This is a genomic window from Sulfitobacter sediminilitoris, from assembly GCF_010667575.1.
Lineage (GTDB): Bacteria > Pseudomonadota > Alphaproteobacteria > Rhodobacterales > Rhodobacteraceae > Sulfitobacter > Sulfitobacter sediminilitoris.
The window spans coordinates 228,431-343,773 of record NZ_JAABNT010000002.1; the positions used below are offsets into that span (position 1 = coordinate 228,431).

At 57.7% G+C, this 115,343-nt stretch carries 105 protein-coding genes, 1 tRNA gene and 1 pseudogene (2 of these 107 running past the window's edge); 64 read left to right on the forward strand and 43 right to left on the reverse strand.

Annotated elements, in window-relative coordinates; all coding sequences use genetic code 11:
* Window positions 1-416, forward strand: partial view of a PP2C family protein-serine/threonine phosphatase gene (locus GV827_RS03995; RefSeq protein WP_328823106.1) — the end only. Its footprint begins 922 nt before the window's first position; only the last 416 of its 1,338 coding nucleotides appear in the window; its start codon lies off the left edge, out of view; its stop codon occupies window positions 414-416.
* Here the strand turns inward: GV827_RS03995 and GV827_RS04000 are convergent.
* Window positions 390-827, reverse strand: coding sequence for an NUDIX domain-containing protein (locus tag GV827_RS04000; RefSeq protein WP_164352412.1), 438 nt, complete (start codon window positions 825-827; stop codon window positions 390-392). The two genes, GV827_RS03995 and GV827_RS04000, sit on opposite strands and share 27 nt — an antisense overlap.
* A gap of 78 nt (window positions 828-905) precedes the next feature.
* On the opposite strand from GV827_RS04000, the gene hslO reads away from it, so the two are divergent.
* From hslO to GV827_RS04035, 7 genes are all read left to right on the forward strand, one after another.
* Window positions 906-1,904, forward strand: a complete 999-nt coding sequence (gene hslO, locus GV827_RS04005) for an Hsp33 family molecular chaperone HslO (RefSeq protein WP_164352413.1) — start codon at window positions 906-908, stop codon at window positions 1,902-1,904.
* The gene (locus GV827_RS04010; protein ID WP_164352688.1) at window positions 1,894-2,493 is read left to right on the forward strand and encodes a CoA pyrophosphatase; all 600 of its coding nucleotides are present in this window, start codon (window positions 1,894-1,896) and stop codon (window positions 2,491-2,493) included. Before hslO ends, GV827_RS04010 begins: the two co-directional genes overlap by 11 nt.
* Complete coding sequence (locus GV827_RS04015; RefSeq protein ID WP_164352414.1) at window positions 2,469-3,647, forward strand: CCA tRNA nucleotidyltransferase; 1,179 nt, start codon at window positions 2,469-2,471, stop codon at window positions 3,645-3,647. The genes GV827_RS04010 and GV827_RS04015 overlap by 25 nt, the downstream gene beginning before the upstream one ends.
* 169 nt (window positions 3,648-3,816) lie before the next feature.
* A complete protein-coding gene (locus GV827_RS04020; protein ID WP_164352415.1) occupies window positions 3,817-5,661 on the forward strand; it encodes an ABC transporter ATP-binding protein in 1,845 nt (614 codons plus the stop codon).
* Window positions 5,662-5,735: 74 nt separating this feature from the next.
* On the forward strand, window positions 5,736-7,496 hold the full coding sequence (locus GV827_RS04025) for an ABC transporter ATP-binding protein (protein WP_386333947.1): 1,761 nt from the start codon (window positions 5,736-5,738) through the stop codon (window positions 7,494-7,496).
* Between the two features lie 37 nt (window positions 7,497-7,533).
* Window positions 7,534-8,757, forward strand: a complete 1,224-nt coding sequence (locus GV827_RS04030; RefSeq protein ID WP_164352417.1) for a class I SAM-dependent RNA methyltransferase — start codon at window positions 7,534-7,536, stop codon at window positions 8,755-8,757.
* 95 nt (window positions 8,758-8,852) lie between these two features.
* Window positions 8,853-9,350 (forward strand): L,D-transpeptidase family protein, encoded by a 498-nt coding sequence (locus tag GV827_RS04035; protein ID WP_164352418.1) that lies wholly within the window; start codon window positions 8,853-8,855, stop codon window positions 9,348-9,350.
* A gap of 12 nt (window positions 9,351-9,362) precedes the next feature.
* Here the strand turns inward: GV827_RS04035 and dalA are convergent, their stop codons facing one another.
* The gene (dalA, locus tag GV827_RS04040) at window positions 9,363-9,872 is read right to left on the reverse strand and encodes a divisome-associated lipoprotein DalA (RefSeq protein WP_164352419.1); all 510 of its coding nucleotides are present in this window, start codon (window positions 9,870-9,872) and stop codon (window positions 9,363-9,365) included.
* A gap of 169 nt (window positions 9,873-10,041) precedes the next feature.
* Here dalA and GV827_RS04045 point away from each other — a divergent pair, with 169 nt between their 5' ends.
* The 3 genes from GV827_RS04045 to yghX all read left to right on the forward strand — a co-directional run bounded on the left by GV827_RS04045 (window position 10,042) and on the right by yghX (window position 12,050).
* Entirely contained in the window at window positions 10,042-10,653 is a 612-nt protein-coding gene (locus GV827_RS04045; RefSeq protein WP_164352420.1) for a L,D-transpeptidase family protein, read from the forward strand.
* Window positions 10,654-10,795: 142 nt separating this feature from the next.
* Window positions 10,796-10,978 (forward strand): hypothetical protein, encoded by a 183-nt coding sequence (locus GV827_RS04050; RefSeq protein ID WP_164352421.1) that lies wholly within the window; start codon window positions 10,796-10,798, stop codon window positions 10,976-10,978.
* 184 nt (window positions 10,979-11,162) lie between these two features.
* Complete coding sequence (gene yghX, locus GV827_RS04055; protein ID WP_164352422.1) at window positions 11,163-12,050, forward strand: YghX family hydrolase; 888 nt, start codon at window positions 11,163-11,165, stop codon at window positions 12,048-12,050.
* Window positions 12,051-12,084: 34 nt separating this feature from the next.
* On the opposite strand, the gene hemH is transcribed toward yghX, so the two are convergent.
* Window positions 12,085-13,131, reverse strand: a complete 1,047-nt coding sequence (hemH, locus tag GV827_RS04060; RefSeq protein WP_164352423.1) for a ferrochelatase — start codon at window positions 13,129-13,131, stop codon at window positions 12,085-12,087.
* A 79-nt stretch (window positions 13,132-13,210) separates the two neighbouring features.
* Window positions 13,211-14,029 carry a methyltransferase domain-containing protein gene (locus GV827_RS04065; RefSeq protein WP_164352424.1) on the reverse strand — a complete coding sequence of 273 codons (819 nt, stop codon included), beginning with the start codon at window positions 14,027-14,029 and terminating at the stop codon, window positions 13,211-13,213.
* Between the two features lie 11 nt (window positions 14,030-14,040).
* On the opposite strand from GV827_RS04065, the gene GV827_RS04070 reads away from it, so the two are divergent.
* Genes GV827_RS04070 through GV827_RS04085 form a run of 4 tightly spaced genes read left to right on the forward strand, consistent with a single transcriptional unit; the run spans window position 14,041 to window position 16,357 of the window.
* Entirely contained in the window at window positions 14,041-14,775 is a 735-nt protein-coding gene (locus GV827_RS04070) for a ComF family protein (protein ID WP_164352425.1), read from the forward strand.
* Window positions 14,776-14,811: 36 nt separating this feature from the next.
* A complete protein-coding gene (gene grxC / locus GV827_RS04075; protein WP_164352426.1) occupies window positions 14,812-15,069 on the forward strand; it encodes a glutaredoxin 3 in 258 nt (85 codons plus the stop codon).
* Window positions 15,069-15,899, forward strand: coding sequence for a carbon-nitrogen hydrolase family protein (locus GV827_RS04080; protein ID WP_164352689.1), 831 nt, complete (start codon window positions 15,069-15,071; stop codon window positions 15,897-15,899). Before grxC ends, GV827_RS04080 begins: the two co-directional genes overlap by 1 nt.
* Window positions 15,900-15,922: 23 nt before the next feature.
* Complete coding sequence (locus GV827_RS04085) at window positions 15,923-16,357, forward strand: MarR family winged helix-turn-helix transcriptional regulator (protein ID WP_164352427.1); 435 nt, start codon at window positions 15,923-15,925, stop codon at window positions 16,355-16,357.
* Here GV827_RS04085 and ubiG read toward each other — a convergent pair.
* Entirely contained in the window at window positions 16,354-17,106 is a 753-nt protein-coding gene (ubiG, locus tag GV827_RS04090; protein WP_164352428.1) for a bifunctional 2-polyprenyl-6-hydroxyphenol methylase/3-demethylubiquinol 3-O-methyltransferase UbiG, read from the reverse strand. The genes GV827_RS04085 and ubiG overlap by 4 nt on opposite strands.
* Before the next feature lie 48 nt (window positions 17,107-17,154).
* On the opposite strand from ubiG, the gene pip reads away from it, so the two are divergent.
* From pip to infB, 6 genes are all read left to right on the forward strand, one after another.
* The gene (gene pip / locus GV827_RS04095; RefSeq protein WP_164352429.1) at window positions 17,155-18,129 is read left to right on the forward strand and encodes a prolyl aminopeptidase; all 975 of its coding nucleotides are present in this window, start codon (window positions 17,155-17,157) and stop codon (window positions 18,127-18,129) included.
* Window positions 18,126-18,986 carry an ABC transporter substrate-binding protein gene (locus GV827_RS04100; protein ID WP_164352430.1) on the forward strand — a complete coding sequence of 287 codons (861 nt, stop codon included), beginning with the start codon at window positions 18,126-18,128 and terminating at the stop codon, window positions 18,984-18,986. The genes pip and GV827_RS04100 overlap by 4 nt, the downstream gene beginning before the upstream one ends.
* A 139-nt stretch (window positions 18,987-19,125) precedes the next feature.
* The gene (gene rimP, locus GV827_RS04105) at window positions 19,126-19,704 is read left to right on the forward strand and encodes a ribosome maturation factor RimP (protein ID WP_164352431.1); all 579 of its coding nucleotides are present in this window, start codon (window positions 19,126-19,128) and stop codon (window positions 19,702-19,704) included.
* Window positions 19,704-21,320, forward strand: a complete 1,617-nt coding sequence (gene nusA / locus GV827_RS04110) for a transcription termination factor NusA (protein WP_164352432.1) — start codon at window positions 19,704-19,706, stop codon at window positions 21,318-21,320. The genes rimP and nusA overlap by 1 nt, the downstream gene beginning before the upstream one ends.
* 22 nt (window positions 21,321-21,342) lie before the next feature.
* Entirely contained in the window at window positions 21,343-21,963 is a 621-nt protein-coding gene (locus GV827_RS04115; protein WP_164352433.1) for an RNA-binding protein, read from the forward strand.
* Window positions 21,964-21,972: 9 nt separating this feature from the next.
* Window positions 21,973-24,441 (forward strand): translation initiation factor IF-2, encoded by a 2,469-nt coding sequence (infB, locus tag GV827_RS04120; protein WP_164352434.1) that lies wholly within the window; start codon window positions 21,973-21,975, stop codon window positions 24,439-24,441.
* Between the two features lie 83 nt (window positions 24,442-24,524).
* On the opposite strand, the gene GV827_RS04125 is transcribed toward infB, so the two are convergent.
* From GV827_RS04125 to GV827_RS04140, 5 genes are all read right to left on the reverse strand, one after another.
* Window positions 24,525-25,282 (reverse strand): IS5 family transposase gene (locus tag GV827_RS04125; RefSeq protein WP_164352435.1). Its coding sequence is split into 2 segments (ribosomal slippage): window positions 24,525-24,946 and window positions 24,946-25,282, totalling 759 coding nucleotides; the frame shifts between segments, so codons are not numbered across the junction.
* Between the two features lie 101 nt (window positions 25,283-25,383).
* The gene (locus GV827_RS23840) at window positions 25,384-25,518 is read right to left on the reverse strand and encodes a hypothetical protein (protein WP_268895707.1); all 135 of its coding nucleotides are present in this window, start codon (window positions 25,516-25,518) and stop codon (window positions 25,384-25,386) included.
* A 112-nt stretch (window positions 25,519-25,630) separates the two neighbouring features.
* Window positions 25,631-26,029 carry a (deoxy)nucleoside triphosphate pyrophosphohydrolase gene (locus tag GV827_RS04130; protein ID WP_164352436.1) on the reverse strand — a complete coding sequence of 133 codons (399 nt, stop codon included), beginning with the start codon at window positions 26,027-26,029 and terminating at the stop codon, window positions 25,631-25,633.
* Between the two features lie 22 nt (window positions 26,030-26,051).
* Window positions 26,052-27,278: a bifunctional glutamate N-acetyltransferase/amino-acid acetyltransferase ArgJ gene (argJ, locus tag GV827_RS04135; protein WP_164352437.1), complete on the reverse strand. Its 1,227-nt coding sequence runs from the start codon at window positions 27,276-27,278 to the stop codon at window positions 26,052-26,054.
* A 6-nt stretch (window positions 27,279-27,284) separates the two neighbouring features.
* Window positions 27,285-28,133, reverse strand: a complete 849-nt coding sequence (locus GV827_RS04140; RefSeq protein ID WP_164352438.1) for a peptidylprolyl isomerase — start codon at window positions 28,131-28,133, stop codon at window positions 27,285-27,287.
* Window positions 28,134-28,309: 176 nt separating this feature from the next.
* On the opposite strand from GV827_RS04140, the gene secA reads away from it, so the two are divergent.
* The 3 genes from secA (at window position 28,310) to GV827_RS04155 (ending at window position 33,700) form a co-directional block, all read left to right on the forward strand.
* On the forward strand, window positions 28,310-31,012 hold the full coding sequence (gene secA / locus GV827_RS04145) for a preprotein translocase subunit SecA (protein ID WP_164352439.1): 2,703 nt from the start codon (window positions 28,310-28,312) through the stop codon (window positions 31,010-31,012).
* Window positions 31,013-31,123: 111 nt separating this feature from the next.
* The gene (locus GV827_RS04150) at window positions 31,124-32,122 is read left to right on the forward strand and encodes a hypothetical protein (RefSeq protein WP_164352440.1); all 999 of its coding nucleotides are present in this window, start codon (window positions 31,124-31,126) and stop codon (window positions 32,120-32,122) included.
* An 18-nt stretch (window positions 32,123-32,140) separates the two neighbouring features.
* Window positions 32,141-33,700 (forward strand): substrate-binding domain-containing protein, encoded by a 1,560-nt coding sequence (locus GV827_RS04155; protein WP_164352441.1) that lies wholly within the window; start codon window positions 32,141-32,143, stop codon window positions 33,698-33,700.
* Window positions 33,701-33,708: 8 nt separating this feature from the next.
* On the opposite strand, the gene radC is transcribed toward GV827_RS04155, so the two are convergent.
* The 3 genes from radC to dnaK form a co-directional block, all read right to left on the reverse strand.
* Window positions 33,709-34,458, reverse strand: a complete 750-nt coding sequence (gene radC / locus GV827_RS04160) for a RadC family protein (protein ID WP_164352442.1) — start codon at window positions 34,456-34,458, stop codon at window positions 33,709-33,711.
* Between the two features lie 127 nt (window positions 34,459-34,585).
* Window positions 34,586-35,737, reverse strand: coding sequence for a molecular chaperone DnaJ (gene dnaJ / locus GV827_RS04165; protein WP_164352443.1), 1,152 nt, complete (start codon window positions 35,735-35,737; stop codon window positions 34,586-34,588).
* An 80-nt stretch (window positions 35,738-35,817) separates the two neighbouring features.
* Window positions 35,818-37,737, reverse strand: coding sequence for a molecular chaperone DnaK (gene dnaK / locus GV827_RS04170; protein ID WP_164352444.1), 1,920 nt, complete (start codon window positions 37,735-37,737; stop codon window positions 35,818-35,820).
* A gap of 211 nt (window positions 37,738-37,948) precedes the next feature.
* Here dnaK and GV827_RS04175 point away from each other — a divergent pair, with 211 nt between their 5' ends.
* Window positions 37,949-38,551 (forward strand): alpha-ketoglutarate-dependent dioxygenase AlkB family protein, encoded by a 603-nt coding sequence (locus tag GV827_RS04175; protein ID WP_164352445.1) that lies wholly within the window; start codon window positions 37,949-37,951, stop codon window positions 38,549-38,551.
* A 37-nt stretch (window positions 38,552-38,588) separates the two neighbouring features.
* Here GV827_RS04175 and GV827_RS04180 read toward each other — a convergent pair whose 3' ends face one another.
* Together GV827_RS04180 and GV827_RS04185 are read right to left on the reverse strand one after the other, a co-directional pair.
* Window positions 38,589-39,239: a hypothetical protein gene (locus tag GV827_RS04180; RefSeq protein WP_164352446.1), complete on the reverse strand. Its 651-nt coding sequence runs from the start codon at window positions 39,237-39,239 to the stop codon at window positions 38,589-38,591.
* Window positions 39,240-39,377: 138 nt separating this feature from the next.
* Window positions 39,378-40,202 carry an ABC transporter permease gene (locus GV827_RS04185; RefSeq protein WP_164352447.1) on the reverse strand — a complete coding sequence of 275 codons (825 nt, stop codon included), beginning with the start codon at window positions 40,200-40,202 and terminating at the stop codon, window positions 39,378-39,380.
* A gap of 116 nt (window positions 40,203-40,318) precedes the next feature.
* Between GV827_RS04185 and cysQ the strand changes: the two genes are divergently transcribed.
* From cysQ to GV827_RS04230, 9 genes are all read left to right on the forward strand, one after another.
* The gene (gene cysQ / locus GV827_RS04190; protein ID WP_164352448.1) at window positions 40,319-41,116 is read left to right on the forward strand and encodes a 3'(2'),5'-bisphosphate nucleotidase CysQ; all 798 of its coding nucleotides are present in this window, start codon (window positions 40,319-40,321) and stop codon (window positions 41,114-41,116) included.
* Complete coding sequence (locus GV827_RS04195; protein WP_164352449.1) at window positions 41,116-41,916, forward strand: 3-deoxy-manno-octulosonate cytidylyltransferase; 801 nt, start codon at window positions 41,116-41,118, stop codon at window positions 41,914-41,916. Before cysQ ends, GV827_RS04195 begins: the two co-directional genes overlap by 1 nt.
* Window positions 41,913-43,151, forward strand: a complete 1,239-nt coding sequence (locus tag GV827_RS04200; protein WP_164352450.1) for a glycosyltransferase family 2 protein — start codon at window positions 41,913-41,915, stop codon at window positions 43,149-43,151. Before GV827_RS04195 ends, GV827_RS04200 begins: the two co-directional genes overlap by 4 nt.
* Window positions 43,152-43,232: 81 nt before the next feature.
* Complete coding sequence (gene galU, locus GV827_RS04205) at window positions 43,233-44,117, forward strand: UTP--glucose-1-phosphate uridylyltransferase GalU (protein ID WP_164352451.1); 885 nt, start codon at window positions 43,233-43,235, stop codon at window positions 44,115-44,117.
* Window positions 44,118-44,137: 20 nt separating this feature from the next.
* Window positions 44,138-45,121, forward strand: a complete 984-nt coding sequence (galE, locus tag GV827_RS04210; protein ID WP_164352452.1) for a UDP-glucose 4-epimerase GalE — start codon at window positions 44,138-44,140, stop codon at window positions 45,119-45,121.
* A gap of 25 nt (window positions 45,122-45,146) precedes the next feature.
* Entirely contained in the window at window positions 45,147-46,319 is a 1,173-nt protein-coding gene (locus GV827_RS04215) for a glycosyltransferase (protein WP_204325707.1), read from the forward strand.
* 105 nt (window positions 46,320-46,424) lie between these two features.
* Entirely contained in the window at window positions 46,425-47,375 is a 951-nt protein-coding gene (locus GV827_RS04220; RefSeq protein ID WP_204325708.1) for a glycosyltransferase family 2 protein, read from the forward strand.
* Window positions 47,372-49,069, forward strand: coding sequence for a DUF5927 domain-containing protein (locus GV827_RS04225; protein ID WP_164352455.1), 1,698 nt, complete (start codon window positions 47,372-47,374; stop codon window positions 49,067-49,069). The genes GV827_RS04220 and GV827_RS04225 overlap by 4 nt, the downstream gene beginning before the upstream one ends.
* The gene (locus tag GV827_RS04230) at window positions 49,070-50,500 is read left to right on the forward strand and encodes a sulfotransferase family protein (RefSeq protein ID WP_164352456.1); all 1,431 of its coding nucleotides are present in this window, start codon (window positions 49,070-49,072) and stop codon (window positions 50,498-50,500) included. It abuts the gene before it with no gap.
* Between the two features lie 14 nt (window positions 50,501-50,514).
* On the opposite strand, the gene GV827_RS04235 is transcribed toward GV827_RS04230, so the two are convergent.
* From GV827_RS04235 to GV827_RS04310, 16 genes are all read right to left on the reverse strand, one after another.
* Window positions 50,515-50,979 carry a PTS sugar transporter subunit IIA gene (locus GV827_RS04235; protein WP_164352457.1) on the reverse strand — a complete coding sequence of 155 codons (465 nt, stop codon included), beginning with the start codon at window positions 50,977-50,979 and terminating at the stop codon, window positions 50,515-50,517.
* A gap of 44 nt (window positions 50,980-51,023) precedes the next feature.
* The gene (gene hpf / locus GV827_RS04240; protein WP_164352458.1) at window positions 51,024-51,587 is read right to left on the reverse strand and encodes a ribosome hibernation-promoting factor, HPF/YfiA family; all 564 of its coding nucleotides are present in this window, start codon (window positions 51,585-51,587) and stop codon (window positions 51,024-51,026) included.
* Between the two features lie 250 nt (window positions 51,588-51,837).
* The gene (lptB, locus tag GV827_RS04245) at window positions 51,838-52,596 is read right to left on the reverse strand and encodes an LPS export ABC transporter ATP-binding protein (RefSeq protein WP_164352459.1); all 759 of its coding nucleotides are present in this window, start codon (window positions 52,594-52,596) and stop codon (window positions 51,838-51,840) included.
* Complete coding sequence (gene lptA / locus GV827_RS04250; protein ID WP_164352460.1) at window positions 52,596-53,090, reverse strand: lipopolysaccharide transport periplasmic protein LptA; 495 nt, start codon at window positions 53,088-53,090, stop codon at window positions 52,596-52,598. The genes lptB and lptA overlap by 1 nt, the downstream gene beginning before the upstream one ends.
* A gap of 4 nt (window positions 53,091-53,094) precedes the next feature.
* Window positions 53,095-53,703: an LPS export ABC transporter periplasmic protein LptC gene (gene lptC / locus GV827_RS04255; RefSeq protein ID WP_164352461.1), complete on the reverse strand. Its 609-nt coding sequence runs from the start codon at window positions 53,701-53,703 to the stop codon at window positions 53,095-53,097.
* 5 nt (window positions 53,704-53,708) lie between these two features.
* Window positions 53,709-54,671: a KpsF/GutQ family sugar-phosphate isomerase gene (locus GV827_RS04260; RefSeq protein WP_164352462.1), complete on the reverse strand. Its 963-nt coding sequence runs from the start codon at window positions 54,669-54,671 to the stop codon at window positions 53,709-53,711.
* Window positions 54,668-55,282, reverse strand: coding sequence for a ribonuclease D (locus GV827_RS04265; protein ID WP_164352463.1), 615 nt, complete (start codon window positions 55,280-55,282; stop codon window positions 54,668-54,670). The genes GV827_RS04260 and GV827_RS04265 overlap by 4 nt, the downstream gene beginning before the upstream one ends.
* A gap of 43 nt (window positions 55,283-55,325) precedes the next feature.
* Complete coding sequence (locus tag GV827_RS04270) at window positions 55,326-56,114, reverse strand: PaaX family transcriptional regulator C-terminal domain-containing protein (RefSeq protein ID WP_164352464.1); 789 nt, start codon at window positions 56,112-56,114, stop codon at window positions 55,326-55,328.
* Window positions 56,101-58,128 (reverse strand): phenylacetic acid degradation bifunctional protein PaaZ, encoded by a 2,028-nt coding sequence (paaZ, locus tag GV827_RS04275; protein WP_164352465.1) that lies wholly within the window; start codon window positions 58,126-58,128, stop codon window positions 56,101-56,103. Before paaZ ends, GV827_RS04270 begins: the two co-directional genes overlap by 14 nt.
* A gap of 10 nt (window positions 58,129-58,138) precedes the next feature.
* Entirely contained in the window at window positions 58,139-59,203 is a 1,065-nt protein-coding gene (locus GV827_RS04280) for a 2Fe-2S iron-sulfur cluster-binding protein (protein WP_164352466.1), read from the reverse strand.
* Window positions 59,204-59,212: 9 nt separating this feature from the next.
* The gene (gene paaD / locus GV827_RS04285; RefSeq protein ID WP_164352467.1) at window positions 59,213-59,680 is read right to left on the reverse strand and encodes a 1,2-phenylacetyl-CoA epoxidase subunit PaaD; all 468 of its coding nucleotides are present in this window, start codon (window positions 59,678-59,680) and stop codon (window positions 59,213-59,215) included.
* A complete protein-coding gene (gene paaC, locus GV827_RS04290; RefSeq protein WP_164352691.1) occupies window positions 59,674-60,396 on the reverse strand; it encodes a 1,2-phenylacetyl-CoA epoxidase subunit PaaC in 723 nt (240 codons plus the stop codon). The genes paaD and paaC overlap by 7 nt, the downstream gene beginning before the upstream one ends.
* A 29-nt stretch (window positions 60,397-60,425) precedes the next feature.
* A complete protein-coding gene (gene paaB / locus GV827_RS04295; RefSeq protein WP_164352468.1) occupies window positions 60,426-60,770 on the reverse strand; it encodes a 1,2-phenylacetyl-CoA epoxidase subunit PaaB in 345 nt (114 codons plus the stop codon).
* Window positions 60,771-60,775: 5 nt separating this feature from the next.
* Window positions 60,776-61,768 (reverse strand): 1,2-phenylacetyl-CoA epoxidase subunit PaaA, encoded by a 993-nt coding sequence (gene paaA, locus GV827_RS04300; RefSeq protein WP_164352469.1) that lies wholly within the window; start codon window positions 61,766-61,768, stop codon window positions 60,776-60,778.
* 32 nt (window positions 61,769-61,800) lie between these two features.
* Window positions 61,801-63,003 (reverse strand): 3-oxoadipyl-CoA thiolase, encoded by a 1,203-nt coding sequence (gene pcaF, locus GV827_RS04305; RefSeq protein ID WP_164352470.1) that lies wholly within the window; start codon window positions 63,001-63,003, stop codon window positions 61,801-61,803.
* Window positions 63,004-63,101: 98 nt separating this feature from the next.
* Window positions 63,102-63,830: a PAS domain-containing protein gene (locus GV827_RS04310; protein ID WP_164352471.1), complete on the reverse strand. Its 729-nt coding sequence runs from the start codon at window positions 63,828-63,830 to the stop codon at window positions 63,102-63,104.
* Between the two features lie 131 nt (window positions 63,831-63,961).
* Here GV827_RS04310 and GV827_RS04315 point away from each other — a divergent pair, with 131 nt between their 5' ends.
* From GV827_RS04315 to GV827_RS04335, 5 genes are all read left to right on the forward strand, one after another.
* The gene (locus tag GV827_RS04315; RefSeq protein ID WP_164352472.1) at window positions 63,962-65,002 is read left to right on the forward strand and encodes an aromatic ring-hydroxylating dioxygenase subunit alpha; all 1,041 of its coding nucleotides are present in this window, start codon (window positions 63,962-63,964) and stop codon (window positions 65,000-65,002) included.
* Window positions 65,003-65,051: 49 nt separating this feature from the next.
* Window positions 65,052-65,705, forward strand: coding sequence for a cupin domain-containing protein (locus GV827_RS04320; RefSeq protein ID WP_164352473.1), 654 nt, complete (start codon window positions 65,052-65,054; stop codon window positions 65,703-65,705).
* Window positions 65,705-66,787, forward strand: coding sequence for a flavin monoamine oxidase family protein (locus GV827_RS04325; protein ID WP_164352474.1), 1,083 nt, complete (start codon window positions 65,705-65,707; stop codon window positions 66,785-66,787). Before GV827_RS04320 ends, GV827_RS04325 begins: the two co-directional genes overlap by 1 nt.
* Window positions 66,788-66,892: 105 nt before the next feature.
* Window positions 66,893-68,347, forward strand: coding sequence for an aldehyde dehydrogenase family protein (locus tag GV827_RS04330; protein WP_164352475.1), 1,455 nt, complete (start codon window positions 66,893-66,895; stop codon window positions 68,345-68,347).
* 9 nt (window positions 68,348-68,356) lie between these two features.
* Complete coding sequence (locus GV827_RS04335; protein WP_164352693.1) at window positions 68,357-69,103, forward strand: SDR family oxidoreductase; 747 nt, start codon at window positions 68,357-68,359, stop codon at window positions 69,101-69,103.
* On the opposite strand, the gene GV827_RS04340 is transcribed toward GV827_RS04335, so the two are convergent.
* From GV827_RS04340 to dctP, 3 genes are read right to left on the reverse strand one after another with little or no spacing between them, the layout of a single operon-like run.
* Window positions 69,100-70,416: a TRAP transporter large permease gene (locus tag GV827_RS04340; protein ID WP_164352476.1), complete on the reverse strand. Its 1,317-nt coding sequence runs from the start codon at window positions 70,414-70,416 to the stop codon at window positions 69,100-69,102. The genes GV827_RS04335 and GV827_RS04340 overlap by 4 nt on opposite strands.
* A 4-nt stretch (window positions 70,417-70,420) precedes the next feature.
* Entirely contained in the window at window positions 70,421-70,915 is a 495-nt protein-coding gene (locus tag GV827_RS04345) for a TRAP transporter small permease (RefSeq protein ID WP_164352477.1), read from the reverse strand.
* Between the two features lie 6 nt (window positions 70,916-70,921).
* Window positions 70,922-71,887, reverse strand: a complete 966-nt coding sequence (gene dctP / locus GV827_RS04350) for a TRAP transporter substrate-binding protein DctP (protein ID WP_164352478.1) — start codon at window positions 71,885-71,887, stop codon at window positions 70,922-70,924.
* 297 nt (window positions 71,888-72,184) lie between these two features.
* Between dctP and GV827_RS04355 the strand changes: the two genes are divergently transcribed.
* Entirely contained in the window at window positions 72,185-75,694 is a 3,510-nt protein-coding gene (locus GV827_RS04355) for a Hint domain-containing protein (RefSeq protein WP_164352479.1), read from the forward strand.
* Window positions 75,695-75,854: 160 nt separating this feature from the next.
* Here the strand turns inward: GV827_RS04355 and GV827_RS04360 are convergent, their stop codons facing one another.
* Window positions 75,855-76,793: a hydrogen peroxide-inducible genes activator gene (locus tag GV827_RS04360; RefSeq protein ID WP_164352480.1), complete on the reverse strand. Its 939-nt coding sequence runs from the start codon at window positions 76,791-76,793 to the stop codon at window positions 75,855-75,857.
* Between the two features lie 113 nt (window positions 76,794-76,906).
* Between GV827_RS04360 and katG the strand changes: the two genes are divergently transcribed.
* Window positions 76,907-79,084 (forward strand): catalase/peroxidase HPI, encoded by a 2,178-nt coding sequence (gene katG, locus GV827_RS04365; RefSeq protein ID WP_164352481.1) that lies wholly within the window; start codon window positions 76,907-76,909, stop codon window positions 79,082-79,084.
* Window positions 79,085-79,613: 529 nt separating this feature from the next.
* Here the strand turns inward: katG and GV827_RS04370 are convergent.
* Window positions 79,614-79,690 (reverse strand) — tRNA-Arg (locus tag GV827_RS04370).
* Window positions 79,691-79,812: 122 nt separating this feature from the next.
* Here GV827_RS04370 and GV827_RS04375 point away from each other — a divergent pair.
* Window positions 79,813-80,847, forward strand: coding sequence for a LacI family DNA-binding transcriptional regulator (locus GV827_RS04375; protein WP_164352482.1), 1,035 nt, complete (start codon window positions 79,813-79,815; stop codon window positions 80,845-80,847).
* Window positions 80,847-82,070: a winged helix-turn-helix domain-containing protein gene (locus GV827_RS04380; protein WP_164352483.1), complete on the forward strand. Its 1,224-nt coding sequence runs from the start codon at window positions 80,847-80,849 to the stop codon at window positions 82,068-82,070. Before GV827_RS04375 ends, GV827_RS04380 begins: the two co-directional genes overlap by 1 nt.
* Here the strand turns inward: GV827_RS04380 and GV827_RS04385 are convergent.
* The 4 genes from GV827_RS04385 to GV827_RS04400 all read right to left on the reverse strand — a co-directional run bounded on the left by GV827_RS04385 (window position 82,047) and on the right by GV827_RS04400 (window position 86,293).
* On the reverse strand, window positions 82,047-82,820 hold the full coding sequence (locus GV827_RS04385; protein ID WP_164352484.1) for an IclR family transcriptional regulator: 774 nt from the start codon (window positions 82,818-82,820) through the stop codon (window positions 82,047-82,049). The genes GV827_RS04380 and GV827_RS04385 overlap by 24 nt on opposite strands.
* A 44-nt stretch (window positions 82,821-82,864) precedes the next feature.
* Window positions 82,865-84,256, reverse strand: coding sequence for a TRAP transporter large permease (locus tag GV827_RS04390; protein WP_164352485.1), 1,392 nt, complete (start codon window positions 84,254-84,256; stop codon window positions 82,865-82,867).
* The gene (locus tag GV827_RS04395) at window positions 84,256-84,954 is read right to left on the reverse strand and encodes a TRAP transporter small permease (RefSeq protein WP_164352486.1); all 699 of its coding nucleotides are present in this window, start codon (window positions 84,952-84,954) and stop codon (window positions 84,256-84,258) included. Before GV827_RS04395 ends, GV827_RS04390 begins: the two co-directional genes overlap by 1 nt.
* A 106-nt stretch (window positions 84,955-85,060) precedes the next feature.
* Window positions 85,061-86,293, reverse strand: a complete 1,233-nt coding sequence (locus GV827_RS04400; protein ID WP_164352487.1) for a TRAP transporter substrate-binding protein — start codon at window positions 86,291-86,293, stop codon at window positions 85,061-85,063.
* A gap of 120 nt (window positions 86,294-86,413) precedes the next feature.
* Here GV827_RS04400 and GV827_RS04405 point away from each other — a divergent pair, with 120 nt between their 5' ends.
* On the forward strand, window positions 86,414-88,015 hold the full coding sequence (locus GV827_RS04405; protein ID WP_164352488.1) for a GMC family oxidoreductase: 1,602 nt from the start codon (window positions 86,414-86,416) through the stop codon (window positions 88,013-88,015).
* On the opposite strand, the gene GV827_RS04410 is transcribed toward GV827_RS04405, so the two are convergent.
* A complete protein-coding gene (locus GV827_RS04410; RefSeq protein ID WP_235930232.1) occupies window positions 88,012-88,716 on the reverse strand; it encodes an aspartate/glutamate racemase family protein in 705 nt (234 codons plus the stop codon). The genes GV827_RS04405 and GV827_RS04410 overlap by 4 nt on opposite strands.
* A gap of 135 nt (window positions 88,717-88,851) precedes the next feature.
* Between GV827_RS04410 and GV827_RS04415 the strand changes: the two are divergent.
* The 8 genes and pseudogenes from GV827_RS04415 to GV827_RS04450 form a co-directional block, all read left to right on the forward strand.
* Window positions 88,852-90,108, forward strand: a pseudogene (locus GV827_RS04415) (NAD(P)/FAD-dependent oxidoreductase); the annotation flags it as partial.
* Window positions 90,109-90,142: 34 nt separating this feature from the next.
* On the forward strand, window positions 90,143-91,132 hold the full coding sequence (locus GV827_RS04420) for a TRAP transporter substrate-binding protein (protein ID WP_164352490.1): 990 nt from the start codon (window positions 90,143-90,145) through the stop codon (window positions 91,130-91,132).
* A gap of 54 nt (window positions 91,133-91,186) precedes the next feature.
* Window positions 91,187-91,711, forward strand: a complete 525-nt coding sequence (locus GV827_RS04425; RefSeq protein ID WP_164352491.1) for a TRAP transporter small permease — start codon at window positions 91,187-91,189, stop codon at window positions 91,709-91,711.
* Window positions 91,712-91,715: 4 nt separating this feature from the next.
* Window positions 91,716-93,026 carry a TRAP transporter large permease gene (locus tag GV827_RS04430; protein WP_164352492.1) on the forward strand — a complete coding sequence of 437 codons (1,311 nt, stop codon included), beginning with the start codon at window positions 91,716-91,718 and terminating at the stop codon, window positions 93,024-93,026.
* A gap of 9 nt (window positions 93,027-93,035) precedes the next feature.
* The gene (locus GV827_RS04435) at window positions 93,036-93,974 is read left to right on the forward strand and encodes a hypothetical protein (RefSeq protein WP_164352493.1); all 939 of its coding nucleotides are present in this window, start codon (window positions 93,036-93,038) and stop codon (window positions 93,972-93,974) included.
* Window positions 93,967-94,704 carry a 5-oxoprolinase subunit B family protein gene (locus GV827_RS04440; protein ID WP_164352494.1) on the forward strand — a complete coding sequence of 246 codons (738 nt, stop codon included), beginning with the start codon at window positions 93,967-93,969 and terminating at the stop codon, window positions 94,702-94,704. Before GV827_RS04435 ends, GV827_RS04440 begins: the two co-directional genes overlap by 8 nt.
* Window positions 94,701-95,729, forward strand: coding sequence for a 5-oxoprolinase subunit C family protein (locus GV827_RS04445; protein WP_164352495.1), 1,029 nt, complete (start codon window positions 94,701-94,703; stop codon window positions 95,727-95,729). The genes GV827_RS04440 and GV827_RS04445 overlap by 4 nt, the downstream gene beginning before the upstream one ends.
* 1 nt (window position 95,730) lies before the next feature.
* Complete coding sequence (locus GV827_RS04450; protein WP_164352496.1) at window positions 95,731-96,498, forward strand: LamB/YcsF family protein; 768 nt, start codon at window positions 95,731-95,733, stop codon at window positions 96,496-96,498.
* A 146-nt stretch (window positions 96,499-96,644) separates the two neighbouring features.
* On the opposite strand, the gene GV827_RS04455 is transcribed toward GV827_RS04450, so the two are convergent.
* A complete protein-coding gene (locus tag GV827_RS04455; protein WP_328823107.1) occupies window positions 96,645-99,683 on the reverse strand; it encodes an ABC transporter transmembrane domain-containing protein in 3,039 nt (1,012 codons plus the stop codon).
* Between the two features lie 88 nt (window positions 99,684-99,771).
* Between GV827_RS04455 and GV827_RS04460 the strand changes: the two genes are divergently transcribed.
* Together GV827_RS04460 and GV827_RS04465 are read left to right on the forward strand one after the other, a co-directional pair.
* On the forward strand, window positions 99,772-100,161 hold the full coding sequence (locus tag GV827_RS04460; protein ID WP_164352497.1) for a DUF3307 domain-containing protein: 390 nt from the start codon (window positions 99,772-99,774) through the stop codon (window positions 100,159-100,161).
* A gap of 268 nt (window positions 100,162-100,429) precedes the next feature.
* Window positions 100,430-102,607 carry a DUF4214 domain-containing protein gene (locus GV827_RS04465; RefSeq protein WP_164352498.1) on the forward strand — a complete coding sequence of 726 codons (2,178 nt, stop codon included), beginning with the start codon at window positions 100,430-100,432 and terminating at the stop codon, window positions 102,605-102,607.
* Between the two features lie 89 nt (window positions 102,608-102,696).
* On the opposite strand, the gene GV827_RS04470 is transcribed toward GV827_RS04465, so the two are convergent.
* A complete protein-coding gene (locus tag GV827_RS04470) occupies window positions 102,697-103,731 on the reverse strand; it encodes a LacI family DNA-binding transcriptional regulator (RefSeq protein ID WP_164352499.1) in 1,035 nt (344 codons plus the stop codon).
* A gap of 99 nt (window positions 103,732-103,830) precedes the next feature.
* Here GV827_RS04470 and GV827_RS04475 point away from each other — a divergent pair, with 99 nt between their 5' ends.
* The 10 genes from GV827_RS04475 to urtD all read left to right on the forward strand — a co-directional run.
* Window positions 103,831-105,360, forward strand: coding sequence for a tripartite tricarboxylate transporter permease (locus tag GV827_RS04475; protein WP_164352699.1), 1,530 nt, complete (start codon window positions 103,831-103,833; stop codon window positions 105,358-105,360).
* Complete coding sequence (locus GV827_RS04480; RefSeq protein WP_164352500.1) at window positions 105,357-105,821, forward strand: tripartite tricarboxylate transporter TctB family protein; 465 nt, start codon at window positions 105,357-105,359, stop codon at window positions 105,819-105,821. Before GV827_RS04475 ends, GV827_RS04480 begins: the two co-directional genes overlap by 4 nt.
* Window positions 105,822-105,861: 40 nt before the next feature.
* Window positions 105,862-106,830, forward strand: a complete 969-nt coding sequence (locus GV827_RS04485) for a tripartite tricarboxylate transporter substrate binding protein (RefSeq protein WP_164352501.1) — start codon at window positions 105,862-105,864, stop codon at window positions 106,828-106,830.
* A gap of 56 nt (window positions 106,831-106,886) precedes the next feature.
* On the forward strand, window positions 106,887-108,290 hold the full coding sequence (gene sauS / locus GV827_RS04490) for an acylating sulfoacetaldehyde dehydrogenase (RefSeq protein WP_164352502.1): 1,404 nt from the start codon (window positions 106,887-106,889) through the stop codon (window positions 108,288-108,290).
* Window positions 108,287-109,777 (forward strand): AMP-binding protein, encoded by a 1,491-nt coding sequence (locus tag GV827_RS04495; protein WP_164352503.1) that lies wholly within the window; start codon window positions 108,287-108,289, stop codon window positions 109,775-109,777. Before sauS ends, GV827_RS04495 begins: the two co-directional genes overlap by 4 nt.
* A 155-nt stretch (window positions 109,778-109,932) precedes the next feature.
* Window positions 109,933-110,316, forward strand: a complete 384-nt coding sequence (locus GV827_RS04500) for a hypothetical protein (protein WP_164352504.1) — start codon at window positions 109,933-109,935, stop codon at window positions 110,314-110,316.
* A gap of 308 nt (window positions 110,317-110,624) precedes the next feature.
* On the forward strand, window positions 110,625-111,887 hold the full coding sequence (gene urtA, locus GV827_RS04505) for an urea ABC transporter substrate-binding protein (protein ID WP_164352505.1): 1,263 nt from the start codon (window positions 110,625-110,627) through the stop codon (window positions 111,885-111,887).
* 70 nt (window positions 111,888-111,957) lie between these two features.
* Complete coding sequence (gene urtB / locus GV827_RS04510) at window positions 111,958-113,916, forward strand: urea ABC transporter permease subunit UrtB (RefSeq protein ID WP_164352506.1); 1,959 nt, start codon at window positions 111,958-111,960, stop codon at window positions 113,914-113,916.
* Window position 113,917: 1 nt separating this feature from the next.
* Entirely contained in the window at window positions 113,918-115,174 is a 1,257-nt protein-coding gene (urtC, locus tag GV827_RS04515; protein ID WP_164352507.1) for an urea ABC transporter permease subunit UrtC, read from the forward strand.
* Window positions 115,171-115,343, forward strand: partial view of an urea ABC transporter ATP-binding protein UrtD gene (gene urtD / locus GV827_RS04520; protein WP_164352508.1) — the beginning only. 568 nt of this gene lie beyond the right edge of the window; only the first 173 of its 741 coding nucleotides appear in the window; its start codon is at window positions 115,171-115,173; its stop codon lies off the right edge, out of view. The genes urtC and urtD overlap by 4 nt, the downstream gene beginning before the upstream one ends.

The window sequence follows — 115,343 nt, forward strand, 5'->3', positions numbered from 1 at the left end:
CTTTCGTTGATCTGCCAACCGGTGAGGTTACTTTTTCGCAGGCCGGTCATCCGCATCCTTTGGTGCAGCGCGCTGATGGTCAGATCGAACAATGCGGTGAGGGTGGTTTCCCCGTTGGATTGATGGCTGACGTCAGATTTGATGAATATACGACAACGCTGGCACCCGGTGACGGGCTTATATTGCTGTCAGATGGGGTGACAGAATGCCCTGATGCCAAAGGCGATCTGCTGGGCGAGGACGGTCTGTACAGAATCATGCAGCGGCTTGCTGACGTGCAGGGCACGGCCCTATTAGAGGCGCTTGTCTGGGAGCTGGCGGCATTTGCCGGGACAGAGGAATTTCCGGATGATGTTTCGGGCATCACTTTTGAGTATTCCGGACCTGCCCTAGCCGTTGAAGTGCCGCAGGAATAGACGGTCGCCATCGTTGCCGAGCATTGAAAGAGCGTCATTCCGGTTCAGGACGAGTGTTTCATGATCCGGTTCCACCGGTTCGGCGATCTGACTGACTGGATACGCAGCATAGACATGACACAGCTTTTCGGCCCAAAGCTCATACTCCGGCATGAACACAAAACGCCTGAATGCGCCCAGCCTGCGGGGCCGTGCAATGCGCCAGCCAATCTCCTCCAGAACCTCGCGATGCAAGGCTTGCAAAGGCGATTCGCCCGGATCAATGCCGCCGCCCGGCAGTTGGATATCCAGCTTTGGTGCAAGCTGCGCGGTCAGCAGAAAGCGGTTCTGAAGCGGTAAAATCGCATAGGCACCAGGCCGCAATCGATAAGAGATGTCTTTTCGGGGCGGTACCCCCACACGTCTGATCATCTGCGTTCCCCTTTATCCGTTGCTTGCCCCGCCTATATAGACGCGGTATGCCAACCGGCCTGAGATAAGGAAACCCCAATGACAGCCCAACAACAGCCCGGAAACCAGATTGCCTGGGACGACAGCGTGTTGCCGTTCCAACTGGATAATTGCGACATTCGCGGGCGCGTTGCGCGTCTGGACGGGGTACTGGACGGCATCCTGAGCCAGCACGATTATCCGCCACAGGTTGAAGCGCTGGTTGCTGAAATGGCGCTGTTGACGGCCTTGATCGGCCAAACCATCAAGCTGCGCTGGAAGCTGTCCTTGCAGGTGCAGTCAAAGGGTGCTGTGCGAATGATCGCAACAGACTATTACGGTCCGCAGGAAGATGGCCGTTCGGCTCAGATCAGAGCTTATGCAAGCTATGATGCTGACCGGCTAAGCGATTCTGTACCATTCGATCAGGTGGGCGAAGGATATTTTGCGATCATGATCGATCAGGGCCAAGGAATGACCCCCTATCAGGGCATCACACCATTGGCTGGCGGTTCTCTCGCTGCCTGTGCAGAGGCATATTTTGCGCAGTCCGAACAGTTGCCGACGCGCTTCTCGCTTAGTTTTGGCCGGTCTTCCGGACCCGCTGAGGCCGAGCATTGGCGCGCAGGTGGGTTGATGTTGCAGCATATGCCCAAGGCGTCCCCCTTTGCTGCGAAAGGCGAGGGCACCGGCGATCTTTTGTCTGCGAATGATCTGGTTCACGGTGACGAGGAAGAGAACTGGAACCGCGCCAATATTCTTTTGGACACGGTTGAGGATCTGGAACTGATTGGCCCAAGCGTGCCGCCAACGGACCTTTTGCTGCGCCTGTTTCACGAGGAACAGCCGCGTGTTTTCGATGCGCAGGCGGTACGGTTTGGCTGCACCTGTTCGGAGGATCGCGTGCGACAGAGTCTGTCGATCTATTCGGCCAAGGACATTGAAAAGATGACCACGGATGATGGGCGGGTAACAGCAGACTGTCAGTTCTGTGGTGCGCATTACGATCTTGACCCGGCGACAGTCGGATTTGAAGCTGAAACGACCTCTGGTGATTGAGAGCATTGATCAGATAAGGGCGGCGCTGGGCAGGGAAGGGCGGGAAACGTCTGACTTTGATCTGAACCCGGATGTGCAGTTGCCCGAGGGTCGCAAGTTACGGCCCGCTGGCGTGCTGGCACCGATCGTGGCGCGCGACAGCGGTTTCCATCTTTTGCTGACCAAGCGGTCCTCGGCGCTCAAGCATCATCCGGGACAGATTGCCTTTCCGGGCGGCAAGCAGGATGAAGGCGATGCGGACGTGATTGCTGCTGCGCTGCGTGAGGCGCATGAAGAGATCGGATTGCCCTACGATATCGTCGATGTTTTGGGTACTTTGCCAGCGCATGAGACTGTGACCGGGTTCACCGTTACGCCAGTTTTTGCCTTTGTTAGAGACGGATTTGAAGTAATCCCGGAGCCCGGTGAAGTGGACGAGGTCTTTTCAGTCCCGCTTAGCCATGTGGCTGACCCGGCAAACTATCTGATTGAATCCCGTCGCTGGCGTGGCACACGGCGTCATTATTTTACGGTTCCTTACGGCCCCTATTACATCTGGGGCGCAACCGCGCGTATGCTTCGGGCATGGTCCGATCGAATGACATCGTAATCCCGCCCGATACAAGCTGGCTGAATGACCCCGGCGCGGCCGAGGTCTGTGCAGTGATTGAGCGTGCGGGATTTGACATCTTCTTTGTTGGCGGCTGTGTTCGGAATGCCATTCTGGGTCTTGCCGACAGCGATGTGGACATGTCCACCAACGCGCACCCGGATCAGGTTATGAAGGTTGCAGAGGACGCGGGGTTGAAGGCCGTTCCCACTGGCATTGACCACGGAACGGTGACCGTGGTTGCGCATGGTACACCGTTTGAGATCACGACGTTCCGGCATGACGTGGAAACCGATGGTCGTCGTGCCGTCGTGGCATTCTCTGACAATATGGAGGACGACGCGCGCCGCCGGGATTTCACCATGAACGCGCTCTATGCCACGGTGAAGGGCTGCATCATTGATCCGCTGGGCGGTCTGCCTGATCTGCTTGCACGGCGGATCAGGTTTATTGAGGATCCCGAAGCGAGGATCAGAGAGGACTATCTGCGCATCTTGCGGTTCTTCCGGTTCTCGGCGTGGTATGCTGATCCTGCTGAAGGATTTGACGCAGATGCCTTGGCAGCCATTTCCGCAAATACCGACGGGTTAGAGACGCTTTCCGCGGAGCGTGTGGGGCAAGAGATGGTCAAACTGCTGTCCGCACCCGACCCTTCTCCAGCTGTGGCCGTTATGCGTCAAACCAATGTTTTGCACGCCGTGTTGCCCGGTGCGGATGATCGGTTTTTGCCGGTTCTTGTGCATCTGGAAGGGTGTCTTTCGCTTCAGCCCAACTGGGTCAATCGGCTTGCCATCCTCGGCGGTGAAGATGTCGCCACCCGATTCCGGTTGAGCAGGGCCGACACCCGACGCGTGGGCCATATGCACGATTTTGGCTTTGCCGGTCCATCGTTGGCCGAAATCGCGTACCGCCATGGACAGGAGGCTGCGGAGGGCGCGATGCTTTTGCGCGCCACCTTGGAAGAGAAAGAGCCTGATTTGGCCGTATCAGAGACGATACGAAACGCTAGCTCAGCAGTTTTTCCAGTCAAGGCCAAGGACCTAATCCCCGACTATGAAGGTCCTGCGCTGGGCGCAAAACTGAAAGAGATCGAGCAGAAATGGATCGACTCCGGCTTTGCGCTGAGCCGGGATGCGCTTTTGCGAACGGTGTGAGGGTCGACACAAAGCCTGTTCTTGGGTATCTAAATGACAAGAACATGGAGGGTTGCAAAATGTATCGCGGGATCTGGTTCGGCTAAAGCCGAGATGACCACGTTTCCTGCTGGACTGTGCCAAGGGCGCGTCCGGTCATTTTGCATATACACGTTCAAGGCTCCCGCCCATGTTCCGCTTTTTCGAAAACCTCGTTGATCCCTATACGCCCTACGTCGAAACCGACACGCCACCGCGCAAGCTGTGGCCGTTCATGCGTGCCTATTGCGAACCGTTCAAAGGCATCTTTGTCCTGACGGCCATCATGTCCATCGTCGTGGCTGCGATAGAGGTCGGGTTGATCTACTACATGGGGCGCATCGTCGATCTGCTTGCCACGGATCCCACGCAGCTGTGGGCGAACCATGGAACCGAACTGATGCTGGTTGCCGGATTCGTGCTGATCGTGCGGCCTCTGTTTCAGGGATTTGACGTTGCTTTGATCAACAATGCCATCCTGCCAAATTTTGGCACGTTGATCCGCTGGCGTGCGCATCGGCAGGTGCTGCGACAGTCGGTTGGCTGGTTCGAGAACGACTTTGCCGGGCGCATCGCGAACCGGATCATGCAAACGCCGCCAGCAGCGGGAGAGGTCGTGTTTCAGACCTTTGACGCGATTTCCTATTCGCTGGCCTATATGATCGGCGCCGCAGTCCTCCTTAGCACCTCGGATTGGCGGCTGATGTTGCCCTTGCTGGGGTGGTTTGTTCTGTACGGTGCGCTGGTCAAATGGACGGTGACACGGGTTGGCCCGGCATCACAGGCCGCGTCCGATGCGCGGTCACAGGTTACGGGGCGTGTGGTCGATGCCTACACCAACATTCATTCGGTCAAGATGTTCGCGCACCATGATCTGGAAGTGGATCATGCCAAGGAAGCGATCGAATATGCGCGACAGACGTTCCAGAAGGAAATGCGCATCTTCACGATCATGGATGTCGTTCTGACGGTGCTGAATGGGGTGCTGATCCTTGGGGTTGTCGGTTGGGCGCTGGCGCTGTGGACATGGGGCGAGGCGTCGGTTGGTGTTGTCGCCGCTGCGGCCGCGCTGACCCTGCGTCTGAATGCGATGACCGGTTGGATCATGTGGGCGCTGTCCTCGTTCTTCCGGGAACTGGGCGTGGTGGCCGAAGGGATGGAGACCATTGCGCAGCCGATCGCGCTGGTGGACCGGGCCGATGCCGAACCTCTGCAATTGGGGAGAGGCGAGATAGAAGTGCGTGATCTGACCCATCACTACGGTCGCACCCAAGGCGGATTGCAGAATGTGAATTTAAAGATCGCGCCGGGCGAGAGGATCGGGCTTGTCGGCCGCTCAGGCGCCGGGAAATCGACCCTCGTGAAGCTGCTTTTGCGGTTCTACGACGCGGAATCCGGCGAGGTCTTGATCGATGGTCAGAACATCAATTGCCTGACACAGGACAGTTTACGCCGGCATATCGGCATGGTGCAGCAAGACAGTTCCTTGCTGCACCGGTCAGTGCGCGAAAACATTCTCTATGGTCGGCCTGATGCCACCGAAGAAGAGATGATTGGCGCGGCGAAACAGGCCCAGGCGCATGAGTTCATTCTGGATCTGGCCGATCCCGAAGGGCGCACCGGGTATGACGCGCGGGTAGGTGAACGTGGCGTGAAACTGTCAGGTGGTCAGCGTCAGCGGATTACGTTGGCCCGGGTCATCCTGAAGAACGCGCCGATCCTAGTTCTGGATGAGGCGACCTCGGCGCTCGACAGTGAGGTTGAGGCGGCAATTCAGGAAACGCTTTACGGGATGATGGCGGGCAAGACGGTAATCGCCATCGCGCACCGCCTGTCCACAATCGCCGAAATGGACCGGATCATCGTGCTGGATCAGGGGCAAATTGTCGAAGAAGGCACACATGACGCGCTCTTGGCGCAAGGCGGGCTATATGCAGACTTCTGGAGCCGTCAGTCGGGCGGTTTCCTGAAATTGGACGAAGTGGCCGAGGAATAGTTTTGCGCGTTTCTGATTGGATCAACCCGTTTGCCGCCGCTGACGGTCCGCCACCACAGTCGCTGGGCGCATTCATGCGCTGGTGCCTGTCAGGTGCGTGGCCCGTGTTGTGGCTGGCCGCACTGCTGTCCGCGCTTGCCGGAATATTGGAGGCGGGGACAGCATGGATCTTGGGCAAGGTCATCGATGCCACGTTAAGCGCAGGGCCGGATGCGTTCTTTGACGGTCAGAACCTTGGTCTGATCATCGGGGCGATGGCGTTCTTCCTGATCGCGCGCCCGGTTCTGTTTGGCCTATCGTCTGCGTCGAACGCCATCATGGTTCAGCCCAATGTGAACCCCTTGGTCCTTTCGCGGCTTCATCGCTGGACACTTGGCCAGAATGTCGGGTTCTTTGATGACGATTTCGCCGGTCGCATTGCGCAAAAGCAAATGCAGGCGGCGCGGGCGGTAACCGAAGTTGCGTCCGAGGTCATCAACGTGGTCGCCTTTGCGCTGGCTTCGCTGGTTGGGTCCGTCGCACTTTTGCTGGCCATCGACTGGCGGGTGGCAATTGGGTTCGCGGTCTGGCTGGTTGCCTATCTGGCCTTGATCAACTGGTTTCTGCCACGGGTCCGCGCGCGGTCTGCAGGGCGTGCCGGGGCGCGGGCAATGGTGTCGGGGCAGGTGGTTGATACGATCACCAACATCAAAACGGTCAAACTATTTGCCCACGCGGATCACGAGGATCGCGCGGCGCTGGGCGCGATGCAGACGTTCCGGCAAAGGGCGCTTGAGTTTGGGTACCTTGCTGCCGGGTTCCGACTGGCGCTGATGAGCCTTGCAGGTGTTTTGCCGGTACTGCTTATCGGCGGGACGATACTATTGTGGCAGCGCGGGATCGCGAGCGAAGGCGATATTGTTGCCTCTGGAGCAATCGCCATCCGCATTGCGCAGATGACGGGCTGGGTCAGCTTCACCTTGATGGCGATCTATTCCAATGTGGGCGAAGTAGAAGATGGAATGAAGACGCTGACACCACGGGTCAGGGTCGAAGATGCGCCCGGTGCGACGGACTTGACGGTGACGCGGGGCGAGATTTCTTTTGACGGTCTCGGCTTTGCCTATGGTCGCGAGACCGGCGGGATTGAGGGTATCTCTCTCACCATTCATCCGGGTGAAAAGCTGGGGATCGTGGGGGCATCTGGTGCAGGTAAATCGACGCTGGTTGCACTGCTTCTGCGGCTCTACGAGGCGGAAGAGGGTTCTGTCTCGATCGACGGGATGGACCTGCGGGATATCACACAAGAGAGTTTGCGTCGCAATATCGGGATGGTCACGCAGGAAACAGCGATGTTCAACCGATCTGCGCGGGACAACATTCTGTACGGTCGGCCCGATGCAACGGAGGACGAGGTGATCGCCGCCGCAAAGCGGGCCGAGGCGCATGATTTCATCATGGGTCTGCAGGATCACCGGGGGCGTCGCGGCTATGACGCCCATTTGGGGGAGCGCGGTGTGAAACTATCCGGCGGACAGCGGCAACGGATCGCCCTGACCCGTGCAATTCTGAAGGATGCGCCCATCCTTGTCCTGGATGAAGCGACCTCTGCGCTCGACAGCGAGGTCGAGGCGTCAATACAGGCGGCGCTGACCCGCGTGATGGAGGGCAAGACCGTGTTGGCCATCGCGCACCGGCTGTCGACTCTGACCGAAATGGACCGGATCGTTGTCATGGATGCAGGCCGAATCGTGGAAAGCGGCACCCATGACGTGCTGCTGGCCCAAGACGGGCTCTATGCGCGGTATTGGCAGCGTCAGTCCGGTGGTTTTTTAAACATGAAGGCGGCGGAATAGGCTTGGGTCGCCCCGGTCTGCGCGGTACATCGGGCACATGACTGAATTTACCATACGCCGCCTGGGCCACCACGGGGACGGCATCGCCGATGGCCCGCTCTTTGCTCCTGTCACCCTTCCGGGCGAGGTGGTGACAGGGCGCGTGTCTGGTCAGACGCTGGAAGACATCAGAATTATCACGCCGTCGTCTGAACGGGTCGCACCACCATGCCGTCACTTCAAGGCCTGCGGGGGTTGTGCGCTGCAACATGCCTCAGACGCGTTTGTGGCGGACTGGAAGGTGGACGTGGTGCGCAATGCGTTGGATGCGCATGGATTAGAGACTGAATTTCGACCGATCATCACCTCACCCGCGCAATCCCGCCGCCGTGCGACCTTTGCCGCGCGCCGGACCAAGAAGGGCGCAATGGCAGGTTTTTACGGTCGTGGGTCTGATGTGATCATCGAGATACCCGATTGCCAATTGCTGCACCCCGACCTGATGGCTGGGCTGAACGTGGCCGAGGAATTGGCGATGGCAGGGGCCAGTCGCAAGGCGGCTTTGGCGGTCACGGTCACGTTGTCAGAAAACGGGCTGGACGTTGCGGTGACAGTTGGCAAGCCGCTGGACGGACCCTTGCGGCTGACACTTGGGCAGCTTTGCGAGAAACTGGGACTGGCGCGGATCGCTTGGGAAGACGAGGTTATTGCGATGCGCCTGCCGCCCCTCCAACGATTTGGTCGGGCCGAGGTTTTGCCGCCTCCGGGCGCTTTCATTCAGGCCACTGCGGATGGCGAGGCGGCATTGCTGGCCGCCGTACGCGAAGCTGTGGGCGAAGCATCCCATGTCGCTGACCTGTTCTCTGGGTGCGGCACCTTCGCGTTGCCGTTGGCAGAGACGGCAAGCGTTCATGCCGTGGAGGGTGAGGCAGAGATGCTGACCGCCCTGGACCAGGGATGGCGCAAGGCGGAAGGCCTGAAACCTGTCACAACCGAGGCGCGTGATCTGTTTCGCCGCCCACTCTTGCCGGATGAGATGAAGGGACTGGAAGCCATCGTTCTTGATCCGCCGCGCGCCGGGGCGGAGCGGCAGGTCGTTGAGATATGCAAAGCCGGCGTACCGCGTATTGCGTTTGTTTCATGCAATCCGGTGACCTTTGCACGGGATGCGCAGGCGCTTTGTGATGCGGGGTACACCCTTGATTGGGTTCAGGTCGTTGACCAATTTCGCTGGTCCGCACATGTGGAGCTTGCGGCATCCTTCACACAGATCGCGGGATAGAAGGCATCTCACATCTTTTTGAACGGCATTTTTTTTGATATATGGTAGCGCCATAAGAAACGGGTCGGGAACCGCCGACAAAAGGGGCAGACGCGATGAATCGCAGGAATATGATCCTTGGAGGCACAGCGCTGGTGGCGCTGGGTGCCTGCGCGGACAGCAAATTCAAAAGATATAACGGGCCTGAGGTCACTTACGTGTTGGTCAACAAGGGCGCGCGGAACATGTACCTGCTGCACTATGACAAGGTGCTTCAGGATTACAGAATCCGGCTTGGCTTTGCGCCAATGGGGCATAAGGAAATCGAAGGTGACGGAAGAACGCCCGAAGGGATATACCTGATCGACCGTCGCAATCCGAATTCACGGTTTCACTTGTCGCTTGGTATTTCATATCCGAACGAACGGGATCGGGAACGCGCAAAGGCATTGGGAAAACCGCCCGGCGGCGACATCTTTATCCATGGTCAGAAACATCCGCTGAAAAAGGACAAGGATGACTGGACCTGGGGATGTATCGCGGTCAAGAACAAGGAAATTGAAGATATTTACGCAATGGTCAGAGACGGTACGCCGATTCAGATCAACCCGTAAAAGATGGGCAGCTTAGTCGCCCATCACCAAAGTCCACCAGATCTTGCCACCTCGTTCCTGATGCCATGCAAACCCCATGTTGCGCGCGTCGGGCGACATAATCACGCGGCGCGTATCGGGCTGCTCCATCCAGGCGGCAAGCGTTTCCAGCTCTGACTCGTAGGTTTCCGAGATCGTCTCTCCGACAAGGCGGCCGGTGTATCCCACGCGATTGATCCGGTCGATGGGAGAAGACCCATCAGATCCGAAATGCCAAGGCCGGTTTTGGACGGACATATCCCGGGAATGTGTTGCCGCAGCAGCATTGAGTTGCGAGTTCAGCTGTACCGGTGCCCGACCGCCTGCCTGACGCAGGGCATTGATAGAATCAAGCATACGGAACTGAATCTTGCCAGTATCCCGCGCACTGATCCGATAGGGTTTCGGCAGTGGTTTTCCATCCGTGCCCATTTGCGGTGCGGCAGGCGCACAAGCGGTCAAAGCGATGGCCAAGGCCAGAAAAACGGACAATAGACGGATCATGACGCTGCTCCAAGCGTTGCGGTTCTGGTATGCCTTACATGGACGCACGTTGCAGTTCAAACGCACATCGGCGTTACTGCGCCTTATGACAGTTGTTTGAATTGATACTGCGGCTTTCGGGCAATATATTCACTCGATATCGGGAAACCGAACATGATGGAGACTGAAAATGTCTGACAACAAATCGAAAATCACAAGTCGCCGCAGCTTCTTGGCTGGCAGCGCGGCAATGCTGGCCACGCCGGCACTTGCTCAAAACACTGGTTCTGTGAACTCAGCTGCTACAACTCAGGTGGAACGTGATCTGACGGAAACCGTGCGCCGCAATATCTCAAGCTTCCGGACGCTTGATTGGCAGCCATATTTCGATAACACGCAGAATGGCGCGATTTTGGTCGATATCGACAGCCGCGCGGTGCACTACTGGTCGGAAGACCAGAGCATCTACAAGCTTTATCCATCGAGTGTGCCGCTGACGGATGACCTTACCCGTCGGGGTCGTACACGCGTGATTCTCAAGGATCCGGAACCCTCTTGGAGACCGACGCCGTCGATGTTGCAGCGGAATCCGGAATGGCCGGACTATATCGGACCGGGGCCTGATAACCCCCTTGGTACGCGGTCCCTGCACCTGAGCTGGACGTACTACCGCATTCACGGCACGCACGATACACGCAAGATTGGGCGTAAATCGTCAAACGGCTGTATTGGCCTTTATAATGAGCATATTGAAGAGCTTTACGAGATGGCCAAAGTGGGCACACAAGTGTTGCTTATTTGACGACATTTCGACGGTTCTGCGATGCAGCAGCGAAATCCGGGTTTGCATTCCAACAGTTATGCTGTTTACAAAGTGTTACGAGGTAAGTCTTGGGCGCGTGCGCGCAAATTTGCGTTGCACGCCTATTCTGGAGGTTATTACTATGAAAAAACTCGTTCTCGCCGCTGCTCTGACGGCTGCTGCATCGACCGCATACGCTGGCTCTCTCGCAGACCCAGTCATCGAAGCACCAGTGATCGTTGAAGAAGCAACCGGTTCTTCTTCCGGCATCCTGATCCCGCTGATCCTGTTGGCTGTGGTTGCTGCGGCTGTTGCTTCCGACTAATTCGGAACAACAACTGAAATAAAGAAGGCGGTGCTTTGGCACCGCCTTTTTTCGTTTGGCAGCCTGCCGAGAATGTATTGGCCGCGACTGTCCCATCAGAAAGTGTGTTGTCAAAAGTCCAACGTGTCTTTCCTCATCTGTGCTATCTTCCCAAAGCGAACACTTGCAACAGGGAGGCAGCGTGATGAAACGGCTTACCGCAAAAGATTTCGATCCAAAACTTCTGGAGCTTTATGATTTCTACGCCCATGGCATGATCACGAAACGTCAGTTTCTGGATGGGGCGGCCAAGTTTGCCGTTGCTGGTCTGACCGCAACTGCAATTTTGGGCATGATGTCACCAAATTATGCTCTGGCGGAGCAAGTATCTTTCAACGATCCGGACATCGTACCTGAATACATTTCCTATCCTTCGCCCAACGGTCACGGTGAAGTGCGGGGATATATGGTGCGTCCGGCAAATGCCCAAGGCAAATTGCCCTCCGTTGTCGTGGTGCACGAGAACCGCGGATTGAATCCCTATATCGAAGATGTTGCAAGGCGTCTCGCCAAGGACGGTTTCATGGCGCTGGCGCCTGATGGCCTGACCTCTGTCGGTGGGTATCCAGGCAATGACACCGAAGGTCGTGCGCTGCAAAAGACGGTTGATCCGGAAAAGCTGATGAATGACTTTTTCGCTGCAATCGAGTTTCTGATGACGCACGAGGGATCGACGGGGAACGTGGGTATTACCGGTTTCTGCTATGGCGGGGGCGTGTCGAACGCGGCCGCCGTTGCATATCCTGAGCTAAAGGCGGCTGTCCCCTATTATGGACGACAGGCGGCAGTGGAAGATGTACCAAAAATTCAGGCACCACTGCTTTTGCATTACGGGGAACTTGATGAACGTATCAATGCGGGCTGGCCTGCGTATGAGGCTGCGCTGAAAGAGCATGGGAAGACGTATGAGGCCTACATCTACGAAGGGGCCAACCACGGTTTCCATAACGACAGCACGCCACGCTATGACGAGGACATGGCCAAGTTGTCATGGGATCGGACGATTGCGCATTTTCGCAAGTATCTGACCTGAATAGCGCCTGTTCCAGACGCTTGGGTTGGCTGGTTTAGTCCAGCCAGCCCTTCAGGTTCTCTTCGATCGTGTTGGACAGCGCCTTGATGTGCATATCGTCGTCATTGAGGCATGGGATGTAAGTGAAATGTTCACCGCCCGCCTCTTCAAAGCTTTCCTTGATCTCTTCATTGATCTCTTCAAGCGTTTCGATGCAATCAGCTGAAAACGCGGGTGCGCAAACGGCGATGTTCTTGTTTCCGGCCTCAGCCTGACGCGCGACTTCTTCGACGGTGTAGGGCTGAAGCCATTCTTCGGGTCCGAATTTCGACTGGAAGGTCGTCATGATTTCGGTGTCTTTCCAGCCAAGCCGTTCCTTAAGCAGGCGCGTCGTTTTCTGGCACTGGCAGTGATAGGGGTCACCTTCCATCAGATAGCGGATTGGCACACCGTGATAAGAGCAGATCAGGATATCTGGACGTTTCTCTGCTGCTGCATAGGCGCGTTCGATGGATTGCGCGAGCGCCTCGATATAATCGGGACGGTCAAAGTATGGTGGCACGACACGGGCGATGGGTTGCCACTTTTCCTTACCCAAGGCAGCAAAGAATGCGTCGCAAGCGGTTGCCGAAGTCGCGCCAGCGTAATGCGGATAAAGTGGGAAGAACAGGATCTTTGAACAGCCAGCTTTCGTCATCGCCTCAACCTTGGACTTGGTTGAGGGGTTTCCGTAGCGCATGCAGAAGTCGACCATCACGTCATCGCCGTAACGCTCTTTCATCGCGGTCTTGATCTTGGCTGTTTGTGCCTTGGTGATCGTCATCAGGGGGCTTTCGCCCTGTTCCTCGTTCCAAATGGACTTATACGCCGCACCAGACGTGAAAGGACGCTTTGTCAGAATGATCAATTGCAAGAGTGGCTGCCAGAGCCATGGAGAATAGTCGATGACCCGACGGTCCGACAGGAATTCACCCAGATAACGGCGCATGGACCAATAGTCATAATTATCAGGCGTACCAAGGTTCGCGATCAGCACGCCAACACGTTGTTTTGGAACGACCGGATGGTCCTCGTTTGCGTGTGCAGGGCGCGCGGCTTGCATTTTGTGGTCCTTAGATAAATCCATGCCTTCGGTCCTTAGACAATTACGTCGGCCTCAGATAGGGGGTTTTTGGCGATGGTCAATTGGGCAGTTTTGTCTCAGTTGCCCCAAGGGCATCCGCCAGACGCTGCTGCGCCGATCCGGGGCGCAGGGGTTTGGGCTGGTTTTCATCGGGTGCCCAGCCGGTCAGAAAGATCAGCTCGAAGGTCGCGGTGATGCGCCCTTGAGCGGTTGCAAAGTGGTTCTGGTAGAGGTCAGTGGCGCGTTCGAACACCGCGCGCTTTGATGGTTGGCGCAGGCGCTGGGCCAGCGCGTTTGTTTCCCCCATGGCGCGCAGGTCGTGCATGAGCGCCCAGGCATCCTTGTATTCAACGGTCAGTGGCAAGGCATCGGCGACGGGCAACGCCAGACCTGCGCGTTGCAGCAGGCCGCCCATGTCACGCAGTTCTCCCATCGGGGCAATGCGGGGGGACAGGCCGCCTGTTACCTCGACTTCGGCCTGACCAAGGCAGGCACGCAGCTCGTGGAGGGTTTGCCCGCCAAAGGAAGCCGTCAGCAACAGGCCATCGGGTTTCAGGGCACGGCGGCATTGGATCAATTGGCCAATGGGATCATTGGTCCAGTGCAGGGACATCACATGAAGGACGACATCGTGCTGATTTTGAGCGAGCGTGAGGGTATCGGCGTCTGCGACAATCGTGGCAGCCGGGAACCGCGCGCCCCAGAAATCAGGAAAACCCGTGACAACCGCAGTCGAGGTAAACGACTTGTTAACCATACCCATACGATCTTCAATCTCATCGGCAGCGGCCATGTGCAAAAACAACGCGTCTTCGCGCGCACGGGCGCGGTGCCGGGCAAGGGCCGTGGTGTCAGTCATGGTCGGTTGTTGGGTCATTCGGGTCACATATGGCGTTACTGCATGGACTTCAAACAGGGTTGAACGCGATTTATCCCGCTCGCTGTCTGACCTGTGGGTCGGTAGTGGACGGTGATTTCGGACTTTGCGGGCGTTGTTGGAAGGATACTGCCTTCATTGGCGGTATGGTATGCGATGCATGTGGCACACCGCTGCCCGGTGCGGATGGCGGTGACGCCCCGCATTGCGACGCTTGCCTGCAAATGCCCCGCCCTTGGGACCGAGGCCGGTCAGCGATGCTTTATCGTGATACGGGGCGCAAACTGGTGTTGGCGCTGAAGCACGGCGACCGACAGGAAATTGCGCGGCCTGCCGGGTTGTGGCTGGCCACAGCGGTCAAGGATCTTGTGACGGCAAATACCTTGATTGCGCCGGTACCACTGCATTGGCAAAGGATGATCAAGCGGCGGTACAATCAGTCTGCCCTGCTGGCCAAAGTGTTGGCGGCACGGGTGGACCGGCCCATGTGCCCTGATTTGCTACAGCGGTATAGACGCACGCGGAGCCTGGATGGACTGGGCCGGGAAGACCGTGTGCAAGCAGTGAAAAACGCCATCCGCGTGCACCCGCGACGACGACACCGGCTGATTGGGCGGCCGGTCCTGTTGGTGGATGATGTGATGACATCCGGGGCAACGCTTGCCGCGTGCACGCGCGCCTGCCTTGAGGCCGGGTCAGGGCCGATATGCGTTGTGACACTGGCGCGGGTGGCCAAAGACGCCTAAATGACCTTTCAACCTATTTGTTGAAAGGACCGGGCCATGAAACCTGTCGAAATCTACACATCGCCCCTTTGTGGCTTTTGCCATGCGGCGAAACGCCTGCTGAACAGTAAGGGCGTGGACTTCTCAGAAGTCGATGTCTGGGCAGAGCCAGACCGCAAGGCCGAGATGATTGAGCGCGCGAATGGTGGGCGCACGGTGCCGCAGATCTTTATCGGGGACACCCATGTCGGGGGCTGTGATGAGCTTCACGCGCTGGAGCGTGCAGGCAAGCTCGACGCTTTGCTGGCAGCATGATGCAGGCGGCCATCCTGCAGCTGAATGTGACGGACGATCCGGCAGAGAACCTGCCGGTCACCCTTGGCATGTTCAGGCAAGCGGTTGCAGACGGTGCGCAATTTGTCCTGACGCCGGAAGTGACGAATTGCATTTCCACCAGCCGCACCCATCAGCAGGATGTGCTTCAGTTCGAAGACGATGACATAACGCTTGCCGCCTTGCGTGCCGAAGCGAAGTCGGCGGGTGTATGGTTGTTGATCGGATCGCTTGGGCTGAAAACCAACGATGCGGACGGGCGTTTCGCAAACAGGTCTTTCCTGATTGGCCCGGACGGTAAGATCGCTGCAAAGTACGACAAGATCCACATGTTCGATGTTCAGATCAGCGAGACAGAGACATGGCGCGAATCGGAAGGGTATCGTCCAGGTACACAGGCGGTTCTGGCCAAGGCCGATTTTGCCAAGATCGGTATGACGGTTTGCTATGACTTGCGGTTCTCGCATCTTTTTCGTGCGCTTGCACAGGCAGGCGCGCAGGTATTCACCGTACCGGCGGCGTTTTCGCCGGTGACAGGTGCCGCCCATTGGCATGCGCTGCTGCGTGCAAGGGCCATCGAATCGGGCTGCTTCGTCATTGCACCGGCGCAAACCGGCACGCATGCCAGCAAAACGAACAGAACGCGCGACACATATGGTCATTCCTTGGTCGTCGCGCCCTGGGGTGAGGTGCTTGTTGATGCAGGCACTGAGCCTGGCGTTTACAAGTTTGATCTGGATATGGAAAAAGTGGGTGCAGCGCGCAAACGGGTGCCCAGCCTTGATAACGCGCGCGAATTCTCCGACCCTTAGGAGGGGCATCAGTCAGGCGATGCATGAGTGAAGATCGAAATACACTAGCCATCCTGCTGATCAGCGAAATGCTGGCGGCTGATCATGCAATGCGCGGACGACTAAGCCGGGTTTTGCCCAAAGGCATGGAGATTTCACACTTTTCCGTTCTGAATCATCTTGGCTGGCAGAAGGGCGAAAGCTCTCCTGCGCGGTTGGCCGAAAAATTCGGTGTGACGCGCGGTGCGATGACCAACACGCTCAACAAGCTGGAATGGGCCGGGTACATACACATTCGCCCCGATTGGGATGATGCGCGTCGCAAGATGGTTGCGATCAGTCCTGCAGGGTTGCAGGCACGCGATACCGCGATCGCGGCGATTACGCCCATGATCAATCAAGTTGTCGAGGATTTGGGGGAAGAGCAGGCGCGCGCTGCCCTTCCCATTCTCCGAGAGATCCGGCTGAAGCTTGGTTAAGCTTCTTGAGGTCTGAGGCTGGCGGTCACGTAGTTGACGCTCAAGTCCCGGTCGGACAGTTTCCATGACCATGAAATCGGGTTGAAGACAAAGCCCTTATGGTCCACCGGCTCCAGCCCTGCCTCGCGCATCAGGTCAAACAGCTCATCCGGGGTGATGAATTTCGACCATTCATGCGTGCCCTTTGGCAGCCAGCGCATGATATGTTCAGCGCCCACAATCGCCATGGCGTAAGACTTAGGGTTCCGGTTGATGGTCGAACAGATGTGCAACCCACCGGGCTTCAGCAAATCGTGGCAGGCGCGCAGGTAGTCGATGGGTGAGGCGACATGCTCAACAACCTCCATGTTCAACACGACGTCGAACTTTTCACCCGCTGCGGCCATGTCTTCGGCGGTGGTGTGGCGATAGTCGATCTCAAGCCCGGATTGTTCGGCATGGACCTGGGCGACAGGAATGTTCCCGGCAGCCGCATCGGCGCCAACTACATCTGCGCCCAGCCGGGCCATTGGCTCAGCCAGCAGTCCGCCACCGCAGCCGATGTCGAGAATGCGCAGCCCTTTGAAGGGCATTTCAGATTTCAGATCGCGGTCATACTCTCCGGCGATCTGGCTTGTGATATAATCCAACCGGCAGGGGTTCAGCATATGCAACGGCTTGAACTTGCCGTTCAGATTCCACCATTCCGCCGCCATTGCCTCAAATTTAGCAATTTCGCCCGCGTCGATTGTTGATTGAGCCGTTTGCATGTCGTGCTCCCTATGTTCTTCATGTCTTGAGGCGTATATAGGGCAGTGATGGACAAGTTTCCCGACCAAAAACGTGCTGTTCAGTATCTTTACCCGCCGATTGACCCATTCGATCAGCGGACGCTGGCCGTGGGGCAGGGGCATCAGGTCTACATGGAGCAATGTGGCAACCCGGACGGAATCCCGGTTGTGGTGCTACATGGTGGGCCCGGCGGGGGGTGCAGCCCCTCTATGCGGCGTTATTTCGATCCGTCGAAGTACCGCGTGATCCTGTTTGATCAGCGCGGCTGCGGACGGTCAAAACCGCATGCAAGTGTAACGGATAACACGACGTGGCATTTGGTTGCAGACATTGAAATGATTCGCCGGGAGCTTGGGATCGACACATGGGTGGTCTTTGGTGGCTCGTGGGGCGCGACGCTGTCGCTGATCTATGCGCAGACTCATCCCGACGCGGTGCGCAATCTGGTCCTGCGCGGTGTCTTTCTTGCGACCAAGGCCGAGTTGGACTGGTTTTATGGTGGCGGCGCGGGGAAATTCTGGCCTGAGGTGTGGCAACGGTTTGTGTCGCTGATCCCCGAAGATGAGCGCGATGATCTGATCAAGGCCTATAATCGGCGGCTGTTTTCCGGTGATTTGCAAATGGAACAGCGCTATGGCCGGGCCTGGGCCGCGTGGGAAAACGCGCTGGCGTCAATTCATTCGTCGGGGGGTTCTCACGAGGGACCGGCAGAATATGCGCGGGCGTTTTCGCGGCTTGAGAACCATTATTTCACAAATAGCGCGTTTCTTGAGTTTGACGGTCAGATCCTCGCTCAGATGAAGCGTATCGAACATATTCCCGGCGTGATCGTGCAGGGGCGCTATGACATGATCTGCCCACCTACCAGCGCCTATGCCTTGGCCGAACGCTGGCCCGTGAGCGAACTGAAGATGGTGCGCAACGCAGGCCATGCCCTGTCCGAACCGGGGATTTCCGCCGAGCTGGTGCGTGCGATGGACAAGATCGGAGCGCAGGTATGAGCAAGCGGGCCTCCCTGATGGACAGACGTGCGCTTTTCTCTAGCGCTGCGGCCGCTGCTTTGCTGGCGGCGACGGGTGTGTCCGCTGCAGGCGCACCCAAATCTGGTGGCCGTTTGCGCATCGCGCTTTCCGGCGGCACACGGCAGGATACCTGGGTAAAAGGCGATGGTCTTTTCATGCAGGTTGCGCGGCAGGGGATGGTGTTTGATACGCTGACCGAAGTGGCTGCAGATGGCACTCTGCGACCTGAACTGGCGTCGGGCTGGCAGGTGTCCGAGGACGCGCGGGTCTGGTCTTTTGATCTGCGGCCAGACGTTTCTTTCCATGACGGTATGCCGTTGACCGCGTTGGATGTGGTGATGAGCCTGCAAGGCGCGCTGGAAGGCGAAGTTAGGGCAACGGGCCAGCATCGTGTTCAGATTATGCTGGAGACTGCAAACGCCGGTCTGCCGCTGTTGCTGTCAGATCCTCAGTTTATTATCCGTCCGGCGCATGATCCTGAGGGTGGAATTGGAACCGGGCTTTATCAAGTGACCGGCTTTACGCCGGGCCAGCGGCTTTTGACCGCACGGGTTGCCCAGCACTACAAGGATGGCAGCGCCGGTTGGTTTGACGAAGTTGAACTGACTTCGATTTCCTCTGAACCGGTGCGCGGTCAGGCGCTGGGCGAATATCTGGTGGATGCTGTGGACGTGACCGATGCGCGGAGTGTTGCAGGGCTGACAGAGATCAATGTGATGCCTGATGCACGGCATCCGATGCAGGCTATTTCAACAGACGTTCTTCAACCGGCAAAAGTCAGCCACGTCCGACCCTTAGATAACCTGCGCGCGGCCGAACGGTGGTGGTTCGCCTGAACCCCCTTGCAGATTCGGTCTTCCACACGTATATGGCTTTCAACAGCGGTGCGTTCGGGTCCACACCAAACGCTCCACCGAACTTTGCAACGGGCCGCGCGCCCGTTTTTTTGTGCCTAGTCGTATCCAGTAGGAACCCATGACCAACGACCTGATTGCCAAAGCCGCCATTGACCGCCGCATGGCCGAGATCATCACACCGGTGATCGAGGATATGGGGTTCGAACTGGTGCGCGTGCGTCTGATGTCGGGCAAGCAGTCGACGCTTCAGATCATGGCCGACAGGCCCGAAGGCGGGATCGAGGTTGATGATCTGGCGCAGATCAACCAGGCGCTGGGCGCGGTGCTGGATGTCGAGGATCCGATTCTGGACGAATATACGCTTGAAGTTTCAAGCCCCGGCATTGACCGTCCGCTGACGCGCCTCAAGGATTTCGACATGTTCGAAGGCTATGAAGCGAAGATTGAGACCGAAGAACTTGTCGGCGGCCGCCGCCGGTTTAAAGGTGAACTGGCCGGTGTCGAAGGTGATGAAGTGCTCATCAATGTCGAAGAAGGCACGATCGGTTTGAAATTCGATTGGTTGTCGGACGCCAAGCTGGTGCTGACCGATGAGCTGATCAAGGAAATGCTGCGCCAACGCAAAGCGTCGGGCGCGATTGACGAAACCCAGTTTGATGAGATTGAGACCGAAGGGTCCGCTGAGGGAGAAAACTAATGGCCATTACATCTGCCAACCAGCTTGAGCTGCTGCAAACAGCCGAGGCTGTTGCCCGTGAAAAGATGATCGACCCCGGTCTGGTGGTCGAAGCGATGGAAGAATCGCTCGCCCGTGCGGCAAAGTCTCGCTATGGCGCGGAAATGGACATTCGTGTGTCGATCGACCGCAAGACCGGTAAGGCGACATTCACCCGCGTGCGCACCGTGGTCGAGGATGAAGAGCTTGAGAACTACCAGGCGGAAATGACCGTTGAGCAGGCCAAGCAGTATCTGGATGACCCCAAGGTCGGCGATACATTGGTTGAGGAAGTACCACCCGTTGAGATGGGCCGCATAGCTGCGCAGTCCGCCAAGCAGGTGATTCTGCAAAAGGTCCGCGAAGCAGAGCGTGATCGCCAGTACGAGGAATTCAAGGACCGCGCAGGCACGATCATCAACGGTCTGGTCAAGCGCGAGGAGTACGGCAACGTTATCGTCGACGTGGGCGCCGGTGAGGCGATCCTGCGCCGGAACGAGAAGATCGGTCGCGAAAGCTATCGTCCGAATGACCGTATTCGCGTCTACATCAAGGACGTGCGCCGCGAGCAGCGCGGGCCGCAGATCTTCCTGAGCCGCACAGCGCCCGAGTTCATGGCCGAGCTCTTCAAGATGGAAGTGCCCGAAATTTACGATGGTATCATCGAGATCAAGGCTGTGGCCCGTGACCCTGGTTCGCGCGCCAAGATTGCCGTGATTTCCTATGACAACTCAATCGATCCTGTCGGTGCCTGTGTGGGTATGCGCGGTTCTCGTGTGCAAGCGGTTGTGAACGAGCTTCAGGGCGAAAAGATCGACATCATCCCGTGGAACGAAGATCAGCCGACCTTCCTTGTGAACGCATTGCAACCCGCTGAGGTCAGCAAGGTTGTTCTGGACGAGGAAGCGGGCAAGATCGAAGTGGTTGTTCCTGAAGAGCAGCTTTCACTTGCTATTGGTCGTCGTGGCCAGAACGTGCGTCTGGCCTCCCAGCTGACCGGTCTTGATATCGACATCATGACCGAAGAGCAGGAAAGCGCCCGCCGTCAGGCAGAGTTCGAGCAGCGCACCAAGCTGTTCATGGATACGCTGGATCTGGATGAATTCTTTGCGCAACTTCTGGTCGCCGAAGGATTTACCAATCTCGAAGAAGTCGCTTACGTCGAAGTTGACGAACTGCTGGTGATCGACGGCGTCGATGAGGACACCGCGAACGAACTTCAGGCGCGGGCGCGTGACGTGCTGGAAGCGCAGAACAAAGCGGCGCTTGATAACGCCCGTGCTTTGGGTGTCGAGGACAGCCTTATTGAATTCGAGGGTCTGACACCCCAAATGATTGAAGCGCTGGCAAAGGACGACGTGAAAACGCTCGAAGATTTTGCAACCTGTGCGGACTGGGAACTGGCCGGTGGCTGGACGACGGTCGACGGGGAACGCGTGAAGGACGATGGTGCGCTTGAGCCATTCGGGATCAGCCTTGAGGAAGCACAGGACATGATCATGACAGCCCGCGTCATGCTGGGTTGGGTCGATCCTGCCGATCTTGAGGCGGAAGAAGCCGAAGAAGACGAGACAGAAGAACAGGAGGTCGAGGCCTGATCTCAGGCCTCGGGGTCTCCTGATGGGTCGCGGTGGCGTCTCGAAAGACCGGAGTGACGGTCCTGAACGCAAGTGCATTGCCACGGGTGAGGTGCAACCTAAGTATGGGTTGATCCGTTTCGTGGTGGGCCCCGACGGGCAGGTCGTCCCGGATATCCTTGGCAAACTGCCGGGCCGTGGCATGTATGTGGCAGCTGATCGTGATGCGGTTGAACTGGCGGTGAAAAAGAAACTTTTCAGCCGCGCCGCCAAGACCCAAGTCACCGTGCGGGAGGGGCTGGTTGACGAGGTGGAAAAACAACTGGCGCGGCGGGTCGTTGACCTGATCTCGCTCCAGCGCAAGGGCGGCAAGGCCGTCGCCGGCTATGAGAAAGTCAAAAGCTGGCTGCAATCGGAAGAAGCCGAGGTTCTGATACAGGCCAGCGATGGCTCGGGACGCGGGAAATCGAAACTGAGCACGCCGCATTACGGCCGCTACATCGGGTGGCTGACGGCGGATGAATTGGGTTTGGCATTCGGACGCCAAACTGTGATACATGGGGCGCTCGCCTCTGGTGGACTCACTCTGCGTGTTGTAGAGGAAGCCCAACGACTTAAAGGCGTGCGCAAAAACGAGGGCGGCAACGGCCGTTCGAAAGGATAGACGAGCTTCATGAGCGATAGTGACGGCAAAAAAACATTGGGTCTGCGTGGCTCGCGGCCAAGCAACGTAAAGCAAAGCTTTAGCCACGGGCGGACCAAGAATGTCGTGGTTGAAACCAAGCGCAAGCGCGTTGTGGTTCCCAAGGCGGGTGCGGCCAAGCCTGCGGCACCGGGATCAAAGCCTGTTGGCGATCCGTCCAAGCGTCCTGCCGGCATCTCTGATGCTGAGATGGAGCGCCGCCTGAAGGCGGTTCAGGCCGCCAAGGCCCGTGAAACCGAAGAAGCTGCGGCCCGCCAGGCAGAAGAGAAAGCACGCGCCGAAGATCGCGAGCGTCGCCGTGCGGAACAAGAAGAGAAAGAGCGTGCCGACCGCGAGCGTGAAGAAAGCCTCAAGGCGAAGGCCGAGGAAGAAGAGCGCGCCAAGCGGGAAGCCGAAGCGGCAGCGCAAGCTGCGGCTGCTCCTGTTGAACCAGCTGTCGCGCGACCCACTGCAAGCAAGGCGGCCCCGGTCGCAGCCCCACGCAAGACAGAGCGGGACCGCGAAGAGACCAACAAAAAGAACCGTGGCACCGACAGCCGTCGCTCCGGTAAGCTGACCGTCAACCAGGCGCTATCCGGTGGCGAGGGCGGGCGTCACCGCTCAATGGCCGCGATGAAGCGCAAGCAAGAGCGTGCGCGTCAGAAAGCGATGGGCGGTGCTGTAGAACGCGAAAAGGTCATTCGCGAAGTGCAACTGCCGCCAGCGATCGTTGTATCGGAATTGGCGAACCGTATGGCAGAGCGCGTTGGCGAAGTCGTCAAAGCGTTGATGACAAACGGGATGATGGTGACGCAGAACGAAACGATCGATGCGGATACCGCTGAGCTGATCATCGAAGAGTTTGGTCACAAGGTTGTGCGCGTTTCTGACGCGGACGTTGAGGATGTGATTAAAGAGGTCGAAGACAAACCCGAAGAGCTTCAGTCGCGTCCACCAGTCATCACCATCATGGGTCACGTTGACCACGGTAAGACGTCGCTGCTGGATGCGATCCGAAACGCCAAGGTTGTTGCGGGTGAGGCCGGTGGCATCACCCAGCACATTGGTGCGTATCAGGTAAAGACTGACACTGGTGCCGTTCTGACGTTCCTTGATACACCGGGCCACGCAGCGTTTACCTCGATGCGGTCACGCGGCGCGCAGGTCACGGATATCGTGGTGCTGGTGGTCGCGGCGGATGACGCCGTGATGCCCCAGACGATTGAGGCGATTAACCACGCCAAGGCGGCCAAGGTGCCGATGATCGTTGCAATCAACAAGGTCGACAAGCCTGCCGCCAACCCCGACAAGGTGCGGACAGACCTGCTTCAGCACGAAGTGGTTGTTGAGAAGATGTCTGGCGATGTGCAGGACGTCGAGGTTTCGGCCATCACCGGTCAGGGTCTGGATGAACTGCTGGAGGCCATCGCGCTTCAGGCCGAGATCCTTGAGCTTAAGGCGAATCCTGATCGCGCCGCTGTCGGTGCGGTTATCGAAGCGCAACTTGATGTGGGCCGCGGCCCTGTTGCAACTGTTCTGGTACAGAACGGCACGCTGCATCAGGGCGATATTTTTGTCGTGGGTGAACAGTACGGTAAGGTCCGTGCGCTGATCGACGATCAGGGTAATCGGGTCAAAGAGGCCGGGCCATCCGTGCCGGTTGAGGTTCTGGGTCTGAACGGTACACCCGAAGCGGGCGACGTGCTGAACGTGACCGATACAGAGGCGCAGGCGCGCGAGATCGCAGATTACCGGGCAAATGCCGCCAAGGACAAGCGCGCGGCTGCCGGTGCAGCAACGACCCTTGAACAGCTGATGGCGAATGCCAAGGCGGATGAGGACGTGTCAGAGCTGCCAATTCTGGTCAAAGCCGATGTGCAGGGTTCTGCCGAAGCCATCGTTCAGGCGATGGAAAAGATCGGCAACGACGAGGTGCGCGTGCGTGTCCTTCACTCGGGTGTAGGTGCGATCACTGAAACGGACGTGGGTCTGGCCGAAGCGTCTGGTGCGCCAATCATGGGCTTTAACGTCCGTGCCAACGCATCCGCGCGGAACACGGCGAACCAGAAGGGTGTGGAGATCCGGTACTATTCGGTGATCTACGATCTGGTCGACGATGTGAAAGCTGCGGCCTCTGGTCTGCTGAGCGCTGAGATCAAAGAAACCTTTATCGGGTACGCAACGATCAAAGAGGTCTTCAAGGTCACAGGCGTCGGCAAGGTTGCCGGGTGTCTGGTCACCGAAGGTGTTGCCCGTCGTTCCGCCGGTGTGCGCCTGCTGCGTGACAACGTGGTGATCCACGAAGGCACGCTTAAGACACTGAAGCGCTTCAAAGATGAAGTGGCCGAGGTTCAGTCTGGTCAGGAATGCGGCATGGCGTTCGAGAATTATGACGATATTCGTCCTGATGACGTGATCGAAATCTTTGAGCGGGAAGAGGTCGAGCGTACGCTGACCTGATCCTTTGGATAAAGAAACAAGAAAAAGGGGCTGCATATCATGCAGCCCCTTTTTTCGTATCGTCCCTTAGGGCCTGTGGACAATCATCTTGATGCGACGAGGGTCGCTGCCAAGTTCCAGGAAGCGGTGTAGCTACAGTCCGTTTTGTCGTATCTTGTGGCTATCCCTCTGAACTCTTTGATCTTTGCGAAGTAGTTCTCCACCAGATGTCGCCACTTGTAGACCTCAGTGTCATAATCGCGCTGGATTTTGCGGTTGGCTTTGGGCGGGATAACGGCGGTTGCGCCGCGCTCGTCGAGGTTTTGTAATAACCAGTCCGCATCAAACGCCTTGTCCGCGAGCAGCGCATCAAAAGAAACACCCCTGATCAACGGCGCGACACCTTTCATATCATGCGCTTGTCCCGGCAGCAGCAGAAAGCGCACCAGATTACCGAGCGCATCCACCAATGCAACGATCTTGGTCGTTAGCCCGCCACGCGAGCGCCCAATGGCCTGAGCCTGAGTCCCCCTTTTGCGCCGGTTGCCTTCTGATGGACCTGAACGATGGTCCCGTCAATGAGCGCATATTCGAGGTCGGGATCACTGCTCATAGCATTGAAAAGACTCTCGAATACGCCGGACTTGGCCCACCGACGAAACCGCCGGAACTGGCTGTTCCAATTGCCCAAGGTGGGCAGCAGGTCGCGCCACGGCGACCCGGTGCGCACCCGCGAAAAGACCGCTTCCAGAAACAGGCGATTGTCCTTCGCCGAGGCTCCGGCATCGCTTACCTTTCCCGGAAGATGCGGTTCAAGCCGTTGCCACAATACGTCCGACACCACAAACCGCTGATCGTTCATACAAACCTCCATTTTGGAAGTTTGAATCAAAAATCAGGCCAAATGGGAATCCTGAATGTCCACAGGCCCTAGTTTGCTAAGGTCGTTGACCGAATGCGGTCTTAGTTCTTCCGGCTAACTGGTATCCCGGCATAGATCGTCTCGTCCACCTTTACGGCAATACGACCGTCTGACAGGTCTTTGACGAAAATACCCTGAACCGACACACAAGAGCCAAGCGTAATTGTACGTAGCATGTTCTCTCTCCCCCAAGACAGCACGAGTAACATAATAAACAATTGATTAATCTTCCAGCGTATTGTTTCCCGATAAGCGAGAACCCACCCAAAATTTATGCGGAATGAGAATTTAGAGCCAATCGCGCAGAATCGGGATGAGCGGAATATCGGCTGCAGGCATGGGATAGTCGCGTAATTCACGAGCGCGGACCCATTTCAACGCCTGATTCTCTCGGCTCATCGGGGTCCCTTCCCACTTGCGACAGGCGAAAAGTGGCATCAGCAGATGAAAATCATCGTAGGGATGGCTCGCGAATGTCAGCGGGGCCAGGCATGACGCCCAGGTATTGATACCAAGCTCTTCTTCAAGTTCCCGGATCAGCGCAGCTTCTGGCGTTTCGCCCTTTTCGACTTTGCCCCCCGGGAATTCCCAGAGTCCTGCCATCGACTTGCCTTCAGGGCGTTGGGCCAACAGGACGCGCCCATCCACGTCGATGAGGGCGACAGCGGAAACAAGAACAGTTTTCATGCGCAAAGCCCGATCAAACGTGTCATGACCGGTAGTCTGCATTAATCTCGATGTATCCGTGGGTCAGATCGCAGGTCCAAACTGTTGCATGACCCTCTCCAAGACCCAGATCGACACCGATTTTAATATTCTCGCCCTTCATGTGAGCGGCGGCAGACTCTTCGGAATAGCCCGGATCACGCCATCCATCCTTGGCAACCTGGATGTCGCCAAAACGAATCGACAGGCGGTCGCGGTCGGCCGCCGCACCGGATTTTCCGATGGCCATGACCACACGGCCCCAATTCGGATCTTCGCCTGCAATGGCGGTCTTGATCAGTGGTGAATTGGCGATTGCCATTGCGTGTATCTTGGCGTCTGCGTCTGTCGCCGCACCTGTTACATCGATTTCTACGAACTTTGTGGCACCTTCGCCGTCGCGGACAACCTGATGGGCAAGGTCCAGCATGACGCCTTGTAATGCATCGCTGAACGATTTGCTTTCGGTCGCATCGATGCCAGATGCGCCCGTTGCCGCAAGGATCAGGCTGTCAGATGTCGAAGTATCGCTGTCCACAGTAATACAGTTGAAAGTCTTATCCGTATGATCCGAGACCATTGCCTGAAGCGCGGTCTGCTCCACTTTGGCATCAGTGAAAATATAGACCAGCATCGTCGCCATATCGGGCGCGATCATGCCCGATCCCTTGGCGATCCCGGCAATCGACACTGTCTTGCCGTCGATCTCTACCTTTGCCGAAGCGCCCTTGGGGAAGGTATCGGTCGTCATGATGGCCTTGGCTGCTGCTGCTATGCCATTCGGGTTCAATTTGGATTTCAGATCACCTATCGCGGCAGTCACCCGATCATGGGGGAGCGGTTCACCAATCACCCCGGTTGATGACGTGAAGACGCGTGATTGAGGAACACCACAGGTCTGCGCAACGGCGCTTGTAATCGCCTCGACCGCCTCGACCCCGTTGCGGCCGGTGAAGGCATTGGCATTGCCGGAGTTGACCAGAATAGCGGCACCGGCGTTAGACGCACCGCCGATCTTTGACTGACAATCCAGAACAGGCGCCGCACGCGTTTTTGAGCGGGTGAAAACCCCGGCGATTGTGGTGCCAGGCGCCAGTTCGGCCAGCATAACGTCAGTGCGACCCTGATACTTTACGCCCGCGGCAGCCGTTGCAAAAGCCACGCCGTCGATTACGGGAAGATCTGGAAAGGATAGAGGTGCAAGTGGCGAAACCTTTGTAATTTTGCCCAACGGTTCTTACTCCAGCCACTCAAGATTTTTCAAAACCGAGGGATCAAGCCCTTCGGATGCGCTGCGGTCCACGTCCGCCGCTTCGGTCACGGTTTCGATGTGTTCCTGCACACGGGTCTGGCGCACCTGAAGCTCAAGCTCTTCACGTACCGATTCAAGCGAGGGTGCCTCGGACTTTCGTGTCTCGTTCAGCTTGATCACATGCCAGCCGAACTGTGTCTGCACTGGGTCGGACACGGCACCTGCTTCCATCTCAACCACTGCGGCCTCGAACGTCGGAACCATCATGCCTTTGCCGAACCATCCCAGCGAACCGCCGCTGGGACCGGAGGGACCGGTCGATTTTTCACGCGCCATCTCGGCAAAGTCAGCGCCGTTATCCAGCTCTTCCTTGATGGCCAACGCTTCTTCCTCGGTCTCTACCAAGATGTGTGAGGCGTTATACTCATCACCCTGTTCCTGAGACGCATACTGTTCTTCGTAGGCGGCTTTGACGGCATCCTCGTCCAAGGGGTTGGACATCACCCCTTCGATGACCTCAGCCGCGGTAAGGGAGCGCGTCTCGTTCTCAAGCGACAGGGTTACGCGGGGTGGCAGATCACCGTCAAGGGTCGCCGCAAGTGCTGTCTGTTGTACCAGCTGGTCCAAGATCCCCTTGAACAAAATCTCGTCTGGCAGCTGCTGATACTGCTCAGGCAAGCTGGCGCGTGCGACAATCATGTGGCCCAACGTAATGTCGGTGCCATTGACCGTTGCGACAACAGTTTCAAGGCCGGGTTCGTCCTGTGCAGCGACAGGCAGGGCCAATGTCAGGCTCAATGCCGCGCTGGCAAGGAATGTGAGGGGTTTTTGCATGGAATGTCCTACCTGTTGGCCCGTCTTGGGGCTGCTACATTGACAGCGTTTGGTGCGGCCCTTACATCGCCCTAAAGGGCGCACGCAAAGGCCATGTTCACCCATCTATCTATGGGCTGAACCCGCGCTGGGCAAGCAGATGAGCGCACACAATCACAACGTCGGCTGGAGAACGCATGCTGGGTATCGGAACAATCGCCAAAAAGGTCTTTGGCACGCCAAACGATCGCAAGATCAAGGCTGTGCGGCCGCTGGTTGAGCAGATCAATGCGCTTGAGCCTGAGTTTGAAAAACTGAGCGACGACGGCCTGAAGGACAAGACAGAGGAATTGGCCAAGCGTGCCATGTCTGGCGAGAGCCTTGATGATCTGTTGCCCGAGGCCTTTGCCAACTGCCGCGAGGCGGCACGCCGGACACTGGGGCTGCGGGCATTTGATACGCAGCTTATGGCGGCGGTTTTCCTGCATCAGGGTAATATCTCGGAACAAAAAACAGGCGAGGGCAAGACCCTGACGGCTGCGCTAGCGGCCTACCTGAATGCGTTGACCGGCAAGAGTGTGCACGTGGTCACCGTCAACGAATATCTGGTGCGGCGTGACGCCGACTGGATGGGCAAGGTGTTTTCCGCGCTTGGGTTGACCACGGGTGCCGCGATTTCCGGGCAAAGCACCGAGGAAAAGCGCGCGGCCTATGATTGTGACATCACCTACGCCACGAACAACGAGCTGGGCTTTGACTATCTGCGCGACAACATGAAGTCGAACCTGGATGAGATTCTGCAGAAACATCACAACTACGCCATCGTGGACGAGGTCGACAGCATCCTGATCGACGAGGCGCGCACGCCGCTCATTATCTCCGGCCCCGCGCAGGACCGCTCCGAGATGTATGTCACCATCGACAAGCTGATACCCGAACTGCGTGAGGAGCATTACGAGCTGGACGAAAAATCACGCAATGTGACCTTTACCGATGAAGGCAACGAGTTCCTTGAAGAACTGCTGCATCAGCATGGCCTGATGGAAGAGGGGCAGTCGCTCTATGATCCGGAAAGCACGACCATCGTGCACCACGTCAATCAGGGTCTGCGTGCGCACAAGCTGTTCATGAAGGATAAGGATTACATCGTTCGCGACGGTGAGATCATGCTGATCGACGAATTCACGGGGCGCATGATGCAGGGTCGCCGTTTGTCCGACGGTCTGCACCAGGCAATCGAGGCCAAGGAAGGGCTGTCGATCATGCCTGAGAATGTGACATTGGCCTCCGTCACCTTCCAGAACTACTTCCGCCTTTATGACAAGCTGGCCGGCATGACCGGTACCGCGCTGACCGAGGCTGAGGAATTTGGCGAGATTTACGGCCTTGGCGTGGTGGAAATCCCCACCAACCTGCCCATCGCCCGTGTTGATGAGGACGACGCCGTCTATCGTTCTGTCGGCGAAAAATATAAGGCGATGATCGAAAAGGCGAAAGAGGCCCACGCCAAGGGCCAGCCCTGCCTGATTGGTACGACATCGATTGAAAAATCCGAATTACTGAGCCAGATGCTCAAGGCTGAGGGGATCGAACACAACGTCCTGAATGCCCGCCATCACGAACAGGAAGCGCAGATCATCGCCGATGCTGGCAAACTGGGCGCGGTGACCATCGCCACCAACATGGCCGGGCGCGGCACCGACATTCAGCTGGGCGGCAACGTTGAGATGAAGGTGCTGGAAGCCATCACTGCCGATCCCGACGCGGATCCCAACGAGGTCCGTGCGCGGATCGAGGCGGAGCATGCGGATGAAAAGCGGAAGGTGATTGAGGCGGGCGGCCTGTACGTCCTTGCCTCTGAGCGCCATGAAAGCCGCCGTATCGACAACCAGTTGCGCGGCCGTTCGGGCCGTCAGGGTGACCCGGGGCGCACATCTTTCTTCCTGTCTTTGGAAGACGACCTGATGCGCATCTTCGGTTCTGAGCGGCTGGAGAAGGTGCTGACGACGCTTGGCCTTAAGGAAGGCGAGGCGATTGTACACCCTTGGGTCAACAAATCGCTGGAGCGCGCGCAGGCGAAGGTCGAAGGGCGCAACTTTGACATTCGTAAGCAGCTGCTGAAGTTCGACGACGTGATGAATGAACAGCGCAAGGTCATCTTTGGCCAGCGCCGTGACATCATGGAAGCGGACGATCTGAACGAAATCACCACCGATATGCGCCATCAGGTGATTGATGATCTGATCGATACCTACATGCCACCAAAGACTTATGCCGACCAGTGGGATGTAAAGGGTTTTCATGACGCGGTGATTGAGCATCTGAACATGAACTTGCCCATTGTTGAGTGGTGCGAGGAAGAAGGCGTGGATGACGAGGTCATCCGCGAACGTCTGATCGAGGCGACTGACAAGATGATGGCCGACAAGGCCGAAATCTTTGGCGACGAAAACATGCGCAACATAGAAAAGCAGATGTTGCTGCAGGCTATTGATACCAAGTGGCGCGATCACCTGATGACGCTAGAGCATCTGCGGTCTGTTGTCGGGTTCCGCGGGTATGCCCAGCGTGACCCGTTGAATGAGTACAAGAACGAATCCTTCCAGCTCTTTGAAAGCATGTTGGACAGTCTGCGTCAGGAAGTGACCCAGAAGCTGGCCCAGATCCAGCCGATGACCGAAGAAGAGCGTGCCGCGATGATCGAAGAACTGCGGGCGCAACAGGCGGCCATGGCGGCGGCTGCCTCGCAGAGTGAACAGATTGCCGGCGGCCCGACTGAAGAAGCCGCAGAAGGCTTTGTCGAGGATGATCCAAGCACTTGGGGCAATCCCGGACGCAATGAGATGTGTCCATGCGGGTCAGGCAAGAAGTTCAAGCACTGCCACGGGCGATTGGCCTAACTTTAGCCGCCTGCCCCCTTTTTGACAAAATATACTCAAATCAGGGTCATACCCCGGCCCTGATTTTGCGCGAGATCTTGCCCGAACGATTCCGTTTGAAGGGACAGAGACATGTTGCGCTCTAAAGAGATTATTACGGCTGCTGGTGCATTGGTCTGCGCAGTTGGCATCGGTTTTGTGATGCAGAAATCTGAAACAGCTCAGATGCATTACGGCAAGAATATCGATGAGATCCCCGCCTCGGAGATGCCTGTCCTTGAAGGTGCGGGCGCTAAGAACGCCTTGCTTGACGTGCAAGAGATCACGTTGACCTCTGCGGAATTCGATAACGGCATTGCCCTGCCGGATACTGATGCGGAAATCATGACGGTTGCTGCCCCCGCAAGCGTTCTGGCGGAACCCGAAATGCCCAGTGCCGGGCCGAACCCGGCCTGCGAGATCACTGCCAGCGCCCGCCCGGTTGCCGCAGCGATGGTTGAACTTTCAATGGATGCCGCCTGTATGCCGAATGAGCGGATCACAATTCATCATAACGGCATGATCTTCACTGAGACCACCTCGGCCTCGGGTACGATCAACCTCAAGATCCCGGCACTGGCAGAGGAATCGGTTTTCATTATCGCTTTCCCGAATGGTGATGGCGCGGTGGTCCAGACCACGGTTGAAGAACTGGAAGACTATGATCGCGCTGTCTTGCAGTGGAAAGGGAACACCGGTTTCCAGATCCATGCGCGGGAATTCGGGGCTGAGTATGGCTCTGAGGGGCACATCTGGGAAGAAAAACCTGGCGATATCGCGGCAGCTGTGTCCGGCGAACAAGGTGTCCTGACGCGCCATGGTGACACCCGCGCGCCCGAACCCCTGCTAGCAGAGGTCTACAGCTTTCCAAAGGCGACGAACGGTCGGGGCGGGAACATCGCGCTGTCAGTCGAGACGGAAGTGACTGAAGCCAATTGTGGTCTGGAGATTGAAGCGCAATCGCTGGAAATGCAGCCCGATGGCAAGATCAAGACGCAGAATCTGACCCTCGCTGTGCCTGATTGTGATGCCAAGGGCAGCTTTCTGGTGTTGAATAATCTGCTGCAAGACCTGAAAGTCGCGGGTAAGTAACCCAAGCGTCGAGGTCACATGATCAGCTTGAAACGTGCGGCGGTTCTCGCCGCACTTTTTCTGTTTTCTGCCGTTTGTGCCATTGCACAGGACGTCACGCTGTCCTCGCGCGATGGCAAGGTTGAGCTGAGCGGCACGCTGCTGGGCTTTAACGGCGAATTCTACCGTGTTCAGACTGATTTTGGCGAACTGACTGTCGATGGGTCTGGTGTATCCTGTGTCGGCCCCGGATGTCCCAACCTGCAGGATTTCGTCGCCGAAGTTGAGATGTCTGGTTCGGCCACGATGGGGGCCGTGCTGATGCCGGCGCTGGTCAACGCGTATGCGCAGCGCAATGGATACAGCGTGGTGCGGCAAGACGTTGATCCGACCCGGTTTGTGCTTTTGTTGACCCGCAACGACACAGGCAAGTTGGCCGCACGTTTCGGGTTCCGTGCCAGCAATACGGATGAAGGCTTTGCCGATCTTCTGGCGGATGAGGCAGATATCGTGATGGCCTTGCGCGAAATTCGCCCGCAAGAGCGCATCAATGCCCGCGATGCAGGCATCGGTGATTTGACGGGACCCAACCGCAGCCGCGTTCTGGCACTGGATGCTGTGGTCCCTGTTGTCGCGGCGGGGAACCCGGTCAAGAGCATCTCTCCGCTGAAACTGGCCGAGGTCTTTGCAGGGCGGATCAAAAACTGGAAAGACCTTGGTGGCCCTGATGCGCCGATTGAGCTGCATTTGCCTGTCGCGTCAAGCGGTCTGGTGCAGGCGATCGAAGATCAGGTGATGACCCCGGCCAAGATGTCATTGGTTCAGGATGCGGTCCGCCATGCCGTGCCAGAAGATATCGCGGATGCGGTCGCCAAGGACACGCTTGCGTTGGGCATCACCAGTTTTGCAGAGCGGCGGAATACAAAGGTTCTTACCCTTGGCGGCACCTGCGGTTTCTCTTTGGATGCCGCGCGGCGCACAATCAAAACTGAGGACTATCCGCTGACCGCCCCGATGTTCCTTTACTTTCCAGCGCGGCGCTTGCCCCGTGTTGCGCGGGAATTTCTGGCGTTTACGCGAGGCCCGGGCGCACAGAACGTGATCCGGCGGGCGGGTTTCGTGGATCAGGCCCCCGAAGAAATCCCGATTGAACAGCAGGGCAATCGATTTGCGAACGCCATCACCGTGGCAGGGCCCGAGATATCGCTGGAAGAGTTGCAGCGTATGAACGCCACACTTTCTCCAATGGCCCGTCTGACTACGTCGTTCCGGTTCGAGGCCGGGTCAATTCGACTGGATGCGCAGTCCCGCTCCAACGTTCAGCAACTGGCCCGGTCGCTGGAGCAAGGGCAATACGATGCCCGGCAGTTGCTGTTCGTCGGCTTCAGCGACGGGCAAGGGGCGGCCAAGCCGAACCGGGATATTGCGTTGCGGCGGGCAGAGGCAGTGCAGCGCGCGGTTGAGGCGGCAGCCGTTACAGCAAATCTTGAGCGTGTTGATCTGGGCGTCGATGCCTTTGGAGAAGCGATGCCAATGGCATGCGACGATACCAGTTGGGGACGGCAGGCCAATCGACGGGTTGAGGTCTGGGTCCGATAATACACCTCTCACAGATAGCCTTCTGAGCGAAAGCTCAGTTCTGCCGATTTACCGATGATCAGGTGGTCATGCAGCGTCAGACCCAGCGCATCGCAGGCTTTGGCGATCTGCTCCGTCATCTCGATATCGGAGGTGGAAGGGGTTGGGTCACCAGACGGATGATTATGAACAAGGATAAGCGCCGAAGCGTTCAGTTCCAGCGCGCGTTTGGCGACCTCGCGCGGATACACCGGGACATGATCAACCGTTCCCTTGCCCTGTTCCTCGTCCGCGATCAGGACATTCTTGCGGTCCAGATAAAGAACGCGAAACTGTTCAGTCTCGCGATGTGCCATGGCCGTGTGACAATAGTCGATCAGTGCGTCCCAGCTTGAAACGATATGGCGTTGCAGGACTTTGGCGCGGGCAAGGCGTTGGGCTGCGGCCTCAATAACTTTGAGCTCGACCACCACGGCATCGCCGACACCGCTGATGTCGCGCAGACGTGCTTCGGGGGCAGAGATGACGCGATTGAAATCACCAAAACGGTCCATCAGATCCCGTGCCAGGGGTTTCACGTCCCGGCGTGGAATGGCACGGAAAAGGACCAGTTCAAGGAGTTCATAGTCTGGCATGGCGTCAGCCCCGCCCGCCATGAAACGGGCCCGCAGGCGTTGCCGGTGATCCTTGATATACGAAGGCTGCTTTCCCGTGGCTGTTTCAGCGACGGTGGCCTCGTCCAGCAGAAAGGGAAGGATTTGTTCTTTGAAGGCAGTCATGCAGCCAAGCTGACCGCGTTATGGTTAGAAATTCGTTAATTTGGAACGGCAGTTTTGACAGTACGCCCATTGGTGCTGTCACCAGTCCTGCAAAAAGCGTCAGGTGGGCGTATTGCCCACCCTTGCCTTAGCTCTTCATCGAGTCCCAAAAGGACTTGACGCTGGAAAAGAAATTCTTGCTTTCAGGGTTGTTCTCGGACGACAGATCCTCGAATTCCTTCAGCAATTCTTTTTGCCGTGATGTCAGATTCACGGGCGTTTCAACCGCCAGCTCAATGATCATGTCGCCCACGCCACCACCGCGCAGCGGGGGCATGCCCTTGCCGCGCAGACGCATTTGACGGCCCGATTGGCTGCCTGCGGGAATCTGCACGCGTCCGCGTCCGCCGTCTATTGTCGGCACTTCGATATTACCGCCTAGCGCGGCCGTGCTCATCGATACGGGCACACGGCAGAACAGGTTCGGCCCGTCACGATCAAAGAGCTCGTGTTCGGCCACGTCGATGAAGATATAAAGATCGCCGGACGGCCCGCCGCGCATGCCCGCCTCGCCTTCACCTGCAAGTCGGATACGCGTGCCGGTCTCTACCCCTGCAGGGATATTGACGCTCAGGCTGCGCTCTTTCTCGGTCCGGCCAGCACCGCGGCAGGTTTTGCAGGGGTTCTTGACGATCTGACCCATGCCCGAACAGGTCGGGCAGGTGCGTTCGACGGTAAAGAAGCCCTGTTGCGCGCGTACTTTGCCCATACCGGAACATGTCGGGCAGGTGGTGGGTTCGGCACCGCCTTCCGCGCCAGAGCCTGAACAACTTTCGCACTGGACAGAGGTTGGCACGTTGATGGATTTCTGAAGACCTGAGAACGCGTCTTCCAGTGTCACACGCAGGTTATACCGCAGGTCGGCCCCGCGTGCGGCACGGCGCCCGCCGCCACCCCCGCGCTGGCCCATGAAATCACCAAAGAGGTCGTCAAAGACGTCCGAAAATGCCGAGCCAAAGTCGCCCTGACCGCCGCCAAAGCCACCACCGGGACGACCACCGCCACCCATGCCGCCTTCGAATGCAGCGTGGCCATATCGGTCATAAGCTGCTTTCTTGTCCGCGTCTTTCAGAACTTCGTAGGCTTCGTTGGCTTCCTTGAACTGCGCTTCGGCGTTTGGATTGTCCTTGTTGCGGTCGGGATGCAGCTCTTTCGCCTTTGTACGAAAGCCTTTCTTGATCTCATCCGCGGACGCTCCTTTGGCGACGCCAAGCACCTCGTAATAATCACGTTTTGCCATGGAATATATCCTTTTGCTGGAACGTGAAGGGCCGGCCCGTCAGTTCGGACCGGCCCACTCAGTGGTTCAGCTAGCGCAACTTATGACGCGCGCTTGTCGTCGTCGAGGTCTTCGAACTCGGCATCGACGATGTCATCATCCGCAGGTCCGCCCGCTTCGTCCGCCGCTGCGGCAACGTCGTCGTCGCTTTCTTCCTGCGCGGACTTGTAGATCGCTTCGCCCAGCTTCATGGCCGCCTCAGTGACGTTCTGGATACCCGCTTTGATCTTGCCAGCTTCCTCGGTCTCAAGCTCATCCTTGAGCGCGGCAATCGCCAGCTCGATGGCTTCGACGGTGGTTGGGTCGACCTTGTCGGAATGCTCTTCCAGCGACTTTTCGGTCGAGTGGATGAGGCTTTCCGCCTGGTTCTTGGCATCGACCAGCTCGCGGCGTTCCTTGTCGGCTTCCGCGTTCTCTTCGGCGTCCTTGACCATCTTTTCGATGTCCTCGTCGGACAGACCGCCAGAAGCCTGGATCGTGATCTTCTGTTCTTTGCCGGTGCCCTTGTCCAAGGCCCCCACCGACACGATGCCGTTGGCGTCGATGTCGAAGGTCACTTCGATCTGTGGCATGCCGCGTGGCGCAGGCGGGATGTTCTCGAGGTTGAAAGCACCGAGGATCTTGTTGTCGGCTGCCATCTCACGCTCACCCTGGAAAACCCGGATCGTCACGGCGTTCTGGTTATCCTCGGCGGTCGAGAAGACCTGAGATTTCTTCGTCGGGATCGTGGTGTTGCGGTCGATCAGACGGGTGAACACACCACCCAGCGTTTCGATACCCAGTGACAGTGGGGTCACGTCCAGCAGAACCACGTCTTTGACGTCACCCTGCAGAACACCGGCCTGAATGGCGGCACCAAGGGCCACAACCTCGTCAGGATTCACACCCTTGTGGGGTTCTTTGCCGAAGAACTTTGTCACCTCTTCGATGACCTTTGGCATGCGGGTCATACCACCGACCAGAACGACTTCGTCGATGTCGGATGCGGACAGACCCGCGTCTTTCAGCGCGTCCTTGCAAGGCTTCATGGACGCTTTGATCAGATCACCCACAAGGCTTTCCAGCTTGGCGCGGGTCAGCTTCATGACCATGTGCAGCGGCGAGCCGTCTTTGCCCATCGAGATGAACGGCTGGTTGATCTCGGTCTGGCTGGAAGAGCTGAGTTCGATCTTGGCTTTTTCGGCCGCTTCTTTCAGACGCTGCAGCGCCATCTTGTCCTTTGTCAGATCGACGCCGTGCTCTTTCTTGAACTCATCCGCGAGGTAGTTGACGATGCGCATGTCAAAGTCTTCACCACCTAGGAATGTGTCACCGTTGGTGGATTTCACCTCAAACAGGCCATCGTCGATCTCAAGGATGGTCACGTCGAATGTGCCACCGCCAAGGTCATAGACCGCGATGGTTTGCGTGTTCTCTTTGTCGAGACCATAGGCAAGTGCAGCGGCGGTTGGTTCGTTGATGATGCGAAGCACCTCAAGACCGGCAATCTTGCCTGCGTCTTTGGTCGCCTGACGCTGCGCGTCGTTGAAATAGGCAGGAACGGTGATGACCGCTTGTGTGACTTCTTCGCCGAGGTAGGATTCAGCGGTTTCTTTCATCTTGCCGAGGATGAAAGCGGAAATCTGGGATGGGGAGTATTTTTCGCCCTTTGCCTCGACCCATGCATCGCCGTTGCCGCCGTCGATGACGGAAAAGGGAAGGTTCTTTTTGTCTTTCGCAAGATCCGCGTCGTCATTACGACGACCGATCAGGCGCTTGACGCCAAAGATTGTGTTGTCCGGGTTTGTAACTGCCTGACGCTTTGCAGGCTGACCCACCAGACGCTCGTCGTCCGTAAAGGCGACGATGGATGGGGTTGTGCGCGCGCCCTCTGCGTTCTCAATGACGCGGGGCTGGCTGCCGTCCATGATGGCGACGCAGCTGTTTGTAGTACCAAGGTCAATACCGATGACTTTTGACATGTTTTTGATCCCTCATGTTACTCAAGGCGATGACACGAGGCGCAGGCCCGTTACGGCACCCTTGCCCCGATCTGTGGACGCTGAAAGCGGGATGCTTCCAGCAGTTCGGAGGGTATATAAGGAGCAGGGTTGAAGCCCGCAACCACCGCTGCGGGGTTGAATCAGGGAATCTGCATGGATTTTTTCCTAATCGCGGCGAAACGGGGGAAATATGACGCTACTGAACGTGCGCGGCTTTGAAATTCACAAGGGATTTCTGTCGTCCGAGGCTCAGGACGAACTGGTGGCGGTGGTGCGCGACGTGGTTCTGGTAGCCCCTCTTTTTCAGCCAGACACGCCTTACGGCAAACCGATGTCCGTGCGGATGACAGCCGCCGGAAGCTATGGCTGGTTTTCTGACAAATCTGGCTACCGCTATATACCTGCACATCCCAGCGGGCATCCGTGGCCGGACATCCCTGCCAAAGTGTTGGCAATCTGGGAGAGCGTGACCAGCCTGTCGCGCCAGCCTGAATGCTGTCTTATCAACTATTATGCTCCGGACGCAAAAATGGGGATGCATCAAGACAAGGACGAAGCAGATTTTAAATGTCCGGTGGTCTCGATCTCTTTGGGTGACGATGCGCTTTTCCGGATCGGGAACAGAACCCGCGGAGGCAAGACGGAATCGATTTGGCTGCAATCCGGGGATGTGGTGGTGATGGGTGGTGACGCACGTCTGACGTACCACGGTGTTGACCGGATCAGGGGAGGGTCATCATCTTTGTTGCCGAAGGGCGGACGGATTAATCTGACGCTTCGGGTGGTGGACTAGAACCTTGAACCTTGTTTCGATCCCAGGGTCACTGTGTTCAATCCAGCTTAATGCCAGTATTCTTCGAAGCTTTCTTGAGCAGCTTCTGGTGTCTGGGCTTTTTCTCGAAATCGACGTTTTTCTTTTTGCCCTTTTTCCGCGTCAAACGCAGGTATTCCTCTACGCAGGCTAACTCTCGCTTCTTGGCGATCGCTGTTCTCTTGTAAGCACCTTCCAGTTGAAGGTGAAACTCGTCTCCTTCACCCCAAGCTGGTTTATCCAGCCAATTCACCAAGCCGGCATCTTTCATGGCCATAACAAAAACGCCTTTGAAGAGTTCCTTATGCCATTTGTCTGCGGTAAAACCCGACAGCCCGGCCTGCCATCCTTTCACATCATCGGATTTTATGTTGATGTGGCGCGCTTTGTCCGACATGTGCGCGCTCCAACAGGTTTTTGATCTTTTGGTCAGGCTATCGGCTTGCTGCTTGGGGGTGCGAAAGTTGGCCTTCTGATTGGGGGAAATCCTGACCTTCAAACCTGACGGAAACGCATTTGCCTTGGCCCGCAGTCCACCGCTTGCCTGTTGCTTCTCGATAAGTTGCTTGGTTTCAACATGAAGCTTTGCGCACCGGCGTTCGAGGCCGCTGATGAATTTCTTGCAACGTGCATCAATGTCCGTTGAAACGTCATTCAGAACGTCGACCATTGGTAACAACCCAATCGAACGATGTTAAAACGCTAGCCTAAAGGCCAGAACTGCTTGAAAGCAAGGAAAACAGACACTGGTGTTGCGGACACGGCAGACGTTACCGCCAAGCGGTCGTCCCCAAAATCAGCGATGTAATCACCGACGCGCCTCCCAGCTGAGCGATGCATGTTTGCGGGTATAGAATTCACCCATCAGGCCAATCATGATGCACACGACAGAGACCCAGAATGCATATTCCCAGTTTGAATAGCGCGGATTGTAGTTGATGAAGGCAAATCCGCGCGCCTGATCAATGATGTGAAACAAGGGGTTCCAGTCAAACATGGCAAGCATGTAGCTGGGCAGGGTGTTGGCCACGAACATCTTGCCAGAGGCCAGCATGTTAGCCCGCTGATACACCATCGCGATCAGCGCCACGATAGAGGGAAACCAAGGCTTCATCGCCAGCATAACAAGGCCAAGTGCGCAGCCTGTGAACCACGACAGAACCAACATGCCAAAAGCTTCGACAGGCTGTTCGATCTCAATCGGCGTCCAAGCAACGTGATAGGCAAACAGAACGATGACCAGCGAAAGTACCTGAATATAAAGCGCCCCTACAGCCGAGGACAGAATGGCAATGATCGTATTCATCGGCGCGTGCTGCATCATCGGGCTGGCAGGCCCTTCGGATCCCATCACGGCGCCCATCGCCTTGATGTGGGTGAGGTACAGGAAAATCCCGGTCATGAGATAGATCAGGAAATCACCCCGAACGGCCGCGCCCCGCATCCCCAGAATGGAAAACATCAAATAGAATGCAGCAAGAAACAGCACTGTTTGCATGATGTTCATGGCAATTGCGACAAAGGCGTTGTTGTGCTGCTTGCGCACGCTGCGCACGACTGAATGATACACTAATTCAGCGATAGAAAACGCCGATGACAGGCCGCCTTTTGGTTTTCTTGAGGATTGAAACATTGACTGCTGACCTTGAATGAACCTGACCGTTGCACGGAATTCTTGCTGTTCCGTTATCTGGGCAGCATAAGGAGGCTGAACCGCTTGATCAAATGAAAGCCAAAGGAAGTTGCCGCGTGGATTATGAAAAACTGGTGAGTGTGATGCGCAGGCTATCATTGGAAGCGGGCGACAAGATCATGGAGATCTACGGTCAGGACGATTTCGATGTGAAAACAAAGTCGGATGACAGCCCCGTGACCGCAGCGGATGAAGCGGCTGATGCGATCATTTCATCCGGTTTGCGCGCGGCATTTCCCGACGTGATGCTGGTCACTGAAGAGCAATCCGCAACACATGATGCCAGTGGCGATACGTTTCTTATTGTTGATCCGTTGGACGGGACCAAGGAATTCATTCACCGCCGGGGTGACTTTACGGTGAACATCGCGCTGGTCGAAGGCGGTGTTCCGACACGTGGCGTGGTCTATGCACCTGCGAAATCGCGGATGTTCTTCACTCAGGCTGATGGTCAGTCTGTCGAAGAAACAGGTGACCTGACCAAAGACGCGGTTGGCACAGTTCGACCCATATCAGTCTCTAAAGCCGACAATTCGGGTCTTATGGTCGTCGCGTCAAAGTCGCATCGGGATCAGGCGACGGATGACTACATCGCGCAATATGCTGTTCGGGACATGACCAGCGCGGGATCATCGCTCAAGTTTTGTCTGGTGGCGACCGGTGAGGCGGATATCTATCCCCGATTGGGCCGCACCATGGAGTGGGACACAGCAGCGGGTCACGCTGTTCTGCGTGGTGCAGGCGGCGATGTGGTGCGCTTTGATGATCACACGCCGCTGGCATACGGAAAGCCAGATTTTGCCAACCCGTTCTTCATCGCCTTTGCGCCCAGTGTTGAGTTGAAGCCTGCCTGATGTCTGTCCTGATTGTCATTCCCGCCCGCTATGCTTCGACCCGGTATCCAGGCAAGCCATTGGCCGAACTGAAGGGCGCAAGCGGTGTCTCCCGTAGCTTGATTGAGCGGTCGTGGATGGCCGCTTGTGAAGTGAACGGTGTGGACCGTGTGGTTGTCGCGACAGACGATGACCGGATCAGGCAGGCGGCAGAAGGGTTCGGCGCCGAGGTTGTGATGACCTCGGCCAGCTGCGCCAACGGCACCGAGCGCTGTGCCGAGGCACATGAGGCGCTGGGCGGCGGTTTTGATGTTGTGGTGAATCTGCAAGGTGACGCGCCCCTGACCCCTCATTGGTTTGTCGAAAGCCTTGTACAGGGTCTGATATCGGCGCCCGAAGCTCAGATCGCAACGCCTGTCCTGCGTTGCGACGGGGCTGCGCTGAACAGCCTGCTGGCGGACCGGAAAGCGGACAGAGTGGGTGGTACGACAGCCGTGTTTGCCGCAGATCACACAGCGCTGTATTTCTCCAAGGAGGTGATCCCGTTTACCTCAAAGCCCTATTCAGAGACTGATATGACACCGGTTTTCCACCATGTCGGGGTCTACGCCTATCGCCCTGAGGCCTTGGCGGCCTACCCGTCTTGGCCGACCGGCCCCCTTGAGACGCTTGAGGGGTTAGAGCAGCTTCGCTTCATGGAAAACGGCCGTTCTGTTCTTTGCGTCGAAGTTGAGGCCAAGGGCCGCGAATTCTGGGAGTTGAACAATCCAGAAGATGTGCCGAAAATAGAGTCTATGATGGCCAAAATGGGCGTTGAATGACTGAAATGCCCGTCAGCATCGTCGTGGTCAGCCGGGATCGCCCTGGCGCACTCCGGCGCTGTCTGATAGGATTGTCACAGGTTCAGTACAGCCCTTTCGAGGTGATCGTTGTTGCTGATCCGGGGGGTCTGCAATCGGCGAGCGACCTTGCCTTTGCGGATGATCTGAAATTAGTTCCATTTGACAAAGCGAACATCTCTGCCGCGCGCAATCTGGGGATCACCCATGCTGCCGGTGAAATCGTGGCGTTTATCGACGACGATGCGGTGCCAGAACCGCAATGGCTGCGATACCTGATAGCGCCCGCAGCACAAGGCGATGTCGCCGCCATGGGTGGTTTCGTGCGCGGTCGAAACGGTATTTCGTTCCAATGGAAGGCACGAAGTCTGGATCGCTTTGGCGCCTCCCATCCGCTTGAGGTTCATGCAAGTCAGGCCACCGTTTTGCATCCACCCAAGGGCCGCGCGGTCAAGACGGAAGGCACTAATATGGCCTTTCGTCGCAACGTCCTGATCCAGCTTGGCGGGTTTGATCCGGCGTATCATTATTATCTGGACGAAACCGACCTGAACATGCGCTTGGCGCAGGCTGGTCACGCCACCGCGTTGGTTCCCTTGGCCGAAGTGCATCATGGCTTTGCTGCGAATGCCTTGCGCAACAAGAACCGGGTGCCTCGGGATCTTTTCGACATCGGTGCCAGCTGGGCCGTCTTTCAGCGCAAACATATTGTCGATACGGAGCGGCCCTTGCATTGGCGAAAGGTGCGGACCGAAGAACGCCAGCGGCTTTTGCGCCATATGGTGTCAGGCGGGCTGGAACCAGGGGATGTCAGACGCCTGATGAAAAGACTGGATTTAGGCTATGTGGAGGGAGGTAAACGGCCCATTGCCCCTGTGAAATTCGCCAGCCATCCTTCTGAGCCTTTCAAGCCCTTTCCTGCTCTGTCACGGTCTTCTGTTGTAGTGAAATCGCGGCCGGCGCGGAATGCGAGAAATATGGCTGCGGCCAGGGAGCGGGTGAAAAACGGTGAGATTGTCACCGTGATTTCCCTGTCGCCCAATGCATTGTATCACAAAGTGATGTTTCACGAAGATGGATTTTGGATGCAGTATGGCGGGCTTTTTGGCAAATCGGACCGAAATCAGCCGCTTTTTCGTATGACAACAAGGTCACGACGGATTGAAAAGGAAATCAGGCGCGTTGCCAGACAACGTGGTTTACGCGAAGACTTGTAGAATTGCCGTCGTAGACCCCGGCAAATGCCCCCGCAGGCAACAACAAGATGGCGCAAGCTACTGGAAATATTGAGGACGACTATGCGTAAGAAGGTAACAAAGGCGATTTTCCCGGTTGCTGGGATGGGGACACGGTTTTTGCCGGCAACCAAATCGGTGCCCAAGGAAATCATGACCCTCGTGGACCGTCCGCTGATCCAATACGCAATTGATGAGGCGCGGGCCGCTGGCATTAAGGAATTCATTTTTGTCACCTCGCGGGGCAAAGGTGCGCTTGAGGATTACTTTGATCTTGCGCCCCAACTTGAGCAGGAGTTGCGCAAGAAGGGTAAGACAGAGCTGTTGGATATCCTCAAGAGTACCAACATGGACAGCGGTGCAATCGCCTATACCCGTCAGCACAAGGCGTTGGGCCTTGGGCACGCCGTTTGGTGCGCGCGGCGACTGATCGGCAATGAGCCGTTTGCCGTGATCTTGCCCGATGACGTGATTGCTGCTGAAAAACCATGCCTCCAACAGATGGTCGAAGCTTATGCTGAAACCGGTGGCAACATGGTTGCCGCGATGGAAGTAGACCCGGAGCGTGCGTCGTCCTACGGTATGCTGGATATCTCGGAAGAGGACGGGCAGCTGGTCAAGATCAAAGGCATGGTCGAAAAACCAGAGCCCGGAGACGCGCCTTCCAATCTTGCTGTGATCGGGCGCTACATCCTTTCGCCCAGTGTTCTGAAGAACCTCAACCAGATGAGATCCGGGAGCGGGGGAGAGATCCAGCTGACTGATGCCATCGCTCAGGACATTGAGCGGAGCGATAACGTCTATGGGTTCCGGTTCCGAGGTCAGCGCTTTGATTGCGGCTCTAAATCAGGCTTTCTACAGGCAACGGTGTCCTTTGGTCTGGCCCGGGCAGAACTCAGGGATGACCTGCTCGCCTATCTGCGCAGCATCGTCCTGGAAGACGCCTGAAGACGCCTTCGGGAGGCAGCATGAGAAACGTATTGGTAACGGGTGGTGCCGGTTATATCGGGTCGCACGCCTGTAAGGCGCTGAAAGCAGCCGGGTTTACGCCTGTCACATTGGACAGTCTGGTGACAGGCTGGCAGGACGCGGTAAAATTTGGTCCTTTTGAGCAGGGCGATCTGCTTGATCGGGCCCTATTAGACACTGTTTTTGAAAAATACGAACCGGTTGCAGTGATGCATTTTGCAGCCCTGAGCCTTGTGGGTGAATGCATGCGGGATCCGGGCCTTTACTGGCGTAACAATGTTGCGGGATCGCTTAACCTGATCGAGGCTGCTGTGGCGGCGGGTTGCCTGGATTTCGTATTCTCCTCGACCTGCGCGACCTATGGCGATCAGGACAATGTGGTGCTGGATGAGAACACTGCCCAACATCCGATCAATGCCTACGGTGCATCAAAGCGCGCGATTGAGGACATGTTGCGCGATTTCGAGGCAGCGCATGGTCTGCGGCACGTGATTTTTCGGTACTTCAATGTCGCTGGCGCCGATCCCGATGGAGAGGTGGGCGAATTCCACCAACCTGAAACACATCTGGTGCCCCTTATGCTGGATGCGATCGACGGCAAGCGCGATGCGCTAACGATCTTTGGGACGGATTACGACACGCCTGATGGGACCTGTATCAGAGACTATGTGCATGTTTGTGATCTGGTAGATGCGCATATTCTGGGCCTGAAGTGGCTGCAGGACAACAAGGGGAGCCGCGTTTTCAACCTTGGCACAGGGGCCGGATTTTCTGTACGCGAAGTGTTGGATCAAAGTCATGCGGTGACAAATCGAAGCGTGCCATACATCGAGGGCCCACGCCGCGCCGGAGACTGTACCAAGCTTGTCTCTGGTTCCCAGCGGGCGATGGATGAACTGGGATGGAACCCCCACAGATCCACCATGAAGCAGATGATCACAGACGCGTGGAGATGGCATCAGACTGGCCATTACGAGCGCTGAGATGGGACAGGCGCGGCTCTTGGATTTGACGAGAAGACTGCGCCGGGCGGGCCGTGTCCCCACGGGCGTTGATCGGGTCGAGCAGGCCTATCTGAATAGGTTTATCGAGGATGATGTACCGGCCTACGCGCTGATGCGGACGGCGTTCGGTTACGTTATGTTGGACGTCGGCGGCATGCGCGCATTCCATGACAGGGTTGTGGGCGCAAAAAACTGGGGGCACCCAGACCTGCTGTCACGGCTCCCAAGGGGCCGAGATCAGGCTCTAATGCAGGCAGAAACCGATGTAAGGCGCCTTGCGGTTGGCCGCTGTGTGCCTGCGCGATTGCGGCAGATGTTGACCAGACTTTTGTCTGACGGATTTGACTATTTCAATGTCGGCCATAGCAATCTGACTGAGCGGGTCTTGAGAAGCGTTTCATATGCGCAGGGGCGGACGCATGTTCTGATCCATGATGTCATCCCGCTTGAGCACCCGAATTTCCAAAGATCCGGGACCGTCCGTCCGTTTCGTGAAAAGCTGCAGCGGGTTGCGCGGCTGGCCGACAGCGTGATTTACAATTCTGACGATACAAGACGCCGGGCTGAGGCTCAGATGCGGTCTTGGGGGCGGGTGCCACCTTCGATTGTTGCGCATTTGGGAACAATGATGCCCACACCTGATCCAAGCGGCTTGCCACAAGGACTGCCGCCGGCGCAGCCTTATTTCGTCACTGTCGGCACGATTGAGCCGCGTAAGAACCACGCATTTCTGCTGGATCTGTGGGAGCAAATGGGATCAGATGCGCCGCCGTTGCTGATATGTGGCAGCCGCGGTTGGAATAATGATGCGGTTTTTGCCCGGCTTGACGCCTTGCCACCTGATAGTCCCGTCACAGAGCTACCAGGACTGTCTGACGCTGCATTGGCTGCGCTCATTCAGCAGAGTGCCGGGATGCTTTTTCCCAGCTTTGCAGAGGGTTACGGCCTGCCACCGACTGAGGCGCTGATGCTTGGATCGCGTGTTTTATGCAACGATCTGGCCGTCTTGCATGAGGTTCTGGATACCTACGCCACATTTGCCCCTGTTTCTGATACAGAAAACTGGCTAAAAACAATGAATAGTTGGAAAAATAGCCCGTCAGAAGCGGTCTCAGGTGCTGGTTTCGAGGGTCCGGAATGGTCGGATCATTTCAAGACTGTGTTAAGGTTAACTTGATATTGCGAACAAGAGCGGCGTTTTTCTGAGTTTAGAAGGTGGTGTTTGGGCATAATTCAGTCATACGGGCTGAGGCTTCAACGTAAGCGTTGGCGCATCCGTGCAATGCGGAAGCGTCGGGAACTCAAGCGTGTTGTAAACCGGACGGATCAGATCCGCGCCGATGATCTTTTGCTGTTCTGTACCCAGCGGAACGAGCGGATCAGGCTGCCCTATTTCCTTGATTATTACCGCAAGATGGGCATCGGACACTTTTTTTTCGTGGACAACGACAGCGACGATGGGTCGTTGGCCTATCTCGCGGATCAGCCTGACGTATCCCTGTGGCACACGACAGCAAGTTACAAACGTTCGCGTTTCGGGGTCGACTGGTTGAACTGGTTGCAGATCAAATATGCGCATGGCCATTGGGCGCTGACCGTCGATCCGGATGAATTTCTGGTCTACCCGTTTTGCGATACGCGTCCTCTGCGTGCACTGACCGACTGGCTTGATGCGTCGTCGATCAAGTCGTTCTCGGCTATGATCCTAGACATGTACCCGAAGGGACGTCTGGACGAGCAACCTTATCAAGCGGGTCAGGACCCTATGGATATTGCCTGCTGGTTTGACAGCGGCAATTACACGATCTCGCGCAATCACCGTTTTACGAACCTGTGGATTCAAGGGGGTCCCCGTGCGCGGGTCTTCTTTGCAGATGAACCAGAGAAGGCACCAGCGCTGAACAAGGTGCCGTTGGTCAAGTGGGACAAGCGCTATGCTTATGTCAGTTCAACGCACATGCTTTTGCCGCGCGGTCTTAATCAGGTCTACGACGAATGGGGCGGTGAAAAAGCGTCAGGTGTGCTGCTGCATGCAAAGTTCCTGGATACCTTTGGCGCGAAGGCAAAAGAGGAACTTGAACGTGGGCAACACTATGCCGGATCGGTTGAATACAAGGCTTATGCCGAACGGTTGAAAGACGATCCTCAGCTTTGGTGCAAGTGGTCGGAACGGTACATCAACTGGCGACAGCTTGAGATTCTCGGCCTGATGTCCAAAGGAAACTGGGCGTGACCGTCGGGATTGTCATGCTGGTGCATACGGCGCTTGGCCGTGCCGAACAGGTGGCACGGCATTGGTCGGCAGCCGGCTGTCCTGTCGTGATCCACGTGGACAAGGTTGTTCCCCGCAAAACCTATGACGCATTTGTTGCCGCACTTTCCGATCTTTCGGAGGTGCGCTTCTGCGGCCGGTACCGGTGTGAATGGGGTACTTGGGGGATCGTTGAGGCGACGCAGTCGGCTTCGGAAATGATGATGGCGCATTATCCAAGCGTGCGGCATGTGTACCTTGCCTCTGGTTCCTGTCTGCCATTGCGACCTGTGCAGGAACTGATCGACTATCTCGACGAACGGCCCAATACTGATTTCATAGAAAGCGCGACCACTTCCGAGGTGCCCTGGACCGTCGGTGGCCTGGATGAGGAACGCTTTACCCTGCGGTTCCCGGTGTCTTGGAAACGACACCGCCATCTTTTCGATTTCTTCGTCAACATCCAGCGCAAGTTGGGAATGAGCCGTAAGATGCCAAACGGCATCCTTCCGCACATGGGATCGCAGTGGTGGTGCCTGTCGCGCCGCACCTTGTCGGCCATTCTGCAAGACCCAGAGCGGCCGACTTATGACCGGTTCTTCTCTCAGGTCTGGATCCCTGACGAAAGCTATTTTCAGACACTGACGCGACAGTACTCGGAAAACATCGAAAGCCGGTCTTTGACCCTGTCCAAGTTCGATTTCCAAGGTAAGCCTCATATTTTTTACGACGACCATCTACAGCTTTTGCGCCGTTCGGATTGTTTCGTGGCGCGGAAGATCTGGCCCTATGCTGATCGTCTGTATGAGGCGTTTCTGACCGATGCCGCTGGCGCGATGAAACGAACAGAGCCGAACCCGGGCAAGATCGACCGTATCTTTTCCAAGGCGGTTGAACGGCGTACGCGTGGCCGTTCGGGGCTTTATATGCAAAGCCGTTTTCCCAATGAGGATTGGGAGAATGGTGTTACCGCAGCACCCTATTCCGTGTTCCAGGGGTTTTCGGAGCTGTTTGAGAATTTCGAACCCTGGTTGGCTGCCGCGACAGGTGCGCGTGTGCATGGCCACATCTTTGCGAAAGACCGTGTGCACTACGCTGATGGTCAAACTGCGATCAACGGCGCCCTTTCCGACAGCCCAGTTTTGCGGGACTATAATGCAAAGGCCTTTCTGACGAACCTGATCTGGAACACCCGCGGGGAACGCCAGTGTTTCCAGTTTGGTCCGGATGACAATCAGGAAATCAACTGGCGCATCGCGAAAGACCCCAATGCACAGGTATCGGTCATCACCGGTGCATGGGCCGTGCCGTTATTCCGGTCGAACCTTGATTTTGCTGCGATCCGCGCGATTGCTGCGAGGCTGCAAAAGATAGAAAGTGAACATATGGACGTCCTGCGTTCGCCTTACACCAAGGCACGGGTGCGGATCTGGACGATGGCAGAGTTCATCGAGGCCCCGATGGAGCCGCTGCAGGGTATCTTGGATGAGATCGGGCGCACCAAGTTGCGCCGTTTGTCAGAGGCGCCCAAGATGGTCGATTTGTCGGGCTTTGGGCAGTTCCTTCAGAACCTCAAGAACCAAGGTATGCACCCCTATTTGATGGGCGATTTCCCGGTTGAGAGAGGCGTTGAAAACATGCCCAAGACACAGCGCAAACCCTATCTGGTACAATAAATGAAAAGCACGAAGTTTCAGAGTTTCGTTGTCTTTGCAGAGATGCGGACGGGGTCAAATTTTCTTGAGGCGAACCTGAATGCGTTTGAGGGCATCAACTGTCATGGTGAGGCGTTTAACCCGCACTTTATGGGCTATCCAAACAGCGACCCGATCCTTGGTGTTGATCTAAAGACACGCGATGCGGATCCAAAAGTGCTGTTGGCGGCGATCAGGAACAATACAGCACGGTTAAGCGGTTTTCGATATTTCCATGACCACGATCCACGGGTTTTTGATGCGATCGTAGACGATCCGACTTGTGCCAAAGTCGTTTTGACGCGCAACCCGGTTGAAAGCTATGTGAGCTGGAAAATTGCGCAGGAAACGGGGCAGTGGAAGCTGACGGACGTCAAAGCGCACAAGGTTGCGCAGGTAATGTTTGACCCAAAAGAATTTGCAAACCATCTGGAGGCGCTGCAAGCGTTTCAGGTCACATTGCAGAACAGGCTGCAAACCAGCGGTCAGGCGGCATTTTACGTGGCCTACGAAGACCTGCAGAGCGTTGAGGTGATGAATGGGCTGGCGAAATATCTTGGTGTGGATGAACAGCTTGAGGCGCTCGACAAGAGCCTGAAAAAGCAAAACCCCAGTCCGATATCGGCAAAGGTGCGCAATTACGACGATATGCTCAAGGCGCTTTCGCAGTTGGATCGGTTCGATCTGTCCCGCACGCCAAATTTCGAACCGCGCCGGGGTCCGAATGTGCCGTCCTATGTGGCAGCAGCGGAAAGCGCGCTTTTGTACATGCCCTTGCGCAGTGGGCCGCAAGCCCAGGTGGTGCGCTGGCTGGCGGCGCTGGATGGGGTTGAGCGGCCCGATCTGCATATGAAGATGACCCAGAAAGACCTGCGCCAGTGGAAACGCAAACATCTCGGGCACCGCAGCTTTACCGTGCTGCGCCACCCGGTGCAGCGGGCGCATGATGCGTTCTGTCGACATATCCTGCCTGTGGGCAAGGGAAGTTATGTCCAGTTGCGTAAGACGATGATGCGGCGCTACAAGTTGCCTCTGCCTGAGAACGGGCCGGACGCAAACTATGATCTGGGCGCCCATCGCGCTGCCTTTGCGGCATTTCTGGTGTTTCTGAAGGGTAATCTATCGGGCCAGACCGCTATCCGTGTGGATCCCGCGTGGTGTACCCAGACGCAAGCGATCATGGGCTTTGGCGACCTGTGCTTGCCCGACAGGATCATTCGTGAAGAAGATCTGGCGCATGAATTGTCTGATTTGGCGCGTGCCGTGGGAAAGTCAGATGTGCCTGAGGTTCCCGATGCCCCAGAGGATCAGCCATTTGCACTTCAACAGATTTATGACGATGAGATCGAGAAGCTGACCGAAGACGCCTATCAGCGCGACTATATGATGTTTGGGTTTTCGCGCTGGAAATAAGACGCAGAGCGGTCTCAGGCCGCTTGCACCGAATTCTCTTCTGTCAGGATTGTGAACAGGGTCGATGCATCGGGATTGGCGCGCAACTTGTTGCAGATGCTGGTGTCACGCAGCGTCCTGGAGACAAGCGCCAAAGCCTTGAGATGCTCAACGCCAGCGTCTTCGGGTGCAAAAAGCGCAAAGGCCACGTCGACGGGCTGACGATCCACCGAGGAAAAATCAATCGGTTTGTCCAGCAGTACAAAAGCACCGACAACCTCGTCCAGACCTTCAAGCCGGGCGTGGGGCAGGGCAACACCATGCCCAACCCCTGTCGGGCCAAGGGATTCGCGCGTCATCAGCGCCTCGACGACCTTGTCGGCGTCCAACCCATAGGCAGTCTGTACCAGATCGCTGATATCCTGCATCAGTCGCTTTTTGCTGGAGGCCGACGTCAATACCTTGACGGCCTCCGGCTTGAGGAGTTTTGCAAATTCCATACAGCTCGCTCTGTTTTAAGGCGGGCATTGCCCGCCACTTGTCCCTATGGGTCAATCCAGCCGATGTTGCCATCTTCGCGGCGGTACACGACGTTCAACCCGTCTTTGCTCTCGTTCCGAAACACCAGCACCGGATCACCTGACAATTCCATTTGCATGACCGCTTCGCCGACAGACAAGGTGGCAATCTTTGTCTGCATCTCAGCAATGATCATAGGCTGGAGTGTTTCAGGTTCCTGTGCGTCTGAATCGCTTTCTGAGGCGAGGATATAAGAGGAAGCGCCGAATAATTCAACCGGTTCTACGCGGTCCTTGTGATGATCTTTCAACCGCCGCTTGTAGCGCCGCAATTGCTTTTCCATCTTCTCGTTGCAGGCATCGAAGGCACCGTAAATGTCGTTATTATGTGCCTTGGCCGATGCGGTCAGTCCGGTAGAAAGATGTACGGTCGCCTCGCAGACAAACTCGTGCCCCGACTTTGAAAATATCACCTGGGCATCAGTAGGACGCTCGGCGTACTTTTTGACAGATCCGCCCAATTCTTCTTTCACGTGGGTCTGAAGTGCATCGCCAATGTCGATTTGTTTGCCGCTGATTTGGTACCGCATAGGTTCTCCTTATTCTTGTCATCAACATGACGGCAGAGGCACCACGATTGTGGTGATACTGGTCATGCTAAATGCGGATAAATGGCTTTCCGTCCGGATTATGCCGGTCCATGCCTTGGCGATAAGGCCGGTGCAGGATCAAGCAGGAACGCAGTGTTGCCATACGTCCATCAGGCGCGGAATCGGGTTCAAAGTCAATGGTTAGCACTTTACGCTACAGCAAATTTTTCGATTAAATCTTTGTGATTTATTAAGAAATACGAAAATTATCACCAAGATAGACGCGGCGGACATTTTCGTTCTGAACAACCTCGTCCGGTGTGCCCGACATCAGCACCTTTCCTTCGTGCAGGATATAGGCACGGTCCACAATTTCGAGCGTTTCACGCACGTTATGGTCTGTGATCAGCACACCGATGCCCCGGTTCTTGAGGTCCGCGACCAATGCGCGGATATCGCCCACTGAAATCGGGTCAACGCCTGCAAAGGGTTCGTCCAGCAGCAGGTATTTCGGGTCAGCGGCAAGGCAGCGCGCAATTTCAACCCGTCTTCTTTCCCCGCCAGACAGGGCAAGTGCGGGCGCACGGCGGAGATGTTCGATGGAAAATTCCGACAGCAGTTCCTCAAGCCGTTCGCGGCGCCGGTGGCGGTGCGGCGTTGAGATGTCGAGGATCGCGCTGATGTTGTCCTGAACACTTAATCCGCGAAAAATGCTCATTTCCTGAGGCAGATAGCCGATGCCAAGCTGCGCGCGCCTGTACATGGGCAGCATGGTGACATCCTTGCCGTCCACGGTTACGGTGCCGCCTTCGGGCGTGACCAGTCCGGCAATGGCATAAAACGTTGTTGTCTTGCCTGACCCGTTTGGTCCCAGCAGCGCGACAACTTCGCCGCGGTTCAAATACATCGAAAAATCGCGGATCACGACTTTCTTGCGGTAGGATTTCCGCAGGTGTTCAACACGAAGGCCGGCAGAGCCTTCCGCGACCTTCAGGTCAGGCGCGGACATCAGTTGTCGCCACCCGTTTGAATGATCGTTTTCACACGCCCCGACATCTGCGCGGTTCCATCAGAAAGTTGCACGGTCATGCGGTCCGCACTCAGTGCATTTGGACCTTGGTCAAGCAAGACATTGCCGGTCATCACGATCACACCGTCAGTGATCGAATAATCCGCGCGATCTGATTCGGCGGCATCGGAGCCGGACACCAGCGTCACGCCACCTGTCGCTTCCATCCGTTCGATCCCCTTCTGCTGTTCCTGGTAGACAACCAGCACGCGCGGGGCAGACAGGCGCATCTCTCCCTGACCAATCAGCACATTTCCTGTGAAAATTGCGATCCCGGTTTCCTGATCTACCGACAGATTGTCTGCGGTCACCTCAACCGGGAGGTTGGTGTCTTGTTTGAATGCGCCGAAAGCGACGTTCGTCCCTTGCGCAAATACGGGTGCTGCGGCGGTCGCCAAGAAAAGGGGCAGCAGCAAATTTCGCAGTTTTTTCACGGGGTCACTCTTCGTCGGGTTTGGGCACATATATCAGCTTCACCCCGTTTGTGAAAACCAATTGAGCGGCGTCCCCCGCCTTGCCCGCATTCAGTTGCATTGCCCCCGCATCGAGGGTGCCTAGTGGGCCATCGGCATGAACCGGACCGGGAGAGTGGACGTCGAGAGTTGACAGCCGTGTCACCAGCTTATCGCTTTTGATCTGGTAGCCTGTCGAGGTGGTGATAACCACGTCACCATCCAGATCAGCGCGGTTTGCGGCCATGTCGAACCGGCCGTGATCTGACGTCAGAGTCACACGAGAGCCTGACGCCAGTTTCATGGTGACTTCTACCTGTTCGGCGTCATTGGCGCCGGTCTGTTCTTTTGGTGTCGTCAGCTTTTCAGCGGCAAAAGACAATTCATCGCCTTCTGGGGTCACCCCATAATAGACCGGGCCGGTGACTTGCTGATCGCGCAGGCGGTCCTGAATCTCTTTGTCGGCAAAAGGAATGACTGATTCCGGATCCACCACGCGGGACAGCAGGAACAGCGTGGATAGTAATCCAAGTGCCATTAACGGCAAAAGCACCTTGAGCCAGCCAACCATTCGGGAATAGCGGTCCAGCTGCATGAAGGCTATCCCAGTCCGACGCGCAAACAGTCGTGGATATGCAAAAGGCCCGCCGGCTTTTCAGCGACATCGGGGTCAACCACCAACAGGCAGGTGATCTTGCGCGTATTCATCACGCCCACGGCTTTTTCAGCCAAGGCGTTCGGATCAATCGTCACCGGATTGCGTGTCATCACATCGCGTGCTTTCAATGACAGCAGTCCGTCCATGTGACGGCTAAGGTCACCATTCGTGATAATGCCGATCAGGCGGCCATCCGCATCGATCACACCGGTCACGCCAAACCCCTTGCCGCTGATTTCGATCAGGGCTGCTGACATATCGGCATCCTCAGTCACCAATGGCATCGCATCGCCTGTGTGCATCAGGTCGCCAACCAAGCTGAGTTGCGCGCCCAACTTGCCGCCGGGATGGAAGTTGCGAAAATTCTCGGCGGTGAAATCGCGATGTTCCATCAGCGCCACGGCAAGCGCATCGCCCATGGCAAGTGTCATCGTGGTCGAGGTTGTGGGCACAACCCCGGTACCGCATGCTTCTTCCACGCGGGGGAGCAGCAAAACCACATCGGATTGTCGCGCCAATGTGCTGTCTTCGCGGCTTGTCAGTCCGATCAGGGGGATCTCGTAACGGCGTGAATAGGCGATGAGGTTGCCGAGTTCCGGAGCTTCACCTGAGTTCGAGATCGCCAGCACAACATCATCTCGTGTGATCATACCCAGATCACCGTGGCTTGCTTCGGCCGGGTGGACGAATTGTGCGGGCGTACCAGTACTGGCCAGTGTCGCGGCGATCTTGTTCGCGATATGGCCGGATTTACCGATCCCTGTGACGATCACGCGACCCCTGGTTTCGCGCAGCATGTCGATGGCGCGGCGAAAGCGGTCATCCAAAGCCTCTGCCAGCGTGTTCAGCGCCGTGGCCTCGGCCCGGATCACGCGGGCGGCGGTGTCGATGAACGGGGTTTTCATGAATGCGCAAAGATATCCGTGTCGGGCCAGCCTTCCAGGTCAAGCCGTGCCCGCATCGGAAGAAAGTCGAAACAGGCCTGTGCGATCTCCATCCGGCCTTCGCGTTCCAGCATTTCGTTCAGTTTGTCGCGGAGCCGGTGAAGATATAGGACATCTGACGCAGCGTATTCAAGCTGGGCCTCGGTCAGCTCTGCAGCGCCCCAGTCGGATGATTGCTGCTGCTTTGATATGTCGATGCTCAGCAATTCCTGCAGCAGTTTCGCCAGACCGTGCCGGTCGGTATAGGTGCGGATCAGGCGACTGGCGATCTTGGTGCAATAGACCGGTGCAGTCACCGCACCGAAGGCATTAAGCAACGCGGCGATATCGAACCGCCCAAAATGAAACAGCTTCAGCACATTCGGATTTTCAAGCAGACGGCACAGGTTTGGCGCTTCTGTTTGACCCTTGGCGACTTGCACCAGATGGGCGTTGCCGTCCCCACCGGACAATTGCACGACGCACAGCCGGTCGCGGTGCGGGTGCAGCCCCATGGTTTCGCAGTCAATGGCAACCATCGGCCCCAGGTCGAGGTCATCGGGCAAGTCATTTTGATAGAGAAAATTTGTCATGGCACTCGCTATAGCCTGCAACGCGGGCGTGGGAAAGCGTGGTTCACGCCGCGGCGCGGTACTGCTCAATTTCCTTGAGCTTGGGACGGGGGAAGCGGGTCAGCAAATCACAGACCGCAAGATGGCACAGGTGACCGGGCCAATCGGGGCTGACCAGTGGCGCAGGAAGCGTCGGATGCTTCAGCACCAGCCGCCGCCAGTTGTGGACGATAAGGCAGCGCAACACAGCAACCTCAACCGGTGACAGGTCATCCGCCTCCGGCAAACTATCCTGCAAGGCCGCAAGCGTTTGCAGCAGTTCAGTGTACCCTTGCCGCAGGGCATGTGGCTCTGCCTCTTTGCGCAGCCAAACAGGTACATCATTGCCAGAAAAGGCCAGGGCATCGTCGGGTGGCGTGGCTGTGGCCGGTCCCACATAAACGCGCGGCTGGATTGCAGAGAATCCCAAGGCCGCCATGTCATCGACTTGCGGACCCTTGTCACTGGTGAAGATCAGCTGCCATTCCTGAACCATTTCCGAAGGATCTGCGTAGATGCGCGGGCTGGCGGCGGCACTTTCCGCGCGACCCTTTGCGCTTAAGCTGTGCTGGCTGATCCGCCCCGATTTCTCTGAAACGATCCAGCCGTCATTCCGCAGGCGGTGAAGGGCAACGCGAGCCGCCTCTGGCTTGACCTTGAGACCTTTCATAATCGCCGACAGCACAGGTCCGTCAATGGATTGCCCGCGGTCCTGCGCCAGATCGCCGAAAAGGCTGATCATCAGCGACCACACCCGCCGCCCACCCAGCGCGCGCAAGGCTGTAGTTTGTGATATGAAGTTATCCGTAGGCATTCATCGTCAGCAGTTCATACTCGGCCGCTACATCATCGTTCTGGTTATATAGCGTTACGTGCCAGCGTACTTCACCATATTCTTCATTGCGAGGCGTCTTGTGCTTTACGGTTAAGCGAACACGAATGCTGTCTCCGGCTGCAACCGGCGCCATGAAGCGCAGATTGTCCAGGCCAGTGTTGGCAAGCACCGGACCGGGATCAGGCTGAACAAACAGGCCTGCTGCAAAGCTAAGCAACAGATAGCCATGGGCGACGCGGCCCGGAAAGAACGGGTTCGCCTTGGCGGCCTCCTCGTCCATGTGGGCATAGAAGGTGTCGCCGGTGAAATGGGCAAAGGTTTCGATGTCCTCCAGCGTGACTTCGCGAGAGGGAGAATTGAAGGTTTCGCCCAGTTCGATCTGATTGAAGCTCCGGGTAAAAGGATGCGCCTGATCGCTGATTTCTTTTGCTCCCGGTACCCATTGCTGGCCGATCGCCGTCAGAATATCGGGGCTGCCCTGAATCGCTGTGCGCTGCATGTAATGCATGACGCCACGGATGCCGCCCAGCTCTTCGCCGCCGCCCGCGCGGCCCGGACCACCATGCACCATGTGAGGTAAAGGAGAGCCGTGCCCGGTGGCTTCGCCCATTGAGGCGCGATTGTTGAAGTACAGCCGCCCGTGAAAGGCAGCGGAGCCCAAGGTGATTTCCCGCGCTACATCGCCGTCGTTGGTAATGACGGAGGCGACCAGAGATCCCTTGCCCTTGTTCAACAGGCTGACCGCGTGGTTCAGATCGCGATAAGGCATCACAGTTGAGACGGGGCCGAAAGCCTCGGTATCGTGCACTCTTTCTGCCGCGTCGGGATCAGCGCAGTGGAACAGCATCGGAGGCACAAACGCGCCGGCGTCCTTGTCGGCCCCTTCGATTTGCACTGTGTCCGGGTCGCCGTATACGCGCTCGGCCTCGGCACCGATCAGCGCTGCTTTTTCCAGTACGTCATGTTTCTGGCTGTTGGATACCAGCGCGCCCATGCGCGTCCCTTCCAGCCGGGGATCGCCAATGATCGTTTTGCCCAAACGCGCGCTGATTGCGTCGATAACCGCATCGACCTGCGCTTGCGGGACCATGATGCGGCGAATGGCGGTGCATTTCTGACCCGCTTTCGCCGTCATCTCCCGGTGCACTTCCTTGACGAAAAGATCGAACTCAGGCGTGCCGGGTGTGGCGTCGGGGCCGAGAACGGAGGCATTCAGGCTGTCCTGCTCGGACGCGAAGCGGACAGAATGTTCCATCAGCTTGGGGTTGCCCCGCAGCTTGAGCGCGGTATCGGCTGAGCCGGTGAATGCCACCGCGTCCTGACAGCCCAGATGATCCAGCATGTCGCCCAGACCGCCCGAGACAAGCTGCACCGATCCCGCAGGCAACAGGCCACTGTCCAGCATCATGCGCACGCAGGCTTCGGTGACGTAACAGGTTGCCGTTGCCGGTTTCACGATGGCAGGCACCCCGGCCAGCAGGGTCGGGGCGAGCTTTTCCAGCATGCCCCAGACGGGGAAGTTGAACGCGTTGATATGTACCGCGACGCCCTGCAGCGGTGTGCAGATATGGCGCCCCATAAAGGCACCGGTCTTGCCCAGTTGCTCTGGTCCGCCGTCAAGATAGACATGCCCATCCGGCATCTCGCGCCGGCCCTTGGAGGCAAAGACCAGCATCGTGCCGATGCCGCCGTCCACGTCAATTTTGTGATCGGACAGCGTTGCGCCTGTGTCATAGCTCAGATCATAAAGCGCCTGCTTGCGCTCCATCAGGTAAAGCGCGACGGCCTTGAGCATCCGCGCACGATCATGGAACGTCATCTTGCGCAGCGCAGGCCCGCCGACATCCCGCGCATAGCCCAGCATCGCCTGCCCATCGAGCGCATCATTGCCCGCCTGAGCGATCACCTCTCCGGTAATGGCGCTGGCGATGCTGCGCGCACCTGCGCCCGGCGCGATCCATTGCCCGGCAGCGAAACTCTGGACGTCCAGCATGCAATGCTCCTTAATGTGTGTCGTAGTCGATAACGAGTTTGTCCGTCAGCGGATAGGACTGGCAGGACAGCACGTAGCCGTTCTCGACCTCGTAATCCTCAAGCGCGTGGTTTGACAGCATCTCGACCTCGCCCTCAAGCACCTTGCACATGCAGGTGGAGCAGACCCCCGCCTTGCAGGCAAAGGGCGCGTCCTGACCGTTTTCCAGCGCGGCATCCAGCACCGACTGACTTTTCGACATTTCAAAGGTGCGCTGGGCACCGTCGATGATTACAGTGACTTCGGTCCCTTTTTGACCTGCACTGCGCTTGGCGATTTCCTGTTTGGCGAGTTGACCTTGCTGGCTCTCTGAAAACAGCTCGAACTTGATTTGATCCTTTTTCAAGCCGTGCTTTTCGAGGCTTTCAGCAATGGCCAGCATCATCGGCTCTGGCCCGCAGATGAACGCGGTATCGGTGCTGCTGACGTCAATCCAGCGTTTGAACAGCTCATCGCATTTCGATTGATCCACACGACCGGTAAAAAGATCGATGTCCTGACCGCTTTCCAGAATGTGAATAATCGTCAGCCTGCCCATGTAGCGATTCTTGAGATCTTCGAGCTCCTCGCGGAACATGATCGTGTTCACGGCGCGGTTGGCATAGACCAGCGTAAAGGTTGATTTCGGCTCGCGCTTCAGCACGGTTTTCAGGATCGACAACACAGGCGTGATCCCGGAACCCCCGGCAAATCCAAGGTAGTTCTTTGCCTTATCAGGCTCTATTTCGGTGAAAAACTTGCCCTGAGGCGGCATCGCATGCAGCGTATCGCCAACCTTTAGCTGCGTGTTGGCGAAGGTTGAAAAGGCACCGCCATCAACCTTTTTGATCCCAACCTGCAACTTGCCATCGTCGAGCCCCGCGCAGATCGAATAGTTGCGGCGCAGTTCTGTTCCTTCGAAGTCCTGTTTGAAGGTCAGATACTGGCCCTGTTTGAAATCGAACGCTTCGGGGTTTTCCGGCTCCAGCGTCAGCACAACCGCGTCGCGGATCGTGTGGTGGATATCTGTCACTTTGACGGGAAGAAACTGGGTCATTTCACGGCCTCAGATACATTTGAAATAGTCGAAAGGTTCCAGGCAGTCGGTGCAACGCCACTGCGCCTTGCAGGGGGTTGATCCGAACTGGCTGATCCGCTCTACATTCTCGGACTTGCAGAGCGGGCAATGCTTGGGCCCTCCTGCGGGCTGTGGCGGTGCGATGCCGTATTCTTCCAGCTTCGCCTTGCCTTCCTCGGTCAGCCAATCGGTCGTCCACGCAGGCGACAACTGCCTTTTTAGAGACAGGTTTTCGATGCCATGTCCCCGCAGCGCCGTCTCGATATCCAGATTGATGATCGTCGTAGCGGGGCAGCCGGAATAGGTCGGTGTGACGGTGACTTCCAAGGTATCGCCCTGCCATGCGACGTCCCGGATGATCCCCAGATCAGTCAAAGAGATGACGGGGATTTCCGGGTCAGGCACCGCGGAAAGCCATTCCCAAACAGTCTCTATGCTGGGTCTTTCGCCTACCATGTCGCGTCCGGGTAGGCGCGTTGCAGCCACTGCATCTGAGTAAGCATATGGCCCAGATGCTCCGTATGCCGTACTCCTGTTTTTCCGCCCTTGTGGGCGAAATCGTCTTCGGGTTTTGTCAGTGTCGCCTCTGCCAGCACGGTATCAAGGTGGGCGTCGTACTCCGCACGCAAAGAGGACGGATCGGGCGCGATGCCCGCCTCAACCATTGCAGCGTCAACTTCATCATCGATGAACATCTCACCCACAAACGGATAGAGCCTATCAAGGGCTTTTTGCATCCGCTCGTGGCTTTCCGTAGTCCCATCCCCAAGGCCGATGACCGTGTCGGTAGAGCGTTCCAGATGATAGGTCACTTCCTTGACGGATTTCTCCGCAATCGCGGCGACTTGTTCATGGGAGGACGACATCAGCGCCTTGAGATACATCAGGTGCCAACTGTCGAAGAGGAACTGGCGCATCATTGTCTGGCCGAAATCACCATTCGGCTGTTCGGCCAAAAGCACGTTGCGGAAATCCCAGACGTCGCGGTGAAAGGCGAGCTTGTCTGCATCCCGTCCTTTGCCTTCGACCTCACCGGCCAGTCCCAGCCAAAGCTGCGTCTGACCGATCAGGTCCAGCGCTGTATTGGCCAGCGCGATGTCTTCCTCGAGTACCGGGGCCACGCCGCACCATTCCGACACACGATGTCCCAGCACCAGCGTGTTGTCGCCCATGCGGCAGCAAAATTCGAACAATGGATCGCTCACATCGCCCCCACTTCGTCAGGGATGTCAAAGAAGGTCGGGTGACGATAGACCTTGTCGTTGGACGGCTCATAAAGAGAGCCTTTTTCCTCTGGCGAGGATGCAGCGATGTGAACCGCCTCGACCACCCAGATGCTGACGCCTTCGTTGCGGCGGGTATAGACGTCGCGCGCGTTCTTGATCGCCATTTCGGCGTCTGGCGCGTGAAGCGAACCGACGTGACGGTGGCTGAGGCCGTGCTGGCCACGGATAAATACTTCCCACAGCGGCCATTCGGTCTTGCGGGTCTCCTCGTGGGGGCTTGCTTCTGAGTCTTTGTAGGGACTGGATTCAGGGCTGCTCATATCGCTTACTCCGCTGCCATTTTTGCTGCACGTTTCTTGGCGGCATGCGCCAAAAGCCCTTCGCGGACCCAGCGGCCCTCGTCCCACGCCTTGTTGCGCGCTTCGAGACGTTCGGTGTTGCAAGGGCCGTTGCCTTTCAGCACGTCAAAAAACTCGGTCCAGTCTGGTTCGGAAAAATCGTAGTGACCGGTTTCCTCGTTCCATTTGAGATGTTCATCCGGCACGGTCAAACCAAGGTATTCCGCCTGCGGCACGGTCTGGTCGACGAACTTCTGGCGCAGCTCGTCATTGGTGTTCATCTTGATCTTCCAGGCCATCGACTGCGCGGAATGCACGCTGTCCTTGTCCGAGGGTCCGAACATCATCAGTGACGGATACCAGAAGCGATTGAGTGCATCCTGCGCCATCCTGCGCTGGGCCTCGGTGCCGTTGGCCATCTTCATCATGATGTCGTAGCCCTGACGCTGGTGGAACGATTCTTCCTTGCAGATACGGACCATCGCGCGGGCATAGGGGCCGTAAGAGGTGCGCTGCAGCGGCACCTGATTCATGATCGCCGCGCCATCAACCAACCAGCCCACGGCGCCCATGTCGGCCCATGTCAGGGTCGGATAGTTAAAGATCGAGCTGTATTTCATTTTGCCCGACAGCAGGTCGCGCGTCAGGTCATCACGGGTGACACCCAGCGTTTCGGCCGCACAGTAGAGGTAGAGTCCATGCCCCGCCTCGTCCTGGACCTTGGCCAGCAGGATCGCCTTGCGCTCAAGCGTTGGGGCGCGGGTGATCCAGTTGCCTTCGGGCAGTTGTCCCACGATCTCGGAATGGGCGTGCTGGCCGATCTGGCGAATGAGGTTCTTGCGATACCCGTCTGGCATCCAGTCCTTTGGCTCAATCTTGCCACCCGCGTTGATGCGCTCCTGAAAGGCGCGCTCTTCGGGTTCCATTTCGTCCAAGGATTTGACGCCTTGGCCTGTAGACTTGATCATCTGTGCATACATCGTTCAGGTCCTTTCAAGAACAATCAGGCAGTTCACGCGCGCTCAAGAATAAGCGCGACGCCCTGACCCACGCCCACACACATTGTGCAAAGCGCATAGCGGCCACCGGTTCGTTTCAGTTGCAATGCGGCGGTCATCACCAGACGCGCGCCGGACATGCCCAGCGGGTGACCGATGGCAATAGCGCCACCGTTCGCGTTCACATGCGGCGCGTCTTCGGAAATTCCGAGGGCGCGCAGCGTGGCGATACCTTGGGACGCGAAAGCCTCGTTCAGTTCTATCACGTCCATCTGGCCTGCCGTCAGGCCTGCGCGGTCCAGCACCTTCTGGCAAGCGGGGATCGGCCCGATGCCCATCACGCGCGGCTCAACCCCTGCCGCGTTCATCGCGACAACGCGGGCGATTGGCGTCAGGCTGTGATCTTTGATCGCCTGCTCGGACGCGACCAGCATCGCTGCTGCGCCATCGTTCACGCCTGAGGCATTGCCAGCGGTCACGGTCAGATCCGGGCCGTTGATGCCCCGCAGCTTGCCCAGCTTTTCCAGCGTGGTATCGGGGCGCGGATGTTCGTCACGATCCACCACAATGGGGTCGCCTTTGCGCTGGGGAATCGTGACTGGCGTGATTTCCTCGGCAAAGATGCCAGCCTTGTCGGCTGCGGCCCAACGTTCCTGACTGCGCTGCGCAAAAGCGTCCTGATCGGCACGGCTGACGTCGTAATCCTCGGCCACGTTGTCAGCGGTCTGCGGCATGGAATCGATGCCATATTGCGCCTTCATCTTGGGGTTCACGAAACGCCAGCCAATGGTGGTGTCATAAACCGCGTTGCCGCGTGAAAAGGCAGTTTCTGCCTTTGGCATGACAAAGGGTGCGCGCGTCATGCTTTCCACACCACCTGCGATGGCCAGATCAATATCGCCAGCGCGGATCGCGCGCGCGGCAGCACCTACTGCATCCATGCCAGAGGCACAAAGCCTGTTGATGGTGGCACCGGGCACATCGACCGGCAGCCCGGCCAGCAACGCAGCCATACGCGCAACGTTGCGGTTGTCTTCACCTGCCTGATTGGCGCAGCCGAACACCACGTCATCGACGCGCGACCAATCCACGTCTGGATTGCGGGCCATCAGCGCTGCGATGGGTACTGCTGCCAGATCGTCAGCCCGAACAGAGGCTAACGCCCCGCCAAATCGCCCAATAGGTGTCCTCTGCGCATCGCAGATAAATGCTGTCATGAATCGCTCCCTTGTTGCGGTTGTTTTTAAGGGATCGACTGATGTGAAACAAGGGAAATGTTACGATTATTCCATCTGTTTGAAATATCCGTAACGCTTTATTGTTCGAGATGGTTGCGTTCGGCTGAACACGCATCGACAAGTGCGCGCACAGTGTCCATGCCTTGACCGCTTTCATAAGAAGCGATTGCGTCATTCGCGGCAGAAGCGGCTTTGCGGCTTGATTTTTTGTGTCTTGCCTGGGCGGTACGCACGACGTCTTTTATATCGCCTACGGTGCTTTGGATCGTGCGACAGACCGCGTGCAGGCGCATGATCCGTTCTTCGTCAATTGGGGTCACCCGCGCCTGTTCGGTGGCTGACTTGAACGCGCTGCTGAGGTTTTCCAGCTGCAGGTCCGCGATTGACGAATAATATCGAACGTCTTCGAATGCCAGCCTGTCCTGCAACAACGGCGCTTGTTCGGAAATCTTGATCGCGGTTGCGATCACGCGGTCATGTCCTTCGGGGCTGCGAGCGTACTGCAGGGTTTTGTCCCAGCGAATCTCGCGCTGTTCCTTGGTAAAAAGAAAGGCAAACCTGATGGTTTGCCTTGTCGTCACGCAACGCTGATAGAACTCAAGCATTTCTTCGGCTGCTGCGGCCATTTCAAGAACGGATCGCCCCAACAAATCCTGTCGTGGCTGACCGGCAAGTTCTTCCAAAGCGCTGTTCATGCAGGTGATACGAAAGTCGTGAATCGGCCCCTTGCGTTCAATCACAAACATCGGGACAGAGAATTGATCCAGCAACTCATCGAGCTGTGCAATGGACAACGTGTTCAACATGGCGTTTCCTTTTTCGATACGGGAAACTTAGGAACCAATGGTAAACAAAGTTTTTCCACAGAAGATAAAATTGGGTTTTGTCATGTCATCTGCCGTTAATGGGTTTCGGGCAGCATCGGGGGATTAACGGAATGTTTCTTAAGAATGCGTGGTACGTCGCCGCGTGGGATCATGAGGTCACTCGCGACCTGCAACAGGTGATTGTGCTGGGGGAAAAGATTTGTCTGTTCCGTGCGCAAGACGGCGAAGTGATCGCGCTTGAAGACGCCTGCCCGCACCGCAAGCTGCCTTTGTCCAAGGGCCGGATCAAAGGAGATACTGTTGAATGTGGCTATCACGGACTGACATTTGATTGCGCTGGGCAATGTGTTTGGGCGCCCGGTGGCGGCCGTATTCCTTCAGCGGCGCGGGTGCGGCCTTACCCGGTGCACGAAAAGTACGGGCTGATCTGGATCTGGATGGGCAATGCAGCCATCGCTGATTCCGATGACGTCATTGATATTCCGAACTTTGGTGATCCGGAATGGGGGCTGAACACCGGCGCCGCGATGGACCTTAACTGCAATTATCTGCTGATGTGCGACAACCTGCTGGACCCCACGCATGTCGCATGGGTTCATCAAAGCTCCTTTGCCACGTCAGCGACCAAGGACACGCCGCTGCGCGTGACCAAAACTGACAGCGGGGTGATTGTGCATCGCTGGATGATGGATCATGAACCGGCACCTTTTTATAAGAAAATCGTTGAATTCGAGGGGAATTGCGACCGGTTGCAGCATTATGAGGTCCGCTATCCCGGTCACGCCCTGATCCGTGCGATCTTTACGCCTGCAGGCACCGGTGGGCCGGATGGCCCGTTGCACGATCAGACGTTCATCATGGACAGCTATAACTTCATGACACCGGTCACCGAGAGTGAGACGCGGTATTATTGGTTTCAATTGCGCAATCTTCGCCCCGACGATGCCGAACTGTCCCAGATGATGTCCGAAGACGTCCGTGCCGCCTTCGAAGAAGATCGCGCGGTGTTGGATCAGGTGCAGATCGGCATGACACAAAAAACATCGCCACATATCGACTTGAGCATTGACGCGGGCCCCCTACGTTTCCGCAGGCAGCTTGAGGCGATGATCGCGGAAGAAGCGATGGTGTATGCCAAGATGAGCCAGTAATCAGGCTGATCCACGCGGCTTTGTGCCAAGACCGGAAAGGATACGAGACATGGAACTGAATGCGGATTTTTCCAAGCGGGTCGTCGTGCACTCGGACCAGATTGACTGGCAGGCATCCCCGATGCCCGGCGTTGACCGACGTATGCTGGACAGGATCGGCGATGAGGTCGCGCGGGCCACCAGCATCGTGCGCTATGCGCCCGGTTCCAAATTCTCGGCCCATACTCATTCCGGCGGTGAAGAGTTCATCGTGCTGGAAGGGGTCTTTCAGGACGAACATGGCGATTACCCGGCAGGCACCTACGTACGCAATCCGCCCACCACCTCGCATACGCCGGGATCGGACGAGGGGTGTACGATCTTTGTGAAGCTGTGGCAGTTCGATCTGGATGATCGGACACAGTTCAGCCGTCACATGGCGTCCGAGGCAAAAGATGGCCATGCCATCCTGCATCGTGACGATCGGGAAACGGTCAGCTATCATCAGCTTGGCGCAGGCGAAGCGCTTGCGCAGGATTTGCCGGGCGGTGGTGAGGTTCTTGTGTTGTCGGGCAGCCTGACCGAGGGCGGTGAGACTCTTGTCAAAGGCAGCTGGCTGCGTCTGCCCGAAGGCGTTGCGCTGGATGCCGTCGCAGGACCAGATGGCGCAACGCTTTGGATGAAAACAGGGCATCTGCCTTTCGCCCGCCCGCCTGCCGTCTGATGGACACAGACATTCTGATTATCGGTGGGGGGCTGTCCGGTCTCGCGCTGGCCGAGGCGCTTGTCACACAGGGTCAATCGCCGCTGCTGGTTGAGGGGCGCGGGCGGCTTGGCGGGCGCATCAAGACAGCTGAGGTTGGCGGCGGATATTATGATCTGGGTCCGTCGTGGTTCTGGCCCGGGCAGCCGCGCATTGCGGCACTTGTGGAACGCTTCGGTCTGACGAAGTTTGACCAATTCGCGCAAGGCATTCTGAGTTTCGAAGACGAACGGGGGCAGGTTCAGCGTGGCCGCGGCTTTGCCTCGATGGAGGGGTCATGGCGTCTGCAAGGCGGGTTGGGCGCATTGGTTATGGCGTTGGAGTCCTGTCTGCCCGACGAATGGGTCAGGCTAGACAGCCCGGTAGTCAAGGTGATGTGCAGGGGGGATGCAATCATTGCAGTCCTCTCGGACGGAGAAACGATTGCGTCGCGCCGTGCCGTCCTTGCGTTGCCACCGCGTATTGGTGCGCAGTTGATATTTGAGCCAGCTTTGCCAGACGCTACCGTCCGGGCCATGCAGGCCGTCCAGACCTGGATGGCGGGTCAAGCCAAGGCAGTCGCGATCTATGACCGTCCGTTCTGGCGGGACGCCGGGCTCTCCGGTGATGCCATGAGCCGACACGGACCCTTGGTCGAAGTCCACGATGCGTCGCCTGATGCCGGAGGACCTTATGCGCTTTTTGGGTTTGTCGGCGTTCCGCCCGCGCATCGTCAGGATAAGGAGGCGTTGCAAGACGCCGTCATCGCACAATTGACCCGGCTGTTTGGGCCGGATGCTGCTGCCCCACGGCAATTGATCGTAAAGGACTGGGCGCACGATCCCTACACTGCGACAGAACTGGACCAGACATCACTTGCCGCGCATCCGGACTATGGCTTGCCAGTGGCGATGCAGGGTCTTTGGGACGATCGGTTGCTGTTTGCCGGAACAGAGGTCGCTGCCCAGTTTGGCGGCTACATCGAAGGGGCGTTGGAGGCGGCAGAGCGGGCGTTGAATGCGCTGATATCTGATCGCTCAGGTGCGCAAGGGCACGTGTCGTAGCGAAAAACCTTCGCATTGCCGCTGCTTTTGTGTCTGTCTATTCTCTCTCAGATACCGCAACCTGACGCGTGATATTCTCAGGGCGAACCGGGACAGGACTTTGTTATGACCATTACACCGCTGGGCGTTGACCCAAGCCTGTGCTTCATCAACGGCGTTTGGGTGCCACCGGAAGACACTGGCGGGATTGCCCTGCGCAATCCGTCGGACGGGAGCACGCTGTGCGAGATCGCCAATGGCGGTGCGGCGGACATCGACCGGGCCGTTCAGGCAGCGCAGGCGGCGCTTGACGGTCCGTGGGGCAAGCTCGCGAATTTCGAACGCGGGCGTATCCTGCAACGGATTGGTACGCTGGTGCTGGAAAACATCGAAGAACTGGCGCAGCTCGAGGCGATGGACGTAGGCAAGCCGCTGAAACAGGCGCGGGCAGATGTGGTGGCCTTGGCCCGCTACATGGAGTTCTACGCCGGAGCAGCGGACAAGATCCACGGCACGACGATTCCCTATCTGGATGGCTATACCGTTTATACCCTGCGGGAACCCCATGGCGTGACCGGCCACATCATCCCGTGGAATTACCCGATGCAGATCATTGGCCGATCTGTTGGCGCGGCGCTGGCGATGGGCAATGCGGCTGTTTTGAAGCCTGCCGAAGAAGCCTGCCTGACGGCGCTGGCCTTTGTCGAACTGGCGCACCGGGCGGGCCTGCCCGCTGGGGCATTGAACGTTGTGCCGGGGCTGGGCGCGCAAGCGGGTGCAGCGCTCACAGCGCATCCGGGCGTGCATCATATTTCGTTTACCGGGTCCGTTGGTGTCGGCAAGCTGATCCAAAGTGCGGCAGCGGCCAATGTGGTGCCGGTGACACTGGAACTCGGCGGCAAATCCCCGCAACTGGTGTTTGAGGACGCAGATGTGGACGCGGCACTTCCGTTCCTGACCAATGCAGGCATTCAGAATGCGGGTCAGACATGTTCGGCGTCGTCGCGTATCCTTGTGCATCGCTCGCGTTACGATGAAGTGTTGGCAGGGATGGCCTCGCGCTATGCAACGCTACGCGCTGGGCCTGCCTTGGATGATCTGGATGTCGGTCCGCTCGTTTCGGCCCGTCAGCGCGAAATCGTAGAGGGGTTTATCGCCAAGGGGTCCGATCTGGAAATCGCGGCACAGGGGGAAATCATCGCCGATGCGCCCAAGGGCGGTGCTTATGTCGCTCCCACTCTTTTTACCGATGTGGCCCCGGATCACACGCTGGCGCAGGACGAAATTTTCGGCCCTGTTCAGGTGGTCATCTCCTTCGATGACGAGGAGGAGGCGGTCGCCATCGCCAATGGCACGCACTATGGCCTTGTGGCCTCTGTCTGGTCCTCTGACGGGGCCCGGCAGATGCGGCTGGCCAAGCGGCTGCGCGCGGGGCAGGTGTTCCTCAACAACTACGGCGCGGGCGGGGGGGTGGAACTGCCTTTCGGCGGTACAGGTCTTTCGGGTCATGGCCGCGAAAAAGGGTTCGAAGCACTTTATGGATTCTCGACGCTCAAGACCGTCGCAGCGCTTCATGGATAGGAAAGAATGATGAGACTAGAAGGCAAAACAGCAATCGTCACCGGTGGCGCGTCGGGTTTTGGCGCGGGCATCACGCGCAAATTCGTGGCCGAAGGTGCACGCGTTCTAATCGCGGACTTGAACCTAGATCTGGCCAATGAGGTGGCGGCGGAACTGGGTGACGCGGTTGAAACGATCCAAACAAACGTCGCCCTTGGTGCAGAGGTCAAGGAGATGACCGAACGGGCAATTTCGAGCTTTGGACAGATTGATATTCTGGTCAATAACGCAGGAACAACCCATTGGCCTGCTGCAATGGAAGACGTGTCAGAAGAGGATTTCGACAAGGTCCTCGCCGTGAACGCGAAGTCCGTCTACCTCACTGCACGCGAAATCGTGCCATTGATGAAGGCACAAAAGTCTGGCGCCATTCTGAACATCTCTTCAACAGCCGCAATCAGCCCACGCCCACGGCTGAGCTGGTACAACGCATCCAAGGGATGGTTGAATACGGCGACCAAGGGGATGGCGGTGGAATTGGCCCCACTGGGTGTGCGGGTGAATGCGCTGAACCCCGTGGCGGGTGATACGCCGCTGCTCAAGATGTTCATGGGCGAAGACACGCCTGAGGTGCGGGCCAAGTTCCTGTCGACCATCCCGCTTGGCCGTTTTTCCACACCAGAGGACATGGGCAACGCCGCTTGCTACCTATGCTCGGACGAGGCGAGCATGATCACCGGCGTGTGCATGGAAGTGGACGGCGGGCGCTGTATCTAGCGCCCCATCAGGCCCGGCAGCCATGTTCCCAGTTCGGGCACCCAGACGATCAGGCCAAGAACGAAAAGCTTGATCAACAGAAAGGGCGTCACGGCAGCATAGATCTGCCGCATCCGGATTTCGGGTGGGGCGACGCCGCGCATCACAAAAAGCAGCAGCCCGAAGGGTGGGGTCAGCAGGCCGATCTCCATTGTCAGCAGGTAGACCACGCCAAGGACCAGTTCATTGATCCCCATCGCCTGCGCGAGCGGCACAAAAATGGGAACTGTCACCATCAGCATCGACACCTGGTCGATAAAACAGCCCAGAAACAGCAGTATCGCGATCATGCCCAGCAGGACCATCAGCGGCGTTGGATCAAAGCTGTTGATCGTGCGAATGAGCCCGCTGGTGGCCCCTGAGAACGATAGAACCTGCGCAAAGGTCTGGCTGGCCGCGATGATGAAAAGGATCATCACCGACAGTTTCAGCGTCTCCATGAGCGCACGGCCCAGTTTGTCCCAGCTGAGCGAGCGGTACGCCGCACCGATCAGCACGGCAGTCAGACTGCCGAGGGCTGCGCTCTCTGTCGGCGTTGCGATGCCCATCAGGAGAGACCCGATGACGACAAGAAAAAGGACCGAGAGCGGCAGGACGTAAAGGACAAACGGCGTCCAGCGTTCCTTGAGGGTCATTTGTTCAAGTGTGTCGGGCGGCGCGACGGTGGGATCAATGATGCTGCGCCCGACCACGTAGGCGACGAATAGTCCTGCCAAAAGCAACGCGGGGATCACACCGGCAATCAGCAGACCCGCGATGGAAATGCCCGCGAGCGAACCCACGAGAACGGCCAGGGCAGACGGCGGGATCAGCATTGCGATGGCACCCGAGGCCATGATTGGCCCCATTGCCATGGACGGATGATAGCCGCGCTTTAACATTCCGGGCAGCAGCGTACTGCCCAGCATCGCCGTGTTCGCGATGGTAGAACCGGACAGAGCCGCAAAAATGGTGCCGCCAAAGATGGTCACGACGGACATCCGTCCGGGGATGCGGGTCACAACGCGTTCGATCGCGTCAATGGCCCTGTGGGCAACACCGGTCTGGAACAGGATTTCGCCCATCAGGATAAACAAGGGTATCGGTGCAAGTTGGAAGTTTGCCACCGATTGCGCGGAATTGCGGGCCAATTGCAAAATGCCGCGTTCGCCGCCCAGCACGTGATAGGCACCCACGGTCGTGACGGCGATAAAGGCAAAGGCCACCGGCATGCCCATCAACAAGAGAACAGCCAGACCACCCAGCATCAATGTCAGAACAAGTACCCAATCCATGCCGCTAAAGCCCGCTTAGCGCGCGGTCTGGGTCATCCGGGCGCACCAGCTTGCGCGCGAAAACAATCACGCAAAGCGTCAGTGACACGGGGACAAAAGCCAACATCCACCATTCGGGGATCACAAAAGAAGTGCGGATCATGGATCCACGTGCAGCCGACGCAACTGCGGCCTGAAAACCGTACCAGCCCAGAACCGCCGCCGTGAGCGCCCCGATCAGTGCCGTCACGCGGGCAAGCATGGTCTGGGTGTGCGGAGCAAGCGATGCGGTCAGCAGGTCCACTTTGACGTGCCCATCCCGTGCCAGAACCCACGGCGCGCCCATGAATGTTGCGATCATCAGCGCGTACTGGATGCCATCAAGAGCACCATAAATTACCGGCAGACCAAGGTTCCGCAGCGCTACGTTGATGCTGATGACGATGGCAATTGCACCGAAAATGCCCGCCGACAGTGCGGCGAGCAGCCAGAGCAACCGGTCAAAAAGCTGTCCGAGCATCTGCGGTTATTTGGTCAGGCAGGCCTGAAGCTCTTTTGAAAGCGCGGCGTCCACCGCATCGACTGCGGCCCAACCTTCGGTTTGTGCCGTCTCAAGCCATTTATCTGCATCTGCATCATTCAGGGTAATCGTTTCGATGCCAGCTTCCGCCTGCTTGGCGTATTCGGCGGCGTTGATCTCGGCGTTCTTGGCGTTCAGTTCCTCCATCCAGGCCGCGCCCTCTTCGAGCTTGGCACGCTGTTCATCGGTCAGCCCGTTCCAGACATCGAGGTTCACCAGCAGGTTTACGTCGACATTATAAAAGCTTGGATCAACGCGGTACTTGGTCTGCTCGTCCCAGCCCAGATCCAGCACGCCCTGCGCAGGCCAACCGTAGCCGTCAATCGCGCCGCGCTCCAGGGCGCTGTAAACCTCACCGGGTGCGGTGCGCACCAGATTGGCCCCAAGCGCAGAGAACATTGCTTGGTAGACCGGCGTTGTACGGATTGTCAGACCAGACAGGTCCGGCCCGTCGATAGGCTTGGTCAGATAAAGGTGAAAACCCATCCCGTCGCCTGCGCGCGCCAGAAATTTCACGTTCATCTGTTCCTGATGGATGCGGTCGATCAGGTCATAGCAGCCGTTCGCGCGCTGTTCCTGAACAGTGTTTTCTGCCAGATGGATCGCATCGCCGGTGGGCACAAGGTTGGGATAGAACGCGGTTGTATTGTTGGCGATGTCGACGACGCCTGACTGAACAGCATTGCCCAGCTCAAACGGTGGTACGGCCTCGGGTCCGCCAACAAGCTGGATTTGCACGACCCCTTTACCGTTTTCGTTAATCCAATCGACAAAGGCTTCAAATTCGCGGCTGAACGTGGTGCCGAGGTTAAAGGCGGATACGCCACGCAAGGTCACCTCATCGGCAAAAGCAGCGGTGCTAAAGGAACTTGCCGCAAGAATGGCAGCCGAAAGCAGGGTCTTGATCTTCATGGTAACTCTCCCAGTGTTATCGCGGCCCGGCATCTTGCGCCCCGGTGCCACATTATATGTATCTGCATGTAAATCGTAGCGACACCCTGTCGCATAGTCAATTTTTATGGATTCCCCGGAGCGATTCCCGAGCGATTGTTGAAAGATCGTTTTTTGGGAACGGACACGCTTGCCGTTTTTCACCTTGTCGGGACTGCGAGTCGCAACGTGAGTACTGCACAATACTGTAAAATAATAACCCTACTGTTGCCCCAATTTTCGACCATACGCTCAGGATGAGAGTCCTAGGACAGTAACATGGCCGTAAGTACCATCGAAGCATTCTATCTGGGGACCTTTTCGGATCTCGATCCGAACGAGGGCAACTGGCAATCCGAGAATTCAGGCTCTCTGATCGGCCAGACCTTTGGTGATGTCTACGCGCCGCTCTATGACAGCATCGACAGTTTGGGGCTGGACGACGCGAACAATAACGGAGGGGTCAGCGAAAACGACAATGGGCAGGTCGGCGAGAATCTGATCTACAACGGGATCAGTGCGACCCTCGACAGCGTTATCGACTTTACTGTGACCGTCACATACTCGGACGGGACGACGGCATCGACGCAGATGGAAATCCTGCAAGACGTGTCTGGACGGTTGTTTCTGCTGCCTTACATAACCGGAAGTGGATTCAACGCCGTCCTGGACGACAAGCCGATCCAATCCATCACCCTCAATTCCATTGTCGGCGACAATTTCTCGAGTACGGTCGCAAATTCCGAACAGGACGCCTTTATTGACGGCACTGTGGACGGCACTGGCGGCGCGGACAACATCGGTACCAGCTATACAGACGCCGACGGCACCCAGATGAACGCCTATGGCGGCGATGACACCGTCGATGCCGGGGCCGGGAACGATTCAATTTTCTCGGGCGCTGGCGACGATCTGGTTTATGGCGGTGATGGCAACGATTACATCGAATACGGGGCCGGACAGGATACCGTCTTTGGTGGTGCAGGCGACGATATCATTGACGATGTCAGCGGCTTTTCCGAGATCGGTAACGACTTCATCGATGCGGGGTCCGGAAACGATACCGTTTGGACAGGTTTCGGGAGCGACACTGTTTTCGGTGGCGATGGAGCCGATATTGTTTTTGGTGAGGGCGACAACGACCTTATCTATGGCGGCACCGGGTCCGACAGTCTCTATGGCGAAGACGGTAATGACACGATTTACGGCGGCGAGGATCCGGCGACATCGGTCAATGGCAGCAACACGGTCACTTCGACTTATAATGTCATCCACCTGGGTTCCGGGGCCGAAGTGGACGACAATGAAAGCAATTTCGCAAATGAATATGCCAGTGCGCTACTGGGGTCATATGGCGGTGCGGGCAACGAGCTTTATAACGCCTTCCAACAGGCGAGTGTCACGGACAGCAATGCCAACACCTCCATTGACATGGATCATACTGGCACTCCGGAAATCATCACCATCGGCGGTGTCGCCAAGATGGTCGACACGGGCATCGTCTACAATGCGACGGTAACCTTCACCGACGCCACCACAGGGACTTTTACGGCGGTTGTGATCCAAACCACCGACGGCGAAGTCTACATGATGCCGGAGATGTCGAACAACGCTGACAATGCCCTGCTGACCAGCAAACCCATCCAAAGCATCTCTCTGGATTCAGTTAACGTCGGCTACACCAACATCACCTCAAGCCGGCTGGATGCGGATTACGCCCTTCCGGGCGACAGCGATACATTCGGTGACTTGATCGATGGCGGCGCGGGCAATGATGTTATCTTTGGGGGACTCGGAAACGACACCATCGCGGGCGGCGACGGGGACGATACCATCCTATACGGAGCAGGTGCCGATACCGTAGTGGGTGGAGATGGAAATGATTTCATAGACGATACGGCTGCGATTGAGGAAACAGGCGACAACTCCCTGTCTGGAGGGGCGGGCGACGACACCATTTTTGCGGGTGCGGGCTCAGACACCCTGTCGGGCGGTTCCGGAAATGACGCACTCTACGGTGAAAACGACGCGGACACCTTTCAGATCGAGGACGGCTTTGGGTCCGATGCCATTTTTGGCGGAGAGGGTGGTATAGACGATGATGCCATCGACCTTGCGACCCTCACTGGCGCGGTTACCGTCAGTTATTCCGGCAACGAGGCCGGCACCATCACCAATGGCATCGACACCCTTGCCTTTACAGAGATCGAGCGCCTGATCCTCACCGGTGGAGCGGACTCCGTCAATGCTGGTGCCGACACCGTCGGGATCAACGTCATCGCCGGGGCTGGCGACGATACGATCCGGGGCGGATCCGGCGCCGATACGATTCAGGGCGAAGAGGGCAACGACGCTCTTTATGGTCAAAATGGGGATGACAGCCTTATCGGAGGGGCGGGCGACGACTATTTCGATGGGGGCATCGGGAACAACACGCTAAGCGGTGGCGACGGCTCTGATTTCTTCGACATCGGGACTGGCAACGACACTATCATCGGCGGTGAGGGCGGCACCGATCGAGACGTCGTCTCTATTGCAAGGCTCAACGACGCGATCACGGTCACCTATTCCGGCGATGGTCAGGGCACCTATTTCGACGACGATGGCGATAGCGGGCAATTCTCGGAGATTGAAGCTTGGGAGCTGAGCTCCGGAGCGGACAACTTTGACGCTTCGGCCGATTCTGCTGGTGTTGAGGTCGACGCTGGCGCAGGCAACGACAGCGTCGTGGGCGGCAGCGGCAACGATACGATTGTCGGCGGCGCGGGCAATGACACCCTGACCGGTGGCGCGGGCAATGAAATATTCAGCTATGCTGCGGGTGATGGTGCAGACACAATCACTGATTTCAACTTTGGTAATACCGGCACGCTGGATGATGCCGACACCACCAACAACGACTTCATTGATCTTTCCGCATTCTATGACAACATCTGGGAACTGCATGCTGACCAGGCCGACGATGGCATCCTGAACCAGTCAAACGATGGTGTGGGGGGCGTAGACTATTCGGACAATGACAGTTTCGGCACCGGCAGCCTGACCTTCAGCGGTGCCAGTGCCAACAACAGCTCGTTCACATCCGAAAATACCGGTGTCGTGTGTTTCGCGGAAGGAACGGCGATCCGAACACCCATGGGCGACGTCGCGGTCGAGGATCTGCAACCGGGCGATCTGATCAGCACCCTTGATGCCGGGCCGCAGCCACTGGTCTGGGTAGGATGCACCGACCTGACCTTGCGCGCCGGGACAATCGATCCGTGCGCGACCCCGGTGCGGATCAAACCGTCACGCCCCGGCATCAATCGCGCGCTTCTGGTGTCACCCCAGCATTGCCTTTTGATGGACTTGCCCGACGGATCGACTGTGTTCTGCCGTGCCCGCCATCTGGCCGAGGAAACGCGGCTGGCATCTTTTGCGAAGGGCCGTGAGACAATCCGTTACTACCACCTCCTGCTTCCAGAGCACCATGTATTGATCTCAGAAGGATGGTGCAGCGAAAGTTTCTATCCTGGCTCGCAGGCGATGGCTCTGATGAATCCGGTCGAACGTGCCCGTCTGGTCGCTGCGGTCCCGCACCTGCAAGACAAAAAGCCTTCGGCTGCGTATGGCCCCCGTGCGAGACGTGTTCTGGCACGCAAAGACGTCCAAGGAAGATTCTCTAACGGAGCCCTGGCGTTGAGCAATGCGGATCAGTCCCGAAGAATTCCGCCTTACAAAATCACTAGCATGGCATCAGTGGTGTCAAATCAGAGGTTGGCTGAAGCCAGTGGACCCATCTGTCCCTAACGGCACATCGAAGACCTAGCCAAGCGATACCACGATTTAGCCGTTAATCAGAACACTGCCGCAGAGTTGCTGCATCTGCTTTAGCCAGTAAAGCGCTCTGAACGCCGTGAGATGCAAAAACTCCGTACAACCACCTCAGCCAGTTTCCGCCTCGCCATGGCTAACCCTGAGCAAGAGGCGATGACGATGCGTGCCGCGCCTTGTCATGCATGTCCATGCCGACCTGCCGGACAATCGCCGCGACCTCCATCAGCTTTTCGGCCAGCGGGTTCGTCTTGCGCCAGACCATCCCAATGCGTCGGGCCGGACCGGGCGGCGGGAACCGTGCGACAGATACCTGAGCCACCCGGGTCTCGAGCGGCAGCGCCATCTCGGGGATCAATGTCAGACCCATGCCTGCGCCTACCATCTGGACCAGCGTCGAAAGCGAGCTTCCCTCCATCAGGTAGCGCGGCCTCGCTGTCGAAACTTCGCAAAAGCTGAGGGCCTGATCACGAAAGCAATGCCCTTCTTCCAAGAGCAGCAGCCGCATTTCCTGCAGCTTTTCCGGGCTTGGTACCGGCTTGTCAGCCTCGGTTTTTGGGCGAACCAGCAGAAAGTCCTCGTCAAAAAGAGCGAACTCCTGAAGCGCAGGTTCCGATATCGGAAGAGCCACGATCGCCGCATCCAGTTGTGAATCGAGCAAATCAGCAATCAGCGATTTTGTGACAGTTTCCCGTGGGTAAAGATCAAGTCCGGGCATCCGTGCCGCAAGCGCAGTCATCACCTGAGGGAGCAGGTAGGGCGCCACCGTCGGTATGATCCCAAGACGCAGTTGCCCGGCCAATGGCCCCGTTGCTGACCGGACGAGGTCATTCAGTTCACCGACCTGTACAAGGATCTGGCGCGCCCTTTCCAAAAAGGCCTCACCCAGGCTTGTCAGACGGATATGTCGCGCACTTCGCTCGACCAGAGGCGAGCCCAGCATGCCCTCCAACTCCTTGATCTGGACCGAGAGCGCGGGCTGCGAAATACCGCATGATTCAGCGGCGCGACCAAAGTGAGTGTGGCGGGCAAGGGCATCAAAGTATCTGAGGTGTTTAAGCGTAAGGCTTAGCATAAGCGCAAGTTATCGCTTCAGTTAGAAAAATCAATTGGGATTTATGGAAGCCAGTCGTTAGAATTGTTCTAAGCTGTAGATTCGATACAGCACCAATAAACACGGAGCGGATCATGGACGGAAACAATGTGATGAAGGGCGGTTGCCCCGTCATGCACGGCGGCAACACCGGAATCGACAACCACCCATTGAAGTGGTGGCCAAAGACACTCAACATCGACATCCTGCATCAGCACGATGCGCGTTCAAACCCGATGGACCCTGACTACGATCATCGCGAGGCCGTGAAGGCACTTGATTTCAAGGGCGTCTGGGATGACGTCGACAAGCTTTTGACCGACAGTCAGGTCTGGTGGCCGGCGGACTGGGGCCATTACGGTGGCCTGTTTATTCGTCTGTCGTGGCATGCGGCAGGCTCCTACCGCCTGGGTGACGGACGTGGCGGCGCAGGCACCGGCAACATCCGGTTTGAGCCACTGAACTCTTGGCCCGACAATGCCAGCCTCGACAAGGCGCGGCGCATTCTGTGGCCCGTAAAAAAGAAATACGGCAATGCCCTGTCCTGGGCCGATCTGCTGGTTCTCGCGGGCACCGTGGCCTATTCCAACATGGGATTAAAAGTTTATGGCTTTGCCTTCGGTCGTGAAGATATCTGGGGCCCGGAAATCGACATCAACTGGGGCAGTGACAGCGAAATCCTCGCACCTACCGAAGAACGTGTGACCGATGTCAAAGATGCGACTTCGATGTACAACCCGTTGGCTGCGTCTCACATGGGCCTGATTTATGTGAACCCGGAGGGTGTGAACGGTAATCCCGACCCGGCGGAGACCGCCAAATATGTCCGCATGACTTTTGGGCGGATGGCGATGGACGACGTAGAAACCGCGGCCCTCACCGTCGGCGGCCACACCGTGGGCAAATGTCACGGCGGTCTGGCGGCAGACGCCGTTGGTCCAGCGCCTGCTGGCTCCGATGTGGTGAACGCCGGTTTCGGCTGGAGCGATCCAGGCAATGACGGCAACGCAAATACTGCGCATACGTCAGGTCTTGAAGGGGCATGGACATCCAACCCGACCAAGTGGGACAATGGCTATCTCGAACTGCTGTTCAAATATGAATGGCAGCCGGTCAAATCCCGCGCGGGTGCATGGCAGTGGGAGCCGATCGACATCGCTGAAGAGGACAAAGTCCCCGACGCGACCGATCCGTCCATCAAGCATAACCCGATCATGACCGATGCCGATATGGCAATGAAGGTCGATCCCGTGTACCGTGAGATCTGCGAGAAATTCCATGCCGATCCGGACTACTTGTCCGAAACTTTCGCAAAGGCGTGGTTCAAGCTGACCCACCGCGACATGGGGCCAAAGGCTAACTACTATGGTCCGTTCGTCCCACAGGAAGATCTGATCTGGCAGGATCCGGTTCCTGCAGGTTCGACCGACTACTACGTTGAGGCGGTGAAGGCGAAAATCGCCGACAGCGGCCTGACCGGGGCCGAGATGATTGCGACCGCGTGGGACAGTGCCCGCACCTATCGTGGCTCTGATATGCGGGGCGGCGCCAACGGTGCCCGTATCCGTCTTGCGCCACAAAAGGACTGGGCCGGCAACGAGCCTGCGCGTCTGGCCAAGGTGCTTGGCATTCTTGAGCCAATCGCCGCCGAAACAGGCGCGTCCATCGCCGATGTGATCGTGCTGGCGGGCAATGTTGGTCTGGAACAGTCGATCAAGGCCGCTGGTCATGATGTGGCCGTGCCTTTCGCCGCTGGGCGTGGCGATGCAACCGACGAGATGACGGACGCTGACAGCTTCTCTGTTCTGGAACCGCTCGCTGACGGATTCCGCAACTGGGAGAAAGAAGCCTACGACACCCCGGCAGAAGAGCTGTTGCTCGACCGGGCGCAGCTTCTGGGTCTGACCGGCGCAGAGATGACAGTTCTGGTGGGCGGCCTTCGGATGCTTGGCGTCAACTATGGCGGGTCCAAGCACGGTGTCTTCACCCACCGCGAAGGCCAACTGACCACCGACTTCTTCCAGACAATCACTGACATGGACTACAAGTGGGTCCCGATCGAGGAAGACGGCTCTTATGAGTTGCAGGACCGTGCAACAGGTGAGGCCAAGTACACGGCCACACGTGCTGACCTTGTCTTTGGGTCGAACTCTATCCTGCGTGCCTTCTCCGAAGTTTACGCACAGGACGGCAACGAGGCGAAGTTCGTACGCGATTTTGTCGCTGCATGGACGAAAGTCATGAATGCCGGCCGGTTCGATCTGGTAGCATAATCTAAACATGGTTCGGGCAGGCCGTTGCTTGCCCGAACCGCGCCTGCCTTCGATAACGAGGTCAATCAAAGAACGATTGCGCAAGAGAATTCTGCCGCGCCGGGACCGCAATAATCATTTCCCCCAAACCAAAGTCTCCGGAACGCTGTGCCGTGGCTCACCCAAACGGTCATCGCTATGAGGTCGTACTGCGGATTGAAACCCAGAATTGGCTGACTTGCGGTTATTCGACCTCTTGGTATCCTGCGCCGTAGATACAACACTGATCGCTGTGTCCCTGTCCGGGACATTCCGCGTCAAGGCCACTCAGTATCGGGCTGGAAAAGACCGGTCGCCTTCGAACACTAAGTGGCCTGAACGACCACTTGGTCCGATAGAACATCGCTACAGTTCCAACGAGGTGCGCATTTTCTACAGTTTTTGTCTGGGATTTTGGCCGTTTCGTGAGAATTCGGCCCGAAAGCTCACGGGAGTTTCTACAAGCTCCTGCACAAAGCCCTGTAAATAAGCCGTATTTCTCAGGCAGTTTTGGTGACCCCGGCAGGATTCGAACCTGCAACCTGCCCCTTAGGAGGGGGCTGCTCTATCCAGTTGAGCCACGGGGCCACAGGAAAACCGTTTACCCAAGACCGCAACGCTTGTCATCGCCCTATTGCCTTTTTGCACGGCGCTTGATCGCGGTGTCCTGTTCGCGCTAACTGGTTATAGAACATAAAAGGTGCCTCGCTTTGAATACTGCTGCCAAACGCCCGCTGACGCTGCGTGATGTCTCTGACGCCTGTGGCGTATCCGAAATGACGGTCAGCAGGGTGCTCAGGAACCGCGGCGATGTGTCGGAGGCGACACGCAGCAAGGTGTTGGCGGCGGCGAAAGAACTTGGCTACGTGCCCAACCAGATTGCCGGGTCGCTTGCCTCGCAACGGGTCAATCTGGTGGCGGTGATTATCCCGTCTCTCAGCAACATGGTCTTTCCCGAGGTGCTGAACGGCATCAATCAGGTGTTGGAAGACACGCCCTTGCAACCAGTTGTGGGTGTAACCGACTATTTGCCAGAAAAGGAAGAACGGGTTCTCTATGAGATGCTGTCATGGCGTCCCTCCGGTGTGATCATCGCGGGGCTTGAGCATTCCGATGCCACGCGCGCGATGCTCAGCAACGCGGGCATTCCCGTGGTCGAGATCATGGACACAGACGGCAAGCCGGTCGATGCTATGGTCGGCATCTCTCATCGTCGCGCGGGGCGGGAAATGGCCGCGGCGATCCTGAAAGAAGGCTATGAACACATCGGGTTCATGGGTACCAAGATGCCGCTTGATCACCGCGCACGCAAACGGTTTGAAGGGTTCACCGAAGGCCTCGCGAAGGCTGGAATCGAGATCGAGGACCGCGCGTTCTATTCCGGTGGCTCAGCACTGGCCAAGGGGCGTGAGATGACGCAGGAGATGCTTGAACGCTCCCCTGATCTGGATTTCCTGTATTACTCAAATGACATGATTGGGGCCGGTGGTTTGCTCTACCTGCTGGATCAGGGCGTGGATATTCCCGGCCAAATCGGGCTTGCCGGCTTTAACGGCGTCGAATTGCTGCAAGGGTTGCCCCGCCAGCTTGCCACCATGGATGCCTGCCGCATCGAGATTGGTCAGGCAGCAGCAAAGATCATTCTGAACCAGACGATGGACACGCCCGACCCGGACTTGCCAAATCAGGTTACGCTGACCCCGACACTTTCCTTTGGGGATACCTTGCGCCGCCGCCGTCGGTAATGCTGGACCTCAGCAACTCCCAAGCGCGCCGCATCTTTCTGGACCGACACCGGCTGTCCGAGGCACCGCAGGGGCCCGCATCTGGCGGCGACCTTCTGGAGATGATTGAAAGCCTTGGCTTTGTTCAACTCGACAGCATCAACACCGTCGCGCGCGCCCATGACCTGATCCTTTTTTCCAGGCGCCCCCGCTACCGTCCGCAGGCGCTCAAGAACCTATACGAACAGGATCGCGCCTTGTTTGAACATTGGACACATGACGCGGCGGTCATTCCGATGCGGTTCTATCCGCAATGGCACCTGCGCCGCCAGCGGGACGCGAAACGCCTGCGCCAACGTTGGAGCAAGGACCGGCGCGAAGGGTTCGAAAAGCAGTTTCAAATTGTGCTGGACCAGATCCGGGAAAGCGGCCCGGTCTGTTCCTCTGACGTGGGCAAGGACGAAAAGCGTGGCTCCGGCGGCTGGTGGGACTGGCATCCGTCCAAGACCGCACTGGAATATCTCTGGCGCAGCGGGGCGCTGTGCGTCGTGGGGCGGGACGGTTTTCAGAAACGCTATGACCTGACAGAACGGGTGTTGGACCAACATCTGCATGATCCCGAAAATGCTCCGCATACCGAAGAGGTCATAAACTGGTGCTGCGATCAGGCGCTGGTGCGGTTGGGGTTTGCAACCCACGGGGAACTCGCCGCTTTTTGGGATCATATCACCCCGGCGGAAGCGAAACACTGGTGTCTGGCAGAACAATCCGCCGGACGGTTGGAACAGGTGCAGATCACCAGCGCGGACGGTAGTCAAAGATTGGCCTTCGCGCGGCCCGGTCTGGATGAGGATCCAGCGCTTCAGAATGCCCCGACCAACCGATTGCGCATTCTCAGCCCTTTCGACCCGGCACTGCGGGACCGCAAACGCGCAGAGCGGCTGTTCGGGTTCACCTACCGGATCGAGGTTTTCGTGCCGGAACCGCAGCGCACTTTTGGTTACTACGTGTTTCCCATTCTGCAGGGCGACCGGCTGGTGGGCCGCGTCGATATGAAAGCTTTCCGCGACGAAGACGTGCTGCGCGTCCGCGCGCTTTGGTCTGAGGGTAATATCCGCTGGGGCAAGGCACGGCAGACGGCGTTCGAGGGCGAATTGGATCGCGTGAAACGTCTTGCCGGGGTTGATCGTGTCGAATTTGAGGACGGCTGGTTGCGCGGCTCAGCGCAGCAACATCTCGGCTAGATCGTTGGCTGCCGCACGCAGGCGGTCCAGATGGCCTTTCAGTTCCTCAAGACTGATCCGCTGGATCGGGGCGTGCACCGACAAGGTCGACATCAGCCGGCCCAGATCATCGCGGATTGGCACGGCAATGGCGACCATGCCTTCCATGAATTCCTGATTGTCCGTGGAAAAATCGTTCTGACGCACCTTGTCAATCTCCTGCACGATGGCTTCTGGATCGGTCAGAGTATCGGGCGTATGCGGTTCAAGTACCGCGTTGGACAGGTATTTGGACAGGTTGCGCGGCGGCAGGGATGACAGGTACATCTTGCCGCTGGCTGTGCAATGGAACGGCACCGTGGTCCCAACGGGCAACTGAATACGCAACGGCCACTTGGTATCGACCCGGTCGATGTAGATCATCCCGTCACGCTCCGGCGTGGCAAGGTTGCAGGTCTCGCCCACGTCTTCGGTCAGCGCGTTCAGCACCGCCAGCCGAACGGTTCGCAGGCGGGTGGACGACAAAACGTTCCCTGCCAGCTTGCGCAACCGCTGTCCCGGCGAATAGGACCGCCCGTCGACGTCACGTTGCAGGAACCCTTCTTCTTCCAGCCGGTGAAACAGGCGGTGCACCGTGGGCTTTGGCAGGCCCAGCACCTCGATTGCGGCCGTTGGCGTCAAAGGCACCCCGACGCGGGCAATCTCCTCGAGCAGAAGAAGCAACCTCAAATTGGTTGGAATTGCCTTTTCTGAACTGCTCGTGTCGGGCATTTGCGACTTTCTGTCTCTCAGATCACCATCTCAGTGTCATACGGTTATCCCCCCAACCCTGACAAGAGTTCAAACAGGTAGCCTCCGGGCAGGAGCGTGTTTGAAAGCGAGGGGAAGATCGCCACACAGAACCAGACGATGACCAGCGACACAAGGTACATCGTCGCGTACCGAAGCAGGCGGAAGTAGGGCACGCCTGTCACGCCGGAGGCCACGTAGAGGTTCAGACCGTAAGGCGGTGTGATAAACCCGATGGATGCCCCCACAAGGAAGATCACCGCGAACTGGATTGGATCGACACCAACAGACGCTGCAATCGGGGCAAGAATGGGGGCCAGAATGATTGTCACTGGTAAGGATTCAAGGATCATTCCTGCGACAAAGACAATTGCCATCGCGGTAAAGAGAACGGGATAGTATCCGCCCATACCCGTGACGAAACCGCCGATGACCTGCTGCGCACCCAAAAGCGACAGGATCTGTTGCATCACCACAGAGACAGCGATCAGCGGGGCAAGGATGCCGGTGATCTGCGCCGAGCGGACAACGATGGAAGGGATCTCGATCGGCGTGAACCCTTCGACCACAACCATCGACGCAAGTGACCGCTCTTCCACCGGCGCATCCGGCTTATTCTTCATCAGCTTGTTCAGCGGATAGGAAATGACGCCAACGATGATACAGAAACCCACCGTCACACCCGCCGCTTCTGTCGGAGAGAACTTGCCGGTGTAGATGCCCCAAAGCACCAGACCGATGGCAAAGAAGCCCAGCCAAGCGCCCACGGCGGTCTTGAAGACCCGCCATGGCGACAGGGTGATCAAAAAGCCCCACTTGTTAATGTAACAGATGACGAAACAGGCGATCATCATCGCCAGCACCATCAGCGATCCGGGCACGATGCCCGCAATGAACAGGTCCGAGATCGGCAGGTTCATCAAAAAGCCGTAGACGATGAAGATGATCGAAGGTGGAATGATGATCCCCACCGTTCCGCCCGCCGCCGCCGTGGCGGCAGAGAACCGTTCGTCATAGCCCCCCTTGACCATCTCGGGATGCAGCATCGAGCCAATGGTGGCCGTGGTGGCAGAGTTCGAGCCGGAGATGGCCGCGAACAACCCGCATGCGCCGATGGAAGCCATGGCAAGCCCGCCGCGCAGCCACCCCAGACAGGCATAGGCAAAGTTTGAAAGCCGCCGCGCAATACCTGACTTGTTGATCAAGTCCCCGGTCAGGATGAAAAGCGGCATCGCCAAGAGCGCAAAGCCCTTGTTAAAGACGTTCATCAGCTCCGCACCGGTGTTGTCGAGCGTGAGGCCCATCACAAAGGAACATCCCACCACCCAGTAGAAAATCACCAGCAGCACGGGCACGCCCATCATGAACAGGAACGTCACGCCAAGAGAAATCAGTGTAATCCAGCTTCCATCGGTCATCACACATCCCCCCCGATTACGGCTTGCTCTATCAGCGGCTCGCCTGCCCGGTATCTTTTCAGGTCTTCAAAGAGATTCTCCCAGACACGCCCTGCCATCAGCAAAAAGGCGATGGGCACGGTAATCAGGAATTTCCACTGCATCAGGTTGTCGGTGCCCAGAACGATCTGGAAGTTGTCGTAGGAGTTCACTGTCACCCGCGCCGTTGTCGTAACCACGATGATGCAGAACCCCATCCACAGCACGGCGTCCATCATCAGCACGATGATCTGGCCCCTCGGCGGCATCTTGGATCGGAATTCGTTAAAGCTTAGATGCGTCCGCAGCCGCACATTAAAGGCACATCCGTACCAGGCCATCACCATGAAAAGCAGTGGCGGGATGGTTGTGGACCACGCCGGTTGCCCCGCCCAGGCTTCGGGAAACCACCAAAGGTTCGGGCCAAAACGCTGCAACACACCAACAAAGATGATCATTGCGATCACGATATACGTCCAGACGACGATCGTGCGTTCCAGATGACGGTCCAGAAAGGGGACGCGTTGATAAATCCAGTACACCAGCAAACCACCCAACAACGTGAGCGGCCCGAACACGAACCATGCCGCCGGTGAGCGGTACGCCTGAACTGTAGAAAATGTGATGTCACCACTCAGCGTTGCGCCGATGATGGTGCCGACGTCAGCCATGACAGACATGACGGTCCCCTCCCAAAGACATGATAGGGCATTCTCCAACGCCCCGATATGCTAAGGTCGGCCCACAAGAAGGGCCGACCTTCTTCTTAATCTAACCCGTTTTGGATCAAGCTTTCCACCAGCGCCGCGGCTCGACATTCTCGGCCAGCGTGTCTGCGGGGATTTCGCGCGCGATGTTGTAGATCTCCTGATAGGTATCCAGACCGCCGGACCAGCCGTTCAGACGCTCACGCCACTCTTCCCAAAGCTGGGGCTGGAACTCGGGCGAGCACATTTCCTCGGCCATCTTGATCTGCGCGGCGTCCAGTTCGGCAACGCGGACGTTGTTCTGGGCAAAGATCGTGTTCGGACCCTGTGGGTTCGAAGCACCGACTGTGTTGACCAGCGCCGCCTCGTTCGCCGCCTGCACGTGAACCTGCGCAAGGTAGGCCGACTCCATTACCGCATCCTGCAGTTCGCCACCAAGGCTGTCGAAGGCAGACGCCGACATCGCCGTATGCTCGGTCCCGCAGAAGAACCGCAGGTCCACGGACTGGGACACAACCGGCGACATGTTCGCATAGGCCACGGCGGAGGCCCATGTCTCGGCACCGTCGATCAGACCCTGCTTGAGACCATCAAGCGTTTCTTCCCATGCCACAGGCACCGGGTTCAGGTTCAGCGCCTGCATCGCGATCCGACCCAACTGGGTGCCGGTGACGCGGTTCTTTGTGCCGAAAAGCTGCTCGATGCTGGTCACCGTGGGCTTGTCTTCCCATGACAGACCCAACTGGATGCCGCGCAGTTCGGCGTGGCTGAACAGGAACTTCAGGCCGTGACGCTTTTCATAAGGCTCACGCAGCAGCTTTTGCGAATCGGGGTGGTACATGAAGTAGTACTGCGCCGCGCGGGACGGGAACATGTAAGCATAGTCCAGCACGTTCAGGTAAGGCGCACCACCGGCAGAGTTCTGGGTAGAGGCCGCATAGATCTCGACGATGCCCTGCTGGGTCTTTTCCACGCAGGATGTCTGGCCGCAGATCTGGTTGTCGCCGATGAACTCGACCCGGATTTCACCGTCGGTCCGGCTTTCCAGATCGCGCGCGAACTCAAGGCAACCTGCGCGTTCAATCAACAGGTTACGCTGGTTAAAGCCCGCGGCACCAAACTTGAAAGTGAATTTCGGCTCTTTTGAAAAGCGTTTTTCATATGTGGATTCTGCCGCTGTCGCCAGATTGGCAAGGCTCATCGCGCCACCAAAGCTGCCTGCCGCCAGCAGCGTCGAAGACAGGCCATACTGGCCTGCTACACGAAACAGATCGCGGCGCGAAATGCCCTTGAGTTTGTCTTGTACCTTCATGTTGGTTCCTCCCGTTCGAAGCACAATCGTCAATTAATGAGACTTATGGTTTCAAAAAAGACTAGCTTGAATCGAGGCATCTGTATAGAATTTTCTTCAACGGGTTGGAGGAATCGTCAGATGAACGCGGATTACATCGTGGTGGGGGCAGGTTCGGCTGGCTGTGTTTTGGCCAACCGGCTCAGCGCCGATCCGAAAAACAAGGTCATCCTGCTTGAAGCCGGGGGGCGCGACATCAATCCCTGGATTCACATTCCCGTCGGCTACTTCAAAACCATCCATAATCCGTCGGTCGACTGGTGTTACAAGACGGAGCCCGACCCAGGATTGAATGGCCGTTCTATAGAATGGCCCCGTGGCAAGGTGCTGGGCGGCTCCTCCTCTCTCAACGGTTTGCTCTACGTACGCGGCCAGCCGCAGGATTATGACCGCTGGCGGCAGATGGGGAATACAGGCTGGGGTTGGGACGACGTGCTGCCATTGTTCAAACGTGCGGAACGTAACGAACGCGGCGCAGATGAGTTTCACGGCGATCAGGGGCCGCTGTCGGTTTCAAACATGCGCATCCAGCGTCCGATCACCGATGCCTGGGTCGCTGCCGCACAGGCCGCAGGCTATCCCTTCAACCCCGATTATAACGGGGCTGAACAGGAAGGCGTTGGTTTCTTCCAGCTGACGTCAAGAAACGGGCGGCGGTGCTCTGCCGCTGTGGCCTATCTCAACCCGGTCAAGAAACGCCCGAACCTGCAGATCATCACCCACGCGCAGGTCGACAAGGTCATCATTGCAGACAACCGCGCCACCGGCGTGACCTATACTGACCGCAGCGGGCAAGAGCAGACCATCACCGCCAATCGCGAGATTGTTCTATCGGGCGGTGCGATTAATTCGCCCCAACTGCTGATGCTGTCGGGTATTGGTGAGGCCGACCAACTGGCCGAACACGGGATCACGGTTACACGGGATCTGCCCGGCGTCGGCAAGAACATGCAAGACCATCTGCAGGCGCGACTGGTCTACAAATGCAACGAGCCCACCCTGAACGATGAGGTATCGACCCTGATGGGGCAGGCGCGCATTGGCCTGAAATACCTGATGTTCCGCGCTGGGCCGATGACCATGGCGGCAAGTCTGGCAACCGGCTTCATGAGAACGCGGGATGATCTGGAAACACCGGATATCCAGTTCCACGTGCAGCCGCTCTCGGCGGAAAATCCCGGCAAGGGCGCTGACAAGTTCTCGGCCTTTACCATGTCGGTCTGTCAGCTGCGCCCAGAAAGCCGGGGAGAGATCAGGTTGAGCAGCGCCAAGCCCCGCGACTATCCAAAGATCATCCCGAACTACCTGTCGACCAAGACCGACTGCGATACGATTGTCGAAGGGGTAAACATTGCCCGCCGCATCGCACGCCATGCGCCTTTGAGCTCAAAGATATCAGAGGAATTTCGCCCTCATGCGGACCTCGACATCAATGATTACGACGCCACACTGGACTGGGCGCGTAACAATACCGCGTCAATCTATCATCCGACGGGCACCTGCAAGATGGGCAATGGCAAAGACGCAGTCGTGGACGCACGTCTGCGGGTTCACGGCGTCGCCGGGCTGCGTGTCGCCGATTGCTCAATTATGCCAGAGATTGTATCGGGCAATACCAATGCGCCTGCGATCATGATCGGGGAAAAGGCAAGCGATCTGATATTGGAAGACGCACGCGCCTAAAATCTGCGCGGCGCAAGTCCCGCATGAAACCACCGCAGATAGGTGTATATCGAATAGACGGGCCGCCCGGTCGCAAGCGCGATATCTGGCGCATAAGGCACCATGTTTGTGCATTCTAGAATGATTGGGCCAACCTGAGGACTTTCCGCAACCAAGGCTTCTGCCTTTGCAACCATTTCGGCCCGTGCGGCTCTGACATCGAGTGTCGTCCGGTTCTCAAGGATCGACGTGGCAAAGCTGCTGCCTTCCATGCCCTTGATCGGCGTCTCCTCCGGAACCCCGGCCATTCTCAAATGCTGCGGCGACAGGCTTGTCGCGGAAATGGTCAGAATTCCCAGCGTCCGGTCAGGTGCCAGCATCGGCAGGATTTGGCCCGCCTGCTCAAGCGCGGAGGCCGCGACCGGCACGCCCAGCGCCTCAGCCAGCCGGGGTCGGATCAGCGCAAGAAACCCACAGGTCGTGGCGATGCCGGTGCAACCTTCGCCAATCAAATTTCGACCCATCTCAATAAAGGCCTGCACGAAGGGCTCCATATCCTCGCATACAATGGCTTGCGGCGTCGCACCATCGACCACGCCATACCGCACAGGGAATGGCCATGTGTCGGGATTACCGACATCACCCGGAATACGAGGGAATTGCGTATCAAGCATCAGAATGCCCAACCGCGCGCCTGACCTGTTTTGCAGCATGTCACCCATGCAAGATCAATGCGGTGCGACAAGGCAGCTGACAAGGTCGAATTCCAACGATGACAATTTGTAAACATTTTGTTGATGTTTTCGTTTTTCGTGCAATGATGCTTTTGGGGAGAATCGTTACGTGACGTCAAACAGCTTACAAGGGGCTCTGACATGACCCGGCACGTCGTTGTTATCGGTGCGGGAATCGTTGGCATTTCAACGGCCATCTGGCTGCGGCGCGCGGGCGTCGAGGTCACCGTGGTCGACCGTGGCGCGCCCGGAACAGGCACGTCCCACGGCAACGCCGGTGTGTTGGCTGCCTGCGCCATGGTGCCAGTTACAGGCCCCGGATTGATGAAAAAGGCGCCCGGCATGTTGCTCGACAGTGACTTCCCACTGTTCATGCGCTGGACGTATCTGCCCAAGCTGCTGCCATGGCTGCGCAGATATATGTCGCACGCCAATGATGCCGACACCAAGCGGATTGCACAGGGTTTGATCCCGATTGTCGCCGACACAGTTGAACAACACAAAAGCCTTTGTAACGGTCTGGGCTTGGGATCGTGGGTGAACGACAGCGACTATTGCTTTGCCTACACTGACCGCAGTGTGTTCGAGGGCGAGGCCTATACATGGGCCATCCGCCGCGATGCTGGCTTTGTGCCAGAGATCATCGAAGGGCAGGATGTTCGCGATTATGAGCCATCTTTGGGCGATGACATCACCTGCATGGCGATCCTCAAGAACCACGGCTTCATCCGCAGCCCGGGTGGGTACGTTCAGGCGCTGGCGCGCGCTTTCGAGGACATGGGCGGCACCCTGCGCGAAGCCGAGGTCAAGGACTTTGATCTGACGGGCGGCACGGTCACGGCAGTGCAGACCACTCAAGGGACCATCCCTTGCGATGACGTGGTTCTTGCCACCGGCGTCTGGTCCAAGCCGATGATGCAGAAGCTGGGCCTCAATATCCCGCTTGAGACAGAGCGTGGCTATCATATCGTGTTCGAGAACGCGACCGGCGGCCCGGCGCGGCCGATCATGCTGGCATCCGGCAAATTTGTCGCCACGCCGATGGATCAGGGCGTCCGCTGTGCCGGGATTGTCGAATTTGGCGGGCTGGACGCCGGTCCTTCCAAGGCACCGCTGGCGTTGCTCCGCAGACAGGCGGCCAAGGCGTTTCCAAACATGAAGGCCACCAATGAAATTGAATGGCTGGGGCACAGGCCCGCCCCCAGCGACAGCCTGCCCCTGATCGGACAGGTTGGGCAAAGCCGGGTCTTTACCGCCTTCGGGCATCATCACATCGGGTTAACAGGCGGGCCAAAAACCGGCCGCCTTGTGGCCGGGTTGATCACCGGGGAGCAGGTCAATACAGACCTCGCCCCCTACCACCCGCAGCGCTTTTCCTGAGGCCTGCGATAATAAAGAAACTGGGAGAATACGTATGAAGATGACAAGCAAACTGATGGCTGGCGCCGCGACACTGGCGATTGCCGTGACCGGCGCTCTACCTGCAATGGCAGCGGAAAAGTGGGACATGCCGATGGCCTATTCCGCGTCGAATTTCCACTCTGAGAACGGCGTGGCCTTTGCCGACTGCGTGCGCGACGCGACGGGCGGCGAGATCGACATCACCGTGCATCCGGGCGGCTCGCTCTTTGCCGGTGCCGATATCAAGCGCGCGATCCAGACCGGCCAGGTTCAGATCGGTGAGCGTCTTTTGTCAGGTCACCAGAACGAAAACGCAGTGTTCGGATTTGACTCCGTTCCATTCCTTGCGCCCTCGTTCGATGATAGCGCCAAGCTGTTTGAAGCTGCCAAGCCCAAGCTTGAAGAAGTCCTGGCAGAGCAGAACCTGACCATGCTCTATGCCGTGCCATGGCCGCCGCAGGGTCTTTACTTCAATAAGGAAGTGAACAGCATCGATGACATGAAGGGCATCAAGTTCCGTTCCTACAGCAACGCCACCTCGCGTCTGGCAGAGCTGACCGGCATGCTTCCGGTAACCATCGAAGCCGCTGAAATTTCCCAAGCCTTTGCAACAGGTGTTGCGGAATCGATGATTTCCTCCGGGGCCACCGGTTATGACCGCAAGGTATGGGAAAGCCTGTCGCACTTCTACGAAGTGGATGCATGGCTCCCCTACAACTACGTCATGGTAAACAATGATGTCTGGTCAGGTGTCTCGGACGCCAACAAGGCAGCGATCACCGGCTGCGCCGAAGAAGCCGCTTCGCGTGGTCTGCAGGCTTCCAAGGAATACACCCAGTTCACCATGGACGGTCTGGCCGCAGGTGGCATGACCGTTCAACCCGCCGGTGACGAACTGATGTCCGGTCTGCGCGACGTTGGCGCGACCATGACCGCAGAATGGCTGGAAGCCGCAGGCGAAGATGGCAAAGCCATCGTCGATGGCTTCAAGGCGATGCAATAAACCATTTGGCGGCCCCATCGTTCGGGGCCGCCATTTGCATTTCAAGGGGGCGACATGGCTGCCATTCGCAAGTTTCTGGATTTTCTTTACATGCTGGCTGGCGTGCTGGCTGCGCTCTGCCTGATCTCGATCCTGCTGCTGATCGTCGTGCAGATGATTGCCCGCTGGACAGGCGAAGTCTTTCCCGGCGCGCCAAACTACGCGGGTTACGCCATGGCCGCCGCCAGCTTTCTGGCCTTTGCTAACGCGCTGAACCGTGGCGCACATATTCGGGTATCAATCCTGCTCAATGCGGTCACGGCTGGACCGAAACGATTGCTTGAAATCTGGTGTTTTGGATTGGCCGCAGCGATTGCCTGGTATTTTACCTACTACGCCTACTGGTTCGTCTACTGGTCTTGGAAGTTCAAGGAAGTCAGTCAGGGGCAGGACGCAATACACCTCTGGATACCACAATCCGTTATGGTCCTTGGCGGCGGTCTGCTGGCGCTCGCCCTGACCGACAACTTCATTCAAGTGCTGATCAAAGGCGAACACCGCATCGTCCGCGATTCCATTGATCAGTCGCACGGGGAATAGTGACATGACCGAACTTTACGCCATCTCTCTGTTCCTGTTTGTGCTGTTCTTCCTGCTTGGCACCGGCGTCTGGGTGGGCCTCGCCCTGATGGGCGTCGCCTGGGTCGGAATGGAGCTTTTCACCACGCGGCCCGTGGGCGACACCATGGTCACCACGATCTGGGCCTCGTCCTCAAGCTGGACGCTGACCGCCCTGCCGCTGTTCATCTGGATGGGCGAAATTCTGTATCGGACCCGATTATCGGAGGATATGTTCAAGGGCCTTTCGCCTTGGCTCGCCCGCCTTCCCGGCGGTCTGGTGCATACCAATATCGTCTCCTGCACGGTCTTTGCCGCCGTCTCCGGCTCTTCCGCCGCGACGCTCACGACGGTAGGCAAAATGTCGATCCCTGAACTGCGTGCGCGGAACTATCCTGAGAAAATGGTGATCGGCACACTCGCCGGGGCCGCGACACTTGGCCTGATGATCCCGCCCTCTCTGGCACTCATCGTCTACGGGGTCACAGTGAACGAAAGCATCACCAAGTTGTTCTTTGCCGGCGTCTTTCCCGGTCTGGTCCTTGCAGGGATGTTCATGGCCTACGTCGCCGTGGTCAGCTTCACCTCCAAGGACTGGAATCCGACCGTTGAGCGCGGGATGAGCTTTTCCGCTAAACTCGCGAACTCCCGCTTCCTGATCCCCGTCTTCGGGCTGATCACTGTTGTTATCGGGTCCATGTACACCGGCCTTGCCACCGCGACCGAGGCCGCCGCGATTGGCGTGATCGGTGCCTTGGTGCTGGCGCTGCTGCAAGGTTCACTTACCCTGCAAAGCTTTCGCGAAAGCCTGATGGGAGCAACCCGAACATCTGCAATGATCGCACTGATCCTTGCCGGGGCCGCGTTTCTAAAGCTGTCCATGGGGTTTACGGGGCTTCCCCGATCATTGGCCGATGGCATTGCCGCAATGGAACTCAGCCGCTTTCAACTGCTTATGGCCCTCTTGGTCTTCTATATCATCCTCGGCATGTTCCTTGATGGGATCTCGGCCATTGTGCTGACCATGGCCGTTGTGGAACCGATGGTGCGCGACGCCGGGATCGACCTGATCTGGTTCGGTATCTTCGTTGTCGTGGTGATCGAGATGGCGCAGATCACGCCGCCTATTGGCTTCAACCTCTTTGTACTGCAGGGCATGACAGATCACGAAATGGGATACATTACCAAGGCCGCGCTGCCGATGTTCGGCATCATGGTCCTGATGGTCTTTGTTCTGATCTGGTTCCCTGAGATCGCCACATGGCTGCCAGATAACCTGCGCAGTGGGCCGGGTTAAGGCACATGTATGATCACACGCATCTTCTGGCTGGCCTCGACCCACGCACGTCTTTGCCTGATACTCGGGCTGGCTGCCGGACTTCTGCTGCCCGGCTTTGCCGCGACCCTCGTTACGTGGTTGCCGCATATGGTCGCCGCCCTGCTGACCACCACGGCCCTGCGCATCGGGCACCAGGCGGCGATGGGGGCCATGCGCGATCTGCGCTGGGGTCTGGGATCGGTCGCTGTCCTGCAAATGATTGTCCCGCTGTTCTTGCTGGGTGTGCTGACGCTGGCTGGCCTGCAAGACACGCCTGCCGCGCTTGTGATCGTCCTGACGTCTGCCGCCCCGGCGATTACCGGCAGTGTGAATCTGGCGCTGATGATGCGGCTGGATGGGGGGCGGATGATGCAAATCCTTGTGCTCGGCACGGCTGCCTTTCCGCTGACCGTTCTGCCGGTGCTGATGCTGATGCCGCAACTAGGACCGGCCGATCAGGTGGTCTTGGCCGCGCTCAAGCTGTTGGGTGTGATCATTCTTGCAGCGGGCGCAGGGTTCACCCTACGCGCATGGCTGTTCCCACAGCCGACAGACGGTCAGATCAAGGCGCTGGACGGGCTGTCCGTGCTGGCGTTCTCGTTCATCGTTGTGGGGCTCATGGCAGCCCTGAACCCCGCCCTGCGCAGCGATCCCTTGACCGTGGCGCTCTGGGCGCTTCTTGCCTTCGCGATCAGCTATCTGTTGCAGCTCTTCACGCTGCTCACCCTGCGTCGTACGCTCCTGCGTCCTGTTGCAGGGCCGCTGGCCATTGGCGCGGGCAACCGCAACATCGCGATCTTTCTTGTGGCGCTGCCCCCCGACATACTGACGCCGCTGATGATATTTATCGGCTGCTGGCAGCTGCCGATGTATCTCACGCCGATGCTCCTGCCTCGGCTCTACCAATGGGCATTATCGAATGAGTGACTGGCCACGCATACAGACAGTCGGGTTGTCCGGCCTGTTGATTACCTTCGCCGCCGCGATGTCCGAGCCAGCCAACCGCGCCGCTCTGTCATTTCGCGCCGCCGTTGACGCGCAGGACTGGCCGGAGGTCAAGGAAACCAGCACCTCGCTTGTCTCGACCTTTCTTGAGGTCGATCTGGCGACAACACCGGCGGAAAGCATGGAAGAACGCCTGCGCGACCTGCTCCAAAGCAAGGACTGGTTTTCCGCGCCGCTTCCTGCTGGCCGCACGCTTTGGCATGTGCCCACGGTTTACGGCACCGACCTTGCCCCACAGCTGGAGGAGGCCGCGCAGGTGGCAGGCGTCGATCCCGATGCGGCGATCAAGGAAATCTCGACGTCCCGCGTGCGCGTGCTGACCATCGGTTTCGCCCCCGGCCAGCCCTACACCGGAGAGCTGAGCGAGACATGGAACATCCCACGTCAACAGGGACTGACCAAATCCGTGCCCGCCTGCGCACTTGTTGTCGCCATCCGGCAGTTGATCGTTTTTACAAATGACACGCCGACAGGCTGGCGCCATATCGGACAGACCCTGTTCAAGACCTTTCGCCCCGACAACCCCAAGCCCTTCACCCTCGCCCCCGGGGATGAGCTTTTGTTCCCGGCAATCAGTCGTGCCGAATACGATGAGATCAAGACCAAGGACACCTCCGGTCTTGGCGGCGCCACCCACGAGGCCCTGACATGAGCGCGCATCTGACGATCCAGCAGGCTGGCCCGGCCATGACGCTGCAAGACATGGGACGCCCCGGTTACCGGGCCGAGGGGTTGACCGGCGGCGGCGCGGCGGACCGGCTGGCGCTTTATGAAGGCGCTGCGCTGCTGGGACAGAAACCTGACCTCGCGGCCATTGAAATGGCGGGCAGCGGCGGCACCTTTGTCGCGGACGCGGACATCCGCATTGCCCTGACCGGGGCCGAGATGGCGGCGAACATCGACGGCGAAGCGGTGGTGTGGAACGCCAGCCATCTGCTGCCTGCAGGCGCCAAGCTGACCATCGGGGGTGCACGCAACGGCAGCTACGGCTATCTGCACGTCGGCGGTGGCTTTGACACGCCGCTGGTCATGGGTGCGCGCAGTGCACACCTGGCCTGCGGGATCGGGGGCTTGCTGCAGAGTGGTGAAAGCTTACCCGTAGGCGCTGACAAGGGCCGAGACGTAGCGATGACCTTGCCCAAGCCGGACCGTTTCGGCGGCGGCAGGATCAGGGTCGTTGCCTCGATGCAGACCACTGCCTTCACGCCAGAGACCATCGAACGTTTTGTGACGACAACCTTCCGCCGCGATGCCCGCGCCAACCGCATGGGCGTGCGTATGGATTTCGACGGTGACGGCTTTGCCACCGAGGAACAGCTCAGCATCGTCTCCGAGGTCGTGGTGCCCGGCGATATTCAGGTTTCGGGCGACGGTGCCCCCTATGTCCTGATGTACGAATGCCAGACCACCGGGGGCTATCCCCGCATCGCCGCCGTTCTGCCCTGCGACCTGCCGCGCGTCGCACAGGCCCAGACCGGGGCCGAGATCACCTTTGAATTTGTCGAGATGGCCGAGGCCGTCGCCCTGCAGGCGCGCTTTGAAGCCGAATTGAAATCCCTGCCTTCGCGGGTCACACCGCTGGTGCGCGACCCCGCCGACATCCGTGACCTGCTCAGCTATCAGCTGGTCAGCGGCGCCGTCTCGGCCACAGCCAACCCCTTTGATGAGGAGACCTGATATGCCAACTGTCGATCTGAACGCCGATATGGGCGAAAGCTTTGGCCCGTGGAAAATGGGCGACGATGCTTCGCTGCTCAAAATCATCACCTCGGCCAATATCGCCTGTGGCGGTCACGCCGGAGATGCCGACGTGATGGCCGACACCATGCGCATGGCGCAGGAAAACGGCGTGGGCATCGGCGCGCATCCGGGGTTCATGGACCTTGCCGGCTTTGGTCGCAACCGCATCCAGATGCCACGCGGCACACTGCAAAACCAGATCCGGTATCAGGTCGCTGCTTCCGTTGGTATGGCCCGCAGCATGGGGGTCAAGGTACGGCACCTCAAGCTGCACGGCGCCATCGGCAACATGACCTCGGAAGACGCGCAGATGGCCGAGGATCTTTATGACGCCGCGCTGAGCGTGGACCCGGACCTGATCGTCATGGTGCTGGCCGCGACAGCGCAGCAGGAGGCGGTTGAGAAGCTGGGCTGCAAATGGGCAGGAGAAATCTTTGCCGACCGCGCCTATAACGACGACGCGACGCTGGTGGACCGACGCCAACCCGGCGCGGTGATCCACGACGCGGAGCGCGCGGGCAGCCGTATGGTCGAAATGGTCAAGGCGGGCGCGATCATCACCGAAAGCGGCAAGCAGATCGAGACCCGGATCGACACGATCTGCCTGCACGGCGACACGCCTGAAGCCGTGCAGATTGCCGGGTCAGTCTGCAAGCAACTTGAGGCGGCCGGGATCACACTGGAGCAGTTTGAAGGCCATAAGTAGGACGCGCTGCGGGCATGACGCACTCAGCATAAACTCTTGATTAGCTTATATTAATCAAGAGTTTATCACAGCGATACCCCTATGTTTCAATTGAAGATTCCGCTTACGTCCCCGCGGGGGCGACAGGCACCAGACGCCGCAGCACGTCAGTTTGACACGTATCCGGCGACCACCTGCAAGAGTTTGTAGGCTGTACGTGCGTCGCTGCCCACCACGTCAAGGAACTCTTCCGCGCCGATACGCAGGCAGGTCAGATCGGTCTTGGCGCGCATATCCAGCGCGCGCGGCACATTGCGGATCACCCCCAGTTCACCAACCAGCTTGCCGGGGCCCGATGTGACAATCAGCTTATCCTCTCCATCCTCGACAGGCAGGAGCAAATCCGCCTCACCCTCGACCACCAGAAAGGCGCCGCTGGTCGGATCATCGTCCTTGTGAAAGACGTATTCGCCCGCACTGGCAGAATACCACCGCGCCCCGAAGGCCAGCAAACGAAGCTGTTTGCGAGCAAGCCCTGAGAACAGGTCCGTCTGTTCCAGAGCCCGCAGTTTGCGCGCCAAATCGGCGCTGACGGTGCTGTCCTCTTCTGTCGGCAAGTCTCCTCCCACGCTCGACATCCTTCCTTGCTGAAGCACGAACTGCGCATCGAAATCCGCAACATCCGCGAAACTCGGTTCCAGACAAATGATCGTTGAGTGCGGCAGCAACGTACGCAGTTTCATGTGCAGCGTGCTTCGGGTCTCTGCATCATAGCTCGACAATACGTTGTCGAGGATCAGCACCTGCGGCCGTTTGATGGTGGCCCGGCTGATGGCCAGCGTTTCGGTCAGCAGAGTTGGCAGATTGCCCCCACCCAACGTCAGCGGCATATCGAATATCAGGTCAAGCACCAGGCCATCCAGATCAGCATCATAAAGCGCACCAACAACGATTTGCCGCAGGTCATCGCCCTTTGCCCCCGCACTGTCAGCGATCTTGCCGAAAAGGGCATTCTCCAACACCGTCAAACCGGCGACAGGTGCATCTTGCGAGATTGGTGTGAACACATCCCTGAGGCTCTTTTGCAATGCGGTCCCGTGTCTTTGACGGATCTCAAGAACTCTTTCGGTGATGTCTTGCGGAAAGGCTGACCCCAGCTTTTCGGCAGACATGGCAAAGGTGACGGCTAGCATGATAGCCTTGTCCGTCGTGCTGAGTTCTTTGCCATCGCGGGTTTTTTCGCGCAGTTTTACGGCGGCTTCGAAGGTATCCGGATCGACGCCCAGCTTGCGGAACAGCGGGTGATCGGTGCCATCGACACCAAAGATCTGGCGCAGCAGATCAACCATATCGACCGCCAGTTGCAGCAGGTCAGCCTCAAGCCCCAGCTTGGACAACAGGTCAATGAAATCTGTCTGACCTTCCAGAAGTGTTGCTGTCACTTTCTCGTTTGGGGTGGCGAAAATCAGATTCTCGGCAACGGGCAGTGCCGGGTTATAGACTTCTTTATCGAAAAAATGCACCTGCGCATCCAGATCCGCGGCACGGACACGATCGGCGATATCGGTGCGCAGCGATACAAGTGCGGCGGCCAGCGCATCATGTTCTTCTGGATCAAACCTTTGGTCGATGCCGCGTGCGAAGAGCGCCTGATCAATTTCCATGCCTTTAATCAGCTGTAGCCACCAGGCCCGCAATCCGGCATCACTGCTGGCTTCTTCGGCTTCGGGGTCGATCCACCGGGCATTGGGCAGATCAGTGCTGTTGCCCGCGCGTGCGCTTTCTTGCACGTCATCGGAAGGATCGCCGTCCTCCACCGGTTTCAGCTTGAGCGGCAAAGCGATGTTGTCGCCAAAGCTGCCGACGAACATCACGGGCCGGGACGTGGCATAACCAATGCGCTTGGCAATTGCCGCCTGATGCAATCCTGCCAAAGCATGCCCGGCGATGGAAACGCCCCCGGACGCCGGGACAAGTTCGCGCAACAGCACCTCGGAAAGGGCCCGTCGATCCTCATCACTTGGCGCGGTGATCGCAACTGTGCTGGCCGCGGCGAAGGTGACGTTGATATCTTCCAACACCATGTTCCCATCCGCGTCCTGAACGCTGATGCTATCCAGAACCACGTCACCATCCAGCGCGGGTATCTCACCCGGATCAGTTTCAAACAGATCACGGTCAATCATGCCATGGGGCGCGAAACGCTCGGTGATCGTCTCCCAGCGCAGCGCCATATCCTGACTTTGGTTATAGTAGGCCAACAGCTCTTTCCACGGGCTGGACAGATCCTTGTAGGCAGCAAGGGCGGCGACCAGAGCACCCACCGTCACTTCACCCGTGATCGTCAGATAGCCGCCGATAGAATAGAAGAAAAACGGCGTGAGCTGACCAATGAAGTTGTTGATGAACTTCATGAAGAATTTCTTCTGGAAGATCTCGAACCGGATCGTGAACAAACGGCCAAGCCGGTCTGACACCAAGGCCATGCGGTAACGCCATCCTCCGTTTGTGCGCAGGGTGCTGGCACCAACGGCTTTTTCCCCAATCTCGGCCGCAAGGGCGCGGATCTGGATCACACGTTTCTTGTTCAGCTGGTTGATCTGCTTTTGCAGTTTCGGGATCAGCCATGCCTGCAACGGGATCAGCGCACAGGCGGCCAGACCGAAGGCCACGCTTTGCAGGAACAGAAAGCCGAGGATCGTCAGCATCTGGCCTGCCTGCAACACGGGCTGCGCCACGGCATCGCCCATCAAACCGCCCATCGGTTCGGATTCGGAGGTCACCATCGACACAAGCTCGCCCTGGCTTGTCCGCTCAAAATAGGGGGCCGGGAACCTGAGAATGCGCGCAATCAGCGTATAGCGCAGACGCCTCAACAGACGCTCGGCCAACACACCTTTCATGGTGTTGATCCGCATTTTCATGATGCCGTGTCCCAGCACCGAAATCAGGAAAAGCCCGCACAGCAGCATCAGAAAGCCGATCTGGCTCAGCTCGTAGCCGAAGACCGGCACCGTGTCCGAGCTGGCTCCGATAGCATCGTTGATGATCCGTTTGGGCAATTCCAGCGTGAGATACAGCAGCGGGAACAGCGTGAGCGTCACAGCCAGGAGGATCAGCTGATCGCGCTTGGAGTACTTCCAGATGAATGAGAAAAGACTGCGTTCTATGGGAAAGGTCCAATGTGTAATATGGCAACGTCGCACTACACGCTTAGCAACTGCGTGCCTTGCAAATCAAATGATTTGCTCAAATAAGTTGATGGTCTAGGCTGCCTGAAAAGGAGGCAATGCAGTGACGGCAGTTCTACAGACAGCTTTGATCCTGCTTGTCCTGTTGCAAGTAAAGCATCTCTTTGCCGATTACTTTCTTCAAAGCAAGCGCATGTTGGCGGGGCGGGGAGAGTATCTGCATCTGGGACGCGCGCAGCACGCGGGCCTTCATGCGGTCCTGTCTGTCGTTGCGCTTTTGCTGGTCGGTGCGCCGTTACCGTTCACTCTTGTCCTCTGCGCTGCAGAGGGGATTCTGCATTACCATATCGACTGGGCCAAGGGCCGCCATGCTGACAAAACCAATCATGGACCTGCCGACGCCACCTATTGGCGCGCCTTTGGTGTGGACCAATTGCTGCATCAGCTGACCTATGTCGGAATGATCTGGGCCTGGGCAATCTACGCGGTCTGACGCCCCCGTTTCAGCGACTGTTTCAGCGCTGATCATTGGCACTGCACATCTTGCCGCAAACAATTGTTGCCCATTCCAAAACAAACCATCGTTCTATTCTTGATTGTTAGGCAGAAATGTGGCGAATTCTGTTCAAATCGCCAAAATTCACTCAATTTCAAGGATTTTCTTGATATCTCAGGATTGAATAGGGCAACATTAAGGCGGTGGGTGCCGCATTTGAGTCCAAATGTCGGAGCTAGTGGTCGTGAATTGAGGTAGTCCATCAATGTCAGTGATGACGCTTTCAGGTCTTCAAAAGACCGGTCTTTTCGTCTCTCAGGATATGTTCGGTGCGAACGCAGTGTTCAGCCTCACTGATGATGGTGTTCCAACCGCCGAATATGAAGCTGCGGCAGATGCCCTTGGTGTTCAGAACATTCGGTTCGGCGGCGGTCAGGCTGACCTTGATCCTGACAAGCCAAACGATGCCGGTGATCTGCCGATCGATGGGGTCAGTTCAATCAATATCGTTGAGATGGACGGCGGCGCATTGCGTCCGGAACTGGTCAATTTCCTTGAGTGGTGCGCGGCAACGGAGGGTACGAACCAACCGGTCAAAACCACACTGATCATCCCCACGAAACACCTGACCTCAGAGGAATATGTCGCCTTTGCCGATGAGATTGAGGTTTTCGTCACCAAGGTGATGGCAGAATACGGGGACGTGATTGCCGCCTTCCAGATTGGCAATGAACATTGGGAAATGGGCGAAACAGCTTACGGCATCAAGGCATCCATTGGCGCCGAAGCGATTGAGAAAGGCATGCTTGCCGCCGGGGTCAGCATTGACAACCAGCCCGATATCCTTGTCCAGATGGCGACGGCGGGAAACGAAGGGTCAGAATTTCCAGCCGTCTCAGGCGTCTCTGACTTTGTTGCCCGCAACAAGGCAGCGAACGAACAGGTGATTGCGCAGCTGAGCAACGCGGCCAGAGAGGCCATCGACGGCGTGACCGAGCATTATTACTATAACAAGACAGATTTCGCTTTCCCGGACACAGATGCTGCCGTCAAGAACATCGACAAGGACTTTCGGGTCTGGTCAGACGCTTTCGACAAGGACCTTGATCTGCACATCACCGAATGGAATGTGAAAACATCTGCCACCACGCAGCAGGGCATGGTGGCCGCATCCAGCCTGATCAAACAGTTCGAGAATATGATCGAAATCGGGGCCGATGGCGCGCACATCTGGGCGATCGATTATCATTCGCGCACCGCACTGACCCTAGATACGGATAATGGTGCGCGCTTGGATGATCAGGGGCGGCTGACAAATTCTGTCCAAGGTGCTGCGTTTGATCTCATGGCAGATGCCCTTGCCGGCAAAGAACTGATCTCGACTTCTTTTGCAAACGGCATACCAGAGATTGAGGTTTCCGCCTATGCATCGGCAGAGGAGGTTGTGTTCTACATCTCTTCCCGCACTTTGGATCAGACCAGATTTACGCTTGATCTGGCCCGTAAACTGCCAGCAGTTGGGCCAGTTCAGGCCGTCCAAATGGCGATGGACCCGGCCTCATCAAACGGCAAGCAATGGGAACAGGGTGTGGATGCCGATAGTGTGCTGATCGAGGGCCAGCCTTATTTCTACAACGAACATGATATTGATGTGATCCTGACCGATCTTGTGTTCGAGGATGCCAGTCAAATCGAACTGACGCTGAACCCGTTTGAAGTGGTCGAACTGACCGTCGATCTGAAACCAAAAGATGTCCAAGAAAATCTCAAAGAGATCGACGAGCCGAAGCCGGCGGAGTCACCGAAGGAAGAAATGACTGTCGAGAACCAATACGTTCTTGGGACAGACGAAGACGATTTGATCGATCTGATGCCGAACCTGGTCTACATCGACAGTGGTGCTGGTCTGGATACGGTCTTCGTCGATGCCCTCAGCACAGAGGCAACCGTCAAAGTGGACGGTTACGGCAAACCTGTGATGATCACCGAAGGTTTGCCCAATGAGGTTACCCTTGCCAATGTGGAACGGGTCGAATTCCTTGATGGTACGCTTGCGTTCGACACGGAGGGCAACAGCGGTCAGGCCTACCGGCTGTATCAGGCCAGTTTTGACCGCACCCCTGACGCCGCAGGTCTGGAGTTTTGGGTCAAGCAGCTGGACTGCGGTGCATTTTCACTCAAAGAAGTCGCGTCACATTTCCTGAAATCGGCCGAGTTTGAGAGCGCTTACGGAAAGAACGAAAAACTGTCGGATACGCAATTTGTTGATCTGCTTTATCAAAATGTGCTGGATCGGCAGCCAGATCCAGAAGGCTACGCCTTCTGGTGCGAGCAGCAGGAAAACAACCTCTCGCGCGAGCAAATGCTGGTTTCGTTTTCCGAGAGTGTTGAGAATAAGTCCAATGTTTCATCAGCCATCGACGATGGGATTTGGTACACCTGATCTGAAGCAGGTTGTTTAATCAGTCTCTTCGCCCGCCTGATCACATGTACCCATCGCATGCTTGTCAGATGGTCATGACCATCAGCCCGTCAAGCGCCTGAGCTTGGCGGGCCGCTGGTGTTTCTCACCATCAGATCGGGTACAACCAACTGTCCTTCGATGCTGTCATCCGGTGTAATGATCTTGTGCGCGATCACATCAGCGGCCTTTGCGCCGATCTGGCGCGCCGGGATCCGCACCGTGGTCAGCGCGGGTTCGAACTCACGTGACCCTTTGAAATCCCCGATCCCCGTGACCGTGATGTCGTCCGGCACGCGAAGCCCATGCCGGGATATTGCGTGCAGCGCCCCCCAGGCAAGGACATCATTTCCGCAGATCAGCGCCGTTGGCAGATCGGCCTGTGACAGCAGTCCCACAAGTGCCTCTTTCGCCGCCCCGACGCTGTAGGGTGTCTCAAGCGACCAGCCGTCGGGTATCGCAATATCAAACTCTGAAAGCGCCTGACTGACCCCTTCAAACCGATGCGCCGCCCGGTCATTCCCCGCAAGCGGCGGGAACAGGGCTGCCACCTTCTTGTGCCTCAGTTGTCCGACATGTTGCCCTACCAGCCACCCCGCCTGAAAGTTATCCGATCCAACGCAGGGGAATGGCGCGGTCTGGGAAAAGTTCCACAGCTGGATGGTCGGGACACCCTGACTTTGCAGCAGTGACAGGGTTTCCTCGCTGTGTTCGATCCCGATCAGCGCCATGCCATCCACGCGGTGCTCCAGCATTTTGCGGGTCAGCGCATATTCCCTTTCAAGGTCATAGCCGTGCGAGGCCAGAAGGATCGTGAAACCCAGATCCTCGATGGATTCCGAAAAGCTCTGGATCAATTCAGCAAAGATCGCGTGATCCACGGTCGGCACGATCAACCCGACCGTGCCGCTGCGGATGCCGTGGATCGTTTGTGCCGCGCGGTTGCGGATATAGCCCAAGCGCCGAACGGCTGCGTCGATCTTTTTGCGCGTCGTCGCCTTGACCAGTTCGGGATGGTTAAAGCTGCGCGACACGGTCGAGGGAGATACACGTGCGGCTTTGGCGACAGCTATAATATCCGATTTTTTCTTATTTTTATCAGTCACCTGAGTGCCAATTCCAGTCGAAAAATGAAAACATTTGCAAAACTATTTTCATTACTTACGGTTACCGGTCAAGACATTCGCACGACGGGAGACGCTGCGTTGGAGTTTCTGGCCTATTTCGGTGACGTGTTCACGCCGATCAATTTCGGACTGCTGCTGATCGGTACGATCGGCGGGCTGATCCTTGGGGCGACACCGGGGTTGTCCCCGACGATGGCTGTTGCCCTGCTGATCCCTTTCACTTTTCGGCTGGAGCCTGCGCAGGGGCTGATCCTGCTGGGGGCCGCCTATACCTCGACCGTGGCAGGCGGGGCGGTCAGCGCGATCTTGCTGAAGATTCCGGGTGCCCCTGCAAACATCGCCACCACCCTTGATGGGCATACGATGGCGCAAAAGGGTCAAGGCGCGCGGGCGCTGCAGTTGTCATTCATCGCCTCGGCAGTCGGCGGCGTGTTCGGTGTTCTGCTGTTGATCTTTCTGACGCCGATGCTGGCGCAATGGGCGCTGGCCTTTGGGCCGTCGCACCTGTTCTGGCTCGCCATCCTTGGAGTGACCGTCATTGGGTCGCTGGATTCCAGTTCGGTAGTCAAAGGGCTTTTGTCGGGCTGTATCGGTCTGTGGCTGGCAACCATCGGATTTGACGACATCATGGGTGCGCAGCGGTTCATTTTTCATTCCAGCGTTTCAGGCGGGATTAATGTCATTCCCGCCCTTATCGGATTGTTTGCGATCCCGCAGGTCATCACGATGTTTGCCAAAGATCGCAGAAAGCTGGATGCCGAGGTTCTTACTGTTGAACACCACCCAATTGGTGGCGCAATTCGTGAAGTGTTCAAGCGTAAGCGCGCGTTGGGCATCGGAACGATTACGGGGTCGATTATTGGACTGATCCCCGGCGTGGGCGGGCAGATTGCGGGCCTTGTAGCGTACGACCAGACCAAGAAAATGAGCCCGGAGCGGGACAAGTTTGGCACAGGCCATAGCGAAGGTGTGATTGCAGCCGAAAGCGCGAACAACTCCATGGTCGGCCCCTCCCTTGTGCCGCTGCTGACCCTGTCGATCCCCGGTTCTCCTACGGCTGCGGTGTTGCTGGGTGGCCTTCTGATCCATGGCATTTTTCCGGGCAGCGATCTGTTCGACAACCACCCCGAAGTCGCGTGGACATTCATCAATTCGATGCTGATCGGGCAGATCCTGATGTGCATCTTCGGGCTTTACGTGGCGGGGTTGGCCGCGAAGGTGGCACAGGTGCCAAACGCGGTGATGGCCGCGGTTGTTCTGGGGTTGGCGGTATTTGGCAGCTACTCGGTGCAGAATTCCATGGGCGATGTCTATGTGATGATGACCCTCGGCACAGGCATGTATTTCCTTGAACGCTTTGGTTTCTCGGCGGCGCCGCTGGTGCTTGGCCTGATCCTTGGCCCGATTGCCGAGGCGAACTTTATCCAAGGCAGCATGATCGCCAATGCCACGTCCAGCGTCGGCCAGTACTTCTTTACCGGTCCTTTGAACCTGGCGCTGATCGCGGTTGTCGTCGTGTCGGTCGGCTATTCGGTCTGGATGGAACTGCGCCACCGCCGCTACACCACCAAGGATGACGCGGTAAGCAAAGAGGAAGCGCTGTCATGACCGATCTGCCCCGCACCCAGCATATCATCGCCAGCGGCCTTGTCGCCGCTGTGGGCATCGCGGTGACCTACATCAGTTTTACGCAGGAACCGGCGGCCGCCTTCTTGTTTCCACGCCTGATCTCGACCGTATTTGCTGTGCTGGCGCTCTGGACCTTTGGCAAGGCGCTCTTGGGTCGGACCAAGGTGGGCAACGGGTTGAGCCGTCAGGCAATGGCCAACATTCTGCCCGGTCTGGTCGTAGCACTGGTGTTTGTCTTTTGGGCCGCCAGGACACTTGGCTTTTACACCGCCTCGACGATCACCTTCTTTATTCTTTTGTCGCTCTATGATCCGGCCCCTCATGGAGAGGTCAAGACATGGATCAAGCGCGTGGTCATAACTGCCGGTTTCCTGGCGGTCATGTACGGCCTCTTCGCGATGCTTCTGAACGTGTTCACACCGCGAGAGATTTTCTTCTGAACCGCAACAGCGGCAGATCCAACCAAGGGAGGAGAAACCCATGAAGAAACTAATTGCAGCCGCCGCAATGGCGCTGATGACAATGACCGGCGGCGCATTTGCCGATGGTCACGATAATTTCCCCGAACGGCCGATCATGCTGATGGTCAGCTACGGAGCCGGGGGCGCCACGGACTTTCAGGCGCGGATCGTGACAATGACCGCAGGCAACGAAGACGCGCTGGGCATGCCGATTGCCATCATCAACAAGCCCGGCGCAGGCGGGCGCGTGGGCTGGAACTGGTTCGCGACGCAGGCGGATTCTGATGGCTACACCCTTGGCGCCTACAACATCCCGCACTTCATCGCGCAGTCGATCGAGGGTGGCGTGGAGTATTCCGCCGAAAGCTTTGAGCCCATCGCCAACTGGGGCGCGGACCCGGCTGTGTTTGTGGTGGCCGCAGACAGCGAATTCAACTCCATGGCCGATGTTGTGGACTATGCCAAGGCGAACCCGGGCAAGCTGACCTTTTCCGGTGCGGGGCTTTTCGTCGGACACCACATTGCCGCGCTTCAGCTTGAGAAGGCCGCAGGCGTGAAGCTGGCCTATATCCCCAACAACAAGGGCGGTGCCGGTGCGATGAAAGCCGTGATCGCGGGCGAGGTTCTGGGTGGGGTGAACAACCTGTCGGACGCATTCCGCGCACGTGAGGCCGGGAACGTGAAGATCCTCGGCGTTTTTGACCTTGAGCGAAATGATTTCCTGCCGGATGTGCCAACCATGGCAGAGCAAGGTTTCGACATCGACAATGCCTCTGTGAACTTTCGCGGCGTGATGGTGCCCAAGGGGACGCCTCAGCCGATCATCGACAAGCTGGCCGAGATCGTCCCGACCATGTTCGAGAATGGCCGCGTGGCGGGCAAGATGAAGGCGGGCGGATCGCCGATGCACGTCATGACACGTGCCGAAGTGCTTGAGATGTGGGCCGCGCGTGAGAAAACCCTCAAAGAGCTGCTTTCCGGTCTGTAAAGACACGCGGGGTGCCCCGGTGTTCGGGGCACCCTGACCAACGAGAGAATAATGACATGAACGCCTCAGATTCCATTGCCGAGCTGGATACGATCATCGCCCGCGCACGCGCCGCGCAGAGGCGTTACGAGGCTGAAGGCAGGCAGGCGCGTTATGACCGTGCGGCACAGGCCGTTGCCTGGGCAATCATGGAACCGGCACGCAACCGCGAACTGGCCGAGCTGGCGGTTCGGACCACCGGTCTGGGAAATGTGGCTGACAAGATCACCAAGAACCATCGCAAGACGCTGGGCCTGATGCGTGATATCAAGGGCGTTACCACCTTTGGCGTCATCAAGGATGACGTTGATACCGGGATTACGGAAATTGCCCGTCCGGTCGGGGTGATCGGGGCGATTGTGCCATCGACCAATCCGGCGGCGACACCGGCGAACAACATCATCAACGCGCTGAAATGCGGCAATGCCATCGTGGTCGCCCCGTCGCCCAAGGGCGTTGCGTCATGCGAGCGGCTGCTTGAATTTATCCACGCCGAGTTTGCAAAGATCGGCGAAGAGCCGGATCTGGTCCAGATGATCCCTGCGCCGGGGTCCAAGGAAAAGACACAGCGCCTGATGGAAACCTGCGACAAGGTCATCGCTACGGGCAGTCAGAACAACGTGCACCGCGCACAGACCTGCGGCACGCCTGCGGTGGCGGTTGGTGCGGGCAACGTGACCGTGATCGTGGATGAGACCGCAGACCTTGCCGATGCGGCAGAGAAAATCCGCGCGTCAAAGACATTCGACAATGCAACGTCCTGTTCGTCAGAGAATGCGGTGGTCGTCGTCGATGCCGTCTATGATGCTTTTGTTGCCGCTATGGCGCAGGCTGGCGGTGCGCTGGTGGACGATGAACAAACGATCGTGTCCCGGCTGTGGCCCGATGGGCATCTGAACCGGGAGGTGATCGCACAGGACGCGCCCGATATGATCAAGGCTCTGGGTCTTGAAGGGCAGGTGCCGGAAGGCACGGAATACATCGCCGTGCCGACCTCCGGCATCGGTCCCTCGCATCCGTTGAGCGGCGAAAAGCTGAGCCGGGTGCTGGCACTTTACCGCGCATCTGATTTCGACGCGGCGGTTGCGACGACCCGTGACATTCAGTTGCACCAGGGCGCCGGACATTCGGTCGGGCTGCACTCCAGTGATCAGGACCGTGTCATGCAGCTTGCCACCTCGATCCCGACCAGCCGTGTGATCGTCAATCAGGCGCATACCTTCGCCACCGGCGGGGCCTTTACCAACGGAATGCCGTTTTCGTTGAGCATGGGATGCGGCGCCTGGGGCGGTAACGCGATTGATGAGAACCTGCATTGGAAACACTTCATGCAGACCACCAAAATCGTCCGGGAAATCCCCCCGCGCGAGCCGTCGCTTGACGATATCTTCGCGGATTACTGGCAAGAGGCCGGTGCATGAAACTCGATCGTGGCTCTCCGCCCGCTGGCACTGTCCGCGACTGGCTGGATGCCCGGGCCGAGGTGGGCGGTACGGCCATCGTCTTTCCGGAGACCGGTATGACCTTGGATTGGGACGACCTGCGCGATGCAGCGCGCACCTTTGCCATGGGTCTGACCGCTGTGGGCGTTGGCAAGGGCGAAAGCCTTGCCATCGTCGCACCAAATGGTGCCGAGGCGGTGACCGCGTTTTACGGTGCGCTTTATGGCGGGTTCCGGGCGACGATGATCAATCTGGCGGCTGGGCTGGACGCGATTGCCTATGCGCTTGAGCATTCCGAGGCGCGTTTTGCCTTTGTTCACGAGACCAGTCGCGCGCTGTTCGACGAAGCCAATGCCAGCGGCGTTCAGTCTGTTTCGCTGACACCGGGTGGCACAGCCGACCTGCCAGAGCTGGCGCCGACCGACCATGCCCTGCTGATGTATACCTCCGGCACCACCGGACGGCCCAAAGGTGTGGTGCATACCCACGCAAGTCTGCTGGCCGGGGGATGGACGACAGCCATTGCGCATGATCTGCGCACCGACGACCGGGGTTTTTGCGTTCTGCCGATCTATCACATCAACGGGCTTTGTGTGACCATGATGGGCAGTTTGATATCCGGCGGATCGCTTTCCATGGTTTCGCGGTTCTCTGCTTCGCGGTTCTGGGAGCAGGCCGAGGCCAGCGACGTGACATGGTTTTCCGCCGTGCCGACAATCATCTCGCATCTGCTCCACGGCGATGCCGAACCCACGCAGGCATGCAAGGACCGTATCCGATTTGGTCGGTCGGCGTCTTCCGCCTTGGCTGTTGAGACGCAGTCAGCGTTTGAGAACCGTTTTTCCATCCCGATCATCGAAACCATGGGATTGACGGAAACCGCGGCGCAAATTCTGTCAAACCCGCTGCCGCCCGGTAGACGCAAAATAGGGTCGCCCGGCTATTCATTCGGGTGCGAAGTTGAGATCCAGGACCAGAGCGGCGCGCGCGTGCCTCCGGGGACCGAAGGGGAAATTGTCGTTCGCGGGCCGAACGTCTTGCTGGAGTATCTCAAGAACGCTGACGCCACCTCAGACACCTTTCGTGACGGATGGCTCAGGACCGGAGATTTGGCCAAGATGGACGAAGACGGATATGTCTTTGTGACCGGTCGCCTGAAAGAGTTGATCATCAAGGGTGGCGAGAACATTGCCCCACGCGAAGTTGACGAGGCGCTGTATTCGCATCCGGACGTTGTCGAGGCTGCTGCGTTTGCGCGGCCAAGCGGCAGTTATGGCGAAACCATCGAAGCCGCTGTGCGGGTGCGCGAAGGGTCTAACCTGTGCTCCTCTGATCTGATCGAGATTTGCCAAGAGCGGTTAGGGCGGTTTAAGTCGCCGGATGTTGTGCATTTCATGGATGAATTGCCCAAAGGGCCATCCGGGAAAATTCAGCGTCTTAAGATCGCAGATTTGATTGCGGTCTAGCGCAGCTACGGAAATCAAGCGTGCAGGTGCGTCGCTGAAGCTGCCCGTTATGACGCGTGACATGATTACTCCACTCCGAAGAAACCCGTCAGGCGTGCGCAGAGTTTTCAGAATGCGTCCTTGACTGGCGCATTTTGAGCCACAATGCTCAAGATATGAGCAGAATAAAAAGACTGCTGATCGCAGCAATGCTACTTTCGCCAAGCGCCCTTTGGGCAGGGCCGCAGGATGATTTACCTTGGATATTCACGGCATGTGCAGGCCGGTATTCGGCAGAGATTGAGCATGCGTGGATTCTGGGGGGGTCCGAGACCACGCAATACGAAAACCAGAAACAGGCCTTCGTTACTCTGGCAGAGGCGACTGCGCCCGATCCGGGATCACCTGAACTACTGAACCACCGGATCGAAGCAAAGTATGCGCAGGCGCGCCTGCTCACGCTTGCCACGTTCCAAACTGACCCTAAACGCGCAAGACTTGCTCAGCGCATGGCATCAACGCATATCAATGCCTGCAAAATGCTACTGCTTGGCGGTTAGGCCCGGCTGTACATTGCGGATGAGCCCAAAAATTAAACTCAAAACCCGGTTCTGCGAGATTTTTGGGCGCATCGCTTCAGTCACATCCGCCGGAGGCCCCAAACGACTCCTGTGTCGGCAAGTTTCTGAATACCACCATCATCAGGTCTTTTTTGTGGACCGACCTGAATGCGCGATGGTGCAGGCCTAGGAACCAAAATCACCATCGCACACCGCAATAGATGCGTAGAGAGCATATGAGACGTTCACGCGTCGCACGCAAGGCTTTCGCGCATCGCAATAAGGATATCGCGATGTCACCAAAATTCATGAAAACTTCCGCAGCAGCGCTTCTGATTGCCAGCGCAGCACCTGCCTTGGCCGATTGCCCGATCAAGGTTGGCGTTCTTCATTCCCTGTCCGGCACCATGGCGATCTCGGAAACGACGCTCAAAGACACGATGGAAATGCTGATTGATCAGCAGAATGCCGCGGGCGGCGTACTGGGATGTGAGCTTGAAGCCGTGGTCGTTGATCCAGCGTCCGATTGGCCCCTTTTCGCAGAAAAAGCGCGCGAGCTGCTGACCATTCACGAGGTCGATGTGATCTTTGGCAACTGGACCTCCGTATCGCGCAAATCCGTGCTCCCGGTGATCGAAGAATTGAACGGGCTGCTGTTCTACCCTGTCCAGTACGAGGGCGAGGAAAGCTCAAAGAACGTCTTTTACACCGGGGCTTCGCCAAACCAGCAGGCGATCCCGGCCACGGACTATTTCCTTGAAGAGCTGGAAGTTGAGAAATTCGCGCTGTTGGGCACTGACTATGTCTATCCGCGCACCACAAACAACATCCTTGAATCCTATCTCAAGCAGAAAGGCATTCCCGAAGAAGACATCTTTGTAAACTACACGCCCTTTGGTCACTCCGATTGGTCCAAGATTGTCGCCGATGTCGTGGCCCTGGGTGCGGATGGCAAGAAGGTCGGCGTGATCTCGACCATCAACGGCGATGCCAATGTGGGATTCTACAAGGAACTCGCCGCTGCGGGTATCTCTGCTGACGATATTCCGGTTGTCGCCTTCTCGGTCGGTGAAGAAGAGCTCTCCGGTCTGGATACGACAAACCTTGTCGGGCACCTGGCCGCCTGGAACTATTTCCAGTCTGCGGATACCGAGGCGAACTCTGAGTGGATTGCCGCGTGGAAGGACCGTATGGGCGAAGACCGCGTAACCAATGACCCGATGGAGGCGCATTACATCGGCTTCAACATGTGGGTGAACGCGGCCGAGGCGGCAGGAACAACCGATGTGGATGCCGTGCGCACGGCAATGTACGGTCAGGAATTCCCAAACCTGACCGGCGGTACGGCGGTGATGCTGCCCAACCACCACTTGGCTAAGCCGGTCCTGATCGGTGAAATCCAGGAAGACGGTCAGTTTGACATCATCTCTCAGACCACAGAAGTACCGGGTGACGCCTGGACTGATTTCCTGCCGGAATCCGCTGTTTTGACCTCGGATTGGAAGGATCTGGGTTGCGGCATGTACAACACGCAAACCAGCACCTGTGTGCAGATCAAGTCCAACTACTGATCTGAGATCTCAAAACAACCGGGGCGCTGCATGTTCTGCGCCCCGGACCTGAGACCAAGGGATTTCCTGAATGTTTGTTGTGATCCGGCGCATTGCCACCTGTCTTTTGCTTTGTGCTGCGCTGACCTCGACCGCTGTGGCGAAGGAAGCGGACGCCCCTATTCAGACACTGCTGCAAAGCCATGGCGCGGAGATCAAGAAATCCTCACGAAAGTCAATCGGCCCGGCCATTGATGCGTTGGCGGCAAGCGGGACACCCGATGCGCAGACCGTGCTGGAACGCTGGCAGGCGAAAGAGATGTGGTTTCACAAGGACAGCGGGCTGTTCGTGTTCGGTCAGGAGGCCGATGGCGGTGATCTGGCTCTATTCGATGTCGCCGGAGGGGGCGAGATCGGGACAGCGCCGAAGAAAGACTACAAGCAACTCAAACCCAATTCCGGCATTCGCGGCATGATCGCTGCCGCCCTTGTCCAGTTTCAACTGAATGCCCCTGATCCCGCAACACGCGCAATTGCGCTTGATGCGATAGAGCGGGATGCAGAGGTTTCTCATCTGGCCGCCCTGCGTGCTTCTATCGGGCCAGAGAGGGATCTCACGCTCAAGGCGCGCAAGGAACGGATTGAGCGCCTTTTGACCATCAGGTTTGCAGAGGATGACGCCGAGAGGATCGCTGCGATCAGGGGGTTTTCTGGCGATCTGAGCGTTGATCTGCGCGCGGCGCTGAACCCGCTGGTTCAGACCAAGCTTGAGGTCGCCACGGACCTGCCAGCCGATGCAAAGGTGGTTCGGGTTGGTAAAGAGCTGGCCCACGATGAGGCCTATGCGCTGCTGGTGGAGCGTGACCTTGCGCCCCCACGTACGGACCCGCAAACACTGCGCGAAACCTTGATTGCCAATATCGAGGGCGAGGAAGTCGCAGGCGTCAAGGTGGCAACCCTTGATACTGACGATGCCCGCGCGGCCGTCTACGCCACGCTTGCTGCGTCAGGCAACGCGCAACCGCTGGTCACCGATGCGGATGTGACCGGCGCGCTGGAACGGTACGTGTTCTTCGAGGTCTTCACCGGCGCGCCGGTGCCGGTTGCCCTTGCCGCGCAGGCCGCCCTGCATGACATCGAGGCCAAGCTTGCGCTGAGCCAGACGGTTGACCTGGCTCTGGACGGTCTGTCGTTGGCGTCGATCTATTTTCTTGCTGCCATCGGCCTTGCCATCACCTTTGGCGTGATGGGCGTGATCAACATGGCCCATGGCGAATTCATCATGATGGGCGCCTACACCGGCTATGTCGTTCAGCTTTTCGTCCCCGATTATACGTTGTCCATCCTGCTGGCCATTCCGCTGGCTTTTGCCGTCACCTTTGGTGCGGGCGTGGCGATGGAGCGGTTGGTGATCCGATGGCTCTACCACCGCCCGCTTGAGACGCTGCTTGCCACCTTCGGCGTCTCCATTGCGCTGCAGCAGCTGGCCAAGAATATCTTTGGCACGCAGGCGCGGCCGCTGACGGCCCCCGGCTGGTTGGACGGGTCGTTGGTGTTCAATGACGTTATCGCCATCAGCTATATCCGCATCGCGATCTTTGTGCTGGCCATGATTTTTCTTGCGGTGTTCCTGTTCGTGATGAACCGCACACGGCTGGGGCTTGAGGTGCGCGCGGTCACGCAGAACCCGCGCATGGCTTCGTCGATGGGGATCAATCCTGACCGCATCAACATGCTGACCTTCGGCTTCGGCTCTGGCATTGCCGGGATCGCGGGCGTTGCGATTGGTCTTTATGCAAAGGTGACCTCTGAGATGGGGGCCGATTACATCGTGCAAAGTTTCATGACCGTGGTCGTGGGCGGGGTCGGGAATATCTGGGGTACGCTCTTGGGCGCGACGCTGGTCGGCACGCTGCAAAAGGGAATTGAATGGCTGAACCCGTCAAACACGCTGGCCGCGCAGACCTACATGATCCTGTTCATCATCCTGTTCATCCAGTTCCGGCCGCGCGGGATTATCGCGCTCAAAGGCAGGGCGGCGGAGGCGTAATATGGCTGCTATCGCTCTCTCCGCTTCGCGCAGGTCATTTGTCATGCGCTACCCGTCTGTGGTGATCTTCATCGGCGTGCTGGCCCTCTTTACTCTTGGCGTCACCATCCTTGCCGAAGGGTTCGGCATAGGCGTGATCTCGACCAGTTTCGTCAAGACGCTGGGCAAGACGCTTTGTCTTTGCCTTGTTGCGCTCGCCATGGATCTCGTCTGGGGCTATTGCGGCATCCTGAGCCTGGGTCACATGGCGTTCTTCGGGATCGGCGGCTATGCCATCGGCATGTGGCTGATGTACGCCCGCACCGAGATCATCGTGCGCGAGAGCCTCGCAGCCGCCCCCTTACCCCCGACACCGCAGGAAATTTCCGACGGGATCGCAGGCCAGATCTTTGGCGTGGTGGGTGCGTCCGAGTTCCCGCCGATCTGGGCCTTTGCGCATTCCCTGCCTTTGCAACTGGCCGCCGTGGTGCTGGTGCCGGGCCTGATCGCGCTGGTCTTTGGCTGGCTGGCGTTCCGCAGCCGCGTGACAGGCGTTTACCTGTCGATCCTGACGCAGGCGATGACGCTGGCACTGTCACTTTATCTTTTTCAGAATGACAGCGGGCTGCGCGGCAACAACGGACTGTCGGGGCTTCAGAACCTGCCGGGCTTGTCTGACGTGCCGCAATCCACGATCTCGATCCTATTCTTCTGGGCGTCGGCGCTGGCACTGGGGCTGGGCTATGTCATTTGCGCGTGGATGGTGTCAGGCAAATTCGGCTCCGTCATCCGTGCCATCCGGGATGACGAGGCGCGGGTGCGGTTCCTGGGATACTCGGTCGAAGCCTACAAGCTGTTCATCTTTACCTTTACGGCTGTGATCGCGGGGATTGCCGGGGCGCTCTATTATCCGCAGGCCGGTATCATCAACCCCGCTGAGATCGCGCCCATCGCGTCGATCTACCTTGCGGTCTGGGTCGCCATCGGCGGGCGCGGCAGGCTTTATGGTGCTGTGATCGGCGCGGCATTCGTGTCGTTGCTGTCGACGTGGTTCACCGGCGGACAGGCCCCCGATATCAACCTTGGCTTTTACACGGTGCAGTGGGTTGACTGGTGGACGATCCTGCTGGGGCTTTCCTTTGTCGCGGTCACCCTGTTCGCGCCACGCGGCATAGGCGGGTTGTTCGACCTGATTTCAGAGCGCCGCCACCCGGACCGCAATGGCGCCAGCCTTGGTCCCGATCCGGGCGCGTTGCGGGAAAAGGAGGCAGATCAGTGAGCACCTTGCTTGAAGTTTCAGGTGTGTCTGTCTCCTTTGACGGGTTCAAGGCGATCAACAATCTGACGTTCCAGATTAACGATGCCGAAATGCGCGCGGTCATTGGCCCGAATGGTGCGGGCAAGACCACCTTCATGGACATCATCACCGGCAAGACGCGGCCCGATAG

What these genes read in the sequence shown, in the direction of transcription:
- GV827_RS04390 (WP_164352485.1), bottom strand. Translation starts at nt 84,256, where the DNA reads ATGACCGATGGAAGCTGGATTACACTGATTTCTCTTGGCGTGACGTTC.
- galU (WP_164352451.1), top strand. Translation starts at nt 43,233, where the DNA reads ATGCGTAAGAAGGTAACAAAGGCGATTTTCCCGGTTGCTGGGATGGGG.
- GV827_RS04430 (WP_164352492.1), top strand. Translation starts at nt 91,716, where the DNA reads ATGACCGAACTTTACGCCATCTCTCTGTTCCTGTTTGTGCTGTTCTTC.
- dalA (WP_164352419.1), bottom strand. Translation starts at nt 9,872, where the DNA reads ATGATCCGTCTATTGTCCGTTTTTCTGGCCTTGGCCATCGCTTTGACC.
- GV827_RS04065 (WP_164352424.1), bottom strand. Translation starts at nt 14,029, where the DNA reads ATGACCCAACAACCGACCATGACTGACACCACGGCCCTTGCCCGGCAC.
- GV827_RS04025 (WP_386333947.1), top strand. Translation starts at nt 5,736, where the DNA reads ATGCGCTGGTGCCTGTCAGGTGCGTGGCCCGTGTTGTGGCTGGCCGCA.
- GV827_RS04235 (WP_164352457.1), bottom strand. Translation starts at nt 50,979, where the DNA reads ATGGAATTTGCAAAACTCCTCAAGCCGGAGGCCGTCAAGGTATTGACG.
- GV827_RS04480 (WP_164352500.1), top strand. Translation starts at nt 105,357, where the DNA reads ATGACCGATCTGCCCCGCACCCAGCATATCATCGCCAGCGGCCTTGTC.
- GV827_RS04185 (WP_164352447.1), bottom strand. Translation starts at nt 40,202, where the DNA reads ATGTTTCAATCCTCAAGAAAACCAAAAGGCGGCCTGTCATCGGCGTTT.
- GV827_RS04220 (WP_204325708.1), top strand. Translation starts at nt 46,425, where the DNA reads ATGCGGAAGCGTCGGGAACTCAAGCGTGTTGTAAACCGGACGGATCAG.
- GV827_RS04410 (WP_235930232.1), bottom strand. Translation starts at nt 88,716, where the DNA reads ATGGGTGACATGCTGCAAAACAGGTCAGGCGCGCGGTTGGGCATTCTG.
- paaC (WP_164352691.1), bottom strand. Translation starts at nt 60,396, where the DNA reads ATGGGCGACAACACGCTGGTGCTGGGACATCGTGTGTCGGAATGGTGC.
- GV827_RS04100 (WP_164352430.1), top strand. Translation starts at nt 18,126, where the DNA reads ATGAGCAAGCGGGCCTCCCTGATGGACAGACGTGCGCTTTTCTCTAGC.
- GV827_RS04395 (WP_164352486.1), bottom strand. Translation starts at nt 84,954, where the DNA reads ATGTCTGTCATGGCTGACGTCGGCACCATCATCGGCGCAACGCTGAGT.
- GV827_RS04325 (WP_164352474.1), top strand. Translation starts at nt 65,705, where the DNA reads ATGGACACAGACATTCTGATTATCGGTGGGGGGCTGTCCGGTCTCGCG.
- nusA (WP_164352432.1), top strand. Translation starts at nt 19,704, where the DNA reads ATGGCCATTACATCTGCCAACCAGCTTGAGCTGCTGCAAACAGCCGAG.
- lptB (WP_164352459.1), bottom strand. Translation starts at nt 52,596, where the DNA reads ATGTCCGCGCCTGACCTGAAGGTCGCGGAAGGCTCTGCCGGCCTTCGT.
- GV827_RS04015 (WP_164352414.1), top strand. Translation starts at nt 2,469, where the DNA reads ATGGTCCGATCGAATGACATCGTAATCCCGCCCGATACAAGCTGGCTG.
- GV827_RS04115 (WP_164352433.1), top strand. Translation starts at nt 21,343, where the DNA reads ATGGGTCGCGGTGGCGTCTCGAAAGACCGGAGTGACGGTCCTGAACGC.
- hslO (WP_164352413.1), top strand. Translation starts at nt 906, where the DNA reads ATGACAGCCCAACAACAGCCCGGAAACCAGATTGCCTGGGACGACAGC.
- GV827_RS04440 (WP_164352494.1), top strand. Translation starts at nt 93,967, where the DNA reads ATGAGTGACTGGCCACGCATACAGACAGTCGGGTTGTCCGGCCTGTTG.
- GV827_RS04435 (WP_164352493.1), top strand. Translation starts at nt 93,036, where the DNA reads ATGATCACACGCATCTTCTGGCTGGCCTCGACCCACGCACGTCTTTGC.
- GV827_RS04035 (WP_164352418.1), top strand. Translation starts at nt 8,853, where the DNA reads ATGAATCGCAGGAATATGATCCTTGGAGGCACAGCGCTGGTGGCGCTG.
- secA (WP_164352439.1), top strand. Translation starts at nt 28,310, where the DNA reads ATGCTGGGTATCGGAACAATCGCCAAAAAGGTCTTTGGCACGCCAAAC.
- GV827_RS04500 (WP_164352504.1), top strand. Translation starts at nt 109,933, where the DNA reads ATGAGCAGAATAAAAAGACTGCTGATCGCAGCAATGCTACTTTCGCCA.
- dnaJ (WP_164352443.1), bottom strand. Translation starts at nt 35,737, where the DNA reads ATGGCAAAACGTGATTATTACGAGGTGCTTGGCGTCGCCAAAGGAGCG.
- paaZ (WP_164352465.1), bottom strand. Translation starts at nt 58,128, where the DNA reads ATGCTGGACGTCCAGAGTTTCGCTGCCGGGCAATGGATCGCGCCGGGC.
- GV827_RS04180 (WP_164352446.1), bottom strand. Translation starts at nt 39,239, where the DNA reads ATGGTCGACGTTCTGAATGACGTTTCAACGGACATTGATGCACGTTGC.
- GV827_RS04085 (WP_164352427.1), top strand. Translation starts at nt 15,923, where the DNA reads ATGAGTGAAGATCGAAATACACTAGCCATCCTGCTGATCAGCGAAATG.
- GV827_RS04045 (WP_164352420.1), top strand. Translation starts at nt 10,042, where the DNA reads ATGTCTGACAACAAATCGAAAATCACAAGTCGCCGCAGCTTCTTGGCT.
- pcaF (WP_164352470.1), bottom strand. Translation starts at nt 63,003, where the DNA reads ATGACAGCATTTATCTGCGATGCGCAGAGGACACCTATTGGGCGATTT.
- GV827_RS04195 (WP_164352449.1), top strand. Translation starts at nt 41,116, where the DNA reads ATGTCTGTCCTGATTGTCATTCCCGCCCGCTATGCTTCGACCCGGTAT.
- hpf (WP_164352458.1), bottom strand. Translation starts at nt 51,587, where the DNA reads ATGCGGTACCAAATCAGCGGCAAACAAATCGACATTGGCGATGCACTT.
- GV827_RS04260 (WP_164352462.1), bottom strand. Translation starts at nt 54,671, where the DNA reads ATGAAAACCCCGTTCATCGACACCGCCGCCCGCGTGATCCGGGCCGAG.
- GV827_RS04080 (WP_164352689.1), top strand. Translation starts at nt 15,069, where the DNA reads ATGCAGGCGGCCATCCTGCAGCTGAATGTGACGGACGATCCGGCAGAG.
- GV827_RS04380 (WP_164352483.1), top strand. Translation starts at nt 80,847, where the DNA reads ATGCTGGACCTCAGCAACTCCCAAGCGCGCCGCATCTTTCTGGACCGA.
- GV827_RS04425 (WP_164352491.1), top strand. Translation starts at nt 91,187, where the DNA reads ATGGCTGCCATTCGCAAGTTTCTGGATTTTCTTTACATGCTGGCTGGC.
- GV827_RS04020 (WP_164352415.1), top strand. Translation starts at nt 3,817, where the DNA reads ATGTTCCGCTTTTTCGAAAACCTCGTTGATCCCTATACGCCCTACGTC.
- GV827_RS04030 (WP_164352417.1), top strand. Translation starts at nt 7,534, where the DNA reads ATGACTGAATTTACCATACGCCGCCTGGGCCACCACGGGGACGGCATC.
- sauS (WP_164352502.1), top strand. Translation starts at nt 106,887, where the DNA reads ATGAACGCCTCAGATTCCATTGCCGAGCTGGATACGATCATCGCCCGC.
- ubiG (WP_164352428.1), bottom strand. Translation starts at nt 17,106, where the DNA reads ATGCAAACGGCTCAATCAACAATCGACGCGGGCGAAATTGCTAAATTT.
- GV827_RS04360 (WP_164352480.1), bottom strand. Translation starts at nt 76,793, where the DNA reads ATGCTAAGCCTTACGCTTAAACACCTCAGATACTTTGATGCCCTTGCC.
- GV827_RS04140 (WP_164352438.1), bottom strand. Translation starts at nt 28,133, where the DNA reads ATGCAAAAACCCCTCACATTCCTTGCCAGCGCGGCATTGAGCCTGACA.
- GV827_RS04335 (WP_164352693.1), top strand. Translation starts at nt 68,357, where the DNA reads ATGAGACTAGAAGGCAAAACAGCAATCGTCACCGGTGGCGCGTCGGGT.
- urtB (WP_164352506.1), top strand. Translation starts at nt 111,958, where the DNA reads ATGTTTGTTGTGATCCGGCGCATTGCCACCTGTCTTTTGCTTTGTGCT.
- rimP (WP_164352431.1), top strand. Translation starts at nt 19,126, where the DNA reads ATGACCAACGACCTGATTGCCAAAGCCGCCATTGACCGCCGCATGGCC.
- GV827_RS04445 (WP_164352495.1), top strand. Translation starts at nt 94,701, where the DNA reads ATGAGCGCGCATCTGACGATCCAGCAGGCTGGCCCGGCCATGACGCTG.
- GV827_RS04070 (WP_164352425.1), top strand. Translation starts at nt 14,041, where the DNA reads ATGGCGTTACTGCATGGACTTCAAACAGGGTTGAACGCGATTTATCCC.
- GV827_RS04310 (WP_164352471.1), bottom strand. Translation starts at nt 63,830, where the DNA reads ATGTTGAACACGTTGTCCATTGCACAGCTCGATGAGTTGCTGGATCAA.
- lptC (WP_164352461.1), bottom strand. Translation starts at nt 53,703, where the DNA reads ATGCAGCTGGACCGCTATTCCCGAATGGTTGGCTGGCTCAAGGTGCTT.
- GV827_RS04320 (WP_164352473.1), top strand. Translation starts at nt 65,052, where the DNA reads ATGGAACTGAATGCGGATTTTTCCAAGCGGGTCGTCGTGCACTCGGAC.
- GV827_RS04265 (WP_164352463.1), bottom strand. Translation starts at nt 55,282, where the DNA reads ATGACAAATTTTCTCTATCAAAATGACTTGCCCGATGACCTCGACCTG.
- GV827_RS23840 (WP_268895707.1), bottom strand. Translation starts at nt 25,518, where the DNA reads ATGCTACGTACAATTACGCTTGGCTCTTGTGTGTCGGTTCAGGGTATT.
- GV827_RS04485 (WP_164352501.1), top strand. Translation starts at nt 105,862, where the DNA reads ATGAAGAAACTAATTGCAGCCGCCGCAATGGCGCTGATGACAATGACC.
- grxC (WP_164352426.1), top strand. Translation starts at nt 14,812, where the DNA reads ATGAAACCTGTCGAAATCTACACATCGCCCCTTTGTGGCTTTTGCCAT.
- GV827_RS04340 (WP_164352476.1), bottom strand. Translation starts at nt 70,416, where the DNA reads ATGGATTGGGTACTTGTTCTGACATTGATGCTGGGTGGTCTGGCTGTT.
- paaB (WP_164352468.1), bottom strand. Translation starts at nt 60,770, where the DNA reads ATGAGCAGCCCTGAATCCAGTCCCTACAAAGACTCAGAAGCAAGCCCC.
- paaA (WP_164352469.1), bottom strand. Translation starts at nt 61,768, where the DNA reads ATGTATGCACAGATGATCAAGTCTACAGGCCAAGGCGTCAAATCCTTG.
- GV827_RS04280 (WP_164352466.1), bottom strand. Translation starts at nt 59,203, where the DNA reads ATGACCCAGTTTCTTCCCGTCAAAGTGACAGATATCCACCACACGATC.
- radC (WP_164352442.1), bottom strand. Translation starts at nt 34,458, where the DNA reads ATGACTGCCTTCAAAGAACAAATCCTTCCCTTTCTGCTGGACGAGGCC.
- dctP (WP_164352478.1), bottom strand. Translation starts at nt 71,887, where the DNA reads ATGAAGATCAAGACCCTGCTTTCGGCTGCCATTCTTGCGGCAAGTTCC.
- GV827_RS04050 (WP_164352421.1), top strand. Translation starts at nt 10,796, where the DNA reads ATGAAAAAACTCGTTCTCGCCGCTGCTCTGACGGCTGCTGCATCGACC.
- GV827_RS04330 (WP_164352475.1), top strand. Translation starts at nt 66,893, where the DNA reads ATGACCATTACACCGCTGGGCGTTGACCCAAGCCTGTGCTTCATCAAC.
- paaD (WP_164352467.1), bottom strand. Translation starts at nt 59,680, where the DNA reads ATGGTAGGCGAAAGACCCAGCATAGAGACTGTTTGGGAATGGCTTTCC.
- GV827_RS04130 (WP_164352436.1), bottom strand. Translation starts at nt 26,029, where the DNA reads ATGAAAACTGTTCTTGTTTCCGCTGTCGCCCTCATCGACGTGGATGGG.
- galE (WP_164352452.1), top strand. Translation starts at nt 44,138, where the DNA reads ATGAGAAACGTATTGGTAACGGGTGGTGCCGGTTATATCGGGTCGCAC.
- dnaK (WP_164352444.1), bottom strand. Translation starts at nt 37,737, where the DNA reads ATGTCAAAAGTCATCGGTATTGACCTTGGTACTACAAACAGCTGCGTC.
- GV827_RS04405 (WP_164352488.1), top strand. Translation starts at nt 86,414, where the DNA reads ATGAACGCGGATTACATCGTGGTGGGGGCAGGTTCGGCTGGCTGTGTT.
- GV827_RS04000 (WP_164352412.1), bottom strand. Translation starts at nt 827, where the DNA reads ATGATCAGACGTGTGGGGGTACCGCCCCGAAAAGACATCTCTTATCGA.
- GV827_RS04230 (WP_164352456.1), top strand. Translation starts at nt 49,070, where the DNA reads ATGAAAAGCACGAAGTTTCAGAGTTTCGTTGTCTTTGCAGAGATGCGG.
- GV827_RS04200 (WP_164352450.1), top strand. Translation starts at nt 41,913, where the DNA reads ATGACTGAAATGCCCGTCAGCATCGTCGTGGTCAGCCGGGATCGCCCT.
- yghX (WP_164352422.1), top strand. Translation starts at nt 11,163, where the DNA reads ATGAAACGGCTTACCGCAAAAGATTTCGATCCAAAACTTCTGGAGCTT.
- GV827_RS04400 (WP_164352487.1), bottom strand. Translation starts at nt 86,293, where the DNA reads ATGAAGGTACAAGACAAACTCAAGGGCATTTCGCGCCGCGATCTGTTT.
- hemH (WP_164352423.1), bottom strand. Translation starts at nt 13,131, where the DNA reads ATGCAAGCCGCGCGCCCTGCACACGCAAACGAGGACCATCCGGTCGTT.
- GV827_RS04385 (WP_164352484.1), bottom strand. Translation starts at nt 82,820, where the DNA reads ATGCCCGACACGAGCAGTTCAGAAAAGGCAATTCCAACCAATTTGAGG.
- GV827_RS04420 (WP_164352490.1), top strand. Translation starts at nt 90,143, where the DNA reads ATGAAGATGACAAGCAAACTGATGGCTGGCGCCGCGACACTGGCGATT.
- GV827_RS04355 (WP_164352479.1), top strand. Translation starts at nt 72,185, where the DNA reads ATGGCCGTAAGTACCATCGAAGCATTCTATCTGGGGACCTTTTCGGAT.
- GV827_RS04345 (WP_164352477.1), bottom strand. Translation starts at nt 70,915, where the DNA reads ATGCTCGGACAGCTTTTTGACCGGTTGCTCTGGCTGCTCGCCGCACTG.
- urtC (WP_164352507.1), top strand. Translation starts at nt 113,918, where the DNA reads ATGGCTGCTATCGCTCTCTCCGCTTCGCGCAGGTCATTTGTCATGCGC.
- GV827_RS04150 (WP_164352440.1), top strand. Translation starts at nt 31,124, where the DNA reads ATGTTGCGCTCTAAAGAGATTATTACGGCTGCTGGTGCATTGGTCTGC.
- GV827_RS04450 (WP_164352496.1), top strand. Translation starts at nt 95,731, where the DNA reads ATGCCAACTGTCGATCTGAACGCCGATATGGGCGAAAGCTTTGGCCCG.
- GV827_RS04270 (WP_164352464.1), bottom strand. Translation starts at nt 56,114, where the DNA reads ATGCCTACGGATAACTTCATATCACAAACTACAGCCTTGCGCGCGCTG.
- infB (WP_164352434.1), top strand. Translation starts at nt 21,973, where the DNA reads ATGAGCGATAGTGACGGCAAAAAAACATTGGGTCTGCGTGGCTCGCGG.
- katG (WP_164352481.1), top strand. Translation starts at nt 76,907, where the DNA reads ATGGACGGAAACAATGTGATGAAGGGCGGTTGCCCCGTCATGCACGGC.
- GV827_RS04315 (WP_164352472.1), top strand. Translation starts at nt 63,962, where the DNA reads ATGTTTCTTAAGAATGCGTGGTACGTCGCCGCGTGGGATCATGAGGTC.
- urtA (WP_164352505.1), top strand. Translation starts at nt 110,625, where the DNA reads ATGAAAACTTCCGCAGCAGCGCTTCTGATTGCCAGCGCAGCACCTGCC.
- GV827_RS04465 (WP_164352498.1), top strand. Translation starts at nt 100,430, where the DNA reads ATGTCAGTGATGACGCTTTCAGGTCTTCAAAAGACCGGTCTTTTCGTC.
- GV827_RS04175 (WP_164352445.1), top strand. Translation starts at nt 37,949, where the DNA reads ATGACGCTACTGAACGTGCGCGGCTTTGAAATTCACAAGGGATTTCTG.
- GV827_RS04495 (WP_164352503.1), top strand. Translation starts at nt 108,287, where the DNA reads ATGAAACTCGATCGTGGCTCTCCGCCCGCTGGCACTGTCCGCGACTGG.
- pip (WP_164352429.1), top strand. Translation starts at nt 17,155, where the DNA reads ATGGACAAGTTTCCCGACCAAAAACGTGCTGTTCAGTATCTTTACCCG.
- GV827_RS04155 (WP_164352441.1), top strand. Translation starts at nt 32,141, where the DNA reads ATGATCAGCTTGAAACGTGCGGCGGTTCTCGCCGCACTTTTTCTGTTT.